This is a genomic window from Bradyrhizobium sp. USDA 3650 (genome assembly GCF_054057395.1).
In genome coordinates this window covers 341,183-451,462 of the sequence record NZ_JBSRZG010000001.1, presented here as the reverse complement: position 1 = coordinate 451,462, position 110,280 = coordinate 341,183, and the positions used below count along the sequence as shown (strand labels likewise).

At 64.1% G+C, this 110,280-nt stretch carries 113 protein-coding genes, 1 tRNA gene and 2 pseudogenes (2 of these 116 only partly in view); 57 read left to right on the top strand and 59 right to left on the bottom strand.

Annotation, left to right across the window (positions count from 1 at the left end; genetic code table 11):
- From ACVIN2_RS02185 to pncA, 10 genes and pseudogenes are all read right to left on the bottom strand, one after another.
- On the bottom strand, positions 1–262 hold the 5' end (the start) of the coding sequence (locus ACVIN2_RS02185) for an ABC transporter permease (RefSeq protein ID WP_456764320.1). 668 nt of this gene lie to the left of the window's left edge; 262 of the gene's 930 nt are visible here — the first part of the coding sequence; the start codon lies at positions 260–262; the stop codon falls past the left edge of the window.
- Positions 262–1,254: an ABC transporter ATP-binding protein gene (locus ACVIN2_RS02180; protein ID WP_456764319.1), complete on the bottom strand. Its 993-nt coding sequence runs from the start codon at positions 1,252–1,254 to the stop codon at positions 262–264. Before ACVIN2_RS02180 ends, ACVIN2_RS02185 begins: the two co-directional genes overlap by 1 nt.
- Positions 1,251–2,234: an ABC transporter ATP-binding protein gene (locus ACVIN2_RS02175; protein ID WP_456764318.1), complete on the bottom strand. Its 984-nt coding sequence runs from the start codon at positions 2,232–2,234 to the stop codon at positions 1,251–1,253. The genes ACVIN2_RS02180 and ACVIN2_RS02175 overlap by 4 nt, the downstream gene beginning before the upstream one ends.
- A 3-nt stretch (positions 2,235–2,237) precedes the next feature.
- A pseudogene (locus tag ACVIN2_RS02170) lies at positions 2,238–3,876 on the bottom strand (ABC transporter substrate-binding protein).
- 29 nt (positions 3,877–3,905) lie between these two features.
- A complete protein-coding gene (locus ACVIN2_RS02165; RefSeq protein WP_456764317.1) occupies positions 3,906–4,721 on the bottom strand; it encodes a sugar phosphate isomerase/epimerase family protein in 816 nt (271 codons plus the stop codon).
- 460 nt (positions 4,722–5,181) lie between these two features.
- Positions 5,182–6,432: a DUF1236 domain-containing protein gene (locus ACVIN2_RS02160; protein WP_456764316.1), complete on the bottom strand. Its 1,251-nt coding sequence runs from the start codon at positions 6,430–6,432 to the stop codon at positions 5,182–5,184.
- Positions 6,433–6,542: 110 nt separating this feature from the next.
- Complete coding sequence (locus ACVIN2_RS02155) at positions 6,543–6,929, bottom strand: GrlR family regulatory protein (protein ID WP_456764315.1); 387 nt, start codon at positions 6,927–6,929, stop codon at positions 6,543–6,545.
- A 14-nt stretch (positions 6,930–6,943) separates the two neighbouring features.
- Positions 6,944–8,977: an NAD(+) synthase gene (locus ACVIN2_RS02150; RefSeq protein WP_456764314.1), complete on the bottom strand. Its 2,034-nt coding sequence runs from the start codon at positions 8,975–8,977 to the stop codon at positions 6,944–6,946.
- A gap of 154 nt (positions 8,978–9,131) precedes the next feature.
- Positions 9,132–10,247: an alpha/beta fold hydrolase gene (locus ACVIN2_RS02145; RefSeq protein WP_456764313.1), complete on the bottom strand. Its 1,116-nt coding sequence runs from the start codon at positions 10,245–10,247 to the stop codon at positions 9,132–9,134.
- Between the two features lie 16 nt (positions 10,248–10,263).
- Entirely contained in the window at positions 10,264–10,902 is a 639-nt protein-coding gene (gene pncA / locus ACVIN2_RS02140) for a bifunctional nicotinamidase/pyrazinamidase (RefSeq protein ID WP_456764312.1), read from the bottom strand.
- Positions 10,903–11,157: 255 nt separating this feature from the next.
- Here pncA and glk point away from each other — a divergent pair, with 255 nt between their 5' ends.
- The 3 genes from glk (at position 11,158) to ACVIN2_RS02125 (ending at position 12,785) form a co-directional block, all read left to right on the top strand.
- Positions 11,158–12,129: a glucokinase gene (gene glk, locus ACVIN2_RS02135; protein WP_456764311.1), complete on the top strand. Its 972-nt coding sequence runs from the start codon at positions 11,158–11,160 to the stop codon at positions 12,127–12,129.
- A gap of 144 nt (positions 12,130–12,273) precedes the next feature.
- A complete protein-coding gene (locus ACVIN2_RS02130) occupies positions 12,274–12,477 on the top strand; it encodes a hypothetical protein (protein ID WP_007590943.1) in 204 nt (67 codons plus the stop codon).
- A 143-nt stretch (positions 12,478–12,620) separates the two neighbouring features.
- A complete protein-coding gene (locus ACVIN2_RS02125) occupies positions 12,621–12,785 on the top strand; it encodes a hypothetical protein (protein WP_456764310.1) in 165 nt (54 codons plus the stop codon).
- 61 nt (positions 12,786–12,846) lie between these two features.
- Here the strand turns inward: ACVIN2_RS02125 and ACVIN2_RS02120 are convergent, their stop codons facing one another.
- Both ACVIN2_RS02120 and ACVIN2_RS02115 read right to left on the bottom strand, forming a co-directional pair.
- A complete protein-coding gene (locus tag ACVIN2_RS02120; protein ID WP_456764309.1) occupies positions 12,847–13,224 on the bottom strand; it encodes a response regulator in 378 nt (125 codons plus the stop codon).
- Between the two features lie 111 nt (positions 13,225–13,335).
- Positions 13,336–14,127 carry a Spy/CpxP family protein refolding chaperone gene (locus ACVIN2_RS02115; RefSeq protein WP_456764308.1) on the bottom strand — a complete coding sequence of 264 codons (792 nt, stop codon included), beginning with the start codon at positions 14,125–14,127 and terminating at the stop codon, positions 13,336–13,338.
- 484 nt (positions 14,128–14,611) lie between these two features.
- Between ACVIN2_RS02115 and ACVIN2_RS02110 the strand changes: the two genes are divergently transcribed.
- From ACVIN2_RS02110 to ACVIN2_RS02085, 6 genes are all read left to right on the top strand, one after another.
- Entirely contained in the window at positions 14,612–15,952 is a 1,341-nt protein-coding gene (locus ACVIN2_RS02110; protein ID WP_456764307.1) for an ABC transporter substrate-binding protein, read from the top strand.
- Between the two features lie 147 nt (positions 15,953–16,099).
- Complete coding sequence (locus tag ACVIN2_RS02105) at positions 16,100–17,038, top strand: carbohydrate ABC transporter permease (RefSeq protein ID WP_354047776.1); 939 nt, start codon at positions 16,100–16,102, stop codon at positions 17,036–17,038.
- Positions 17,038–17,949 (top strand): carbohydrate ABC transporter permease, encoded by a 912-nt coding sequence (locus ACVIN2_RS02100; protein ID WP_018457902.1) that lies wholly within the window; start codon positions 17,038–17,040, stop codon positions 17,947–17,949. Before ACVIN2_RS02105 ends, ACVIN2_RS02100 begins: the two co-directional genes overlap by 1 nt.
- 6 nt (positions 17,950–17,955) lie before the next feature.
- Positions 17,956–19,056, top strand: a complete 1,101-nt coding sequence (locus tag ACVIN2_RS02095) for an ABC transporter ATP-binding protein (protein ID WP_456764306.1) — start codon at positions 17,956–17,958, stop codon at positions 19,054–19,056.
- A gap of 33 nt (positions 19,057–19,089) precedes the next feature.
- Complete coding sequence (locus ACVIN2_RS02090) at positions 19,090–20,079, top strand: hydroxyacid dehydrogenase (RefSeq protein ID WP_456764305.1); 990 nt, start codon at positions 19,090–19,092, stop codon at positions 20,077–20,079.
- A 185-nt stretch (positions 20,080–20,264) separates the two neighbouring features.
- Entirely contained in the window at positions 20,265–20,762 is a 498-nt protein-coding gene (locus tag ACVIN2_RS02085) for a hypothetical protein (protein WP_027566977.1), read from the top strand.
- A 33-nt stretch (positions 20,763–20,795) separates the two neighbouring features.
- On the opposite strand, the gene ACVIN2_RS02080 is transcribed toward ACVIN2_RS02085, so the two are convergent.
- Positions 20,796–21,293 (bottom strand): DUF1993 domain-containing protein, encoded by a 498-nt coding sequence (locus ACVIN2_RS02080; RefSeq protein ID WP_456769628.1) that lies wholly within the window; start codon positions 21,291–21,293, stop codon positions 20,796–20,798.
- 138 nt (positions 21,294–21,431) lie between these two features.
- On the opposite strand from ACVIN2_RS02080, the gene ACVIN2_RS02075 reads away from it, so the two are divergent.
- The 6 genes from ACVIN2_RS02075 to ACVIN2_RS02050 all read left to right on the top strand — a co-directional run bounded on the left by ACVIN2_RS02075 (position 21,432) and on the right by ACVIN2_RS02050 (position 29,963).
- Positions 21,432–22,214: a transporter substrate-binding domain-containing protein gene (locus tag ACVIN2_RS02075; RefSeq protein ID WP_456764304.1), complete on the top strand. Its 783-nt coding sequence runs from the start codon at positions 21,432–21,434 to the stop codon at positions 22,212–22,214.
- Between the two features lie 172 nt (positions 22,215–22,386).
- Entirely contained in the window at positions 22,387–23,301 is a 915-nt protein-coding gene (locus ACVIN2_RS02070) for a DUF2147 domain-containing protein (protein ID WP_456764303.1), read from the top strand.
- Between the two features lie 360 nt (positions 23,302–23,661).
- Positions 23,662–26,574, top strand: a complete 2,913-nt coding sequence (locus tag ACVIN2_RS02065; RefSeq protein ID WP_456764302.1) for a PAS domain-containing protein — start codon at positions 23,662–23,664, stop codon at positions 26,572–26,574.
- Complete coding sequence (locus tag ACVIN2_RS02060; protein WP_456764301.1) at positions 26,571–28,199, top strand: CHAT domain-containing protein; 1,629 nt, start codon at positions 26,571–26,573, stop codon at positions 28,197–28,199. Before ACVIN2_RS02065 ends, ACVIN2_RS02060 begins: the two co-directional genes overlap by 4 nt.
- Positions 28,200–28,218: 19 nt before the next feature.
- Entirely contained in the window at positions 28,219–29,457 is a 1,239-nt protein-coding gene (locus tag ACVIN2_RS02055; protein ID WP_456764300.1) for a hypothetical protein, read from the top strand.
- Positions 29,458–29,606: 149 nt separating this feature from the next.
- Complete coding sequence (locus ACVIN2_RS02050) at positions 29,607–29,963, top strand: hypothetical protein (protein ID WP_456764299.1); 357 nt, start codon at positions 29,607–29,609, stop codon at positions 29,961–29,963.
- Between the two features lie 62 nt (positions 29,964–30,025).
- On the opposite strand, the gene ACVIN2_RS02045 is transcribed toward ACVIN2_RS02050, so the two are convergent.
- Together ACVIN2_RS02045 and ACVIN2_RS02040 are read right to left on the bottom strand one after the other, a co-directional pair.
- Positions 30,026–30,430: a (R)-mandelonitrile lyase gene (locus ACVIN2_RS02045; RefSeq protein ID WP_456764298.1), complete on the bottom strand. Its 405-nt coding sequence runs from the start codon at positions 30,428–30,430 to the stop codon at positions 30,026–30,028.
- 25 nt (positions 30,431–30,455) lie between these two features.
- Entirely contained in the window at positions 30,456–31,154 is a 699-nt protein-coding gene (locus ACVIN2_RS02040; RefSeq protein WP_007590912.1) for a ribonuclease activity regulator RraA, read from the bottom strand.
- A 247-nt stretch (positions 31,155–31,401) separates the two neighbouring features.
- Between ACVIN2_RS02040 and pxpB the strand changes: the two genes are divergently transcribed.
- Genes pxpB through ACVIN2_RS02025 form a run of 3 tightly spaced genes read left to right on the top strand, consistent with a single transcriptional unit; the run spans position 31,402 to position 33,970 of the window.
- The gene (gene pxpB, locus ACVIN2_RS02035; protein ID WP_456764297.1) at positions 31,402–32,133 is read left to right on the top strand and encodes a 5-oxoprolinase subunit PxpB; all 732 of its coding nucleotides are present in this window, start codon (positions 31,402–31,404) and stop codon (positions 32,131–32,133) included.
- Entirely contained in the window at positions 32,130–33,167 is a 1,038-nt protein-coding gene (locus ACVIN2_RS02030) for a 5-oxoprolinase subunit C family protein (RefSeq protein ID WP_456764296.1), read from the top strand. Before pxpB ends, ACVIN2_RS02030 begins: the two co-directional genes overlap by 4 nt.
- A gap of 32 nt (positions 33,168–33,199) precedes the next feature.
- Complete coding sequence (locus tag ACVIN2_RS02025; protein ID WP_456764295.1) at positions 33,200–33,970, top strand: LamB/YcsF family protein; 771 nt, start codon at positions 33,200–33,202, stop codon at positions 33,968–33,970.
- Here the strand turns inward: ACVIN2_RS02025 and ACVIN2_RS02020 are convergent, their stop codons facing one another.
- The 5 genes from ACVIN2_RS02020 to ACVIN2_RS02000 form a co-directional block, all read right to left on the bottom strand.
- Positions 33,971–34,123 carry a hypothetical protein gene (locus ACVIN2_RS02020; RefSeq protein ID WP_007590908.1) on the bottom strand — a complete coding sequence of 51 codons (153 nt, stop codon included), beginning with the start codon at positions 34,121–34,123 and terminating at the stop codon, positions 33,971–33,973.
- Between the two features lie 200 nt (positions 34,124–34,323).
- The gene (locus ACVIN2_RS02015; protein ID WP_456764294.1) at positions 34,324–35,931 is read right to left on the bottom strand and encodes a sulfite reductase subunit alpha; all 1,608 of its coding nucleotides are present in this window, start codon (positions 35,929–35,931) and stop codon (positions 34,324–34,326) included.
- Complete coding sequence (locus ACVIN2_RS02010; RefSeq protein ID WP_456764293.1) at positions 35,928–37,709, bottom strand: NirA family protein; 1,782 nt, start codon at positions 37,707–37,709, stop codon at positions 35,928–35,930. The genes ACVIN2_RS02015 and ACVIN2_RS02010 overlap by 4 nt, the downstream gene beginning before the upstream one ends.
- A gap of 331 nt (positions 37,710–38,040) precedes the next feature.
- Positions 38,041–39,204: a CmpA/NrtA family ABC transporter substrate-binding protein gene (locus ACVIN2_RS02005; protein WP_456764292.1), complete on the bottom strand. Its 1,164-nt coding sequence runs from the start codon at positions 39,202–39,204 to the stop codon at positions 38,041–38,043.
- Entirely contained in the window at positions 39,201–39,791 is a 591-nt protein-coding gene (locus tag ACVIN2_RS02000; RefSeq protein WP_007610503.1) for an ANTAR domain-containing response regulator, read from the bottom strand. Before ACVIN2_RS02000 ends, ACVIN2_RS02005 begins: the two co-directional genes overlap by 4 nt.
- 111 nt (positions 39,792–39,902) lie before the next feature.
- Between ACVIN2_RS02000 and rimO the strand changes: the two genes are divergently transcribed.
- Positions 39,903–41,228 (top strand): 30S ribosomal protein S12 methylthiotransferase RimO, encoded by a 1,326-nt coding sequence (gene rimO / locus ACVIN2_RS01995; RefSeq protein ID WP_354128242.1) that lies wholly within the window; start codon positions 39,903–39,905, stop codon positions 41,226–41,228.
- A gap of 177 nt (positions 41,229–41,405) precedes the next feature.
- Here the strand turns inward: rimO and ACVIN2_RS01990 are convergent, their stop codons facing one another.
- The 4 genes from ACVIN2_RS01990 to ACVIN2_RS01975 form a co-directional block, all read right to left on the bottom strand.
- A complete protein-coding gene (locus ACVIN2_RS01990) occupies positions 41,406–41,819 on the bottom strand; it encodes a carboxymuconolactone decarboxylase family protein (RefSeq protein ID WP_456764291.1) in 414 nt (137 codons plus the stop codon).
- The gene (locus ACVIN2_RS01985) at positions 41,752–42,183 is read right to left on the bottom strand and encodes a MerR family transcriptional regulator (protein WP_456764290.1); all 432 of its coding nucleotides are present in this window, start codon (positions 42,181–42,183) and stop codon (positions 41,752–41,754) included. The genes ACVIN2_RS01990 and ACVIN2_RS01985 overlap by 68 nt, the downstream gene beginning before the upstream one ends.
- Positions 42,184–42,330: 147 nt before the next feature.
- The gene (locus ACVIN2_RS01980; protein ID WP_456764289.1) at positions 42,331–43,290 is read right to left on the bottom strand and encodes a hypothetical protein; all 960 of its coding nucleotides are present in this window, start codon (positions 43,288–43,290) and stop codon (positions 42,331–42,333) included.
- Positions 43,291–43,318: 28 nt separating this feature from the next.
- Entirely contained in the window at positions 43,319–44,266 is a 948-nt protein-coding gene (locus ACVIN2_RS01975; RefSeq protein ID WP_456764288.1) for a hypothetical protein, read from the bottom strand.
- 401 nt (positions 44,267–44,667) lie between these two features.
- Between ACVIN2_RS01975 and ACVIN2_RS01970 the strand changes: the two genes are divergently transcribed.
- Positions 44,668–45,864, top strand: a complete 1,197-nt coding sequence (locus ACVIN2_RS01970; RefSeq protein WP_456764287.1) for an acetylornithine transaminase — start codon at positions 44,668–44,670, stop codon at positions 45,862–45,864.
- A gap of 94 nt (positions 45,865–45,958) precedes the next feature.
- Here the strand turns inward: ACVIN2_RS01970 and ACVIN2_RS01965 are convergent, their stop codons facing one another.
- The 3 genes from ACVIN2_RS01965 to pcsA form a co-directional block, all read right to left on the bottom strand.
- A complete protein-coding gene (locus ACVIN2_RS01965) occupies positions 45,959–46,933 on the bottom strand; it encodes a quinone oxidoreductase family protein (RefSeq protein WP_007610513.1) in 975 nt (324 codons plus the stop codon).
- A gap of 76 nt (positions 46,934–47,009) precedes the next feature.
- Positions 47,010–47,744, bottom strand: coding sequence for a TerC family protein (locus ACVIN2_RS01960; RefSeq protein ID WP_456764286.1), 735 nt, complete (start codon positions 47,742–47,744; stop codon positions 47,010–47,012).
- The gene (pcsA, locus tag ACVIN2_RS01955) at positions 47,741–48,508 is read right to left on the bottom strand and encodes a phosphatidylcholine synthase (protein WP_027566997.1); all 768 of its coding nucleotides are present in this window, start codon (positions 48,506–48,508) and stop codon (positions 47,741–47,743) included. Before pcsA ends, ACVIN2_RS01960 begins: the two co-directional genes overlap by 4 nt.
- An 87-nt stretch (positions 48,509–48,595) precedes the next feature.
- Here pcsA and ACVIN2_RS01950 point away from each other — a divergent pair, with 87 nt between their 5' ends.
- The gene (locus ACVIN2_RS01950; RefSeq protein ID WP_456764285.1) at positions 48,596–49,780 is read left to right on the top strand and encodes a UbiH/UbiF family hydroxylase; all 1,185 of its coding nucleotides are present in this window, start codon (positions 48,596–48,598) and stop codon (positions 49,778–49,780) included.
- A gap of 7 nt (positions 49,781–49,787) precedes the next feature.
- Here ACVIN2_RS01950 and ACVIN2_RS01945 read toward each other — a convergent pair whose 3' ends face one another.
- Positions 49,788–50,741 (bottom strand): AEC family transporter, encoded by a 954-nt coding sequence (locus ACVIN2_RS01945; protein ID WP_456764284.1) that lies wholly within the window; start codon positions 50,739–50,741, stop codon positions 49,788–49,790.
- Between the two features lie 106 nt (positions 50,742–50,847).
- Here ACVIN2_RS01945 and hspQ point away from each other — a divergent pair, with 106 nt between their 5' ends.
- Entirely contained in the window at positions 50,848–51,180 is a 333-nt protein-coding gene (hspQ, locus tag ACVIN2_RS01940) for a heat shock protein HspQ (RefSeq protein ID WP_027518019.1), read from the top strand.
- 77 nt (positions 51,181–51,257) lie between these two features.
- On the opposite strand, the gene ACVIN2_RS01935 is transcribed toward hspQ, so the two are convergent.
- Positions 51,258–52,067 (bottom strand): invasion associated locus B family protein, encoded by an 810-nt coding sequence (locus ACVIN2_RS01935; protein ID WP_456764283.1) that lies wholly within the window; start codon positions 52,065–52,067, stop codon positions 51,258–51,260.
- A 259-nt stretch (positions 52,068–52,326) separates the two neighbouring features.
- Here ACVIN2_RS01935 and ACVIN2_RS01930 point away from each other — a divergent pair, with 259 nt between their 5' ends.
- From ACVIN2_RS01930 to ACVIN2_RS01920, 3 genes are all read left to right on the top strand, one after another.
- On the top strand, positions 52,327–54,177 hold the full coding sequence (locus tag ACVIN2_RS01930) for an extracellular solute-binding protein (RefSeq protein ID WP_456769627.1): 1,851 nt from the start codon (positions 52,327–52,329) through the stop codon (positions 54,175–54,177).
- Between the two features lie 4 nt (positions 54,178–54,181).
- Entirely contained in the window at positions 54,182–55,684 is a 1,503-nt protein-coding gene (locus tag ACVIN2_RS01925; RefSeq protein ID WP_456764282.1) for an AMP-binding protein, read from the top strand.
- Between the two features lie 85 nt (positions 55,685–55,769).
- Positions 55,770–56,996, top strand: coding sequence for a GGDEF domain-containing protein (locus tag ACVIN2_RS01920; RefSeq protein ID WP_456764281.1), 1,227 nt, complete (start codon positions 55,770–55,772; stop codon positions 56,994–56,996).
- 200 nt (positions 56,997–57,196) lie between these two features.
- On the opposite strand, the gene ACVIN2_RS01915 is transcribed toward ACVIN2_RS01920, so the two are convergent.
- The 3 genes from ACVIN2_RS01915 to ACVIN2_RS01905 all read right to left on the bottom strand — a co-directional run bounded on the left by ACVIN2_RS01915 (position 57,197) and on the right by ACVIN2_RS01905 (position 61,454).
- The gene (locus ACVIN2_RS01915) at positions 57,197–57,406 is read right to left on the bottom strand and encodes a cold-shock protein (protein WP_027518024.1); all 210 of its coding nucleotides are present in this window, start codon (positions 57,404–57,406) and stop codon (positions 57,197–57,199) included.
- Between the two features lie 242 nt (positions 57,407–57,648).
- Positions 57,649–61,167: a transcription-repair coupling factor gene (gene mfd / locus ACVIN2_RS01910; RefSeq protein WP_456764280.1), complete on the bottom strand. Its 3,519-nt coding sequence runs from the start codon at positions 61,165–61,167 to the stop codon at positions 57,649–57,651.
- Entirely contained in the window at positions 61,164–61,454 is a 291-nt protein-coding gene (locus ACVIN2_RS01905) for an FAD assembly factor SdhE (RefSeq protein ID WP_456764279.1), read from the bottom strand. Before ACVIN2_RS01905 ends, mfd begins: the two co-directional genes overlap by 4 nt.
- Before the next feature lie 183 nt (positions 61,455–61,637).
- On the opposite strand from ACVIN2_RS01905, the gene recG reads away from it, so the two are divergent.
- On the top strand, positions 61,638–63,746 hold the full coding sequence (gene recG / locus ACVIN2_RS01900; protein ID WP_456764278.1) for an ATP-dependent DNA helicase RecG: 2,109 nt from the start codon (positions 61,638–61,640) through the stop codon (positions 63,744–63,746).
- Here recG and panE read toward each other — a convergent pair.
- The 3 genes from panE to ACVIN2_RS01885 form a co-directional block, all read right to left on the bottom strand.
- A complete protein-coding gene (gene panE, locus ACVIN2_RS01895; RefSeq protein ID WP_456764277.1) occupies positions 63,743–64,672 on the bottom strand; it encodes a 2-dehydropantoate 2-reductase in 930 nt (309 codons plus the stop codon). The genes recG and panE overlap by 4 nt on opposite strands.
- A 202-nt stretch (positions 64,673–64,874) precedes the next feature.
- Positions 64,875–65,705 (bottom strand): helix-turn-helix domain-containing protein, encoded by an 831-nt coding sequence (locus tag ACVIN2_RS01890; protein WP_456764276.1) that lies wholly within the window; start codon positions 65,703–65,705, stop codon positions 64,875–64,877.
- Between the two features lie 97 nt (positions 65,706–65,802).
- Entirely contained in the window at positions 65,803–66,192 is a 390-nt protein-coding gene (locus ACVIN2_RS01885) for a nuclear transport factor 2 family protein (RefSeq protein ID WP_456764275.1), read from the bottom strand.
- A 178-nt stretch (positions 66,193–66,370) separates the two neighbouring features.
- Here ACVIN2_RS01885 and ACVIN2_RS01880 point away from each other — a divergent pair, with 178 nt between their 5' ends.
- Complete coding sequence (locus tag ACVIN2_RS01880; RefSeq protein WP_456764274.1) at positions 66,371–66,886, top strand: AAA family ATPase; 516 nt, start codon at positions 66,371–66,373, stop codon at positions 66,884–66,886.
- 26 nt (positions 66,887–66,912) lie between these two features.
- Here ACVIN2_RS01880 and ACVIN2_RS01875 read toward each other — a convergent pair whose 3' ends face one another.
- From ACVIN2_RS01875 to glmS, 3 genes are all read right to left on the bottom strand, one after another.
- Positions 66,913–67,770, bottom strand: coding sequence for a DUF1932 domain-containing protein (locus ACVIN2_RS01875; protein WP_456764273.1), 858 nt, complete (start codon positions 67,768–67,770; stop codon positions 66,913–66,915).
- A 103-nt stretch (positions 67,771–67,873) separates the two neighbouring features.
- On the bottom strand, positions 67,874–68,644 hold the full coding sequence (locus ACVIN2_RS01870) for a DUF502 domain-containing protein (protein ID WP_456764272.1): 771 nt from the start codon (positions 68,642–68,644) through the stop codon (positions 67,874–67,876).
- 88 nt (positions 68,645–68,732) lie between these two features.
- Complete coding sequence (gene glmS, locus ACVIN2_RS01865) at positions 68,733–70,559, bottom strand: glutamine--fructose-6-phosphate transaminase (isomerizing) (RefSeq protein WP_456764271.1); 1,827 nt, start codon at positions 70,557–70,559, stop codon at positions 68,733–68,735.
- A gap of 220 nt (positions 70,560–70,779) precedes the next feature.
- Between glmS and ACVIN2_RS01860 the strand changes: the two are divergent.
- Positions 70,780–71,000, top strand: a pseudogene (locus ACVIN2_RS01860) (hypothetical protein).
- 6 nt (positions 71,001–71,006) lie between these two features.
- On the opposite strand, the gene glmU reads toward ACVIN2_RS01860, so the two are convergent.
- Positions 71,007–72,374, bottom strand: coding sequence for a bifunctional UDP-N-acetylglucosamine diphosphorylase/glucosamine-1-phosphate N-acetyltransferase GlmU (glmU, locus tag ACVIN2_RS01855; RefSeq protein ID WP_456764270.1), 1,368 nt, complete (start codon positions 72,372–72,374; stop codon positions 71,007–71,009).
- Between the two features lie 173 nt (positions 72,375–72,547).
- On the opposite strand from glmU, the gene ACVIN2_RS01850 reads away from it, so the two are divergent.
- Both ACVIN2_RS01850 and ACVIN2_RS01845 read left to right on the top strand, forming a co-directional pair.
- Entirely contained in the window at positions 72,548–73,897 is a 1,350-nt protein-coding gene (locus ACVIN2_RS01850) for a hypothetical protein (protein ID WP_456764269.1), read from the top strand.
- Positions 73,898–74,011: 114 nt separating this feature from the next.
- A complete protein-coding gene (locus ACVIN2_RS01845) occupies positions 74,012–74,167 on the top strand; it encodes a hypothetical protein (RefSeq protein WP_456764268.1) in 156 nt (51 codons plus the stop codon).
- A 24-nt stretch (positions 74,168–74,191) separates the two neighbouring features.
- Here ACVIN2_RS01845 and ACVIN2_RS01840 read toward each other — a convergent pair whose 3' ends face one another.
- A complete protein-coding gene (locus tag ACVIN2_RS01840; protein WP_155809610.1) occupies positions 74,192–74,338 on the bottom strand; it encodes a hypothetical protein in 147 nt (48 codons plus the stop codon).
- A gap of 174 nt (positions 74,339–74,512) precedes the next feature.
- On the opposite strand from ACVIN2_RS01840, the gene ACVIN2_RS01835 reads away from it, so the two are divergent.
- A complete protein-coding gene (locus ACVIN2_RS01835) occupies positions 74,513–74,893 on the top strand; it encodes a hypothetical protein (protein WP_456764267.1) in 381 nt (126 codons plus the stop codon).
- On the opposite strand, the gene ACVIN2_RS01830 is transcribed toward ACVIN2_RS01835, so the two are convergent.
- Entirely contained in the window at positions 74,853–76,412 is a 1,560-nt protein-coding gene (locus tag ACVIN2_RS01830; RefSeq protein ID WP_456764266.1) for a glycoside hydrolase family 17 protein, read from the bottom strand. The two genes, ACVIN2_RS01835 and ACVIN2_RS01830, sit on opposite strands and share 41 nt — an antisense overlap.
- A 330-nt stretch (positions 76,413–76,742) precedes the next feature.
- Here ACVIN2_RS01830 and ACVIN2_RS01825 point away from each other — a divergent pair, with 330 nt between their 5' ends.
- The 3 genes from ACVIN2_RS01825 to ACVIN2_RS01815 all read left to right on the top strand — a co-directional run bounded on the left by ACVIN2_RS01825 (position 76,743) and on the right by ACVIN2_RS01815 (position 80,615).
- On the top strand, positions 76,743–77,333 hold the full coding sequence (locus ACVIN2_RS01825) for a beta-1-3, beta-1-6-glucan biosynthesis protein (protein ID WP_247289897.1): 591 nt from the start codon (positions 76,743–76,745) through the stop codon (positions 77,331–77,333).
- Between the two features lie 214 nt (positions 77,334–77,547).
- Complete coding sequence (locus tag ACVIN2_RS01820; RefSeq protein ID WP_456764265.1) at positions 77,548–80,223, top strand: glycosyltransferase; 2,676 nt, start codon at positions 77,548–77,550, stop codon at positions 80,221–80,223.
- A gap of 316 nt (positions 80,224–80,539) precedes the next feature.
- Positions 80,540–80,615, top strand: a tRNA-Lys gene (locus ACVIN2_RS01815).
- A gap of 770 nt (positions 80,616–81,385) precedes the next feature.
- Here the strand turns inward: ACVIN2_RS01815 and ACVIN2_RS01810 are convergent.
- Positions 81,386–81,814, bottom strand: coding sequence for a hypothetical protein (locus ACVIN2_RS01810; RefSeq protein WP_456764264.1), 429 nt, complete (start codon positions 81,812–81,814; stop codon positions 81,386–81,388).
- A 124-nt stretch (positions 81,815–81,938) separates the two neighbouring features.
- On the opposite strand from ACVIN2_RS01810, the gene ACVIN2_RS01805 reads away from it, so the two are divergent.
- The 5 genes from ACVIN2_RS01805 to ACVIN2_RS01785 all read left to right on the top strand — a co-directional run bounded on the left by ACVIN2_RS01805 (position 81,939) and on the right by ACVIN2_RS01785 (position 83,820).
- A complete protein-coding gene (locus tag ACVIN2_RS01805; protein WP_456764263.1) occupies positions 81,939–82,163 on the top strand; it encodes a hypothetical protein in 225 nt (74 codons plus the stop codon).
- 281 nt (positions 82,164–82,444) lie between these two features.
- The gene (locus ACVIN2_RS01800) at positions 82,445–82,621 is read left to right on the top strand and encodes a hypothetical protein (RefSeq protein ID WP_456764262.1); all 177 of its coding nucleotides are present in this window, start codon (positions 82,445–82,447) and stop codon (positions 82,619–82,621) included.
- Between the two features lie 103 nt (positions 82,622–82,724).
- Positions 82,725–83,081 carry a hypothetical protein gene (locus ACVIN2_RS01795; RefSeq protein WP_456764261.1) on the top strand — a complete coding sequence of 119 codons (357 nt, stop codon included), beginning with the start codon at positions 82,725–82,727 and terminating at the stop codon, positions 83,079–83,081.
- Between the two features lie 115 nt (positions 83,082–83,196).
- A complete protein-coding gene (locus ACVIN2_RS01790) occupies positions 83,197–83,580 on the top strand; it encodes a hypothetical protein (protein ID WP_456764260.1) in 384 nt (127 codons plus the stop codon).
- A gap of 48 nt (positions 83,581–83,628) precedes the next feature.
- The gene (locus tag ACVIN2_RS01785; RefSeq protein ID WP_456764259.1) at positions 83,629–83,820 is read left to right on the top strand and encodes a hypothetical protein; all 192 of its coding nucleotides are present in this window, start codon (positions 83,629–83,631) and stop codon (positions 83,818–83,820) included.
- 1,656 nt (positions 83,821–85,476) lie between these two features.
- On the opposite strand, the gene ACVIN2_RS01780 is transcribed toward ACVIN2_RS01785, so the two are convergent.
- Positions 85,477–85,683 (bottom strand): hypothetical protein, encoded by a 207-nt coding sequence (locus ACVIN2_RS01780; protein WP_456764258.1) that lies wholly within the window; start codon positions 85,681–85,683, stop codon positions 85,477–85,479.
- A 162-nt stretch (positions 85,684–85,845) separates the two neighbouring features.
- Between ACVIN2_RS01780 and ACVIN2_RS01775 the strand changes: the two genes are divergently transcribed.
- Positions 85,846–86,205 (top strand): hypothetical protein, encoded by a 360-nt coding sequence (locus tag ACVIN2_RS01775; protein WP_456764257.1) that lies wholly within the window; start codon positions 85,846–85,848, stop codon positions 86,203–86,205.
- A gap of 206 nt (positions 86,206–86,411) precedes the next feature.
- On the opposite strand, the gene ACVIN2_RS01770 is transcribed toward ACVIN2_RS01775, so the two are convergent.
- Entirely contained in the window at positions 86,412–87,074 is a 663-nt protein-coding gene (locus ACVIN2_RS01770; RefSeq protein WP_456764256.1) for a hypothetical protein, read from the bottom strand.
- 465 nt (positions 87,075–87,539) lie between these two features.
- On the opposite strand from ACVIN2_RS01770, the gene ACVIN2_RS01765 reads away from it, so the two are divergent.
- Complete coding sequence (locus ACVIN2_RS01765; RefSeq protein ID WP_007590796.1) at positions 87,540–87,710, top strand: hypothetical protein; 171 nt, start codon at positions 87,540–87,542, stop codon at positions 87,708–87,710.
- A 29-nt stretch (positions 87,711–87,739) separates the two neighbouring features.
- Here ACVIN2_RS01765 and ACVIN2_RS01760 read toward each other — a convergent pair whose 3' ends face one another.
- Positions 87,740–87,910: a hypothetical protein gene (locus tag ACVIN2_RS01760; protein ID WP_456764255.1), complete on the bottom strand. Its 171-nt coding sequence runs from the start codon at positions 87,908–87,910 to the stop codon at positions 87,740–87,742.
- Between the two features lie 121 nt (positions 87,911–88,031).
- On the opposite strand from ACVIN2_RS01760, the gene ACVIN2_RS01755 reads away from it, so the two are divergent.
- From ACVIN2_RS01755 to ACVIN2_RS01745, 3 genes are all read left to right on the top strand, one after another.
- Entirely contained in the window at positions 88,032–88,274 is a 243-nt protein-coding gene (locus tag ACVIN2_RS01755; RefSeq protein ID WP_007590794.1) for a hypothetical protein, read from the top strand.
- A gap of 156 nt (positions 88,275–88,430) precedes the next feature.
- The gene (locus ACVIN2_RS01750) at positions 88,431–88,670 is read left to right on the top strand and encodes a hypothetical protein (protein WP_456764254.1); all 240 of its coding nucleotides are present in this window, start codon (positions 88,431–88,433) and stop codon (positions 88,668–88,670) included.
- A gap of 105 nt (positions 88,671–88,775) precedes the next feature.
- The gene (locus tag ACVIN2_RS01745) at positions 88,776–89,066 is read left to right on the top strand and encodes a hypothetical protein (RefSeq protein WP_456764253.1); all 291 of its coding nucleotides are present in this window, start codon (positions 88,776–88,778) and stop codon (positions 89,064–89,066) included.
- Between the two features lies 1 nt (position 89,067).
- On the opposite strand, the gene ACVIN2_RS01740 is transcribed toward ACVIN2_RS01745, so the two are convergent.
- Both ACVIN2_RS01740 and ACVIN2_RS01735 read right to left on the bottom strand, forming a co-directional pair.
- Positions 89,068–89,454: an NUDIX hydrolase gene (locus tag ACVIN2_RS01740; RefSeq protein ID WP_179950106.1), complete on the bottom strand. Its 387-nt coding sequence runs from the start codon at positions 89,452–89,454 to the stop codon at positions 89,068–89,070.
- Between the two features lie 132 nt (positions 89,455–89,586).
- Positions 89,587–90,696: an AI-2E family transporter gene (locus ACVIN2_RS01735; RefSeq protein WP_456764252.1), complete on the bottom strand. Its 1,110-nt coding sequence runs from the start codon at positions 90,694–90,696 to the stop codon at positions 89,587–89,589.
- 224 nt (positions 90,697–90,920) lie between these two features.
- Here ACVIN2_RS01735 and ACVIN2_RS01730 point away from each other — a divergent pair, with 224 nt between their 5' ends.
- The 3 genes from ACVIN2_RS01730 to ACVIN2_RS01720 all read left to right on the top strand — a co-directional run bounded on the left by ACVIN2_RS01730 (position 90,921) and on the right by ACVIN2_RS01720 (position 93,710).
- Complete coding sequence (locus ACVIN2_RS01730) at positions 90,921–91,148, top strand: hypothetical protein (RefSeq protein WP_456764251.1); 228 nt, start codon at positions 90,921–90,923, stop codon at positions 91,146–91,148.
- A gap of 118 nt (positions 91,149–91,266) precedes the next feature.
- Positions 91,267–93,315, top strand: a complete 2,049-nt coding sequence (locus tag ACVIN2_RS01725; RefSeq protein WP_456764250.1) for an acetoacetate--CoA ligase — start codon at positions 91,267–91,269, stop codon at positions 93,313–93,315.
- Between the two features lie 92 nt (positions 93,316–93,407).
- Entirely contained in the window at positions 93,408–93,710 is a 303-nt protein-coding gene (locus ACVIN2_RS01720) for a hypothetical protein (protein ID WP_456764249.1), read from the top strand.
- A gap of 3 nt (positions 93,711–93,713) precedes the next feature.
- On the opposite strand, the gene ACVIN2_RS01715 is transcribed toward ACVIN2_RS01720, so the two are convergent.
- Both ACVIN2_RS01715 and ACVIN2_RS01710 read right to left on the bottom strand, forming a co-directional pair.
- Positions 93,714–93,950 (bottom strand): hypothetical protein, encoded by a 237-nt coding sequence (locus ACVIN2_RS01715; RefSeq protein ID WP_456764248.1) that lies wholly within the window; start codon positions 93,948–93,950, stop codon positions 93,714–93,716.
- A gap of 294 nt (positions 93,951–94,244) precedes the next feature.
- Positions 94,245–94,532, bottom strand: coding sequence for a hypothetical protein (locus ACVIN2_RS01710; protein ID WP_456764247.1), 288 nt, complete (start codon positions 94,530–94,532; stop codon positions 94,245–94,247).
- Positions 94,533–94,720: 188 nt separating this feature from the next.
- Here ACVIN2_RS01710 and ACVIN2_RS01705 point away from each other — a divergent pair, with 188 nt between their 5' ends.
- The 3 genes from ACVIN2_RS01705 (at position 94,721) to ACVIN2_RS01695 (ending at position 96,355) form a co-directional block, all read left to right on the top strand.
- Positions 94,721–95,308, top strand: coding sequence for a formyltransferase family protein (locus tag ACVIN2_RS01705; protein WP_456764246.1), 588 nt, complete (start codon positions 94,721–94,723; stop codon positions 95,306–95,308).
- Between the two features lie 212 nt (positions 95,309–95,520).
- Positions 95,521–95,865: a hypothetical protein gene (locus tag ACVIN2_RS01700; protein ID WP_456764245.1), complete on the top strand. Its 345-nt coding sequence runs from the start codon at positions 95,521–95,523 to the stop codon at positions 95,863–95,865.
- Positions 95,810–96,355, top strand: a complete 546-nt coding sequence (locus tag ACVIN2_RS01695) for a hypothetical protein (protein ID WP_456764244.1) — start codon at positions 95,810–95,812, stop codon at positions 96,353–96,355. The genes ACVIN2_RS01700 and ACVIN2_RS01695 overlap by 56 nt, the downstream gene beginning before the upstream one ends.
- 52 nt (positions 96,356–96,407) lie before the next feature.
- On the opposite strand, the gene ACVIN2_RS01690 is transcribed toward ACVIN2_RS01695, so the two are convergent.
- Entirely contained in the window at positions 96,408–96,806 is a 399-nt protein-coding gene (locus tag ACVIN2_RS01690; protein ID WP_456764243.1) for a RidA family protein, read from the bottom strand.
- A gap of 151 nt (positions 96,807–96,957) precedes the next feature.
- On the opposite strand from ACVIN2_RS01690, the gene ACVIN2_RS01685 reads away from it, so the two are divergent.
- A complete protein-coding gene (locus ACVIN2_RS01685) occupies positions 96,958–97,833 on the top strand; it encodes a DMT family transporter (RefSeq protein ID WP_456764242.1) in 876 nt (291 codons plus the stop codon).
- A 204-nt stretch (positions 97,834–98,037) separates the two neighbouring features.
- Positions 98,038–99,468, top strand: coding sequence for a caspase family protein (locus ACVIN2_RS01680; RefSeq protein WP_456764241.1), 1,431 nt, complete (start codon positions 98,038–98,040; stop codon positions 99,466–99,468).
- A gap of 75 nt (positions 99,469–99,543) precedes the next feature.
- On the opposite strand, the gene ACVIN2_RS01675 is transcribed toward ACVIN2_RS01680, so the two are convergent.
- Together ACVIN2_RS01675 and cysK are read right to left on the bottom strand one after the other, a co-directional pair.
- A complete protein-coding gene (locus ACVIN2_RS01675) occupies positions 99,544–99,786 on the bottom strand; it encodes a BrnA antitoxin family protein (RefSeq protein ID WP_007610629.1) in 243 nt (80 codons plus the stop codon).
- A gap of 3 nt (positions 99,787–99,789) precedes the next feature.
- Entirely contained in the window at positions 99,790–100,767 is a 978-nt protein-coding gene (gene cysK, locus ACVIN2_RS01670) for a cysteine synthase A (protein ID WP_456764240.1), read from the bottom strand.
- Between the two features lie 223 nt (positions 100,768–100,990).
- Between cysK and ACVIN2_RS01665 the strand changes: the two genes are divergently transcribed.
- Complete coding sequence (locus ACVIN2_RS01665) at positions 100,991–101,209, top strand: hypothetical protein (RefSeq protein ID WP_456764239.1); 219 nt, start codon at positions 100,991–100,993, stop codon at positions 101,207–101,209.
- A 1-nt stretch (position 101,210) separates the two neighbouring features.
- Here ACVIN2_RS01665 and tgt read toward each other — a convergent pair whose 3' ends face one another.
- A complete protein-coding gene (gene tgt / locus ACVIN2_RS01660; RefSeq protein WP_456764238.1) occupies positions 101,211–102,359 on the bottom strand; it encodes a tRNA guanosine(34) transglycosylase Tgt in 1,149 nt (382 codons plus the stop codon).
- 227 nt (positions 102,360–102,586) lie between these two features.
- Here tgt and ACVIN2_RS01655 point away from each other — a divergent pair, with 227 nt between their 5' ends.
- From ACVIN2_RS01655 to ACVIN2_RS01640, 4 genes are all read left to right on the top strand, one after another.
- Positions 102,587–103,771, top strand: a complete 1,185-nt coding sequence (locus ACVIN2_RS01655) for a patatin-like phospholipase family protein (RefSeq protein WP_456764237.1) — start codon at positions 102,587–102,589, stop codon at positions 103,769–103,771.
- A 134-nt stretch (positions 103,772–103,905) separates the two neighbouring features.
- Positions 103,906–104,652 carry a TetR/AcrR family transcriptional regulator gene (locus ACVIN2_RS01650; protein ID WP_456764236.1) on the top strand — a complete coding sequence of 249 codons (747 nt, stop codon included), beginning with the start codon at positions 103,906–103,908 and terminating at the stop codon, positions 104,650–104,652.
- Between the two features lie 249 nt (positions 104,653–104,901).
- The gene (locus ACVIN2_RS01645) at positions 104,902–105,504 is read left to right on the top strand and encodes a PepSY domain-containing protein (protein ID WP_456764235.1); all 603 of its coding nucleotides are present in this window, start codon (positions 104,902–104,904) and stop codon (positions 105,502–105,504) included.
- Between the two features lie 219 nt (positions 105,505–105,723).
- Positions 105,724–106,761 (top strand): aspartate-semialdehyde dehydrogenase, encoded by a 1,038-nt coding sequence (locus tag ACVIN2_RS01640; RefSeq protein WP_456764234.1) that lies wholly within the window; start codon positions 105,724–105,726, stop codon positions 106,759–106,761.
- Positions 106,762–106,859: 98 nt separating this feature from the next.
- On the opposite strand, the gene queA is transcribed toward ACVIN2_RS01640, so the two are convergent.
- The 6 genes from queA to coaD form a co-directional block, all read right to left on the bottom strand.
- Complete coding sequence (gene queA / locus ACVIN2_RS01635; protein WP_456764233.1) at positions 106,860–107,933, bottom strand: tRNA preQ1(34) S-adenosylmethionine ribosyltransferase-isomerase QueA; 1,074 nt, start codon at positions 107,931–107,933, stop codon at positions 106,860–106,862.
- Positions 107,934–107,988: 55 nt separating this feature from the next.
- Complete coding sequence (locus ACVIN2_RS01630) at positions 107,989–108,330, bottom strand: DUF2185 domain-containing protein (protein WP_409188671.1); 342 nt, start codon at positions 108,328–108,330, stop codon at positions 107,989–107,991.
- Between the two features lie 139 nt (positions 108,331–108,469).
- On the bottom strand, positions 108,470–108,934 hold the full coding sequence (locus ACVIN2_RS01625) for a peptidylprolyl isomerase (RefSeq protein WP_007590736.1): 465 nt from the start codon (positions 108,932–108,934) through the stop codon (positions 108,470–108,472).
- Positions 108,931–109,356, bottom strand: coding sequence for a hypothetical protein (locus ACVIN2_RS01620; protein ID WP_456764232.1), 426 nt, complete (start codon positions 109,354–109,356; stop codon positions 108,931–108,933). Before ACVIN2_RS01620 ends, ACVIN2_RS01625 begins: the two co-directional genes overlap by 4 nt.
- An 8-nt stretch (positions 109,357–109,364) precedes the next feature.
- Positions 109,365–109,940: a peptidylprolyl isomerase gene (locus ACVIN2_RS01615; protein WP_247462279.1), complete on the bottom strand. Its 576-nt coding sequence runs from the start codon at positions 109,938–109,940 to the stop codon at positions 109,365–109,367.
- A gap of 41 nt (positions 109,941–109,981) precedes the next feature.
- A protein-coding gene (gene coaD / locus ACVIN2_RS01610; RefSeq protein ID WP_456764231.1) for a pantetheine-phosphate adenylyltransferase crosses the window boundary here: on the bottom strand, positions 109,982–110,280 show its 3' portion. 196 nt of this gene lie beyond the right edge of the window; the window shows 299 of its 495 coding nt (coding positions 197–495); the start codon falls outside the window, past its right edge; its stop codon occupies positions 109,982–109,984.

Genomic DNA, 110,280 nt, shown 5'->3' with positions numbered 1-110,280 from the left:
CGATCGCGGGCCGGCCGTCACGCATGGAACGGCCGAGCTCGCCCTTGGCGATCGCGCCAAAATAATCGAGATACTGAAACCAGATGGGATCATCGAGGCCCCACGCCCTGCGGAAGGCGGCGAGGACTTCCGGCGGCGCTTCCGGTCCCAAAATCATCAGCGCGGGATCGCCCGAGAGACGCAGTACCACGAAGGCGAAGGTGACGACGAGCACGATCGTCAACGCCGCGCGTCCGATCCGAATGGCGAAATAGCGTCCCATCAGGCCGCGTCCCGCGTCTCGACTTGCGGCCCCGCCACAAGGTGGCAGGCGACCTGCCTGTCGCCACCGACGTTCGACAGCGCTGGCACCTCGCTTGCACAACGCGCGATCGCGCGCGGGCAGCGCGGATGGAAGGCGCAGCCCTGGGGACGCGCCGCCGGGTTCGGCGGATCGCCTGCCAGCACGATGCGGCCTGCGCTGCGGCGGCCCGGCGCGGGCGATGCCGAGACCAGTGCCTGGGTATACGGGTGCTCCGGCCGCGCGAACAGATCATCGGCGCACCCGATCTCGACGATGCGGCCGAGATACATCACGGCCACAACATTGCTGATCTGCCGGACAACCCGCAAATCGTGGCTGATGAAGAGCAAGGTCAGCGCAAGCTGCGCCTGGAGATCGGCGAGCAAATTCACCACCTGCGCCTGGATCGAGACGTCGAGCGCGCTGACCGGCTCGTCGCAGACGAGAAAATCCGGCTTGGTCGCCAGCGCCCGCGCCAGCACGATGCGCTGGCGCTGTCCGCCGGAGAGCGCGCCCGGATAGCGCGCACCATGTGCGGGTGTCAGTTCGACCGCGCGCAGCAATTCGCGGACCCGCTCCTCGCGCTCGAGGGGCGTCCCGAGGCCGTGAATGTCCAGGGGCTCACGGATTTGGGCGGCGACCGGCAACCGCCGGTCCAGCGCCCCGAGCGGATCCTGAAAGATCATCTGCATGTGCGCGCGTTGCGCACGCCATGCGGACGTTCCGGGCGTGGCCATCGGCTTGCCGTCGAACCGCACCTCGCCATGGTCCGGCGGCTCGAGGCCGAGCACGACGCGGCCGGTGGTCGACTTTCCCGAGCCGGACTCGCCGACGAGGCCTAGCGTTTCGCCCTTGCGGACCGTCAGCGACACGCCATCGACCGCATGCACGGCGGCACTTCGGCCGAACATCCCGGAGCGCATGCTATAGCTGCGCGAAATCGAGGAGACTTCGACGAGCGGACGGCTCATTCGGCGGCAATCCCGAGCAGCGCGCGACGCGAAGCCTCGGCGCGAACGCAGGCCACGGCGCGATCCGCCGCGATCGGCGCGAGGCTTGGAGCCACAATGCCGCACGCCTCTTCTGCCAGCGCACAACGCGGCGCGAATGCGCAGCCATCAGGCATCCTCGCGGGATCCGGTACCGTTCCGGGAATGGCGGTCAGACGGCGCCTCGGTCCGTCGAGCGGCGGCAGCGCGCCGATCAGGCCCTGCGCATAAGGATGGACGGGATCGGCGAAGAGCTGGTTCGCCGGCGCCTGCTCGACAATGCGGCCGGCATACATCACGGCGACGCGGTCGCAGTTTTCCGCGACCACGCCGAGATCGTGGCTGATCAGGACCATCGCCATGCCCATCTCGCGGCGGATAGTCGAGAGCAGTTCTAAAATCTGCGCCTGAATCGTAGCGTCGAGCGCCGTGGTCGGTTCGTCCGCGATCAGCAGGTCGGGATTTCCGGCGAGCGCCATCGCGATCATGATGCGCTGGACCTGGCCGCCGGAAAACTCGTGCGGATAGGCTTCGAGCCTGCGCGCCGCGTCGGGAATGCCGACGAGATCGAGCAGCCGCCGCGCTTCCGCTTTCACCGCGCCGCCCGACAGATTGCGATGCAGCGCCAAGGACTCGCAGAGCTGCTGGCGGATGGTCAGCACCGGATTGAGTGCGCTCGCGGGATCCTGGAAGATCATGGCGACGCGCCCGCCCCTGATACGGTCGAGCTCGGCGGCGGGCGCACCAAGGATCTCGCGACCATCGAGACGAACGGAGCCCGAGACGCGGGCATTCCGCGGCAACAGGCCGAGTGCCGCAAGCCACGTCACCGACTTGCCCGATCCGGACTCGCCGACGAGGCCAAGCGCCTCGCCCTTGTGCAAGGCGAGATCGACACCGCGCAGGACTGGCACGCCCTGGAAGGCGACGCTGAGGTCCTTGATGCTGATCAGCGGCGCCACCGATCAGGCCTCGAAATTGCCGGCGCGGAAATCCATCGCGAAGGCCGGCGAGGCCTTCCACTTGATCGACTTCGGCTTGGCCGTGAAGGTCGCGTTCTGGTGCAGCACCGTATAGGCCGGGTCTTCGCGCTCGGCGATCTCCAGCATGCGGCGGAACGCCTTCTTGCGGGCGGCACGATCGATCGAGGTTTCCAGGAACTCCGAGAGCGTGTTCAGCTCGGCATTGGTCCACTCGCCGATCTGCTGCTGCTGGCCGTTGGGGCCGTGCTGGGCAACCAGCGACGACACCGGATCGTTGAAGGCGGCCGAGTTCGACCAGTCGCGGACCGCGCGGGTCGGCGCACGCTCCATGATCTGCGACCAGTTCTCCTTGGTTTCGATCTGGACGTTGAGGCCGACCGACTTCCACATCTCGACCAGCACCTGCGCCGTCGCGACCTGGTTGGTGTAGTAATTGTTGAGCAGGCGATAGGGAATGGGATCGCCCTTGTAGTTGGCCTGCTTCAGCAGGTCCTGCGCCAGCTTGGGATCGTAAGCCGGCACGTTCCAGTCGGCATTGAACATGTCGCCGTAGAACTCCCACTGCAGGCCCTTCGGGACGCGGGTGCGCCCGGCCCACAGACTGTCGACGATGGCCTGGCGGTCGACCGCATGGGTGAAGGCGCGCCTTACAAGCGGATTGGCGAGCTGGGCGTGGTTCTTGTCGAATACGGTCAGGCGATGATTGAGGATGGTACCGCCCTGCACTTCAAAGGCTGAATTCTTCTCGATGCCGGCGATCTGGTCTGGCGGGATGTCGCAGGCGAACTGGTACTCGCCCGACAACAGGCCGTTGATGCGGCTCGCGACCTCCGGGACCTCGAGGAAGCGAATGCGCTTGAGCGGTGGACGGCCGCCCCAATATTCGTCGTGCGCTTCGAGCGTCAGCGACACGTCGGGCTTGAGTCCGACGACCTTGTAGGGCCCGGTGGTAACAGGCTTGCGCGCCCAGTCGAGATAGCTCGCGGATTCAGCCCAGGCGCGGCGGTTCGCGATATCTGAGCCGTAGCGCGACAACCGCCCCTCGATCGTGACATCGGGCGTCGCGTTGTAGAAGCGCACCGTGTACTTATCGACGGCATCGACGCGGACGAGATCCGGCCAGATCCGGCGTGCGACCGCTGGAACGTCCGGCGGCAGCTCCTTGCCCGGCCGCGGCGTCGGGATTTTCTCGAAAGCCTGGATGGTGCTGCGGCTCTTGGCCTCGGTCTCGCCGAACATGCGCTCGCGGCTGAACGTGAAGACGACGTCCTCCGCCGTCAGCTCGTCTCCATTGTGGAATTTGACGCCCTGGCGCAGCTTCACCTCGACAGTCTGGTCGTCGATGCGGCGCCACTCGGTGGCAAGCCCCGGCACGGCCTCAAGGCTGCCGCGCCAGTTCTTGGAGATCAGGCCTTCCCAGATCGACGAGAAGAACACGCGCTCGCCGACATTGGACTGCTCGCGCAGCACGTCGAGCACGTTTCGAATTGGTCACCTTCTGAACGGCAATCGTCACCGAAGGACGGTTGTCGGCCTGCGCGATGGCAAAACGCGGCAGAAGCAATGTGCTTGCGGCAGCGCCGCCGGATTTCAGGATGGTGCGACGGGTAAGCTTGCTCATGACGGGAACCCCTGCCCTGGATGATGCGGTTATTCGGCGAGACCGAGTGCTGTGAGATGCGCTGCGCCGGCGCGGACGTCGTCGTGATTGCGAAGTTCGAGGATCAGCCGGGGGTTGGAATTCAGCCGGTCCAGCGCGCGGAACACTGCGACCCACGGGATATTGCCCTCGCCCGGCGCCCAATGCCGGTCGGCAAAGCCGTCGGTATCCTGGAGATGCACATGCGCCAGCATGTCGCCGGCGGTCTCGACATAGTAGTCGACCGGCGGCGCGCCGGTGGACACATGCGCGTAGTTGGCATGCCCGGTGTCGAGGGAGACGCGCACCTTGCTGCTTTCGAGCGCCTTGGCGAGACGCACGCGATCGCGCGGATCCTTGTCCTCGATGTTCTCGATGACGATCTCGCAGCCGATGGTTTCGGCGCGCACGATCACCTCGGCGAGTGTCGCCTTGACGCGCTCGACGAGATTGCCGCGATTATCCGGATAGAGGTCGAGGTTGTTGTGGTCCCAGGTCGTGAACGGCGAATGGATCACCATCTGCGTCGCGCCGAGAAACTCGGTTGCTTCGAGGCCCTGAAGCAGGCGTTTCGTTACGACTTGGCGGATCATCGGGTCGTGGCTACCGATGGCGAAGCCCCAGAACGGTCCGTGGATGCCGAGCCGGCCGGTGTGACCTGAGAGCATCTGCTTGATTTCGCTAGCAGCACTTCGCCAGTCGCCGTCGAGCAAGTCCGCGCGAAAGAAATCCTGAATTTCGAGATCGCGCTGCCGTTCGAGAAGCCAGTCGCGATGCGCAGGGATCGATTTAATGGACAATGCGGCGCCCAGTACCGGCTTCGACATGGCTTGCTCCTCGGCCGTCAACAATGACGGGGGCAGCGCTAGACCAGTTCAATGACAGGCCGGTGAAATGCAGGTTCCGAAGCGCTGAGGAGATGTGGACATCCCCCGATCGCGTGCATCGAATTCAGGCAGCGGCGAGTGCAGTGCGTGCAGACGCATGCATCCGCGCTCGGATCAAGCGCGATTAAATCCGTAGTGATCCGGAATGGAATCCTATTGCGATGTCGCGTACATCGCGGGACATCGATCGGCGGCCTTCCAAGGGCATCACCCTCTGATCGCGCTACATGGGGTTGGGGGACCACATGGGGCGGGGGGATCAAAGGCTGGGGCAAGGTTACGAGGTCCGGACTCCTAGGCACTCCGGACCTCGGGACTTTCTAGATTGAACGTGATTTCGCGCCGCCGGCTTGATCAGCCGTGCGGCGCGAAGTCGTTTCAGCCCGTTTTTCTTTCGGTGCTAGCGCGTCTGCGGCTCGATCGTCACCGTGCAGTCGCCCTGCCCTTGCGTCGCCACCACGATGTTGCCCGCGGGAGCACCGAGGGCGATCGGCGCGGACGAGCCGCCGCCGGGCATCTGGACAGTCACGCTCAGAGAATCGGTTCGCGCGGTCGAGCCTACGGTGGAGGGTTCTGCCTGGGCCACATTGCCCGAGGCGTCACGCCGCATGATCTGGCAGTTTACGTTGCTGCCCCCGGCCGCCGTCATGCTCGATGAGGTGCCGCCGCTCATCTGGGCACGGGCTCGCGATGGATCGCGAGGCACCTGGCTGACGATGCGATGCGTCCGCGGCTCCACAATGACGACGTCGTCACCGGTCGCGAAATATTCGTAGTCTCGATATTCGGGCTCAATCGCGACGATCTCGGGCGGAAGCCTGTGAAGGCGCACGCGCGAGGGAATGGTCTCGCCGACCCGGATCGAAATGTTCAGATTACGCTCCGGCTCCGCCAGGCGTGCGCGGCTCACCGTTTCGGAGATCCGCACCTGCTTCTCGGACGTGACCTGGGTCTGCTGATTGGTCTGCGTATTGGTCTGGGTGGTCTGATTGGCTTGGTTGGTCTGCGTGCCCGAATTGGCAGGCGCGGTCTGCGCGTTGTTGGTCGGGGCCGTGCGGTTTGTGTCGGTCGCGGTGGCCGGTCGGTTGTTCTGTTGCGCCGGCTGCTGCTCGGCCGCGTTGCGCGGCGGCTGGGTCTGGTTGCGCTCGTTCTGGTTGGCCGCGGTGCCAGCGCGCTCGTTCTGCTGGCTAGACGTGCCGGACTTGGACTTCTCGGACTCCGCGGTTGATTTCTGCGGCGCGGACTTGTCTTGCTTCGTCTCGGCGCTGCTCTTGCTGTCGCGTCCCGGTTTCGGGCTCTCCGCCTCACGGTTGCGATCGCGGGAGGGCTCGCGGGATTCTTGCGCCTGATCCTTCGACTTCGGCTGGTTGCGCTCGGCAGAACTGGCCGGCTGGCGCTTGTCGTCACTCGCGTCCTGCCTGGCAGCGCCGCCCTTCTCCTCGCGGCCAGCGCCCTGCAATCGCTCCTGGGCGCCCTGCGCGCGCTCTTGAACGTGCTCCTGGGCGCCGCCGCGCTGCGGCGCAGCGCCCTTCGCCGGCTCCTCGGTCCGTCTCGGTTCGTCCCTTCGCTCACCGGGCGCCTGGGCGTAGGCGAAGCCGGAAGCAAGCATCAGTCCGATAGCTGCGGTCGATAACATCAAGTGCTTGCGCATGGTCCCTCTCCTCGGAAATTCGCAACAACAGACGCGAACGTTCTGTGGGTGCGAAGGTTCCTGATCAGGAACGAGGGCCGATCACGCCGGTCTCACATCTCAGGCGGGTCTCACATGGCGTCCTTCAGCGTGAGCCGCGCCGTGAATGTCACGCTGGTCTTGCCAACCAGCGCCATGCCTTCGACCTCGGCGCCGTCGGCGGAGTAGTCGCCTGAAAAGCCGCAGCTCACCTCCCTGCCGCCGAACGCGAGTGGCTTGCCGACGGCCTCGGTGTGCTGATTGACGGTCATATCGCCGCGCCATTTCCCGTTCCGGAAGGTGTAGCTGCCGGTGTAGTAGAAATAGCTGTCGCCGCCCATGATGCGGCCGTCGCAGAGCACGACGACGCCTTTGGCCTGGCCGCGCTTGCCGTCGCGCATCTCGATCTCAAAGATGTAGAGGCCGTTGAGGACCTTCTGTGGGTTGGCGCCCTGCACGGGCCCATCGCCGGCCGACATCGCTCATCTCCTGTTCAAACCGGCACATTCCGCTCGAGATCTTCAAGCCACGCCGCAGCGCTCGAATCCGACGGCGCGCGCCAGTCACCGCGCGGCGACAACGAGCCGCCGGCCGAAACCTTGGGTCCGTTCGGCATCGCCGAGCGCTTGAACTGGCTGAAGGCGAAGAAGCGGCGCACGAACACCTCCAGCCAGCGGCGGATCTCCTTGAGATCGTAGGCCTTGCGCCTATCGGCCGGGAATGCCGGCGGCCACTCGCCCTGGGCGACGTCCTTCCACGCCTGCAGTGCCATGAACGCGATCTTGGACGGCCGCATGCCGAAACGCAGCGTGTAGAACAGGTTGAAATCCTGGAGCTCGTAGGGACCAACCGAGGCTTCCGTGCTCTGCGGCTTCTCGCCGGGCTCGACCGGAACCAGTTCGGGCGAGATTTCGGCAACCAGGATCGAGCCAAGCGTCCGATTGACGTCGTCGCTGAACTGCTTGGAAGCGATCACCCAGCGGATCAGATGCTGGATCAGCGTCTTCGGCACCCCGGCGTTGACGTTATAGTGCGCCATCTGGTCGCCGACGCCGTAGGTGCACCAGCCCAGCGCGAGCTCGGAGAGATCGCCGGTGCCGATGACGATGCCGCCATTGTGGTTGGCGAGCCGGAACAGATAGTCGGTGCGCAGGCCCGCCTGAACATTCTCGAACGTGACGTCGTAGACCTTCTCGCCCTTGCCGAAGGGATGGCCGATGTCCTTCAGCATCTGCGTCGCCGTGGTGCGAATGTCGAGCTCCTGCCAACTCGTCCGCAACGCCTTCATCAGCGCCAGCGCATTGGTCTTGCTCTCGCTGCCGGTGGCAAAGCCGGGCATGGTGTAGGCGAGAATGTTCTCCCGCGGCAGCCCAAGAAGGTCGACGGCCTTGGCGGCGACGATCAAAGCATGTGTGGAATCGAGCCCGCCCGAGACGCCGATGACGACGCGCTTGGTCCCGGTCGCACGCATGCGCTGGACGAGGCCGGCGACCTGAATGTTGTAGGCCTCATAGCAGTCCTGCTCGAGCAGGCTCTCGTCACTCGGCACGAACGGAAAGCGCTCGACCTTGCGCAGGAAGCCGATATCGGCGGCCGGCGGCTTCAGGGCAAAGCTGACCTTCCGGAAGAAGGCCTCGCGCTGCCGGCGGTTGTCGTCGAAGGTTCCCATCAGCGCGCGTTCCTGCCTGAGCAGGTCGAGATCGACATCAGCCAGCGTGATCTGGCCGCCCTGCCGGAACCGCTCACCTTCGGCCAGCAGCACGCCGTTCTCGTAGATCGAGGTCTGGCCGTCCCAGGCCAAATCCGTGGTCGATTCCCCTGCTCCGGCCGCGGAATAGACATAGGCCGCGAGGCAGCGCGCCGACGTCGATTGGCACAAGAGCGCGCGCGAGCGGGCGCGGCCGATGGTGATCGGGCTGCCCGAGAGATTGATCAGCACGCTCGCACCCGCGAGCGCGAGCTCGGAGGCCGGCGTCACCGGGATCCACATGTCCTCGCAGATCTCGACGCCGACGGTCAGGCCCGGAACGTCCTCGGCCGCGAACAGGAGGTCGACGCCAAACGGGGCATGCAGCCCGCCAAAGGCGACCATCTCTCCGACAATGCCGGCGCCGGAGGCGAAATGCCGTCCCTCGTAGAATTCGCGATAGGTCGGCAGGTAGCTCTTGGGCACGACGCCGAGGACTTTGCCGCGATGGATGACGACCGCGCAATTGTAGATGCGATTGCCAAAGCGCAGCGGCGCGCCGACGATCAGGACGGTCATCAGGGACGAGGATGCCTCGACGATGGCCACGAGCCCGCGCTCGACCGCATCGAGCAGCGGGTCCTGCTTCACGAGATCTTCGATCGCATAGCCGGACAGGCACAACTCGGGAAACACGGCAACCGCCACCGACTGCTCGTGGCAGTCCTTCGCCGCCGCCAGAACTGCAGTCGCGTTGGCGGTGGGATCGGCCACATGAGAGGTGGTGACGCAGGCCGCCACGCGCGCAAATCCGTGGGCATAGATCGAGTGGAAACTCATCGAGCACAGTCCCTTTGTCTCGTCGCGACCGGCCTCCGCCAGCTCTGGACTCCATTTAACCCATCGACATGGCCCCGTGCAGGCCATTCAACGGCATGCATAACGGATTTGCAGCTTCGCTGCCCGGCGCCCGGCCCTTCCCTTGGGGGCAGTGTCAGGCTCTGCGCACCAGCATGCCGGGCAGATCGTCGCGCAGCCATTCGGCGATCCGGGGCCAGGCATGGGCGTGGGTCCGCGCGCCCATGAACAGGCCAAGATGGTTGCAGGGCTCGGAGACCGCCGCAATGAAGGCCGGTGGTGTGCCGAGCAAGCCGGCGGTTGAGAGCGCCTGCGCAGCCGGCACGACGTCGTCATCGAGCCCGGCCAGCAGGAAGACCGGCGCCTTGACGTCCTTCAGATCAACCACGCGGCCGAGTGCCGTGAATTGGCCGCGCGCGATCCGGTTCTCCCGGAAAATCCAATTGACGATCTCGAGATAATAGGCACCGGGCAGATTGAGAGGCTCGGCATTCCAGCGCTCGAAGCGTGCCAGCAGCGCCGCACCTTCCTCGCCGGAGAGGTCGCTCTGCAGCGCCGTCGCGATGTCGTCGCGGCTCGGCGCCTTCGACCAGACCCGCAGCATCTCTTCGCCGCTGACATTGCCGCCGCCGCGCGCGACGAGCTGGTCATAGACCATCTCCGGCGCGTTGCGGGCGAGCTGCGACAGCCTGGAGTCGATCGAGAGGTCGACGGGCGCGCCTGCCAGCACCAGCCGCCGCACCTTGGTGGGAAAGCGCGCCGCATAGAGCAGCGACAGCCAGCCACCCTGGCACAGGCCGACGAGATCGACCGGCGCGCCGATCTCGTCGATGGCGACGTTGAGATCGCCGAGATAGCTGTCGATCGAGAGATAGCGCATGTCGGGTGCGGCCGAGCGCCAGTCGGTGAGGTAGACCCGGTCGATGCCGCCATTTTGCAGGGACTGCACCACGCTATGGCCGGGGGCGAAGTCGGCGATCAGAGCCCGGTGCAGCGCATAGGGCGCGCAGACCAGTGCCGGCTGGCCGGACTCGGTCCGCGTGCAATTGCGCAGGCGCATGGTCGCAAGCTCCAGCGCGACGGAGTTGGGCGTGGTCCACGGCAGGCTGCTGTCGGCTTGCTCCGGCGGACCCCGCTCGAGCCATCCGAAGCAGGCATCCATCGCAAGCCGAGCCGCAGCGAACGGCCACAGCAGCGGGTCATCCGGGACCGGGCCCGGTGCGCGCTGCTGTTTGCCGGTCTTCTCTGCCATGGCTATCTCACGGTCCTCACAGGAAGGCCTCGAAGCTGACGAGCGAAATGCCGCGCTCCCGAAAACTCTGATGGGTCGCGGCCACCGAGCCGTCGAGATCGATGCCGCGGCAGGCGTCCTCGATGACGGCGACCTCGAACCCCGCCTTGCGGGCATCCTCCGCCGAGAAGCGGACGCAGAAGTCGAGCGCGAGGCCAACGACGAAGATCGTCTTCAACTCGCGCTCGCGCAAATATCCGAGCAGGCCGGTCGGCGTTTTCTTGTCGTTCTCGAACAGCGCCGAATAGGAATCGATGCCGCGCCGAAACCCCTTCCGCACCACCAGGCTTGCGCGGGTGACGTCGAGATCGCGATGAAATTCGGCGCCCGCCGTGCCCTGGACGCAATGGCTCGGCCAGAGCACCTGGGCGCCGTAGTCGAGCGCGATGGTCTGGAACGGCTGTTTGCCGGCATGGTTCGGCGCAAAGGAGACATGATCGCGGGGATGCCAGTCCTGGGTCAGCACCACATTGGCGAATTTTTGGGCGATCCGATTGATGGCGGGGACGACCGTCTCGCCCCTGGGCACGGCGAGCGCCCCGCCGGTGCAAAAATCGTTCTGCACGTCGATGATCAGCAGCACGTCGCGGTCGGAAAGCTTCATCGCATGGTCCATTCCAGGCCATCCCGCGCGACCGGCGCCGAAGGCACGTCTCCAGTGTCGATCTTCCCGCGCTGCTTCGCAACCACAGAAGCGGTGCGGGGGTCTGCGCGAATGCACCCCGTCGGCCCCGGGATGCAACGGTTTGGGCTGATGCGTGTTGACTAGATCCACCCGGGGGCGGATTCTGAAAGCCGTTCGCATTTTGCGATCGGATAGAGCGGAGGAAGCGGTTCCCGCAGCCCGAAAGGCCGCGGTAGCCACACGCACATGACCATCGGCAAGACAGGACAGATTCTTCTCGCCGATATCGGCGGCACCAATGCGCGCTTCGCACTCAGTCAGGGCGATGAGACCGGACCGATCGATTACGTCAAAGTGGCAGACTTCCCGACCGTCCGGGAAGCCATTGCCGATGTTCTCGCGCGTCGCTCAGACGGCAAAACGCCCCCAAGGGCCGTGCTGGCCGTCGCGGGGCCGGTGACCAACAACCGCTGCGTCATGACCAACAGCCCGTGGGTCATCGACGGCAACGAGCTTCAGCCCGCCCTCGGCTTCGACAGCGTCCATGTTCTCAACGATTTCGAGGTGGTGGCCTGGTCCCTGCCCGCCTTGCAGCCCGCCGACCTGATTCCGCTCGGCGGACAGGATGGCCTTCCCGGAGAGCCGTTGCTGGTGGTCGGACCCGGAACCGGCTTTGGCGTTTCCTGCCTGGTCGAGCGCCACGGCTCACGGCTGGCCGTCGTCACCGAGGCCGGACACGCGACCCTGCCGGCGGAGGACGAGCGCGAGGAACGCGTGATCGCGTGCCTGCGCCGACGCCTCGGCCATGTCTCCATCGAGCGTGGCGCATTGTCCGGTTCGGGCCTGCAAAGCCTCTACGAGGCGCTGGCCGAGGTGGAAGGCGCGCAAGTGCCGCATCGCGATGCCGCTGCCATCACGAAGGCTGCCTTGGAAGGCAGTTGCGAGCTCAGCCACGCCACGCTGGATATGTTTTGCGCCATCCTCGGCTCGGTCGCGGGCAATCTCGCGGTGACCTTCGGCGCCCGCGGCGGCGTCTATATCGCCGGCGGAATCGTGCCGCGCTTTCCGGAGTTCCTTGCAGCCTCCGCATTCCGGGCGCGCTTCGAAGCCAAGGGACGCTTCCAGGACTATCTCCGCAACATCCCGACCAGACTGGTCACGAAACCTGATGCGAGTTTCCTCGGCCTCAAGATGTTCGCCGAGCACAACCAGCCTTAACGGCGCGCGCCTCCGTCCGCGGGTTCCAGTCATGCACAGCTGATTGCACGGCACGCCCGCTCGACGCGGGATCGTGCTTGCGCGCACGTCCCGGATGAGAAACAATCCTGGCTTGTGTGTGTGGCGTAGTTGCGGGGGCGTGACATGCGTAAGCAGGATCTAGGTTTCGACTATCACCGCTATCACCGCCTGCTGCTCGAGGCGGACGACGATGGCAAGCGGCTGGCCTTGATCGAGCTCTTGATCGAGGAAAAGGCGCGTGACCGCCTCGCCGCCCAGCGCGCTTCGGACCGCGCCGCCATGACGGCCCACACTATCGCTACCGTGCTGAAGAACGGGCGCCAGTAAACCGAGTGATTGCGCTACGGTGCCCGAAAGCGCGGCATCAATTGCCATTTCGTTAACGATCCCTCGAAAGCTCGCGTCAAACTTTTTGCTCTAGAAGTTCCCTCACCTGATGCAATTCAGGAGCAACAAAGGGGGGAATGAACATGAGCATGATTTCGATCGCCGCGATGCCGGCCACCATCGAAACGCGTTTGGCCGAATCTTCGTTTTCTTCGTTCAAGACCATCTTGCTGTTTTGCTGCACGGGCCTGGTCGCCTCGTTCGGCCTGATGGCGCGCGGCATCGATCTCGGCGCCGGCCTGATGTGAGACAGCGACGAATTCCGTCGCGAATGGCCGCCCCTGACGGGCGGCCATTTTTATTTTGGTCTCAGTGCGGCGTCTTCGCTAGCGCTTCCGGAAACATCGAATCGATCATCGCCTTAAGCTGATCGATCGAAATCGGCTTGCGCAGGATCGGCCGTCGCCGGAGCAAGGACGGCAGCAGCTCCGGCCCGTAGCCCGTCGCGAACAGAAACGGCTTGCCGCGACGCTCGATCAGATCGGCAACCGGATCGACGTAGAGGCCCTTGAGATTGATATCGAGGATCGCAAGATCGTACTGCGCGGTCATGGCGAACGCGCTGGCGTCCCGGACATTATCCGCTTCCGCGATGACGTGGTGGCCGAGTTCCTCCACCATGTCCGTCATCATCATCCGGATCAACGTCTCGTCTTCGACCAGGAAAACGGAGAGTCCGTCCGCCATATCAACCCCGCCATCAGCTTCCGAAGCTAATCATAACCGAATCGCGAAGAGGATTCACGAATTCGTGGCGGGGGCCCTTAACGTAGGCGCGCCCGATCCGATTCAACTTGATCAATCCAGTCCTCGTTCGTGGCTGAGCCGCACCATCTCCTGTACGAACACCTGCTTCTGCTTGTCATCGAGGCTCGAATAGAGGGGCTCGGCGGCGTCGGCGACATTGCGCTGGTCGGCGGCGCGGTCGATGAGGAATTGGGCCTCGTTGCGCATCTGCTCGACGATGTCGTCGGGTGGATCCCGCTTGGCGCGCGCGACCCGCAGGTTGAGCCGCTCGGCACCGTTATGCCCGAGGTAGTGCATGGCGCTCGAGAAGCCGTACCAGTGCTTCTCCTGGTCGGGCGTGAGGTTCAGTTCGGTCTTGATCCGCTCGATATAGGAGTCGCTGTTGGTGACGATCTGGTCGGCGGTCAATTGCGGCGCGCCGGTCTGGGTGAGGACCGTGACATCCTTGTCCTGCGGCACGTTCTTCGCCTCCTTGCTCGCCTTGGCGCCCTTGCCAGCCTTGGCGCTCTTGGCATCCTTGTCCTTGCCGGCGCCCTGCTTGGCGTCTTTGGCAGCGTCCTTGCTCGAATCCTTGCTCGGATCCTTGGCGGCGGGCGCCTGATTGCCATTATTGCCAACACCGAGCACGCCGGTGAAAACGCCGACCACACCGCCGATCGCGCCGCCGAGCACGCCGCCGACCGGACCTGCCGCCTTGTTCCCGGCCGCCGCTCCTTCCTGAACCCCTTTGACCAGGCCTTGAGCGTTCGCCACCGCGGCTGCGCCGAGCAGCAACACGAAAACGGATCCCAGCGCGAACCATCGTCGCAGGTTAAGCCGCGCGAGCGGCGCCGGGTTGATCATTCTGGTCTCCATCTCGATCTGATTAGGCCGTTGGGGGTGAGAACCACCCGCCAGTTGCAACTCTATCGTTTTCACCGCTTCGAGGTCTAGCCACCGACAATTGCTATCCACGCCCGAAAAGTGTTTGGCGCGAGGCGCTTATGCAGGCTTATTCGAAACTGCGGCGTAATTGCGCATGCATCGACCGGGCGGGTCCGCGCAAAGTGTGCGTCGCAAAATGACCGATCTTGGTTCATGGCCCGCGCATGACGTCGAGAGCGCTGCCGCCTTCCCGGACACAACGTTAGTTCTAGGCGCAAGCCGTTCGGTTTTCTCGACAGACGCAACCAATCATGATCTGATCGCGCTACCAATTTGCCTTCGAAGCCGACGGCATCAATAAGAAACGTCGAACAAGAAACTTTCAAACAGAAAATCAAAAGTAGAACTCGGAAGAGTTCAGAGGAAACGCCAGAACAATAAAACACCCAAGCGAGGAAACGAGATGTCACGCAAGACACTGACGCGACGTCAATTTGTGGCTGCCACTGCAATGTCCTCCACGGCGCTGATCGCGGCGCCCTATGTCCGAGGCGCTTACGCCGCCGGCAAGCTCTCGATCGGCTTCTGGGACCACTGGGTGCCCGGCGCCAACGATGCCTCCACCGCGCTCGTCAAGGAATGGGGCGAGAGGGAGAAGGTCGAAGTCTCGATCGACTACATCACCAGCAACAACAAGAAGATCGAGCTGACGGCGGCGGCCGAAGCCCAGGCCAAGTCCGGTCACGACATTCTCCAGATGCCGAGCTGGTGGCCGCACGCTTATTCCGAGAATCTCGAACCGCTCAACGACGTCATGGAGCCGCTCATCAAGCAGAACGGCGAGGTGAACGACACCGTCAAATATCTCGGGCGGTCGGGCGGCAAATGGCTCGCAGTGCCCGCGACGCCGGGAAGCCAGATCAAAGGCCCCTGCTCCCGCATAGATCTGATGAAGAAACACGCCGGCATCGACGTGCAGGAGATGTATCCGGCCGGCGGTCCGCCGAAGGCGGACAACTGGACCATGGAGACGTTCCTGAAGGCGGCCGAGGCCTGCCACAAGGCCGGCTTCCCCTTCGGCATAGGTCTCGGCGAGACCACCGACAGCGTCGACACCGCCGGCGCGATCTTCCAGTCGTTCGGCGCCGAGCTCGTCAACGCCAAGGGCGATATCACCGTCAAGACCGACGCAGTGCGGCAGGCGCTCGAATTCTACAAGAAGCTGATCGCCGTCCTGCCCACCGACGCGCCGTCCTGGGACGATGCCTCCAACAACAAATGGCTGATCTCGGGCCGCGGGGCGATGATCCTGAATCCGCCGAGTGCCTGGGCGGTCGCCAAGCGCGACGCGCCGCAAGTCGCCGAACAGTGCTGGACGCACGGCTTTCCGTCCGGTCCGAAGGGACGTTTTGCACCCTTCCTGCCGTACTTCTGGGGCGTCTGGGCCTTTGGCAAGAACAAGGAAGCGGCCAAGAGCTTGCTCGTTCACCTGTCCTCGCCAGCGGCGATCGAGAAGTTCGTCGCGGCGAGCGGCGGTTACGATCTGCCGGCCTACGCGAACATGACGAAGTTCAAGACCTGGGCCGAGGAAGGGCCGCCGAAGGGCACGCTCTTCCACTATCCGGATCCCTACAAGCAGCAGACGATGTCGATCGCCGCGTCTCCGGCGCCGCCGAAGATCGCCCAGCAGATCTACTTCCAGGCGACGCTGACCAAGATGGCGCTGCGCTTTGCGCAAGGAGAGAAGTTGGAAACCGCGCTCGCCTGGGCCGAAGGCGAGTGCGAAGGCTTCATGCGGACCTGAGCCGGGTATGTGCCATGGCGGTTCACGCTTCGCGCGTGAGCCGCCGAGGCACCCCTCGCTCGATCCGCTTGCCGAATGAAGCCGACGGCTGCGCCGGCTTCCCGCTCCAGATGTCCTGCTACGTGTCCTGCAAAAGAGGCTAAATTCATGGCCGATGTCGTCGTTGAGCAAGGCCGTCTCGCTCGAGCTGCAAGCCCACGCAAACGGGCGAGCCTGCGCAATGCAATGGGACGGAAATCGACCGTCGCGTTCTTCCTGACGCTGCCGCTGATCCTCCTGATCGCCCTGCTCGTGCTTTATCCCGCCTTCTATTCGGTCTACCTGGCGACGCTCAACAAGGCGATGACGAAGTTCGTCGGCCTCAGCAACTTCACCTTCCTGTTCAAGCGCGAAACGTTCTGGATGGTGGTGAGACAGTCCTGCATTTTTGCGATTACCGCCGTGGTCTTCAAGGCTTTGATCGGCTTCATCGTCGCGCATTTCGTCCACAACATTCCCGGCAAGAAGCAACGTAAATGGCGCGGCATGCTGCTGGTGCCCTGGGTGATCCCGCCGGCGATGAGCACGCTGGCATGGCTGTGGCTGTTCGACCCCTCCTACAGTGCCTTCAACTATACGCTGTCGTTCTTCGGCATCGGTCCCATCCCGTGGCTCGGTGACACCTTCTGGGCGCGCTTCTCCGTCATTCTCGTCAACGTCTGGTACGGCGCGCCGTTCTTCCTGATCATGTACCTGGCCGCGCTGAAATCCGTACCCGACCAGCTCTACGAAGCCGCGGCGATCGACGGCGCCAATTGGTGGCAGAAGATCTGGCACATCACCTTGCCGATGATGCGCAACATCATCGCCATCACCACGCTGTTCTCGCTGATCGTCACTTTCGCCAATTTCGACATCGTGCGCATCCTCACCTCCGGCGGTCCGCTGGACCGGACGCATCTGTTCGCCACCTGGGCGTTCCAGGTCGGCATCCAGAGCAGCGACATTCCCCTCGGCGCCTGCGTCTCGCTGTTCATGGTGCCAATCCTCGCCGTCGCAGCGGTCTTCATCCTGCGTGATGTCAACAAACGCGGGAACGAAGCCTGATGAGCACGCTCGCAATCGACAAGGCCGGACCGACACGCAAGGTCAAGCTTCGAAGCATGAGCCGCGACCGCACCTGGGCGCTGCGCTGGTCCTACTTTTTCCTGGTGCTGTTTGCGATCTTCTTCCTGATCCCGCCGATCTACATGCTGATCACCTCGCTCAAGAGCAGCGCGGAGATCTCGGCCGCCACCAATCCGTGGTGGGTATTTCATCCGACCCTGTCGAACTATGTCGAGCTGTTGACCTCGAACCAGTTCCTGCGATTCTTCTGGAATTCGTCGATGATCTCGATCGTGGTCGTGATCGTGACGATGCTGATCAGCATTCCGGCGGCGTTTGCATTGGCGCGGATGAAGTTCTGGGGCTCGGCGACGCTCGCGACCGGCGTCTTTCTCACCTATCTGATTCCGGACAGCCTCCTGTTCATTCCCTTGTTCAAGATGCTCGCGGTGGTCCAGGACGTCACCGGCATCACTCTCCTCAACCGCTGGTACGTGCTGGTGTTCATCTATCCGACGCTGACCGTGCCGTTCTGCACCTGGATCATGATCGGTTATTTCGCCTCGATCCCGAAGGAGCTCGACGAGGCGGCTCTCATCGACGGCGCTTCCTGGCTCCAGACTCTGACCCGGATTTTCATCCCGGTCGCCCTGCCCGGCCTGATCGCAGCGACCATCTTCGCCTTCACCGTGTCCTGGGCGCAGTTCCTCTATCCCCTGGTGTTCACGACATCCATCGACCAGCTCGTGCTGCCGGTCGGCATCACCACGACGCTGATCAAGGGTGACGTCTTCAACTGGGGGCAGATCATGACTGGCGCGCTGCTTGGCGCTGCCCCGCCGCTGGTCATCTACGCCTTCCTGATGGACTATTACATTGCCGGCCTGACCGCCGGCGCGACAAAGGGTTGATGTCTTATGGCTGAGGTTGCGTTGCGGAAGGTGGTCAAGCGTTACGACGACGTCGAGGCGGTGCGCGGCATCGACCTCGACATCTCAGACCATGAGTTCATCGTGCTCGTCGGCCCCTCCGGCTGCGGCAAGTCGACGACGTTGCGGATGATCGCGGGACTCGAGGACATCACCGACGGCGACATCATGATCGGCGGGGACGTCGTCAACGACGTGCCACCAAAGGACCGCGACATCGCGATGGTGTTCCAGAACTACGCGCTTTACCCGCACATGACCGTCGCGGAGAACATGTCGTTCGGGTTGCGGCTCAAGCACTACCCCAAGGCCGAGATCAAGGCGCGGGTGACGGAGGCCGCCCGCCTCCTCGACATCACCGACCTGATCGACCGCAAGCCGAAGCAGCTCTCCGGCGGCCAGCGCCAGCGCGTCGCCATGGGGCGGGCCATCGTGCGCAATCCGAAAGTCTTCCTGTTCGACGAGCCGCTGTCCAATCTCGACGCCAAGCTGCGCGTGCAGATGCGGATCGAGATCAAGAAGGTGCACCAGAAGGTGCGTACCACCACGGTCTACGTCACCCACGACCAGGTCGAGGCAATGACTCTGGCCGATCGCGTGGTGGTGATGAACAAGGGTCGGATCGAGCAGATCGGCACCCCGAACGAGCTCTACCACAAGCCGGCAACGCGCTTCGTCGCGGGCTTCATCGGCTCGCCGGCGATGAACTTCATTCCGTGCCGGCTCGAGGACGTCGGCGGCAAGCTCAACGTCCGCCTGACGGACCGCATCTCGTTCCCGTTGCCGCCGGCCCGCGCCGCCCATTACAGCGCACTGCCCCGAGCTGAAAACCTGTTGCTCGGCATCCGGCCCGAACATCTCACGGAATCGCATGCGCATCTGGAGCCGGGGGTCGAGACCTTCGACACCGTGCTTGACGTCACCGAGCCGATGGGAATGGAGACGCTGGTCTATTTCGGACTGGAAGGCACACCCGTCTGCGGCCGTGTCGATCCCAATGCGGGCGCCAAGGATGGGGGCCCCATGCGTTTGGCGATGGACCTCAACAATATGCACCTGCTAAACGAGGCGACCGGCGCCGTCTTGTGACGGCCGGCCAAGAAACTCGCGCAGGTAGGGACGATGTCGACCAACAAGAAGAAAATCTTTGTCACGCAAACTTTGTCGAAAGGGGCACGCGCCCTCCTCACCCAGCGAGATGACATCGAGCTCATCGAGTTTCCGAACCTGATCTCCGCCGGGGATTTCGAGGCTTTGCTGAAGAGCCACGCGCCGGTCCATGGCGTGGCGCTCGGCGCCACCGCGTTCGGCGAGACCGAGCTCGAAGCCTCAAAGGACATGAAGGTGGTGACCCGGATCGGGGTCGGCTACGACGCCGTCGACGTCCCCGCCCTCTCCCGCCGCAAGGTGCCGCTGATGGTCGCGGGCAGCGCGAACTCGCCCTCGGTCGCCGAGCAGGCGCTGTTCATGATGCTGACACTGGCAAAACGCGCGCAGGAGATGCACGCCTGCGTCAAGGACGGCAAATGGGCCGATCGGCTCGGCATGCTGCCGTTCGACCTCTACGGCAAGACCGTCCTCATCATCGGCTTCGGCCGCATCGGCACCCGCATCGCCAAGCGCTGCCTGGCGATGGACATGAATGTGCAGGTCTATGATCCCTACAAGGCAGCCGCAGAGATCAAGGCAGCAGGCTGCGAGCCGGTCGCCGATCTCGATGCCGCGCTGCCGCACGCCGATTTCGTCACCATCCACTGCCCGAAGACGCCGGAGACCGTCGGTCTGTTCGATGCTGACAGGATCGGCCGGATGAAGCCGAAATCCTACCTCATCAACACCGCACGCGGCGGCATCGTGAAGGAAGCGGCGCTGTATGACGCGCTGGTCTCGGGCAAGCTCGCCGGTGCCGGCATCGACGTGTTCGAGGTCGAGCCGCCGCCGGTCAGCAACGCGCTGTTCGCGCTGCCCAACGTCATCATGGCCCCGCATGTCGCCGGCGTCACGGTCGAGGCGGTGAGCCGGATGAGCGAGCAGACCGCGCGCAACATCCTGAGTGTGCTGGACGGCGATCCCATCCGGCAGAACATCATCAATCAGGATGTCCTGGGCTGAGCTATCTCCAGGGCGGGCGGTGCGCGTTGGCGGGCGATCAACCGCCCGCCTTCGGAACGCCAGAATGAGTCCCATTTTGGTGCAGATCGAGCCCTCACTCAGCCTTAATCAAACCCGCGTAATAGGTCCGACCGCGGCGGCAGTGGGACAGACTTGCCGGCCGCGTCGAGCTGGAGGATGGACCCTTGTCAGAGATCGACCCGACCGACCACGCGTTGGCGACCATCGCCAGCATCCTGGAACACCCTGAACCCGTCCTCGTCGTGCGCGAGACCGAGACCGTGCGCGAGACCGAGACCGTCACCGTGACCGAAATGGTGGTTGCCGGTGAGCATGGCGTCGCCGACGAGCACCCCGTGGTCGACGAGCATCCGGTGGTCGAGGAGCAGCCGCTGGTGCCGGAGCACACCGATGCCGACGGCTACAGCAAGGTCGGCCCCGGGCCGATGGTGGCGATCCGCCTGAAATGGACGGTCCATCGCGGCGACGACGGCCAGTTCTACGTCCACGAGACCATCGGCGAGCAGTCCGTGCCCGTGGTCAGCGGCCCGATGACCGGCGAAGCCGCGGTGCATTTCGTCGACGCGCACGAGGACGAGGCTCATCGGCGCTTCGAAGAGCTGCGCAGCGAGATCGCCGGCCGCAGCTCGCTCGCCGATTACGAGCGCAAGGGCGAAGCCTAGCGCGTTTTCGCGCGAAGTGGATGCCGGTTCGGCTTATCGTCGCCCGAGATAATCTTTTTTCACGAGCTCGACGCCTGCGTGCCGCAACAGGTCGTAGGCGGTCGTGACGTGAAAGAAGAACTGCGGCATGCTGAAGGTGAGCAGCAGCGTCCGCCCGGTGAAGGGCAACTCGGTCCCGTTCTTCAGCCTGAAGAAGACATTCCGTTCCGCCGCGGCATCGATCTCCGCGCGCGGCAGGCTTTCGATGAACTCGATGGACGTCGCGATGCGGGCCTGCAGTCCGGCCATGTCGTGCTCCAGCACCGGCAGCGTCACCGGCTCGCGGTCGGCCAGCAAGGCCGCGGCGACCGTGGCATGGCGGCAGGCCTCGCCGATCTGTTGCGCCAGATCGTACATGTCGGGCGCGATGCGCATGCCGAGCAGGACGGCCGGATTGAACTTCCGGGCTTCGGCATAGGCAACGCCCTTGTCGAGCAGTGCGGACAGGTTGCGCAAGTAAGGCACGAAGACGCCGACCGAGGCGTCATGCATCGAGATCGCCACTTCAAAATTCCCTTCAATTCCGCCTCGCCAGCGACGGGCATCTGGTCTAAATCCAGGCCTCAAGACAGGCATCGAGAGCTGCACAATGACAGCTTGGGCATGGGTGGAAAAGAGATGATCGTTCGAATGACCAGTCGAATTTTGGCGACCTTGGCCGTGGTCCTGCTGGCAAACCTTTCGGCCCACGCACAGCAGACGGCGCCGTCCCGCCTCGACGAGATCGTCAAGCGCGGCACTTTGCGCGTCGGCATGACCGGCGACTACAAGCCCTTCACCTATCTCGACAAGACGACGCAGCAGTTCAACGGCTTCGATGTCGACATGGCCGAGGCGCTCGGCAAGGCACTCGGCGTCAAGGTCGAATTCGTGCCGACGGCCTGGCCGAAGCTGATGAAGGATTTCGAGGCCGATCAGTTCGACATCGCCATGGGCGGCGTCTCGGTCACGCTCGACCGGCAGAAGAAGGGCTTCTTCTCCACGCCGATCATGCGCGAGGGCAAGACGCCGATCGCGCGCTGTGCCGACGTCGGCAAATACCAGAGCATCACCGACATCGACAAGAAGGGCACCCGCGTGATCGTCAATCCCGGCGGCACCAACGAGCGCTTCGCGCGTGCCAACATCAAGGATGCCGATATCACCGTCTTCCCCGACAATACCGTGATCTTCGACGAGATCGCCAAGGGCAATGCAGACCTGATGATGACGGATGCCTCCGAGACGCGCTACCAGCAGAAGCAGCATCAAGGCGTGCTCTGCGCGGTGCATCCCGACAAGCCGTTCGACTTCTCCGAGAAGGCCTATTGGCTCCAGCGCGACATGGCGCTGAAGGCGTTCGTCGACCAGTGGCTGCACATTTCCATGCAGGACGGCAGCTACAAGAAGATCTACGCCGCCTGGTTTGACTAGGACCACGTCCTCCTGTCGCTTGCCCCGGCCAAACTTTGGACCCGCTCCGGTGTTATTGAACCCGCAACCGCCGGAGCACGACTCATACGGTGACAGTGATCTAGGTCACTTTTTGCGATCGAGCCGGGGCGTAAGCGTCGGTGCGGGGACCACCTGTTTCAGGAGATGCGAAATGAGGAAGCTGTTGGCCACGGCCGCATTCCTTTTGGCGAGCACCGCTGCGCAGGCGCAGTACACTTTCGACTATGGCGGGCGCACCATCCGCATCGATCCCGACCGCGGCACGGTGCAAATCCCCGGCGTCTACGACAACACCGGCCAGGGCAAGGCCAAGAAAACCAAGAACGATGCCAAGGGGGCTCCAAAATCGGACCCGCAGGCACCGCAACAAGCCAAGGCTGCCCCGCAGGCGCCCGCCAATCCAGCGCCGGCCCCGGCACCGGTCACGGCGCCCCCGGCGGCCGAGCAGACCCCTGTCCAGGCTCCCGTCCAGGCTCCCGTTGCCGTCGCGCCTCCTGCCCCGCCGGCGCCTCCGGCCACCACGGCGAACAACGCTCCGGCCGAAGACGCGCTTGTGCCGCCGCCTCAGCCGGCCCCAAGTGCTGCCCCGACGGTGGCCGCAGTACCGCCCGCACCGCCGCCGCCGCCCGCCCCGACCGTCGCAGCGGCGCCTCCGGCGCCATCTCCGCCTCCCGTCCCGGCGCCTGCGCCTGCCCCCGTTCAGTCGGCTGCCGTCGCGCCGCCGGCTCCCGCTACCGCGCCCACGCGCGACCTCAATTCACCGCTCGGGGTCTGGCTCACCGAGGAGAAGGAAGGCAAGGTCCGGATCGAGCAATGCGGCAGCAATCTCTGCGGCTACTCGGTCGATTCGAAATCGAACCAGAATGGCGAGCAGGTTCTGATCAACATGAAGCCCGGCAAGGATCAGAACAAGGACCAGAAATGGTCCGGTCGCATCCTCGATCCGAACTCCGGCTCGACCTATGATTCAACCATCGCGCTGAAGGGCACCGATCGCCTGCGCGTGCAGGGCTGCGCCTTCGGCGGCATGTTCTGCGGCGGCCAGACCTGGACGCGTGCGAACTGAGGGTCCTGTCACGCGCGCGTGACACGGTGGGATTGAGCGTTACCCTGCGCCAGCGGGCAACGAGGATTGCCGCTGCGCCTGTGCTTGCCCGGCAAAGACACAGCGTCGGACCCGATCGCTGAGCACGTCATCACCGTCTCGATCGACGAATCCGTGGAAATTCAGGCCGTTTCTGTGAACTAGTTAATACTAGGACGGCCGCGATCGCCTCTAGCTTAGGTTGAACGACGAATTTCCGCGGTCAAAAGTCGCCTTGGCACCTCTGATCCCGCCGATGCGCTCAGACCGACAGCACTCGAATTTTTGTGCCGGCTCAAGCACCTTATCGTTTCGCTTCACAGTTGCGTTAGCGAGGTTGTTATGGAGGAACTCCGTGCAGCGCCATCGCTCATCTCAGGTGACTGGGACCAGGATTTCTTGAAAACTGAGCAAGGTATCCGGCGCCATGTGATCGGCGCGCTCAGGAGCAGGCAGAACGGCCTGAAGACCGCGCTCAAGCCCCTCGTCGACGAGCTGGCCCGAATGCTCGTTTCGGAGTTTGGTCTGGCTGCCGAAGCCGTCGACAAGATCCTTCAATCGCAAACCACGCTCCTGAGTGTGCTTTCCGATCGGTACGACGCGCTCGACGAGGCCGCGCATCACAGCGACATCCCGTTCGTCGAACTGGCAGGCGATGGCCGCATCGTCTATGCGAATGCGGCGTTCGACAAGCTCGTTCCCGACGGCCGCAACGCTCCGTTTCCCGGGCTATTCGGGTCCCGTGCGGCCGACGTGGGCGCAGCCCTCAAGGCAAACCACAACACAAGCCTGCGCGTAGACATCCGGACCAATAAGTTGATCCGCCAGGTCAGGGTCGAGATCGGCCCGCTGCGCGACGAAGACGGGCAGCAAGGCAACTACGCCCTCCTCCTGGATCAGAGCGCCGAACGGAGCCGCCTTGACGCCTTGCAGGACGGCGTGCTCAGGACCGATCGGGCGGGCAAGATCCGGTTCGCAAACGAGCGAGCCGTGCAGATTCTCGGGTTCGCCGAGGCGACCCTCAAGGAGATGTCGCTGTCCGATGTCTTCGCGCCCGACGACGAGGGCACGACGAGCCGGTTTGACGAATGGATCGGCACACAAACGGGATTTACGGATTTCGTGCGGCTTCGTCCGATGGATGGCCGTTCCGTCCTGGCGAGAGTCAGTGCAGCGCCGTACATGGAGGAACAGAATAGCTCGACCGGGCTGTTGTTGTTGTTCGCTCCCCTCAACGAGGATTTGGCGCGCCAGCAGCTGAAGACCGTTCTTGCCGAGCACGCAGACCCGCAAGAGATCATCGAGGCCATGCTGCGGGTCGTCGAAAAGGTCATTCCGTTCGAGATGTCTGCTTTCGGGGTCTACAACGACCTCAGCGACCATTGGCGAGCGCTCACCGTCTTTCCTAAACCTCGCTGGGAGTGGAGTACACGCTGGTTCAAGGTAACGGCCGATGTGATTCAATGGCTCGAACAGGGCAAGACGTGGAATAACGACCTGAGCAAATTCGTCGAGCAGCTCAACCCGGAGGAAAAGGACAACCCGGTCAGCAAGGCGATCCTCTCCGACGATTTCAAATCGATGGTTGTGTTGCCGATTCGGAAGGCGGGCGGCCGGTTCGGAAGCTCGCTGGCTCTCATGTCCCGTAACCACAAATATACGGCCGCCGACCTCCGGACCCTGCAGAATCTCGGAGTCGAGGAAATCCTGCAGGCTGCGGACGCGGCCATCGAGCACGCTCAGGCGCGCGCCTTGCGCGAGCTCAAGGACAATTTGAACAAGGCGCCCAGCGCCCGCACCATTGCCACACTGCTGGCGACCGGCACGACACAATGCTTCGGCTGGGAGTACGTCGGTGTGTTCCGGGTGGACCGCGCCCGCGGCAAGTTCGTGCTGGTCGCCGAGCACGTCAAGAACGACCGAAACCTGCTCGTGAAGTCCGCCGCCCAAAAGTCCGAATACACCCAGGACCTATCCAGCGGAATGCTCGGCAGCTGTCTCGTCCAGCGGTCCATTCTTGTCGTTCCAGACATCAGCGATTCCAAGCGGAACTACGGCTTCATTCAGACCGCGCCGGATCAGCGATCCGCGATGACCGTCCCCCTCTTCGTGAATGGCAAGATCGAGATGATCCTAGATATGGAATCTTCGGAATCCAACGCCTTTCTCGGACCCGATCGCGAAGCGGCCCGCGGACTCGCCGCCGACTGCGAGCAGATTTTTGCGGCGCGCTGGCACGAAGCGATCGAGCTGGCGCTTATGAACAGGATTGAGCAGGCGGCGGTCATCGTCGACGCGGTCGGCAAGATCTGTCACATGAATGGCGCGGCCGAGAGCATTTTTGGTCAGGCACGAGACCGCGAACTCGTGTCGTTCGGGGCACGAGACGAAGATATCGAGGAACTGTCGCAATCTGGTATCCAGCACCGACTTCACATCCACCTGACGATCGGCGACGCACCGCGCACCGAGGTGACCACCCTTGCAAACCGCGAGCCGTTGAATGACGACTATGGCCACCACCTGTGGCTGTTCACGAGCCTCGCCGATCAAAGCCGAGAGAGCGACTGGGGATATCTGGAGGAGACGGTCACGGCTGTTGCGCGCGAGACCCGGGCTCCCCTGCTCATGGCCGATGGTTTGTTGCGCAGCGCCCAGTCCCTTCTAAGCAAACCCGAACTGATGAGAAACTGCGCCAACATGCTGGAGCAGGCGGCCAATCATCTCCTGAAGGCTGATCTCACCTTCGAACGTCTGTCCGAACGTTTGACCGTGCAGCAGACGCCGCAGGAGGCACCGACCTCGTTCAACGTATTGGAAGCGCTCTATCACGAGATCGAGGGCCTTCCCGTCGACGATCGTGACGCGATCGATATAGAGGGCGACATCACGGACGAAGCTCGTCTGATCGTCAGCGGCTGGCTGGAGCGATTGAGCTTCGCATTTCGTTCGGCGCTCAGCTCGCTTCTTTCGCTCCGCGTCGCCCCGACCGATCGGCTCACCGTGACCATCGCGGAACGACCACCGCATCGTCTGTTCGTATCCATGCGCATCCCTGCGGTCACCGCGCAGCCGCTGGATCCGTCGGCCGCCGATCTGATCGAGCGGAGTCAGTCCCGGGCCCGGCAAATGGCCAGCGTCGCCGTAGAGGCGATACAGAAAGCCGTCGAGCAGCATGACGGGAGCTTGACCGAACTGGACGGCATGGGATTCGAATTCGACTTGCCATTATGTGCGCAGGAGGCATCAGCATGACCGCAAGGATAGCGATAGCCACGGCCGAACCGGGCATGTTCGAAACACTGCGCACGCATCTGCTCGCGGCAGGCGTCGATCCCGAGAACCTGCACGACAAGCAGTTGATGACTACGGACCAGACCAACGAGTGGCTCATTGCGAACGACACCGAGTTGCTCGTCCTCGATGCCGGATTGCCGATGGACCCGCGCGTCCATCGCGACACGCGAACGACAGTCGCCGCGCAGGATTTGCTCAGCACCGTCGTGCAGGCCCGAGACCCTCACACGTCCGTCCTCGTCATCGCTCCGTCGTTCGGGGCCTGCCCTGATCTCGAGCAGGAGTGCAGCAGAGCCGACAACGCTCTGATCCTGCCAATGGACGCCCTGCAGCTCCACCGGCATCGAATCCTCAGGCCGTTCATTGCGATGCTGACCGGGCATCCCGATGAGAAGGGCGCCATCCCTGGCGCGTTCCGGGTGATCGAAACGGAAATCCATAGCGCCAAGGTAGAATGCCGTCTCGGAACCGGCGACGACGGCTCTCCAATGCTGCGCTGGAACACAGTCAGCGATCTGGATGATCTGAAGTCTGCCGCCCGGGATTATGGGCGGGACGAGATACCCCAAGACCGCGCGGATGCGGATCACTGGATCGGCACCAGCCTGCCCAAGAACTGGCTCGCCCAGACGCGGGGTGTCGGAACACGGCTGTTCAAGAGCTTCGTCGTCAAGGCGATCGGCGAGCACCTGTTTTCGCAGATCGAGAGGGCGGCCGGTGGGCTGGCAGGACTGTCGTTCCGCTTCGTGATCAACGATGCCGGATATTATCCTGTCCCCTTCGAGGCGAGCGTGCGGTACCTCGCTGAAGAGAACGGGCCATTCGTGCTTCTTCATGCCCCGATCGTCCGACGCGTGCCGTCGGTTATTCGGCTGCAGAGAGGGGCGAGAGCCGAGCGCGGGCGCATCGAGCCAGGCTCGAGGCTCATGTTTGTTCGCTCGCAGGTCGGCGAGCACCCAGACCGCAAGCTCGAACGGGTGATCTGCGACGGCAAGACGTTCGACAAGCTCGGCAATATCGACGTTGAACTCCAGTACCTGAAGGAATTGGCCGCCACAGGGTGCTTCGAGCTGGAGGTTGTCGACCTCTCCGGCACTCCCGGCAATGAGGCCGTGCCCCATTTGCTGCAGCGGCTTGCTCACTTTCGGCCGTCGATCCTCCACTACGCCGGCCATGCCTGGAGTGACGGCCAGAAAACCGTGTCTCTCGTCCTTCCCGGCACAAGGCCGGAAGAAGCGATCGGGCTGAAGCTCGACAGAATGGTCGCATCCGAAGGTCTTTCGTCGACCACGCTGGTCTATCTCTCCGCTTGCCGCGGCATCTCCAGGGGCAGCGTGCAACAGCTGGTGATGAACGGAATCCCCTATGCCTTGGGATTCCGCTGGAACGTGGAGGATGACCGCGCGCCTCATTTCGCCAAGGCGTTCTACAGCGAACTGCATGAAACGCGGTCCGTTTGCCTTGCGTTCCGGAAGGCATGCCGAGCTTCTTGGGAGCGTCTCGCCGACGACGAGGACAGCCCGATCTGGCTTTCGCCCATCTTGCTCGCGCAGTCGACGGATTGGGCAACACGCTGCAATTGAGCCGAGATCGGATCCTGTCATGACTGTCTGGACCACATTCAAGAACACTGTCGAACATTGGGCGAGCCGCGAATTGAAGCGTCCCTATGTCGGCTATGTGCCCGCTTCTGGCGACAACGCGATTTCGACGGGAGCAGCCTTCGTTCCCGAAGCAAGCTACTTCGGACTCCGCATGGTCGAGATGGGGCTGAGCGAAGGCGGCAAATTCTTCAGTTCGTTCCTGCCGCTTGGCGTCGTCCTGACGGAGTTCAGCTTCGGCGACGGCCGGCAGCGCAGGCCGACGATCTTGAGCAATGACGAGATCGCCGCGCAACTCAAGTCCGCGGGGGCGGCTGCTCCGGGCTATATCGAGTTCAGGAATATCTACGCCGTCAGGCGCGCGCCCATGAAGGAAGACAATCTGTCCCTGTTCGTGGGCCTGTTCCGCCTGCCCTACCATGACGTCGCCCAGCAAATCCTGCAACTTGCGGCCGACCTGACGACGCAGACCGGGCTGGTGCCCGGCGTGTCGGAGGGCGTGCGTGTCGCAGAAAAAGTCTACGACCGCGTCGCTGGCTTGTTCGGACTCAACATCGTCACGCCACTGTTGTCCTATGCGGACGGAAACGCGCTCGGCCGCAGCGGCTATCTCCTGGTCGCAGGCCCCGAACTCGACGAGGCCGCGGCAAAGCGATTGGTCGTCACCGACGACCAGCTGTTGTCGGACGGCAAGCGTGTCGCCGGATTGAACTACTGTCTGCTCGCCGTCGAGTTTACGGGCACTCTTTTCGCCGACGGACCGGACACGATCAATCCGCTGACGCAGCTGGGCTTCCATCGGCGCTGGCAAGACGTCGCACGCGTCGTCATGACGCGAGATTTCGACCGTGCGGAGGAGCAGATGCTGGCGCTGCGCTCCGAGGTCATCACGTCGCCGGAACTCGCTGAAAACGATCGCCTCATCGCCATCGGCGCCTACCAGACGAGCTTCGACAAGCTCGTCGAACGAATGACGCCGAAAAACGCCCACCGCGGCTCACGGGGACCTCTCTTGAACGGAGCCCTCGGCAAAAGCGCAACGCCGGCCGTGGCGCAGGTTCTGGGAGGGATGCAGCTCAGCCTCCTCTCCGGCGTCACCGGAGCCCCGGACGATCCGGACAGACTTTTCGCATCCGAGGCGTCCGAATTGAGGAAAACGATCGCCAAGGTGGCGCGGGTCGATGCCAACTCCGCCGTTGCGCTGGCGCGCGTGCTCGATCGCACTTCGACGTCAAAATGACCGTTTCTGGCAGGCCCGTCCGGGCTTGAAGCCGAGCAAACCCATTCCGACACCCCGGAACACTGCTCCGGTGAGGTGCGTGACGCCCCTCACATCGTCCGCCCGCCGCGTCTGTCATGGTGCCCCCGGATCAACCCAAGGGGCGTGTCATGAACGGATTTCGCAAGGGTCTCTTCGTCACCATTGTCGCCATCGCCTTCCCGCTGACGCAGGCAGGCGCGGCCACCTCCACCTTTGACGGCGCATGGAATGTCCGCATCTCGTCATCGAGCGAGACCTGCGGCAACGGCGCAACGGTCGCGATCGGGATCAGCAACGGCCAGATCGCATCGAGCAGCGCCGTGGTGTCGGCGTCGGGCCGCGTCGCGGACGCCGGCAGCATCAACGTCACCTTGAGCACCGGCATCAAGCGCGCCGTCGGCTTCGGCCGGCTCAGCGGCACCTCGGGCTCCGGCACCTGGCGCGGCAGCATGTGCACGGGCACGTGGACGGCGGAGCGGATGTAAGCGCTCTTGTCCCGGACGAGCAGCGACGCAAAGCGTCGCTGCGCAAAGCCGGGTCACGCAAACTAGCCGACCGCTGCGCCGTATTCCGCGTCGGTCACCGGCTCCAGCCAGGTCGAGAACACGCCGTCGAGCGCTTCCTGCATGGCGATGTGAGTCATGCCGTTGGTCGGCGACCCGCCGTGCCAGTGCAGCTCGCCCGGCGGAATCCAGACGGTGTCGCCGGGGCGGATTTCGATGACAGGCCCGCCCTTGGTCTGGACCCGGCCAACCCCCGAAATCACATAGAGCGTCTGCCCGAGCGGATGGTGATGCCAGTTGGTGCGCGCGCCCGGCTCGAACGAGACGCGCGAACAGTTCAGCCGCGCCGGCGCGGGCGCCATGATGACGGGGTCCTGCCAGACCGTGCCGGTGAAGTGTTCCCCGGGCGCACGGCGTGTCGGCCTCGTCCCTGCAACAGTGATGTCCATTGGATTTTCCTCGCTTCTTTCCCGATTACTTCTTGCTTGCGGCGTAGCGCGCCTTGGTCTCGGCGTTCATGGGATAGAGGCCCGGAAGCACCGCGCCGTTGTTCACCTCGTTGACAATCCAGGCTTCCATCCGCTCCTGCTCGACACCCTCATTGAGCACGTGTTCGAGCATCGCCTGCGGAATCAGCACGCAGCCGTCCTGGTCGGCGACAACGATGTCGTTCGGGAACACCGCAACGCCGCCGCAGCCGATCGGCTCGCCCCAGCCGACGAAGGTCAGGCCGGCAACCGACGGCGGCGCGGCATAGCCGTCGCACCAGACCGGCAGGTTGGTGCCGAGCACGCCTTCGACGTCACGCACGACACCGTCGGTGACGAGTGCGGTGACGCCGCGCTTCATCATGCGCGCGCACAGGATGTCGCCGAAGATGCCGGCGTCGGTGATCCCCATCGCGTCGACCACGGCGATGCAGCCCTCCGGCATCGCCTCGATCGCGGTGCGGGTCGAGATTGGCGACGACCAGGATTCCGGCGTCGCCAGATCCTCCCGCGCCGGCACGAAGCGCAGCGTGAAGGCCGGTCCCACCAGGCGCGGCAGGCCCGGGCGCAGCGGACGCGCGCCGCGCATCCAGATGTTGCGCAGGCCCTTCTTCAGCAGGACCGTGGTGATGGTGGCAGTGGTGATGCCGGCGAGGGTCTTGCGGGCTTCGGGGGACAGCGACATGGAAACAGACGAGCTCCGGATGGGCGGGAAAGAACGCGCGCATCTTGCGGGGTGCGGGCCTTGCGTCAAGGGCCAACAAGCTACCAATCATGCAGGGCCGCAGCGCAGTTATGCGTCGCGATAACAAGGCTTTATCGCCTCCCCCTGCATTAATTTATTGGACTTGCGGGCGCATTTACGCGAAGCAGGGACGAGCGGAGCTCAAGGCTGAGCCCGCGTATCTCCAGAAGCCCGATTTCGACAGCCCATGTCCGCGACGCTTCCCCCGCCCCGCCTTCTGCCCAGTGGCGACAGCGCCGTCACGGTCGAGTTCAGCCGTACCATCGACGACGACGCCAACCAGCGCGTGCTGGCGCTCGACAAGGCGCTCGCGGCAAGCGCGATCGATGGCATCACCGAGTCCGTGCCGACCTATCGCTCGCTGCTGGTGCATTACGATCCCGGCAAGATCGGCTTCGACGCACTTGGCGAAAAGCTGCTCGCGCTCGCCAGCCAGCCGCTGCCACCGGCGATCAAGGCGCGCCGCTGGCGCATTCCCGTTGCCTATGGCGGCGAGCACGGCATCGACCTCGAGGACGTCGCGAAGGCTCTGAACACCACACCCGACGACATCGTCGCGCGCCACGTCGCCGGCGATTACAAGGTTGCCATGATCGGCTTCACGCCGGGCTGGTCCTATCTCAGCGGCCTCGACAAATCCCTGCAGATGTCGCGGCGGCAGAATCCGCGGCTGCTGACGCCTGCCGGCACGATCTCGATCGGCGGCATCCAGGCCGGAATCCAGTGCCTGGCAGCGCCGAGCGGCTGGCACCTGCTCGGCCGCACGCCGGTGCGGACTTATCAGCTTCACCGCAATCCGACCTTCCTCACCGAACCCGGCGATCGCGTGACGTTTTTCGCCATCGACCACAAGACGTTCGAGGAACAGGATCGCGCCGCCGAGGCCGGCGAGATCATTGCCGAGCAGGTGGTCGCATGAGCCGGCTCGTGATCGCCAGCATCGGGCCCGCGAGTTCGGTCCAGGACGGCGGACGCCATGGCGCGCAACGCTATGGCCTGACGGTCAGCGGAGCGATGGACCGCCTGTCACTCGCGGCGGCGAACACGCTTGTCGGCAACGAACCGTTCGCAGCCGTTGTCGAGGTCGGCCCGTTCGGCGCCGCGTTCACCGCGCGCGACGGTGCCGTGCGGGTCGCGATTTCAGGCGCGCAGCGCAATGCGGACATCGCCGGCAGTCCAGTCGCCATGGACACATCGGTGACGCTGAAAGACGGCGAGACGCTGACGCTGGGCTTTGCCCGCGGCGGCGCGTTCACTTATCTGGCGATCGAAGGCGGGATCAAGGGCGAGCCGGTGTTCGGCAGTCTCGCGGTCAACGCCCGGGCCGGTCTCGGCAGCCCCTACCCGCGCCCGCTGCAGGCCGGTGACGAATTCACCGTCGATGCCGCAAGCGGTGCACCGGAATTGCGCATCGAACTGCCGAAGCCGTCGAGCGGCCCGATCCGGGTTCTGCTGGGCCCGCAGGACGACGAGTTCGACGACGCCAACAAGGCCCTATTCCTCGACAGCGAGTGGAAAATTTCGGCGACCTCCGATCGCATGGGCTACCGGCTCGAGGGGCCCGCGATCAAGCATCTGCACGGCCACAACATCGTCTCCGACGGCACGGTCAACGGCAGCATCCAGGTGCCCGGCAACGGCGCGCCGATCGCGCTGATGATGGATCGCGGCACCTCCGGCGGCTACCCGAAGATCGCGACCGTGATCACGGCCGATGTCGGCCGTCTCGCGCAGACCTCGGCAGGAACGGCGTTCCGTTTCAAGGCGGTCAGCATGGCCGAGGCGCAGGACGAGGCAAGGAAATTTGCGCAACTGATCCGCAACCTGCCCGATCGCCTGCGCTCCGCCGACACCGTCGCGCTCAACATCGAAGCGCTCAGCGATGCCAACGTCGCGGGCTATGCGGTCAGTGCCGTCGACGCCGGGACCTGGCAGGTCGCGGCCGAGCCGTAAACGACAAGACGACCAGAGATGGAGAGCAACCCATGAAGACGATCGATCTCAATTGCGATCTCGGCGAAGGTTTTGGCGCGTGGGAGATGGGCAACGATGCCGCCATGATCGAACTGGCGAGCTCGGTCAACGTCGCCTGCGGCTTCCACGCCGGCGATCCCGATATCATGCGCCGGACGGTCGAGCTGGCGAAAGCGCGCGGCGTCTCGGTCGGCGCACATCCTGGCTATCGCGACCTGCACGGCTTCGGCCGCCATCCGATCGTGGGCCTGAAAGCCTCCGAGATCGAGAACCTCGTCGCCTACCAGATCGGCGCGTTGCAGGCGATCGCGACCGCGGCCGGCCACAAGGTGACGCATGTGAAGGCGCATGGCGCGCTCTCCAACGTCGCCTGCGAGGACGATATGACGGCGAAGGCGATCGCGGCCGGCATCAAGGCGGTCGATCCCAGCCTGATTTTCGTCGTGCTCGCCAATTCGAAGCTGGTGAAGGCCGGCGAAGCCGCCAATCTGCCGATGGTGCATGAGGTGTTCGCCGACCGCGCCTACGAGGACGACGGCAATCTCGTCTCGCGCAAGAAGCCCGGTGCGGTGCTGCATGACGCCAAGGCCATCGCCGACCGCGTGGTGCGCATGGTGCAGGACGGCGCGGTGGTCTCGGTTACGGGCAAGGTCATCAAGATGCGCACCGACACGGTCTGCATCCACGGCGATACGCCCGGCGCCGTCAACATCGCGCGTGGCCTGCGGCAGGCTTTGAAGGACGCAGGGATCGAGGTCGCGCCGTTCAAGCGCGGGGCGTGATCAGAACGGGTGCACCGAGAGCGTGCCGAACACGATGGCGGCGATGACCGCGAAGGCGCTGTACATCGCGGCATGATGCACGCTCGCCCCGGTCCGCCGCGAGAGCGAGCGCGCGTAGAAGTGCAGCCTGGCTTCCGCCGATAGTTCGCGCATGGTCGATCTCCAACGCCCCATTTGCGGGATTATGAGGGATCAACGGGGGTGGCGGGCAAGAGACCCGCGGAAATAGCGATACGGGTTCTCTGAAAACCCAGCATCGCAGGAGCAAATTCTCTTCGCCTGCCAGTTCCGAGAATCTTATTCGTTCAAATCCGAGCCAGTTGGAACCGGCTCGGATGACGATAGGATGACAGCTAGTAGACGTCAGCCTGGAAGCGGCCGGTCTTCTTGAGCTCGGCAACAAAACTGACGGCTTCGTCGGTCGAGCGCGCCCCGAATTGGGCGACGATATCGACCAGTGCGCGCTCGACGTCCTTGGCCATGCGCTTGGCATCGCCGCAGATGTAGAGATGCGCCCCCTCGGCGAGCCACGTCCACAGCTCGCGGCCGACCTCGCGCATGCGGTCCTGCACATAGAACTTCTTCTCGCCGTCGCGCGACCAGGCCAGCGACATGCGCGTGAGCAGGCCCGACGTCTTCATCGCGTTGAGCTCCTCCTGGTAGAAGAAGTCGCAATCGCTGCGCTGGTGGCCGAAGAACAGCCAGTTCTTGCCGGGCGCACCGGTCGCCTTGCGGTCGAACAGGAAGGCGCGGAACGGCGCAATGCCGGTGCCGGGGCCGATCATGATGATCGGCGTCTTCGGATCCTGCGGCAGACCGAAATTGTGCGCCTTCTGCACATAGACCTTGAGCTTCTCGCCCTCGGCGATGCGCTCGCCGAGGAAGGTCGAGGCAACGCCGATGCGCTTGCGCTTGCCGATCACGTAGCGCACGGAATCGACCGTCAGCGACAGCTTTCCAGGCGTCGCATTATGCGAGGACGAGATCGAATAGAGCCGCGGCTGCAGCGGCTCCAGCGCCTCCACGAACGCTTCGGGATGCGGCCGCGTGCCCGAGAACTTCTGCAGCGCCGCCATGACGTCGAGCGTGGCGGCGTCGCCATCGGGATCCTCGCCCTGCGCCAGCGCCCGCGCCCTCTCGCGCTGCGCGCCGCCGGTGATGAAGGAGAGCAGTTCGAACAGCGTGTCGGGCGCCGGCGACAGCGAGGCGTCGTCGATCAGCACCTCGCGCAGCGTCTTGCCGTTGACCTTGGTGGTGTGGGAGGCGCCGAGCAACGCGATGACCTGGTCGACGAGGCCGAGCTCGTTGCGCGCGAACACGCCAAAACTGTCACCGACGACATAGTCGAGCTTGCTCTCGGAGAGATCGAACTCGACGTGATAGGTTTCCTTCTCGGACTTTCCCTTGTTGAGAAGACGGCGCGATAGGAAGGTCGCCGCAACGGGGTTGTCGCGCGAGCGGCCGGGCTCGGCGATCGTCACCGTAACGGCGGGGGCCGCGACCGCGTCTTGCTTGTCAGCCGGCTTGGCCGCCGGCGCCTTGTCCAGTTCTTCGTGCAGCGACTTCAGCATCCGCGCGGTTTCCTTGCCGCCGGGGACGCAGAGGTTGAGCCGCGCTTCGCTGCGGCTCGCGATCGCCTCCGAATAGTCGTGGCAATTGTAGCCGCACTGCCCGCAATCCTGCTGCGCCATCGCCGCCATCATCTTGCGCCGCACGGGACGGCCTTCGGCAAGCTTCATCCGATCGGCGATCGGCATGGTCTGGTCATGCCAGGGCGCTTCACCGTCGTCACCATCACCGGCCTGCATGACAGCGGCGCCCTGCTCGGCCGACAGCGGCGTGGCCGCCTCAGGCGACAGCAGCCCGGCAAAGAAGCCGTTCAGCCAGGAGCGTTGCGCGTCGGAGAACGGGGCGCTCGTGGGAATGATGTCGAGTTTCTGCGGAGGGCTGATCTGGTTCATGAAGACACCTCGGCATCGGCAAGCTTGCGCAGCGTTTCGCCGCCGTGGCGGCGCGCAAAAGACAGGAAGGTTTCGTCGGGAGACGAGCGATGGGCGATATAGGCCTTGAGCAGCCCTTCGACCGTTTTCGGCGCGTCCTCGGCCTTGAGGTCGTGATAGACCTCCTGCCCGACGTCGGCGTCAGGACCGAACCCGCCGCCGGTGAAGAGATGATAGCCCTCCACCGTGTCCTCCTCGTTGACAGGCACGCGCGCCCCGATCAGGCCGATGTCGCTGATGTAGTGCTGGGCACAGGAATGGTGGCAACCGGTGACGTGGATGTTGACCGGCTTGTCCATCTCGACGCGCGGCTCGCACCAGTCGCCGATCTCGGCAGCGTGGCGCTTGGTGTTGGAGGCGGCAAAGCGGCAGCCGGCATTGCCGGTGCAGGCGATCAATCCGGCGCGGATGTGCGAGGCCTCGACCGCAAGCCCGATCTGCTTGATCGCCGCGACGGCAAGCTCGACATTCTCGTCGCGCACCCCTGATATCAGCAGGTTCTGCCAGACGGTCAGACGGATCTCGCCGTCGCCGAGGTCCCGCGCCACCTTGGCGAGGCCCCGCATCTGGTCGCTGCTGATCTTGCCTAGCGTCAGCGACACGCCGATCCAGTTCAAGCCATCCTGCTTCTGCCTGTGCACGCCGATATGCGCCATGCGGTCCGCGGCCGGCCGCGGCGCAAATGCCTCTTCCGGCACGCGCGTGAATGGCGTCTTCAGCCGCTCTTCGACCAGCTTGAGGAAACCGTCATGGCCCATGGCATCGAGCACGTATTTCAACCGCGCCTTGTTGCGGTTGGTGCGGTCGCCGTGCTCGATGAAGACGCGCACGATGGCGTCGGCAACGGCGGTAGCGTCTTCAGCCTTGACGACGATGCCGGAATACTTCGCAAAATCCTTGTGACCGGTGATGCCGCCGAGGCCGAGGCGGAACCAGATCCCGGGCTCGACGCCGAAACCGTCCTTCACCTCGACCGCCGTGAAAGCGATGTCGTTGGTCTCTTCGAGCACGGCGATCCTGCCGGCACCGTCGAAGGCGACGTTGAACTTGCGCGGCAAGCCATACAACGAGCGATCGTTCAGGATGTGGTAGTGCCACTCGCGCGCATAAGGCCGCGTGTCGATCAGCTCCTGGGGATCGATGCCTGCCGTCGGCGTTCCCGTCACGTTGCGGATGTTGTCCGCGCCCGAGCCGCGCGAGCACAGGCCGAGATCCTGAATGCCCTCGATCAGCTTCACGGCGTTCTTCGGCGGGATCTCGCGAAGCTGAAGATTGGCGCGCGTCGTGACGTGGCTGTAAGGGCCGCACGTTTCATCGGCGAGATCGGCGAGGCCGGCCAGCTGCCAGTGCTTCATGATGCCGTTCGGAATGCGCAGACGGCACATGTAGGAGTCCTGCGTCGGCGCGACGTAGAAGATGCCGTAATAGCGCCAGCGGAAATTGTCCGCCGGGCTCGGCGGCGTATTGTCGAGCGCCTGCTGGCGGAGACGCGGATAGGCATCGAACGGATGCTCGTCGCGCTTGACCTTCTCCTGGTCGGCGAGCTTCTTGCCCGCGGCGATGACCTTGTCCTGCGCCTTGATGTGCACGGCGTCGGGACCGGTCGGCTCGGCGTTCGCCTTGCCGGCGCCGCCGCCAAGACCGCGACCGACGCGACTGATCTGCAGACCGGTCGTGAAGCCTTCGAGATAGCGTTTCTGGTCGTCGGTAAAGTCGACTGAGACGGTGTCGAGTTTCATGGTCAGTAACGAAGCTCCTGCGGCCACCTGGGTGGTATCGACGGAAAGTGCACGACCCGCGAGGAGCTCGGCTGGCTCGAGAGCCGGCTGTGCACCCAACGGTCCGATCAGCTTCGTTGCTGGGGACTGGCGCAGCAGGCGTCTGTGACAGGCTGGCCGCACTGCAACATTCAAGTTGCGTGCCAGCTTCGACGAAATGAAAACGTGTGGAGTATTAGGCAGTTAAGGGCGCCCGCGGGAACTCCGGTCTCCGGGACTCTTATGAAATTCGAGCAGTCGGCCTAAAATTTAGACTCGGATCTCCAGCGCTCAAAAACGATGCAGGCCCGAATCACGCCCTCCAGCGGCCCACCTCGAAGGCTTCGAGATGCCCCCGAATATTGGCGGGATCGAAGGCGGGGCCGGCGAATGCGCCGAATGCCGCGGGGGCTCGGGCGGGCGGCCGGCGGCCGAGGGCGCCGTCGTAGAGGTCGGGCCTGAACACGGCCATCGCCGTCTTGACGCCGTCGGGCGTCAGCGTCGTCTGCCCCCAGCGCACCATCTGCGCATAGAGCCAGGCGGCCTGGACCGGATCGGGGCGCCCTGCTTCCTCGCGTCCCACCAGAAGGTAGCTGCCGCTCTCGCGAAAGGTGCCGTCCGGCGAAATCTTGAGGCGTCCCGTGAGGGTGCGCTGGATGACTTCGGCATCGACGCCGATCCGCTCGGGCTGCGCCAGGATCTGCGCCGCTTCGGTCCGGTTTTCCGGATGCTCGATGAATTCGGCGGCTTTCACCGCCGCGCGCACCAGGCTGGCGACCACGTCCGGATTCTTGTCGGCCCAGACCTGGCGGAGCGCCAGCACCTTCTCCGCCGCATGGGCCAGGATGTCGGAGACGAAATGCAGGATGTGGCCGATCCCGAGATCGACTGCGATCGAATTCCAGGGCGCGCCGACGCAAAACGCATCGACATGACCATTGGCGAGACTGTCGACCATATAGGGCGGCGGCAGCACCACCAGCCGCACGTCCTCGTCGGGATCGACACCGGCCGCCGCCATCCAGAACCGCAATTGGTAATTGTGGGTCGAGAACGGGAAGGTCATGCCGAAGGTCAACGGGTCGGCCCCCGCCTTGCGCCGCTTGGCAACTACGCGCGCCAATGCTTTTGCCGTGGCGAGCGGATCGAAGCGGTCGCCGTCGATCTCCTCCATCAGCGCGGCATGAAGCGCAGGCGAGACCGTGATCGCATTGCCATTGATACCGAGATTGAAGGGCGCCGCGATCGGCACCTTGACGTGGCCGAGACCAAGCGAGGACGCAATCGCGACGGGCGCAAGCAGATGCGCGGCGTCGAACAAGCCGATATTGAGCTTGTCGCGGACGTTGGACCAGGAGACCTCGCGGACCAGTTCGACCTCGAGCCCTTCGGCCGCGGCAAATCCCTTGTCGACGGCAACGATCAGCGCTGCGGCATCGACCAGCGGAATGAACCCGATGCGGAGGGGAGCGGTCATTTCAACATCTCCGACGCGGTGATGATCGACTGGGCGATCTCGCCGATTTTCTTCTTCTCGCGCATCGCGGTGGAACGCAGCAGCACATAAGCCTCGTCCTCGGTCAGGCCCTTCACCTTCATCAGGATGCCCTTGGCCTTCTCGATGACCTTGCGATCCTCGAGCTGCGACTTGGTGCGCTCCAGTTCCTCCTGGAGTTTTGCGAAGGCATTGAAGCGCGACACGCAGAGGTCGAGGATCGGCTTGATGCGCTCCTTCCTCAGCCCGTCGACGATATAGGCGGAGACCCCCGCCTCGACCGAGGCCTGGATCGAGGATGAATCGCTCTGGTCGACGAACATCGCGATCGGCCGCTTCACGGCGCGGCTGACCTGGAACATCGCTTCCAGCACGTCGCGGCTGGGGTTTTCCAGATCGATCAGGATGATATCAGGATCGACCGCATAAATACGGGCGAGCAGGCTTTGCATCTCGCTGATATGGACGATCTGCGTGAATCCGGCCTCCCGCAACCCTTCCTCGAGGATCGCAGCCCGGATCGGGCTTTCGTCGACGATCACGATTTTGGGCGACTGTTCGGCGCTCATTGCTCACTCACCACCAGTGATTCATCCATAGCATGCCCGCGAGCCATGCAAAGGGTTGTAATTATGGGCAATTGGGACTAGCTCAACCCTGTTAATCAGGCAGATTTGGATATGGATCAGACGGCCGCGCCGAAGGTCAGCTTCGTGTCGCTCGGGTGCCCCAAGGCTTTGGTGGATTCCGAGCGCATCATCACGCGCCTGCGCGCCGAGGGCTACGAGCTTGCCCGCAAGCATGACGGGGCCGACATCGTCATCGTCAACACCTGCGGCTTCCTCGACAGCGCCAAGCAGGAATCGCTCTCGGCGATCGGCGAGGCCATGGCCGAGAACGGCAAGGTGATCGTGACCGGCTGCATGGGCGCGGAACCCGAGCAGATCGAGCAGGCCTATCCCGGCGTGCTCTCGATCACCGGCCCGCAGCAATATGAGAGCGTGCTCGACGCCGTGCATCGCGCGCTGCCGCCCGCCCACAATCCGCATCTCGATCTGGTGCCGCCGCAGGGCATCAAGCTGACGCCGCGGCACTACGCCTATTTGAAGATTTCCGAGGGCTGCAACAACCGCTGCACTTTCTGCATCATTCCGAAGCTGCGCGGCGACCTGGTCTCGCGTCCGGCCAACGACGTGCTGCGCGAGGCCGAGCGCCTGGTCGATGCCGGCGTCAAGGAGCTGCTGGTGATCTCGCAGGACACCTCGGCCTACGGCGTCGACCTGAAATACGCCGAGAGCCCGTGGAAGGATCGCCAGGTCCGCGCCAAATTCATCGACCTCGCGCGCGAGCTCGGCGAACTCGGCGCCTGGGTGCGGCTGCAATACGTCTACCCCTACCCGCATGTCGACGAGGTCATCGCGCTGATGAACGAGGGCAAGGTGCTGCCCTATCTCGACATCCCCTTCCAGCACGCGAGCCCCGAGGTGCTGAAGGCGATGAAACGCCCGGCGGCGCAGGACAAGACACTGGCGCGCATCAAGCGCTGGCGCGAGCAATGTCCCGATCTCGCTTTGCGCTCGACCTTCATCGTCGGCTTCCCCGGCGAGACCGATGCCGACTTCGCCTATCTGCTCGACTGGCTGGACGAAGCCGAGATCGATCGGCTCGGCTGCTTCAAATACGAGCCGGTCGCCGGCGCGACCGCGAACGCGATCGAGAACCCCGTGCCGGAAGAGATCAAGCAGGAGCGCTACAACGCGCTGATGGCGCGCCAGCAGAAGATTTCCGCGCGGAGGCTGAAGCGCAAGGTCGGCACCCGCCAGCAGATCATCATCGACGAGGTCGGCCCGACCGTCTCGAAGGGCCGCTCCAAGGCCGATGCGCCCGAGATCGACGGCGCCGTCTACCTGTCGAGCCGCCGCCCCTTGCGCGTCGGCGAGATCGTCACCGCGAAAATCGAACGCGCCGACCAGTACGACCTGCACGGCAGCGTCGCGGGATTCTGAGAGCCTTCCTGCACGCTGACGCGGCCACAGCGTCATGGCCGGGCTTGTCCCGGCCATCCACGTCTTGATGCGCGGCATAAGGAACGTGGATGCCCGGGACAAGCCCGGGCATGACGACCTCTTGCAAATGTTCAATGCGATAGTGCAGCCGCTAACGTCGCTGGAACAACCGCTCAGTCACGCCAGCGACACCTGCTGTTCGTCACGCGCGGCGAACACTTCCTTGGCTGCGAACAGCCCGTTCAGCGCCGCCGGGAAGCCCGCATAGACCGCCATCTGCATGATGATCTCCACGATCTCGTCGCGAGACAGCCCGACGTTCAGACCCGCCTCGAGATGTACTTTGAGCTGAGGCGCGGCATTTCCGAGTGCCGTCAGCGCGGCGATCGTCGCGATCTCTCGATCGCGCAGGCCGAGGTCCGGGCGGCAGTAAATGTCGCCGAACGGAAACTCGATCACGTATCGTGCGAAATCCGGAGCGATGTCGGCGAGTGAAGCGACGACCTTTTCGCCGGCACTGCCGTCAATGCGTGACAGGGCCCGTTGGCCGCGATCGAAGCGGCTTTCGTCTTGTGTTTGGGCGTGCGTCATTTTCCTTCGTCCTCTGTTCGTCGCTGGCATAGCCGGCGATCTTGGTATCAAGGACGAGCAGGCATTCCTGGAGTTCGGCGATCTGCGTGCGCACCTGTTCCCGGTGGACTTCCAGGATCTGCCGCCGGCTTGTCCCGGTTGCGTCGCCTTCGTCACGAAGCGCCGCATAACGCAACATGTCCCGGATCGGCATTCCCGTGGTCTTGAGCCGCCCGAGGAATGCGATCCATGTGAGGATCGATGCGTCGAAGTCACGCTGGCCGGAGCGATCCCGGTCGGCGTATGGCAGCAGCCCGATGCGCTCATAATAGCGCAGCGTGTGCGTCGACAGGCCGGTTCGTTTTGCGAGGTCGCCGATCTTCATGTGTGCCCGTTCTCGTACTGACGCACATACAGATACCCCTTCGAGCGCGCTCTAAGTCAAGGGGGATCGAAGGTGCCGTTCCCGCGAGGTCATGATGGCACGACAGCGGAATATCTCGCCGGGGCCGACATCGCTCCGCCGACAGCTTCAACTCACGGTCGCCCGGTAAATGCCGTCCTCGCCGAAGTGATAGAGATGCTTGCCGCGGCCCTGCAATCGGCCGGATGGACGACCTGAGCCGTCGGGCATCAACAGGCGCACCTGCCGGACGTGGACGATCTCGTCCGCGGCCAATCGTCCGAGATGTGCTGTCTCGGGCGACTCGCGATATTGCGACGAGAAGAGGATTTCCGTCTCGGACATCGCGAACGCATGACACCCTTGTAGCTCCGTTTGCCACCAGCTCAATTGGAAATCGGCGCCAATCTTGCAGACCGGAAAATCCGAGTAGAAGAAAATGGCAGCGTCTGCGCCTGTCACATTGAGTGCGTAGCAGTCGTCAATCGTGTGGTCCGCATCTGCTGGAAATTCCCAGACTTTGTCTCCCAAATCCGAGAAGCAAACCAGACCGGCCTGCCCGACCGAACTGCCAAAAACACCCTCGTCGAAATACCCAACCCAGATCCGGCCACGCTGATCGATCTGGAGATCGCCAATGCCGTCGCCCAGGCCGACGCGGCTTGCCTGCCCGGTCTGGGGATCGAAGATGATTCCATTCAGGTTGTAGTCCGTCGCGATCTGGAAGTTCCATCTGGAGCTCGCCAGCAGGACGCGGCCGTCGGGAAAGAGATCGATCTTGGAAGGGTAGAGTTCAAGGGGAGGCAGATCGATCCATAGCTCCGATCCGGCATTCGACTTGAGCAAACGGTAGCGTTTCAACCTGTCCATCTTCGGATGTGGCAGTACGCCAGAGGCGCGCAACGCAGTCGCTCGCGATGCGCCGCCTTCCGAGAGCTCGAACAAGAACAGCAGCGACTGGTCGCCCGAAACCCCGCTTGCAGTGAACGAAAGTCCCGGAAGCGTCGGCGCAGTGCCAATCTTCTCGAACTCTATTGATCTGATCAAAATCAGCCCCCCGATGCTGCCCTGGGCAGCATCACCAAGCACGCGTCGGGCGCAAGGGCGAAAGTAGCAATCAGGATCCCGCGAGCCATTTCGGCACCCAGCGCTCCGGCCGTGGCGCGCGGGCAAGATCGGCCTGCGCCTCCGCCAGCTTCGCAGGCTCGCCGTCGATGCTCGGGCGCACATCGTATTCGAAGTTGGGCATGACGCGGCCGTCGGCATAAAGGCCGAATTTCATCGCGTACCACAGCCCGAGCTCGGGCTGCGCCTTCCGCATCTCCTCGCGCAGATCGCGCAGCAGGGATTCGATCGCGGCGGCTTCCGCGAACGGTTGCGGTCCGCGCGTCAGGACACGCGCCTGGTATTGCCTGCCGACGATCGCGATCTCGAAGCTCGTCTTGTCCCAGGGCTTCTTGCCCTTCGGCAGATGCGCGGCGAGGCGCCAGCCGAGTTCGGCCATCAAGCGATGATTGGCCCAATAGTCTTCGCGGTCCCGGCTCCATTTTTCCATGAAGCCGCGAAAGTCGGGCAGCTCCGACGGATCGTCATCGCCCGCCACCATCTCCCCGCTCAGCCGTCCGGTGAGCCATTGCGCAAGCTCGACCGTCTGGCATTCGACTTCGTCGTGCGGCTTCAGATCGCTCCAAGCCTTGTCGAATTGCTGCGACGTGAGTTTTGCGAGCAGGCCATCGAGGCTCGGTGCCAGCAGCTCGTAATCGCCCTCGGACCCAAGCCCCACGATCGGCGGATTGTCGCGGTCGAGACCCGCGCCATACCAGCCGCCAACAGCCGAGCCATCCGGCAACCGCATGAACAGCGAGAACCTGTCGCGCAAGGGACTGCCGTCGACAATCGGAGCGTGATCGGAGAATTGGCCTTGCAAGGAGAAGCAGCCGACGCTGCCCCAGGGGCGCCCGTTCAGCCACCCGGCGAAGTCCAGCAACAGCGACGGCGCCTCGATGCCCGGCGGAAATGCGCCGCGAATGCTGTCGAGGTCGATCGGATAAGGCGTGTCGGACAAGGCTTAAACTATCTGGTTGGTCCCGCCCCTCTTGGTCCGAACCGTCATGCGTTCGGTTCGAACCAATTCGCGTCCTGTGATCACAAACGCGCTAGAGACGTAATGGTTTCCAGGCGCGCATCTTTCACCTGCCCATGCACGCTCGGCGTGTGGCCTGGAAAGCGCCCGCTTGACAAGCCCCGCCATTCGCATGTATTGCCGCGCCCCATGATCAACGCTCGGACCCATCAGCGCACCGAAATGCTCCGCCGTCGCTCCCGCGACGATGAGAGGGTGCGCCATGTCCGACGACGCCGCTGAACCACTGAATTCAGCGTAAGTTTTCGAAAAGGCCGCACCCGCAAGGTGCGGCCTTTTTGCTGTTCGCGCGCCCTTTTCCCCCGCCTCCAGAGGAGTTCGACATGACCAACGCCACCCATCCGTATGACGCGTTGATGGACATCACCGCCCGGCCCAAGGCCGTGTTCGTCCGCGGCGCCGGCTCCTACCTCTGGGACGACAGCCGCAAGCGCTATCTCGATTTCGTGCAGGGCTGGGCCGTCAACTGCCTCGGCCACTCCCCGCCCGCGATCGCGGACGCGCTTGCCGCGCAGGCCAAGCGGCTGCTGACGCCGAGCCCGGCCTTCTACAACGAGCCGAGCCTGAAGCTCGCTGAGCAGCTTGTCGCAAACAGCGCGTTCGACCAGGTGTTCTTTGCCAACTCGGGCGCAGAAGCCAACGAGGGCGCGATCAAGCTCGCGCGCAAATATGGCGGCCTCCATAGAGGTGGCGCGTTCGAGATCATCAGCTTCGAAGGCGGCTTTCACGGCCGCACGCTGGCGACGATGTCGGCCTCGGGCAAGAAGGCCTTTGAGCCGCTGTTCGAGCCGAAGGTCGCCGGCTTCAAAAAGGCGAAGCTCAACGACATCGCGTCGGTCGAAAAGCTGATCAACGACAACACCGTCGCTGTGATGCTCGAGCCGATCCAGGGTGAATCAGGCGTGTGGCCGGCGACCGATCAGTTCTTGCAGGAGTTGCGCGCCCTCACCGACGCGCACGGCCTCCTCTTGATCTTCGACGAGATCCAGACCGGGATGGGCCGGACCGGCAAGCTCTTCCACTATGAGCACACCGGCATCGCGCCCGACATCATGACGCTCGGCAAGGGTATCGGCGGCGGCGTGCCGCTCGCAGCCCTGCTCGCGACCGAACGCGCGGCCTGCTTCGAGCACGGCGACCAGGGCGGCACGTTCAACGGCAACCCGATCATGTGCGCGGCGGGCCTTGCCGTGCTCGACGAGGTCAGCAAGCCGGACTTCCTGAAGACGGCGACCGAAACCGGGCTGCTGCTCGAAAGCGAATTGCAGAAGGTCTCGGCGCGGCATGGGCTCGGCGAAGTGCGTGGCCGCGGCCTCCTGCTCGCGCTCGACCTCAAGCTGCCGATCGCACCCGGCATCGTCGCGCAGGCGTTCGAGGCCGGCGTGCTCCTCAACGCGCCGCAGGTCGACACGCTGCGCTTCATGCCGGCGCTGAACGTCACGCGGGCCGAGATCGCCGAGATGATCGATTGTCTCGACGGGATCTTGACCAGGGCCGGCGCGGCACGGCGGGTGGCGTAAGCTCGTCATTGCGAGAAGCGAAGCGACGAAGCAATCCAGACTGCCTCAACGGAAATATTCTGGATTGCTTCGCTTCGCTCGCAATGACGGTGAGTTACGGCTTCAGGATCGACGCGCCCGTGGTCTTGCGGCTTTCGAGATCGATATGCGCCTTGGCGGCGTCCTTCAGCGCGTAGGCATGGTTGATCGGCACGTGCAGCTTGCCGTTGATGACGGCGGCGAACAGCGTGTCGGCGCCTTCCAGCAACTCCTTGCGCGTGCCGATATAGTCGTTGAGCTTGGGCCGGGTCGCAAACAGCGATCCGTGAGTGTTGAGCTCGGCGATCGAGAACGGCGGCACCGGGCCCGAGGCATTGCCGAAGGAGACGAACATCCCGCGCGGCTTCAAGCAGGACAGCGAGCCCGGGAACGTCGCCTTGCCGACGCCGTCATACACCACGTCGCAACCCTCGTTACGGCTGATCTGCTTGACGCGCGCGACGAAGTCTTCCTCATTGTAGAGGATGACATGGTCGCAGCCATTGGCCTCGGCAAGCGCAGCCTTCTCGCGCGAGCCGACGGTGCCGATGACGTGGGCGCCCATGGCCCTCGCCCATTGGCAGGCGAGCAGGCCGATGCCGCCGGCCGCGGCATGGATCAGCACGCGATGATGCGGCTCGACCTTGAAGGTCTTGTGCAGGAGATACCAGACCGTCAGCCCCTTCAGCATCAGCACGGCGCCCTGCTCGTAGGTGATGTGGTCGGGCAGCTTGACCAGCCGCTCCCAGGGGATGTTGCGCTCCCCGGTATAGGCGCCGAGATTGTGGTAGTAGGCGACGCGGTCGCCCGGATGGAAATTCGTCACGCCGGGCCCGACTGCGAGAACCTCGCCCGAGGCCTCGTTGCCGGCGATGAAGGGCAGCCCCGGCGCCTTGTAGAGGCCGGTGCGGTAATAGACGTCGATGAAGTTCAGGCCGACGGCATGCTGTCGGATGCGCACCTCGCCGGGCCCGGGCGCCGGAACGTCGACGCTCTCATAGACCAGGGCTTCGGGGCCTCCGACCTTGTGCACACGGACGGCTTTGGTCATCACCTGACCTCCTCTTCTCGCGGGGCCAGCGAAAGACATCGCGCCCGCCTTGTCAACTCGACGCCGGCTGGAACGCCTAGACCGACGGCTTGCGGGTGTTCCTGCGGTTGCGCTTGGCCAGCACATTGAAGAACTCGACCGCCGCCGAGAACGCAATCGCGAAATAGATGTAGCCGCGTGGGATGTGGAATTGGAATCCGTCCGCGACCAGCGCGACGCCGATCAGCACCAGGAAGGCCAGCGCCAGCATTTTCGTGGTCGGATGCTCCGCGACGAATCGCGACACCGGCCCGGACGAAATGTACATGATCAGGCAGGCGATCACGACGGCCGCGATCATGATCTCGAGGTCCTGCGCCATGCCGATCGCCGTGATGATCGAGTCCAGCGAGAACACCATGTCGATGATCACGATCTGCACGATGACCCAGAAGAAAGCGTTCCGAGGGGACTTCGCGTCGCCCTCGCCGTCATCGGCTTCGACCTCACCATGGATCTCGTGCGTCGCCTTCGCGATCAGGAACAGGCCGCCGCCGATCAGGATGAGGTCGCGCCAGGAGAAGCCATAGCCCGAAAACGAAAACACCGGCGCGGTCAGACCGATCAGCCAGACCAGCAGGCTGAGCAGGATGATGCGGAAGATCAGCGCCAGCGCGAGCCCGATCTGGCGGGCGCGGTGCGCCTGCTTCTCGGGAATGCGCGAGACGATCACCGACAGGAAGATGACGTTGTCGATGCCGAGCACGATCTCAAGCGCGGTCAAGGTGAGGAGCGCGGCCCAGGCTTCTGGGCTGGTCAACAGGTGCATCATGCGAAGGATCTCGTCAGCCGTATCAATGCGTCGCTGAAGCTGATCCAGAGCGCGATCGCGCAGAGCACGACAGTCACGCCGGTGCCGACGCGGAAGTCCATCTGCAGCGTGTAGAAGGAGAGCAGAGCCCAGATCGCGATCAGCGACATCGTCAGCCAGCGCAGCCGCACCACGCGCACCGGATGCAGCACGTGGAACGGCACGAAGGTCAGCACCACCAGGCTTGCGACCAACAGCGTCGACAGCAGTGGCGGCCAGTGCAGCAGGAACAGATAAAACGCCGCCGCATTCCACAGCGCCGGAAAACCGCGGAAATGATTGTCGTCCGCCTTCATGCGCAGATCGGCGAAATATAATGCGCTGGTGACGATGATGGCGACGCCGAGCAAGGGTGCTGCGACCGGCAGCAGCAAGCCGCTGGCCACGATCGCATAGGCCGGAACGAAGACGTAGGTGACGAAATCGACCACGAGATCGAGCACGTCGCCCGACCAGTTCGGCTGCACGTCCTTGACGTTGAGCCGGCGCGCGATCGGCCCGTCGATCGCGTCGATGATGAGGGCGACGCCCAGCCATTGAAACATCGCCGCCCAGTGCTCGCGCACGGCCTCAAGCATCGCCAGCAGCGCGATTGCCGCACCGAACGCGGTGAAGATGTGCACCGAGAAGGCAGCGGCGCGGATCGCGGGCCTGGGCTTCAGGGAATCCTCTTGGCTGTCCATGGCTTCTGCTATCAGAATGACACCGGTTTGCACATAAGCCATTGCGGCGCCTGGTCGCACAATTCGTCATAAAATCAGGGCAATATGACTGGGCTTGAATTTGCCGCGGGGCGTGTCCAATGTCGTTCCATGACAGATGCATCGACACTCTTTGACGCGGCCGTGATCGGCGGCGGACCGGCGGGACTTAGCGCGGCCATCGCACTGGCGCAGGCGGGCGCACGGACCGCGCTGGTGGCGCGTCGCGTGCCCTATGCCGACAATCGCACCACGGCGCTGCTCGGTGCCTCCGTCGATCTGCTGGAGAGCCTCGATGTCTGGCCCCGCTGCAAGGACAAGGCGGCCGCGCTCGAAATCATGCGGCTCGTCGACGACACCGGCCGGCTCTTCCGCGCGCCTGAGGTCCGGTTCTCCTGCCATGAAATCGGCCGCGATGCCTTCGGTTACAACATCGACAACCGCTCGCTGATGCTGGCGCTGGAAGCGCGCGCGGCCGAGCTGCCCGGTCTCGTCCGTTTCGACGACGAGGCCGAAACTGTCGTCATCGAAGCCGATGACGTCGCGATCCGCACCGCCGCTGCGCAATTTCTTTCGGCCCGCCTCGTGGTCGGGGCCGACGGCCGGCATTCGCTTTGCCGCGAAGCCTCCGGCATCGCGGTGACGCGGCGCGAGCTGACCCAGACGGCGCTGACTTTCAACGTCGGCCACGCGCGGCCCCATCGCAACGTCTCGACCGAGTTCCACACGCCGCATGGTCCTTGCGTGTTCGTGCCCCTGCCCGGCCATCGCTCCAGCGTCGTCTGGGTCTCCGCGCCTGCGGAGGCCGAACGGCTTCGCGGATTGAGCGACGAGGAATTGTCCGCCGCGATCGAGAAGCAGTCGCATTCGATCCTCGGACGCATGACGGTCGAGCCGGGCCGCCATCTGTTTCCGCTGGCGATCGAACGTCCCAAATCCTTTGGCCGCGATCGCATCGCGCTGGTCGGCGAAGCAGCCCATGTGGTTCCGCCGATCGGCGCCCAAGGGCTCAATCTCGGCCTCCGCGATGCCGCCGACATTGCGCGGCTTGCGGGCGAGGCCATCGCGTCCGGTCAGGATCCTGGCGCAGCAGACGTGCTCAAGCGTTACGACCGGGCCCGGCGTCCCGACATCCTGAGCCGGACCTTTGCGATCGACATCGCCAACCGCTCGCTGCTCAACGATTTCCTGCCGCTCCAGCCGGTCCGCGCGGTCGGCATGCACCTGCTCGGCGCCATCGGCCCGCTCCGGCGTTTTGCGATGCGCGAGGGGCTGACGCCGACCTGGCGGAAGTAGCCGCCGCTCAAGGAAACGCCAGCCGGCCGGTCTGGATCGCCCACATCACGCTGGTAAGCGTGACCACCGACGCAAACGTCCCGAGCAGCACCGCGACGGAGGCGGATTCGATCCAGGCGTCGTTCTGCCGGGCGATGACGAACACGTTCAACGCCGGCGGCAGCGAGGCCATCAGCACGGCGGTCGCCGCCCAGGGCTGCGCGAACGGGCCGAACGCCAGCATCAGGCCGAACGCTGCGAGCGGGTGGATCAGGAGCTTGACCGCAATCACGCCCGGCACTTCCCACGGGACCCGATCGAACGGGCGGAGCGCCACTGTGACGCCCAGCACGAACAGCGCGGTCGGGGCGGCTGCGTTCTGGAGGAAGGTGATGGTGCGATCGAGCGCGACGGGCATCTCGATATGCAGCGATGCGAAGGCCGCGCCGAAACAGGCCGACATGATCAGCGGGTTGAGCACGATCTGCTTCAGCACGACGCCGAAGGCATGCACGATCGAGGGATGATCGCGGTCGGAGAGCTCGATCAGCAGCGGCACAATGGTGAACAGGAAGATGCTGTCGCAGCAGAAGATCAGCGCAGTCGGCGCCGAGGCCTTGGTCCCGAGCACGGCGAGCGCCAGCCCCGGTCCCATATAGCCGATATTGCCGTAGCCGCCGGAGAGCCCGGCGAGCGTCGCCTCGCGCAATGTCAGCCCGCCCAAAACCTTGCCGACGACCAGCGCGAGTGTGAACGCCGCAACCGTCGACGCCGTGGTCGCGACCAGGAACGGCGGGTTGTTCAATTCGGAGAACGGCGTCTTCGACATGATCGCAAACAGCAGCGCCGGGAGCGACACGTAGAGCAGGAAGAAGTTCATCCAGGCGAGGCCCGATTCCGGCAGGGATTTGACCTTGCCGCAGGCGAATCCAACGAAGATCAAGCCGAAATAAGGTAGAGCCAGATTGAGGATATCGACCATTGATGAAGTGTTTTCTGAAGATTTGGGGGCTATCTGCCCCGCAACCGCGGGTTAATTCCAGATCAGGGCACTAGCATCGGCCACAATCCTGGTCTATCGACGGGGAATGATTAAAGCGCGGACCGCCAAATTCCAGATCGGACAGGTCGTGCGCCACCGGATCTTCTCGTTCCGGGGCGTGATCTTCGACATCGATCCGGAATTCAACAACACCGAGGAGTGGTGGCTGTCGATCCCCGAGGAGGTGCGGCCCCACAAGGACCAGCCGTTCTATCACCTGCTCGCGGAGAACGCGGAGTCGGAATACGTCGCCTACGTCTCCGAACAGAATTTGGTGCCGGACGATTCCGGCGAACCGGTCCGGCATTCCCAGGTCGCCGAGATCTTCGTCAAGGACAAGACCGGCGGTTACCGCCCGCGCAATCCGTCGCTGAACTGAGTTTCGCAGCCATCAACTGGCCAGCAAAAAAGGCGCTCGAACTGAGCGCCTTTTTCATGTCCGGGATTGGATCCCGCTTACTTCTGACCAGCCGGAGGGGCGCCAGGCGCTTGCTGCTGCTTCTTCTGCAGCTCTTCAGCCTTCTTCTGGAGCTCTTCCTGCAGCTTCCTCTGGGTTTCCTCGAACACCTTCGGGTCGGTCGGCGGACCGTCATAGGCCTTCTGGAATTCGCCGGCGAGCGGCAGCGGCAGCGTCAGCGGCGCACCGTTGGCATTGATCGCCTGAACAACGAGGTTCTGGCCCTTCTTCATGCTGTTGATGAACTCGGGCGTGGCCTCGTAGTCGGACATGCAGCCGTTCTGGAAGCAGATCACGTACGGGCTCTGCAACGGCGCATTGTTGTCCACGATGATGCGGGTGCCGTGCACCAGCTGCATGCCGAGCGGCAGCGTCACGCGCAGGATCTTCTTCGGCTCGCCTTCCGGCTCGATAATGACGGCCGCGATGACCGGCTGGCCCGACTCGATACGGCCGTCCTTGCCGGTGAAGCAGACCTGCTTGGCATTGGCGTCCTGGCCCTTGAGGCAGAACTTGGTCCAGGGGGCATAGATCAGCTGAATCTGCTGATCCGCGGGCTGAGCCGCGCCCTGCTGAGCCGGAGCGCCTTGGGCGGGTGCCGGCTGGGCGGGTGCCTGAGCGGCCGGCGCCGGCGCCTTGGGGGCAGCCTTTGGAGCCGCCTTCGGAGCCGCCTTGGGCGCGGGCGCGCCCGGAGCTGGCGCGGGAGCCTGAGCCTCGGCGGCAAACGGGACGGCCAACGCCGTCGCCGTCAACAAGGCGAGAAGTCGCCCGCGCGGCCGGACGGACGCGGCCAAGTTACGGAAATTCATTGCGGAAAACCCTTTCTAAACGGGAAGTGCCCGAACCGCTTCGACGCACCGAACCTGGCCGCGTTGGGCGCGGCTCTCTCCCCGTCAAATGAGGCGGATAAGTGACGGCTCGGCGCTCGTGCGCGATTGCGTGCCTTCTTAACGTGGCCGACGAAAAGATCAATGCCGACAAGCGTCTTTGGCCGCGCGCCGGCGTGCGCCCCCGGGAAAATCCCTGTGATAGGATTCAGGACCGCAGTCCTCGAATCAACGTGTGCAGATGTTCATGTTCCAGCGCCTTCTCGAGGGCCGCCCTGAGGGTCTTTGCGTCCGCCTCTGCATCCTGGCTTTCGCCTTGGGGCTCCCGGCAAGCGGCACAAGGGCCGCGGAAGCCTACGCGATCGCCATGCACGGCAAGCCGGCGATGCCTGCCGATTTCACCCACATGCCTTACGTCAACCCTGAAGCCCCGAAAGGCGGCCGGCTGACCTGGGGTGTTCTCGGCACCTTCGACAGCCTCAATCCTTTCATCGTCAAGGGACTGGCCGTGCAGCCGGTCCGGAACTACGTGGTCGAGAGCCTGCTCGCACGCGGCAATGACGAGCCGTTTACGCTCTATGGCCTGCTCGCCAGATCGGTCGAGACCGATGACGAGCGCAGCTTTGTCACGTTCCACATCGATCCCCGCGCCCGCTTCTCCGACGGCAAGCCGGTCCGCGCCGAGGACGTATTGTTCTCCTGGCAGTTGCTGCGCGACCATGGCCGCCCCAACCACCGGCAATATTACGGCAAGGTGGCAAGGGCCGAGGCGCCGGATCCCCTCACCGTCCGCTTCGACCTTGCGGGAGCCAATGACCGCGAACTGCCGCTGATTCTCGGCCTGATGCCGATCCTGCCGAAACACGCGGTCGACGTCGGGGCTTTCGAGGAGACGACGCTGACGGGCCCGGTCGGCTCCGGCCCCTATCGCGTCACCGCGGTGAGGCCCGGTGCCAGCGTGACGCTGACCCGCAATCCCGACTATTGGGGCCGCGACCTCCCCATCAATCGCGGGCTCTACAATTTCGACGAGATCAGGCTCGATTATTTTCGCGAGGCCAACGGCCAGTTCGAAGCTTTCAAGCGCGGCCTTTATGATTTCCGCATCGAGCACGAGCCGCTGCGCTGGCACGACGGCTACGACTTTCCCGCGGCGAAGAATGGCGACGTGATCCGCGACACCTTCAAGCCGGGCGTGCCGCAACCTTCCGAATTTCTGGTGTTCAACACGAGGCGTCCCATCTTCGCCGACATCCGTGTGCGCCAGGCCTTGACGCTGCTGTTCGATTTCGAGCTGGTCAACCGCAACTACTTCTTCAACCTCTATTCGCGCGTCGCCGGCTATTTTGCCGGCTCGGATCTGTCAGCGTATGGCCATCCCGCCGATGCGCGCGAGCGCGAGCTGCTCAAGCCGTTCGCCGCGCAGATCCCGCCTGACATCATGGACGGCAGCTACCACCTGCCGGTGACCGACGGTTCGGGCCGCGACCGGACCACGCTCCGCGCAGCCCTGAAGCTGTTGTCGGAAGCCGGCTACGATCTCGACGGCACCGTGCTGCGCAACCGCGCGACCAAGCAGCCCTTCACCTTCGAGATCTTGGTCACGACCCGCGACCAGGAACGCGTCGCCCTTGCGTTCCAGCGCGACCTCAGGCGCGCCGGCATCGAGCCGAGCGTACGATCGGTCGATCCCGTGCAATTCGACCAGCGCCGGCTCGCCTACGAATTCGACATGATCCAGAACCGCTGGGACCAGTCGCTGTCGCCCGGCAACGAGCAATATTTCTACTGGGGGAGCGCTGCCGCCGACAATCCGGGCACCCGCAATTACATGGGGGCCCGGGATCCCGCGGTCGATGCGATGATCGCCGCACTGCTGGAAGCCCGTGAACATACGGATTTCGTATCCGCAGTGCGGGCGCTCGATCGCGCTTTGATCTCCGGTTTCTACACAATCCCCCTGTTTAACGTATCCGAGCAATGGATCGCGCGCTGGAATCGGATAGAACGGCCAGAGGCCACCTCGCTGTCCGGCTATTTGCCGGAGACCTGGTGGTCGAGGGGGCCGCCGCAAGCTCATCAAGCAAAGTGACGCCGTGAACCAGCCAGCCGTATCGCCGACGCTCGACACGCTGTTTCAGCGCACGCTGATGCGGCAGCCGCACGCGACCGCTCTGCTCGACCCGCTGAACAAGTTCCGCGTGACCGGGCACCAGCCGCGGCGGATGAGCTATGCCGAGGCTGACACGGCCATCGAGGCGCTGTCCGCCTATTTCGTCGAATCGGGCCTGCCGGCCAATTCCGTCATCGCCATCCAGCTGCCGAACACGGTCGAGTTCGTGCTCACCGTGCTCGCCGCCCATCGCGCCGGCCTCGTCGTTGCCGTGCTGCCGCTGCTCTGGCGCCATGCCGAACTGACCGCCGCTCTCAACCGCACCGCGGCGCGCGCCATCGTCACCATGAGCACGGTCGACGGTGTCAGCTATTCCGATCTCGCGATGCACGCGGCCGCGGAAGCCTTCTCGATTCGCCATGTCTGCGGCTTCGGCACCAACCTGCCCGAAGGCATGGCCTCGCTCGACGACGTGCTGGCCCGTCCGCCCGGCACCGCGCGCGCCGTGATTCAGGATGGCCGCAAGGCGGCGATGATCTCCTTCGACGTCACCGCGGAAGGCTTTCGTCCGGTGCCGCGGCCGCATTTCAGCCTGATCGCCGGTGGGCTCGCGATGTCGCTGGAAGCCGACATCAGGCAAGGCGCGACCGTGATGGCGGCGTTCACGCCGATGTCGTTCGCAGGGCTGGCCTCCTCGCTCGCGGTGTGGCTGCTGTGCGGCGGCACGCTGGCGCTGCATCATCCGTTCGAGAACGACGTGCTGGAGCAGCAGATCAACGCGCATGAATGCGACGTGCTGATCGCACCGGCGCAATTTGTCCAGCGGCTCGGCGATTCCGATCTTGCGGCGCGGATGCCGACCTTGCGCAACGTCATCGGCCTGTGGCGCGCCCCCGAGCAGGTGGCGGCGAGCGAGGCATGGATCGCGCCGCAAGCGCCGTTCACGGACGTCTATCTGTTCGGCGAGGCCGGATTGTTCGGCGCCCGGCGTGGCGAGGGCGGCATGCCGGTGCCGGTGATGCCGGGACCACACGGCGCGCCGCGCGAGCAGTCGGGTTCGTCGATCGCCGGCGAGATTCTGCTGACGCCGAAGGGCACGCTCGGGCTGCGCGGCCCCATGGTGCCGATCGCAGCCTACGCCCCGCCGCCGCCGGTCGGCGACACCCTGATCGCGCAGCCGCCACGCGACTATGTCGATACCGGCTATGCCGCGCGGCTCGATCGTCCCAGCGGCGCGATCTGCATCACCGCGCCGCCCTCCGGGATCATGGCCGTCGGCGGCTACCGCTTCCTCTCCAACGACCTCCAGGAATGGGCGCGACGGCTCGGCCAGGGCGCCCTGCTGACCGCGCTGCCCGACCGGCTCTCCGGTCACCGGCTCGCGGGCCGCGCCCAGGACAATGCCCGCGCCCGCGAGGCACTCAGCGAACTCGGGCTTAACCCTCTGATGGTCGAAGCTTTTCGCGACCGTTCCGGGCCGGTCTAAGCGTAGTTTTGACCGTTCCATTGACGCTGCATTAAGGCGGCGGGACTAGATTGCGCGGCACCTGTCGTGTGATCAGAGTCTCTCGATGTCCCAGGCCGGCCCGATCCTGTTTGTGTCCAATGGCGAGCGGCCGGCCTTCATCGCGGCGCTGGACGAGGCGCGATTCTTCCCCGTGATCGACACCGGCTGGGCCGGCGCGGTGCGCGCGCTCGAAGAGGTGCAGCCGGCCGTGGTTCTCGCCGCGATGGATGCCGGGCACGAGCCGCATCTGGCGCTGCTCGCCAGGAAGATCGCGGAGCAATCGCCCTACCTTCCCTTCGTGGCGCTGGATGCGGCAGGCGCACTCCCGCACAACGCCCTGCCTTTCTCCTCCTCGCGCGCCGGCCATTCCGAGCGCCTGATCGCGCGGCTTCGCGCCGCACTACGGATTCGCACGCTCCATGCCACGGTGCTGCGCCGGCTTCCCGAGGTGAAAGTCGCGCTGCCGGAGGCTGATCCCGTTCGCGATGCCACGGTGCTTCTGATCGGTCGCGGCGCGGCTTACCCCGCGCTTTCGGTCGCGCTCGGCGAGCGCGTCGGCGTCATCGGGGCGCTCTCGATCGAGGCGGCGGCCAAGCATCTCAACACCCGCGACCTCGACGGCGTCGTGCTCGCCGAAGGTTTTACTCCCCGCGTGACCGATGCCTTCCTCACGGTGCTCGCCGAGGACACCCGCTTCCGCAGCCTGCCCGTGATCGTCACTGCGCATCAGCTGACGCAGACTTACGACCTGCCCAATCTCGAGCTGATCCCGGGCGATCCGGCCAAGGTCGCAGCCAACGCGCTGCCCTTGATCCGCCAGCACGCGATGGAAGCCCAGCTGAGCCGCACGCTGCGCTCGATCGATGCCGGCGGCTGGCTCGACCCGCGCAGCGGCCTGCTCACGGTGGAAGCTTTTGCGCGCGATTTTGCCAAGGCGGTCGAGCAGACGCTGGCCCGCGGCGGCGGCCTCTCGGTCGCGCGCTTCGCCTTCGATCCGGGCAATTCCCGCGCCCAGCTCGATGCCGCGCGCATTCTCAGCCGCCTGATGCGGCAGATGGATTTTGGCGTGGCGCAAAAGGACGGGTCGGTCATCGTCGTGTTCGCGGAGACCGACTTCCGCACCGCGCACATGATCGCCCGCCGTCTCTCTGCAGTGATGCGGCACACGTCGAACGGCAAGCACGAGATGCGCAGCGATCCCGTCGTCTCGGTGGATTCGCTGTCGCCGTCGGATACGGCACGGTCGCTGCTCGGACGGCTGTCGGCCGATGCGTCGCGGGCGGCGTCATAGTCATCCGCCAGCGCTCGCTGCCGTCGGAGCTCGACTGCTCTTATGTGGAATCTTTACGCGAAACACCGTTCGCATTCTCATTCGCGACGGCCGACAGCCGGCGCAAAAAACCCGCGGCCGGTGCACGGTCGCGGGTTCAAAGATCCGAAGCTCTGCCAGTACATCCGTGGTCAAAGCAACGTCATTGAGATTGCGGCAGCCTATGCGGCGCGCAAATTTTCAGCAGCAGACTTGCCGGTCCGGCGATCTGCAACGATTTCAAAGGAAACCTTCTGCCCTTCGTTGAGGGTATTCATGCCGGCGCGTTCAACGGCGCTGATATGAACGAAGACATCCTGGCTGCCCTCGTCCGGCTGAATGAATCCGAAGCCCTTTTGGCTGTTAAACCACTTCACAGTTCCCGTCGTCATGGGGATCGTCCTTTAAGATAGATAAACGTTTAGCCGCGCTCAGGAGCGCGGTGGGTGTCGTCGAGATCTGGAGGGAGGGTCGTCAGTCAGGCGCGCTTTTCAGCGGCGAGGCCAAGTCGTTCGGCCGAAACTCGATGGATTGAAGGTAGCAACTGTTCGATCATTCCGCAAGTGATCATATGTCGCTGTTCCGGGATCCGGGTGCGGCGCGTCGTTTCGCGCCGCGCCGCACCCGGAAACTTCTACGCCGCCTTCTTGCTCTGCGCGAGCTGCGCCAGCTGGCGCATGATCTCGGTGGTGCCGGCGAGACGCTCTTCCGGCGTCTCCCAGTCCTGCAGGAACACCACTTTCATGTCGGGACGCACCTTTGCGGCCTGGCCGTGGCTGCGGATGAAGCTCACCAGCCGATCGGGATGGGCGAATGAATTATCACGGAAGGCGATGACGGCGCCCTTCGGGCCGGCGTCGATCTTGCCGACATTGGCCTGACGGCAGAACGCCTTGATCGCGGCGACCTTGAACAAATAGCGCACCTCGTCCGGCAGCACGCCGAAACGATCGCGCATCTCGGCGCCGAAGTTCTCGATCTCCTCCTCGCTGTCGAGGTCGGCGAGCCGGCGGTAGAGCGACAGCCGCACCGAGAGATCGCCGACATAGTCCTCCGGAATGAGCACGGGCATGCCGATGGTGATGGTCGGCGACCAGCGATCGGCGGCGGGCTCCGACACGCCGGCCTTGAGGTTGACGATCGCCTCCTCCAGCATCGACTGGTAGAGCTCGAAACCGACCTCCTTGATGTGGCCGGACTGCTGCTCGCCCAGGATGTTGCCGGCGCCGCGGATGTCGAGGTCGTGCGAGGCGAGCTGGAAGCCCGCGCCCAACGTCTCCAGCGATTGCAGCACGGTGAGCCGGCGCTCGGCCTGCGCCGTGATCTTCTGCTGCGCCGGCAGCGTGAACAGCGCATAGGCGCGCAGCTTGGACCGGCCGACGCGGCCGCGGAGCTGATAGAGCTGGGCGAGGCCGAACATGTCGGCGCGATGCACGATCAGCGTGTTGGCGTTGGGAATGTCGAGGCCGGATTCCACGATCGTGGTCGACAGCAGGATGTCGAACTTGCCGTCGTAGAACGCAGTCATGATGTCCTCGATCACGGCGGGCGGCATCTGTCCGTGCGCGACCGCAACCTTCATCTCCGGAACGTTCTTGTCGAGGAAGTCCTTGACCTCGGCGAGGTCGTCGATGCGCGGCACCACGTAGAACGCCTGGCCGCCGCGATAGCGCTCGCGCAGCAGCGCCTCGCGGATCATCAGGGGATCGTGCGGAGCGACGAAGGTGCGGACCGCGAGACGGTCGACCGGCGGCGAGGCAATGATCGAGAGCTCGCGCACGCCGGTGAGCGCGAGCTGGAGCGTGCGCGGAATCGGCGTTGCCGACAGGGTCAGCACGTGCACCTCGGCGCGGAGCTGCTTCAGCCGCTCCTTGTGGGTGACGCCGAAATGCTGCTCCTCGTCGACGATCAGCAGGCCGAGGTCGCGGAACTTGATCGACTTGCTGAGCAGCGCGTGGGTGCCGACGACGATATCGACCGAGCCGTCGGTGAGACCTTTCTTGACCAGATTGAGCTGCTTGGCCGGGACCAGCCGCGAGGCCTGCGCGACCTGCACCGGGAAACCTTTGAAACGGTCGGTGAACGTCTTGTGGTGCTGACGGGCGAGCAGCGTGGTCGGGACCACGACCGCGACCTGCTTGCCTTCCAGCGCCACGGCGAAGGCGGCGCGCAGCGCCACCTCGGTCTTGCCGAACCCGACGTCGCCGCAGATCAGCCGGTCCATGGGACGGCCAAGCTCGAGATCCTTCAGCGTGGATTCGATCGCGCCAAGCTGATCCTCGGTCTCGTCATAGGGGAAGCGCGCGCAGAACTCGTCGTAGAGGCCCGGCTGCACCGGCAGCTTCGGCGCTTCGTGCAGATGCCGCTCGGCGGCGATCTTGATCAGCTCGCCCGCGATCTCGCGGATGCGGTTCTTGAGCTTGGCCTTGCGCGTCTGCCAGCCCGAGCCGCCGAGACGATCGAGTTCGACCGAGGTCTGGTCGGAGCCGTAGCGCGACAGCAGCTCGATGTTCTCGACCGGCAGGAACAGCTTGGTCTCGGCGGCATAATGCAGCTCGAGGCAGTCATGGGGCGCGCCGGCGACGTCGAGCGTCTGCAGGCCGATGAAGCGGCCGATGCCGTGATCGACGTGGACCACGATGTCGCCGGCGGCGAGGCTCGTCACCTCCGAGATGAAATTGTCGAGCTTGCGGCTCGCCTTGCGCGGCCGGACCAGCCGATCGCCGAGGATGTCCTGCTCGCTGATGAGCGCGATCTCGTCGGTCTCGAAACCGCTTTCGAGGCCGAGCACGGCGAGCATGGTCTCGTTGCGCGGGGTCGCCTGCACCGTGCGCCAGCTGTTGACGCTGGTCACGGGCGTGAGCTTGTGATCGCGCAGCATCGAGGTCATGCGGTCGCGTGAGCCTTCCGTCCAGAGCGCGATGACCACCTTCTTGCGGCTTGTCAGCAGCGCATGCACATGTGCGACGACGGCCTCGAAGACGTTGACCTTGTTGTCGTTGCGCTCCGGCGCGAAGTCGCGGCCTTTGCGTGCGCCGGCATCCACCACGCTGGTACCATCGGCAGGCACCGAAAATTGCGTCAGCCGCACCAGCGGCATCCCGCTCTCGCGCTTGGCCCACTCCTCCTCGGTCAAATAGAGCCTGTCAGGCGGCAACGGCTTGTAGATGGCGCCGCCGCCTGGATGCTCCATCGCGTCGCGTCGGGCCTGGTAATAATCGAGGATCTGCTTGAAGCGCTCGCGGATGGCGTCCTCGGCCTGCGGCTCGATCGCGACGGCTGCCCCTTGCAGATAGTCGAACAACGTGTCCATCCGGTCCTGGAACAGCGGCAGCCAATGCTCCATGCCGGGATGACGGCGACCTTCGCTGACGGCCTCGTAGAGCGCATCGTCGCGCTCGGGCGCGCCAAACTCGGCGACATAGCCCATGCGAAAGCGGCGGATGGTGTCGGTGACGAGCTGGAATTCGGAGATCGGCACGAGGTCGAGCGCGCGCATGTCGAGCAGCGTGCGCTGGGTTTCGGCATCGAAGGTGCGGATCGATTCCAGGCTGTCGCCGAAGAAGTCGAAGCGGACGGGCTGTTCCAGGCCGGCCGGAAACAGGTCCAGAATGCCGCCGCGCACCGCGTATTCGCCGGGCTCGCGCACGGTCGAGGAGCGGTTGTAGCCGTTGTGCTCGAGCCAGGCGACGATGGTGTCCATCGGCACGACGTTGCCCGGCGCCACCGACAGCGCCTGCGCCGCGACGAGGTCGCGCGAGGGCACGCGCTGCACCGCGGCGTTCACCGTGGTCAGAACGATCAGCGGTTTGTCGCTGCCGGTCAGGGATGCCAGCCGGGCCAGCGTCGTCAGGCGCTGCGCGAGGACGCCGCCATGCGGCGAGACGCGGTCATAGGGCTGGCAGTCCCAGGCCGGGAAGGTCAGCACGGGCAAATCGGGCGCGAAGAATTGCAGGGCACGTTCGAGCTGCTGCATCCGCGGGCCGTCGCGGCAGATCACCGCGAGGCTGACAGCCGGCTTCTTCGGCCGCGCCGCGATGGCGCGCGCGAGATCGGAGACGACGAGGCCCTCGGCACCCTCGGCGACATTGGCAAGCGTCAGCGCGCGGCCGGGCGTGAGCAGCTCGGCCGGCGATTTCATCCCCGGCTTCATACGTCGCGGTCCGCGATCGGAAACGCCTTGATGCGCGCAAACAGCGGGCCGATGACTTCGGCGGCAAGCATCTTGTCGCCGGTGATGGCGGCATAGAGGTCGGGATCGGCTTCTTCGAGCAGGATCTCGAGCTGCGTCAGCTCGTCATCGGACAGATTGCCGATCTCGGCATCCGCGAAGCGGCCGAGGATCAGGTCCATCTCGCGCGTGCCGCGGTGCCAGCAGCGGAACAGAAGCCGCTTGCGGCGGTCGTCCAGCCCGTTGCTCGATCGTGTCGTTCCCGTCATGTCTCAATTCCAGTCAAACGCCAAAAGCCCGGACGTGCCGGGCCGGGGTGATATAGCCACTCGGGCGGGCCCTGTCAGCCCTCGATTTGTCATGGCCGCTGCCGCCGCAGGGACACGAAAAAACACGTGGATGCCGGGCATAAAGCCGGGCATGACGAGCGAAAACGGTCCTAGATTCGCCTGATGCGCCCCAGCCTGCTCAACCCGCTGTTTGCCCCCGTGACCAGCCTGCCCGGCGTCGGTCCGAAGCAGGACAAGCTGCTGCAATATCTGCTCAGCCGCAGCGAGACGCCGCGGCTGGTCGATCTGTTGCTGCATTTGCCGAGCCAGGTCATCGACCGCCGCGCGCGGCCGAAGATCCGCGACGCCGTGCAGGGAACCATGGTGACGCTGGAGGTCACGGTCGACCGCCACCGCCCGCCCCCGCCGCGCAATGCCCGCGCGCCCTACCTCGTCTACGCCAGCGACGACACCGGCGACGTCGTGCTGACGTTCTTCCGCGCCAAGCCCGGCTATGTCGAGAAGCTGCTGCCGATTGGCGAGAAGCGCTTCGTCTCCGGCACGCTGCAGATGTACGACGGCATCCCGCAGATCGTGCATCCCGACCGGGTGCTGGACGAGGAGGCGATTTCAAAACTCTCCGGCATCGATCCGGTCTATCCCTTGACCGAAGGTCTTGCGCTCGGCTCGCTGCGCCGCGCGGTCGCACAGGCGCTGCAAAAGCTGCCGGCGCTGCCGGAATGGATCAGCCCGGAGGTGCTGCGCCGTTGTAACTTCCCGCCGATCGCCGAGGCGCTCACCCGCGTGCACCAGCCGGTCGAGCTCACCGACATTCTGCCCGACCAGCCGTTCTGGTCGCGGCTCGCCTTCGACGAGCTCCTGGCCGGGCAACTTGCGCTTGCCCTGATTCGCGCGCAATTGCGCCGCCCGGCCGGTGTGCGCAACGCCGGCGACGGGCACCTCCGCAACAAGATCATCGATGCCCTGCCCTATGCGCTGACAATCTCCCAACGCGATGCCGCTGCGGCCATTGCCGACGATCTGCAACAACCGGTGCGCATGCTGCGCCTGCTCCAGGGCGACGTCGGCTCCGGCAAGACCGTGGTCGCGCTGCTGGCCGCCGCTGCCGTCACTGAGGTTGGCAAGCAGGCCGCCCTGATGGCTCCGACCGAAATTTTGGCCCGTCAGCACATCAAGACCATCGCGCCGCTCGCCGAGCGCGCGGGCATGCGGGTCGCGATCCTCACCGGCCGCGAAAAGGGCAAGGAGCGGCGGGACCTGCTGGCACAGCTCGAAGCCGGCGAGATCGACCTGCTCGTCGGCACCCATGCGCTGATCCAGGACGACGTGATCTTCAGCGATCTCGCCCTCGCCGTCGTCGACGAGCAGCATCGATTTGGCGTGCGCGAGCGGCTGGCGCTGACGTCAAAGGGCGAGGCCGTCGACGTGCTGGTGCTGAGCGCCACGCCGATTCCGCGCACGCTGGTGCTGACCTATTTCGGCGACATGGACATCAGCGAGCTCAGGGAGAAGCCGGCCGGCCGCCAGCCGATCGAAACCCGCACCATCTCGATGAGCCGCCTCGAAGAGGTCACGGCCAGCATCGGCCGCGCGCTCGAATCCGGCAAGCTGGTCTACTGGATCTGCCCGCTGGTCGAGGAATCCGAGGCCGAAGGTACCGAGCACCTGACCAATGCGACCAAGCGCTTCGAAAGCCTGCAGAAGCGTTTCGGCGACCGCGTCGGCCTCGTCCACGGCCAGATGAAGGGCACCGAGAAGGACCGCGTGATGGGCCAGTTCGCCGCCCACGAGATCGGCCTGCTGGTCGCGACCACCGTGGTCGAGGTCGGTGTCGACGTGCCGGCGGCGACCATCATGGTGATCGAGAACGCCGAACGCTTTGGCCTCGCCCAGCTTCATCAATTGCGCGGCCGCATCGGGCGCGGCTCGGAGGCCTCGACCTGTCTGCTGCTCTACTCCGATCCGCTCGGCGAAATGTCGAAGGCACGGCTGAAGGTGATCCGCGAGACCACCGACGGTTTTCGCATCGCCGAGGAAGATCTGAAGCTGCGCGGCGAAGGCGATGTGCTCGGCGTGCGCCAGAGCGGCCTGCCCGGCTACCGCATCGCCCGCTCGGAGGTGCACGGCCAGCTCATCACGCAGGCCCGCGACGAGGCGCTGCGCATCCTCAAGGACGATCCGAAACTCAAGGGCGAGCGCGGCGAGGCGCTGCGATGCCTGCTGTATCTGTATGAGCGGGATGAAGCGATCCCGCTGATCGGAGCGGGTTAGCTGGCCGCTCTCTGCCGCCCAATCTCATAAGCCGCCACATGCGCCCGGGCCAAATCCAGCAGCGGCGTGTCGATGCCGAGTGCACGGGCCCGGTTGGCCATATCGCCGAGGATATGCTCCGCCTCGGTGATCGAGCCGCGCTCGATATCACGCAGCATCGAGGCCTTGAGCGGGGAATCCGGGGTCGTGAACAGCTTGCGGTCAAACTCGATGAAAGGCGCGCGCGGCTCAAAACCCGAGGCCGTCGCGACGGCGCAGCATTCGGCGAACAGCCGGAAGATGGATTGCTCGCCGTTCGGCACGGCCAGAATGTCTCCGATGCTCGCGCGCATCAGGCAGGTGATGCCGGCGAGCGTCGAGAGCTGGACGAATTTCTCCCACATGTCCTGCATGATCGCTTCGCTGGCGCGCACGTCGATACCGGGCACGTGCAGCAGCGTCTCCAGGGCGAGCACACGCTCGCTCAGCGACCCCTCGATCTCGCCGAAGACGATGGTCTGATTGGCCATGAACTGAACGACACGGCCATCCGCATCGAGCCCGGCACTGACGTTCGCGAGGCCGCCGAGGACGCAGCTCGCGCCGAACCGCGCGGTCAGGGCGTCGACATGTTTCAAGCCGTTGAGGATTGGCAAAATCATCGTGTTGGCGCCAACCGCCGGGGCAAACTGGGCCATCGCATCGTCGAGCGAATAGGATTTCACCCCGACGAGCACGACGTCGAAGGTTTCCTTGAGATCGTCGGCCAGGATGATCTTCGGCTGCACGGCGAAATCGCCGTGCGGGCTCACGACCTGCAATCCATTCCGCCGCAATTGCTCCGCACGCCCGGCCCGCACCAGAAAGGTCACGTCGCCGCCGGCTCGGACCAGGCGAGCTCCGTAATAGCCTCCAAGCGCTCCCGCGCCGATCACAAGTACTTTCATTCGAACTCCCAATGCGGAGTGACCGCTTCCGCAGAAACAATAACAGATGAGCCTCGCGACGTCTCCTCCCCGTCATTGCGAGCGCAGCGAAGCAATCCAGAATCCCTCCGCGGTAAGACTCTGGATTGCTTCGCTGCGCTCGCAATGACGGTGTGGGTCGAGCTCGGCACATAGCGATCGGGTTGACTCGCGGCGACGCCCCTCACCCGGCGTGCGCACGCAAAAACCTGCCGTGCTCCGCTTCGGTCGCCTCGTTGGCAGGGAACATGCATTCGAGCCGCAGTTCCTCCGCCGTCACCGTCTGCGGCGTTCCGACTGTCGTGATCAGAGAGAAGTAGTCCAGCGTCACGCCGTCCTTGACGAAGGACAGCGGGATCATCGGTATCGCATCGGAGGCCGACGGCGCACGCCATTCCGGCTTCACCCCGGGGTATTGCGACAATTCCTCCAGCAGCGCCTTCGTCCTGATGTCAACGACGTGTCCGACTGCCTCGCGATACACCCGCGCCAGCAGCCCGCGTGCGGTCTGCGGCCAGTTCGCGATGAAGGGGCGCATGCCGTCCGGATCGAACATGAGATGCAAAAGATTTCGTGGCGCCGGTCGCGCCGACATGTCGATGAAGCAATTGAACAGACGCGGCGCAGCCTCGTTGGTCATCAGCACGTTCCAGTACCGGTCCATGACGATGGCGGGAAACGGCTCGTGCTGACGCAGCATGCGTTGCAGGGCACGGTTGATGCTCGTCATGGCGGGCGCCTCGAGCGCGGGATCGGAATAAGACGGCGCATAGCCTGCGGCCAGCAGCAGCTCGTTGCGTTCGCGTAAGGGCACGTCGAGGGCTTGTGCAAGATCGAGCAGCATCTGGCGGCTCGGAACGCTGCGGCCGCTCTCGACGAAGCTGATATGCTTCTGCGAGACGCCGGCGTCGAAGGACAGGTCGAGCTGCGTCTTGCCGCGAATGTCCCGCCATTGACGCAGCAGCGCGCCCGCGGAACTGGCGCGCGTCTTGAGGGCACTGGCCGTCGCTTTCATTGTCAGTCGGTCCTTCCGGTCGATCTGCGGCACCGTCAACGCGCATCGGCGGCGGCGCGCTCTGGCACCCCCGCCGATGGTAGCAGGTTCGTGGCGATCAACCGAAGGCGACCGGTCCCACGGCGCCGACCCAGTGCCGTACCTTGGTGTCGTCCCTCTCGTCCATGTAGAAGAAGTGCGTCATCGTGGGATGAACCGTCTTCATCGAGGGGTCGCCGGGTGTCATGTCCACGACACCCCGAAACACCTTCAGCGAGCCCGCGTCCCAATATTCGGTGATGTGATGCAGCGCCGTGAATCCGGTGTCGATGAAGGCCTTCAGATTGGCGCGGATCGCCTCGCGCCCCTTCCAATCGGCGACGCCGAGATTGCAGACGGCGTCCTCCGCAAAACAGTCGAAGCCTCGTCCAAAGGTCTTGTCGTCGATCTCCCGCCACATGTCGAGCAGCCATTGCGGCGGCTCCTTCTTCGTAAACACGACTTGCATAGCTCTCTCCTCATGCACTGACGCACGCGCAACAGGAGGCTTGATTGAATGCGTCCTGTCGGGTGGATGACCGGGACAGTAGCCAGGCTTTGGATTGGCTCAATTACATGCCAGGTAATAGCGCGCGTCCAGGAGGCCTCCTCTTTCCCTGGGCCCGACTTTATGGAACCCTACGACGATGCGCCGGATCATCGTCGTGGGCTGTCAGGGCAGCGGAAAGACGAGCCTCTCCCGGAATCTCGGGCGAAAGCTCGGGCTCCCCGTGGTGCATCTCGACGTGCTCTACTGGCGGCCGGGATGGAAGCCATCGGACAAACCGAGCTTCCGGGCGCGCGTCACTGACGCGATCGCGGGCGACGCATGGGTTGTCGACGGCAGCTTCTCGGGACTTGCTTTCGATCTCACGCTGGCGCGCGCCGACACGCTGGTCGTTATCGACCGCCCGCGCTGGCTCTGCCAATGGCGCATTCTCCTGCGCTCCGCCTTCGATCGCGACATGACCCGGCCTGATCTCCCGGAGGGGTGTCCCGAACAGTTCGACTGGAAATTGATGCGCGAGGCGTGGCGCTACGACACCGAGCGCGCGCCCGTCATCGAGGCCGAGCGCGTGCAGTATGGCGATGACGTCCCGGTCGTGCGCTTGAGACGCGATCGGGACATCCAGGGTTTTCTGGATTCGGTGCACGGCACATGATCGATGGCCGACGCGAGACCGGACGATCAGGATTTCTTCTGCGCGATACGCGCGGCGAATGCCTTCATCAGATCGGTATCCGCCGCCTCGCCTTTCGCGTCCTTGGCGAGATGCTCGAACCAACGCGCAAAGCCTTCGTAAACCTGGCTCGCCGGATGATCGGGGCCGAGGAAGCCGGAAATCTCCCGCATCTCCGCAACCCAGCGATAGGCCTTCGGGATCATGTCCGGCAGCGCGACTTCGAGCCGGGCCAGAACCGCGGGTTGGCTGAGTGCGAGTTCGTCGCGCAGCGCATCAGCAGCCCCCGCTTTCGTTGCCGCGACCACCATCGCCGAGCCAATCCCGGCGAGGCCCTTGACGATCCCGGCATACGACATTTTCAGCGCGGACGCGGCACCGACCGGCCCTTCGACGATCCGCACGTCGAGCCCGAGGTCTTTCAGCACGGCGACATCCTTGGCGTGCTCGCCCGACATGTAGAAGGCCGGGCTCTTGCCACCGGGCTGGGGCGGGAACCCGATGATGCCGGCATCGACGAACGGCGCCTGTGCCGAGCCGATGATCTCCTCGATCCTCATCACGGTGTCGACGTTGACGGCATTGCAATCGACGACAACCGGCTTCTTCTCGCGCCGGACGATCAGCCCGGCCAGCCGCTCGGCAAGCGCCACGGCTTCGCCCGGCGGCACGATCGAGAGGATGATGTCGGCGTCCGCGATCGCGTCGTCCTCGGCGCCGATCATGCCGGCATCCATCGCGCGTTTACGCGTCGCCTCGCTCCGTCCTTTCAACGACGTCAGCACGCGCGCGCCGTGCTCGCCGAGACGGCGGGCCACGGCACTGCCCATGGCACCGGGCGCGAGAATCGCAATGGTTTTGGACATCGTGCACTCCAGATCGAAATCCGAGCAACGCGCTCGATTCACCGGAGACTAGCAGAGGACGGGACGCCCGCGTGACCGACGGCCATCCCGCAGAGGAATGGCCCTACTCCACCTTCGCAGGCTGGGGCTGGAGCGCCGAGGCGTTGGCAATACGCGCGGCATTCGCCATGCCCGCCAGCGCCGCCGCCTTCTTCGAATCGGGCGCTGAGCCCGGCTGCACGACGCCGGCCGACATGATCAGCGTCGCGGCGTCCTCGGTGCTCATGTCGACTTCGACGATCTTGCTCTTGGGCACGTAGAAGAAAAAGCCGGTGGTCGGGTTCGGCGAGCACGGCAAGAACACCGAGACGTGCTCCTCCTGACCCGGCAGGCTGCGGGAGACATCCTCGTTCGGCGCTTGCGAGATCAGCACGATCGACCACATGCCCGGCGAGGGAAACTCGACCAGGCCGACCTTGCGGAAGCTCGAGCCCTTGCCCGAGAACAGCGTCTCGAACACCTGCTTCAGGCCGCGGTAGATCGCGCGCACCGCCGGGATGCGGCCGAGGAAGGTCTCGCCGACATCGACCAGCGTCCGGCCGATCAAATTGGCCGCGAGGAAGCCGACCAGTGTCAGCGTGAAGAATGCGACGATCAGCCCCCAGCCCGGGATGACGTACGGCATGTAGGTTTCAGGCCGATAGGCCAGCGGCACGAACGGCCGCACCACGCCATCAACCCAGGTGACGAACCACCAAACCAGATAAAAGGTGATCGCAACCGGTCCCGTCACCACGAGACCGGTGAGGAAGTAATTGCGAAAGCGGCCCATCAGGCCGGTATGCGTCTCCGGCACGGGATCAAGAGGCGCAGGCGCGTCGTCACGGGGGTTCATTCGGGTTCCAGGTCGGTCGCTTCGTTCAAGCTAGGGTCTTCTAGCAGGTTTTGGAAGACCACGAAGCGTTCCGGCCCGACCCTTCTGCCTATTCCACGGTCACGGATTTCGCGAGATTGCGCGGCTGGTCGACGTCGGTCCCCATGATCACCGCCGTATGATAGGCGAGCAGCTGAACCGGGACGGCATAGACCATCGGCGTGAACGCCGCCGCCATGTCGGGCATGACGATGGTGACGAGGGACTCGACGGTCGCCTCCGCCGCGCCTTTTGCGTCGGTCATCAGGATGATCTTGCCGCCGCGGGCAGCGACCTCCTGCATGTTGGAGACGGTCTTTTCGAACACCCGGTCGTACGGCGCGATGACGACGACGGGCATGGTCTCGTCGATCAGCGCGATCGGGCCGTGCTTGAGCTCGCCGGCGGCATAACCCTCGGCGTGGATGTAGGAGATCTCCTTCAGCTTCAACGCGCCTTCGAGGGCGAGCGGGAAGCTGGTGCCGCGGCCGAGATAAAGCACGTCACGCGACTTGGCGATCTCGCGGGCGAGCTTCTCGATCTGGAGCTCGGTGGTGAGCGCATCCGACATCAAACGCGGAATCTCGACGAGCCCGTGGACGAGCTTGGTCTCGTCCTCGTCGGACAGTTCGCCTCGCGCCTTGCCGGCCGCGATCGCAAGATTTGCCAGGACCATGAGCTGGCAGGTGAAGGCCTTGGTCGAGGCGACGCCGATCTCGGGGCCGGCCAGTGTTGGCAGCACGGTCTCGCTTTCGCGCGCGATCGTCGAGGTCGGCACGTTGACGACGGCGACCGTGTGCACGCCCTGGTCCTTGGCGTAACGCAGCGCGGCCAGGGTGTCGGCGGTCTCGCCAGACTGCGAGATGAAGATGGCGAGATCACCCTTGCGCAAAGGCGCCTCGCGGTAACGGAATTCGGAGGCGACGTCGACCTCGACCGGCACGCGCGCGAAACGCTCGAACCAGTATTTTGCAACGAACCCGGCGTAGCTCGCAGTGCCGCAGGCCGTGATGTTGATGCGCTGGATATTCTTGAAGTCGAACGGCAGCTTGACCGGGAGCGAGACCCGCTCGGTCGCCATGTCGACATAGCGTGCCAGCGTGTGGCCGACCACTTCAGGCTGCTCGTGGATTTCCTTGGCCATGAAGTGGCGATAGTTGGCCTTGTCGACCAGCGAGGTCGAGGCGGCGTGCTTGGTCTTCTCGCGCTGGACGGCGTGGCCGTCCTTGTCGAAGATAGAAGCGCTCGTATGGGTCAGCACGACCCAGTCGCCGTCCTCGAGATAGCTGATCGTGTCGGTGAACGGCCCGAGCGCGATGGCGTCGGAGCCGAGATACATCTCGCCATCACCATAGCCGATCGCGAGTGGCGGACCGTTGCGGGCGCCGATCATCAAATCGTCCTCGCCGGCGAAGATGAAGCCGAGCGCGAACGCGCCGCGCAGCCGCGCCAATGTCAATTTCACCGCTTCCACCGGCTTGTTGCCGCGCGTGAGCAGATCGTCGACGAGATGCAGCACGATCTCGGTGTCGGTCTGGGTGTGGAACACCGTGCCTTTCTTCTCGAGCTCCTCGCGCAGCTCGCGGAAATTCTCGATGATGCCGTTGTGAACCACGGCGACACGCTCGGTCGCGTGCGGGTGCGCATTGTTCACGGTCGGCTTGCCGTGGGTGGCCCAGCGGGTGTGACCGATCCCGGTCGTGCCCTTGAGCGGCTCGGCCTCCAGCCGCTTCTCCAGATTCTTCAGCTTGCCCTCGGCGCGGCGGCGCTCGAGATGCTTGCCCTCGAGCGTGGCGACGCCCGCCGAGTCATAGCCCCGATATTCAAGACGTTTGAGCGAATCCACCAATTGCTCTGCAACCGGCTCGCGCCCGAGAATGCCGACAATCCCGCACATGCGGATCAATATCCCCCAAATCGTGGAAAAATCGCCTAAACGACGCGCTCGGTTTTTAGCGAAGTTCCTAAGGAACCAGATACTCAATAATTATTGCCGATTGAGACAGCACCGACGGCAACGCGCCTCGCCTGCGTCGAACTGGCTGGGCCTTAAACCGCGCGCATTAACTAGTTGTCAACGAATTTGGCCAACCCTTGCAGACTGAGGAGAGAAGGCCATGAAAGGCTCATCCAACCGCAAAAGTCTGTCATCGATGTCGGTGAGCGCCAGCGAGACCACCGGCACGCACCTTGCGCATTGGCCGCCGCCCCAGCGCGGCAAGGAAAGCAAGCCGGTCTTCATCAAGCACGTCGCCGGCGAGCCGGCCAAGCGCGCCAAGGCGCGCGGCTGGCGCCTGACGCGCGCGCGATCTTCTCGGAATTCGCCGACGACGAATAGCGACGCTTATTTCGTCGGCTTCTTTTCAAGCTTCTTGCCACCCGTCTTCATCTCGCGATAGCGCGCCGCACCACCTTCGCGGATGGTCTGCGGGCTGCGCTCCAGCGCCATGGCGTCATCAGGCACGTCGCGCGTGATCACGGAGCCCGAGCCGATATAGGCCCCGTTGCCGATGGTCACCGGTGCGACCAGCGAGGAGTTGGTGCCGACGAAGGCGCCCTGCCCGATGATCGTCTTGTGCTTCTTGAAGCCGTCGTAGTTGCAGGTGATGGTGCCGGCGCCGATGTTGGAATTGGCGCCGATTGTGGCGTCGCCGATGTAGGAGAGATGGTTGACCTTGACGCCGGCCTCCAGCGTCGCGGCCTTGGTCTCCACGAAATTGCCGATGCGCGCGCCGTCGCCGAGCGAAGTGCCGGGCCGCAGCCGCGCATAGGGGCCGATGGAGACCTTCTTGCCGAGCTTGGTCTCGACGATATGCGAGAAGGAATGGACCACCGTGCCGTCGCCGATCGAAACGCCGGGGCCGATCACCACGAACGGCTCGATCGTCACGTCCTTGCCGAACACGGTATCGGCGGCGAGATAGACGGTTTCGGGCGCGATCAGCGTGACGCCGGCCTCCATCGCCGCTTTCCGCAACCGCGCCTGCATCACGCTTTCGGCCTCGGCGAGCTGCGCCTTGGTGTTGATGCCGCGCACTTCGTCCTCGCTGGTTTCGATCACCACGGCATCCCATCCCTGTTCGCTGACAATGCCGACCGCGTCGGTCAGATAATATTCGCCCTTGGAATTCGCATTGCCGACCTGGTCGAGGATCGCGAGCGCGCGGCGCCCGTCGATCGCCATGACCCCGGCATTGCACAGGTCGATCCTGCGCTCCTCGGCGCTCGCATCGGCCTGCTCGCGGATCGCGACCAGGCGGTCGCCCTCGACGATGAAGCGGCCATAGCCGGTGGGATCGGCGGCGCGGAAGCCGAGCGCCGCAATCGCGGCGCCCTTGGCCAGCGGCGCGCGGAGCCGCGCAAAGGTCTCGGCCGAGATCAGCGGTGTGTCGCCGAACGCAATCAGCAAATCATCCACGCCCCGCGCAATGGCATCACGCGCCGCCAGCACCGCGTGCGCGGTGCCGAGCCGGTCCTGTTGCACGAAGGTGAGCGCGTCGGGGCGGATGCGCTTTGCTTCGTCCGCCACCGCCTGATGGTCGGGTCCGATCACGACTGCGAGCGAGGTGCCGGTTCCCCTGGGCGCCGCGGCGAGCACGTGGGCGAGCAGGCTCTGATGCGCGACCGGATGCAGCACTTTCGGCAAATGTGAGCGCATACGCGTGCCTTCGCCGGCGGCGAGCACGATCGTGAGGCTGGAACGGGCGGTCATCGAAATCCTGTCAATCGGCCGAATCAAGTGGCGCCAGCGGGCGACGGCCGCCCTGATGAGCTATCGCCTTGCTACCCCCGCAAACGCCCGGAGTTCAAGTGCGACACGCTTTTCCTGTTAATGTTCCCTGATTGATTCGGGGAAGCCGGACAGGGGTTGGGCACTTAACGTTCATGGCAAAGGATTCCGACCCACTGGCGGATGCCTTCGGCGCCAAGGAGACCGGCGGGCTGTTCTCCGGACTTGTGGCCGAGGAGAGTTCGTTCGATCGCGGCATGATGTGGCGGCTGGGCTCATGGGGCGTGGCGGCCGTCGGCGCCGTGGTGCTTGCCGTGTTCGCCAACCAGGCCCAGCTCGGCTGGCGGCGCGACCAGGTTGCGTCCGCCGATCTCGCGCGCCAGGCCGACCGGCTCCAGATCCTGACCAAGGAGAGCCAGAACGAGGCCCGCCGCCTCGCCTCCGCGATCGAGACGCTGAACACCGATCGCGACCGGCTCTATTCGCGCGTCACCGTGCTGGAGCAAGGGCTCGATTCCGTCACCGGCGCCATCGCCAAGCAGACGACAACGCCGCCGCAGGCGTCCGTTGCGAAGCCGCAGGACGCGCCGGCTTTGATCGGGCCGCCGGCGCCCGGCATCGGGCCGGTTGCCTCGACACCGGCTGCGGCCAACGACAAGCCGCGCACCGAGGCCGCAAAGGAGCCATCGAGCCCGCCGCCACAGAGCGCGGCCGCGGCCTCGCTCGTCGCGCAATCCCCGGCGACGACGGCGCCACTGCCGATGCTTCCATTGGTCCCGTCCAAATCGATCATGGCGCCGCCCGATCCGGCCGCCCCGAAACTGGTTCAGCCCGAGTCCACTGAGAAGACCACTGAGAAAGCGGCCGAGAAGAAGCCCGATCCGGCGCCCGCCCCGGTCGAAGTCGCCGCTGCACCAGCCAAGCCGCCGGAGGCCGCCGAAAGCGAGGCTCCCGCGATCGCGGTCCAGCAGACGCGCTTTGCGATCGATCTCGGTGGCGCCAACTCGCTCGACGGCCTGCGCGCATTGTGGCGCGGGCTCACCAAATCCAATCCCGAGATCGCAGCGCTGCGGCCGATCATCATGATCAAGGAAGGCAACACCGGCCTCGGCATGCAGCTCCGCCTCGGTGCCGGCCCGCTGATCAATGCAGCGGCTGCGGCAAAACTCTGCGCCGGCCTCGCCGAGAACGACCGCCACTGCGAGACCACCGTGTTCGACGGCCAGCGGCTGTCAATGCGCGGCGGCCAGGAAAAGCAAGAGAAGACTCAGGATCGAGTTCAGGAGAAGAACTCAGACAAGAACCAGGACTCGGTGCCGCAAGCCGAGACCGCCCCGGCGCCCGCGCCCGCCGCCAAGCCCGACAAGCATCGCCGCAGCTATTCCTCAAAACGCTCGTCGAAGCGCGAGGAGCCCGCGCCTGCTCCTGCGGCGCAGCCGGCCGCACAGCCGAAGCCGGAGACGGCGTCGGCGGGATCGACGCTGTCGTCGTTCTTCAGGCGATAGACGCGGCACCCGCTCTCCGGCGGGGAAGACCATCTCGCGGCCGACGTATCAAACGATACGAAGGTTTCCAACACAAAACGGCAGTATCCGCGACGAACATGATTCGGAGCGGAGATGGCGGACGAGACGTTTCTGCGCGAGCACCTCGCTCTTATCCGCGAATTGGCCGAACAGGCCGACCCCTATATCAGGAAGCGATTGCTGGCCTTGGCCGAAAAATACGAACGTCGGCTGAGGGACCAGAACCGGACGATACAAACTCGCCCTTGAGAGCTCATCGGCGCACGCAATCACCTACTCGATGCGCGCTTTTTCCTTCAGGTCGCGAATGCGGTTGTCAGCTTCATCCTTCGACTGAACCAGTTCCGACCAATCCTCGACCCGAGCTTGCTTGCTCAGCCTCTTGAGTTCGTCCAGTTGCTCCTGAGTTGGCTTTTCCATGCTCGCTCCTTGTATGCAGCATGCGTTGCGCGGTCACACCGTTTCAAAACCTGCGCAGCCCCAGCCTGTTCCTGGATATCTTCGGGCCAGGCGCGGCCGCCTTTAACTGGCCGCGATCGACATAAATTCACCTTCCCTGTTGCCCGCCCGCGCCTTCCCGACCATATTGCCGCCATGACAAAAAAGCCCTTCCGTCTCACGCCCTACCAGGTGCAGTTCCTGATCGTCGTCAGCTTCGCCAGCGTCGGCTATGCACTCTATCTGCGCTACCTCGGAATCGAAAACTCGCAGGTCGGTCTCGCCTGCGATGCCGGGCTTCAGACCCTGGTCTGCAAGGCGCGCTCGGTCTCGACCGTGCTGTTCAAGAATTCGGTGTTCGGCATCGTCGCGCTGGTGGTGGCGACGCTGAACCTGATGCGGCCGTCGATCGTGCTGCTCACCGTCGGCATCATCGCCGCCGGCCTCGGCATCGTGCTCTACAATGTCGTGCTGTCGGGCCTGGCGATCGGCCTGTTCATTCTTGGATTTGCTCGGCCCGCGCCCGCCACAGCGTGAGCGCGAACAACAGATAGATCGCGCAGGTCCACAGCGACTGCCAATTGTCGCGGCCCTCGTTGAACAGCACATAGGCCGCCGACAGCGTCAGCACGCCGGCGAAGACCGATTCCGCGATCGGACGCTGGCCGATCTGCGGCCGGTTCAGCATCAACAGCGCGAACGGCACCACCGCCATCGTCAGCGAGGCGTAGGGGAAGTCGTGGTAGCGCGGGTCGAACACGAAGGCGAGCGCGGTCTGCGCCGCGATCACCGCCGTCACCGCCAGCGTCAGACCCAGCACGGCGGTGAGCTTCGACCATTTCCGGCCCTCGCGCGGACCGAGCAGATCGAGGAAGGTCGGAAGGCTGCGGCCGATCACCATCGCCTGCGCGCAGAAGATCGGCGACAGGATGCCGGCCGCGATCAGCGTGCCCCAGAGCAGCCAGCCGCCGATGCCGTAGCTCTCGTAGTACATCTTGTCGGCGCCGATCCCGAGCAGGATGCCGGCCGAGGTCGCCGAGATCGCCACACCGAGCCAGGCCGAGAAGCGCGGCGTCCAGGGCCTGCGCCGCAACGTCAGGCCGGCCACCGCGAACACCAGCACGCAGAGGCCCATGCCGGCGCCCATGTACCATTTCCAGTACGGGAAATTGCTGATCGGCTGGCCCGGCGGATATTTCAGGGTCCGGCGCACCGAATCATAGAGGCCCCAATAGCCGCCGACGGTGCCTTCCAGCTTGCGCTTCCACGGCTGGTCGTAGGACTCGATCAGATTGACGCGGAATTTCTGCGCTTTCGCGAGGCTCAGGATCTCCGAGACCACGCGCGCCTGGTTGGTGCGCGACGGCAGCGCGCCCTCGCGCATGCGCCCTTCGCTCGGCCAGCCGGTTTCGCCGATCAGGATCTCCTTGCCGGGAAATGCGACCGCCATGCGCTCGCGGATCTGTTCGACATGGGAAGCGGCAAACTTCGCCTTGACCGGGAAGTCCTCCCAATAGGGCAGGATGTGGATCGTGACGAAGTCGACGGCGTCATAGATCTCGCGATTCCTGAGCCAGAACTCCCAGACATCGGCATAGGTGACGGGCACGCTGACCTGGGCCTTCACCGAGCGGATGATGGAGACGAGGTCCGCGGTCGTCATCTCGCCGCGCAGCAGCACCTCGTTGCCGACGATGATGCTGGTGATGATTCCGGGGAAATCCTTGGAAAGACGAATGGCGAGCGCGGCCTGCTCGAAATTCTTGGTGCGGTTGCTGGAGAGCCAGATGCCCTGCAGCACCTTCAGCCCGCCGATCCGGGCCGCGATCGCCGGCACCTGGTCCAGCCCGTTCTCCATCGAATAGGTGCGGACGCAGTCGGTGATCTCCTTGAGCTGGCGCAGGTCCTGCTCGATCTGGTCGGCCTCGATATGAGTCCACGCGTTCAGCGGCGACTGCTCGCCGCGGAACGGCGCGTAGGAGACGCACTGGACCTTGTCGGCGGGATCGATCGGGGCGCGCGCGAGCGAGATCGGCGTGGCAAGCCACCACCACACGGCAGCGATCGCACCCAGTGAAACGAGCAGAAGCGCCAGTGGCGTACGAAGAGAAATCGGTTCCGTCCTCCGCGAAGGGCCGTCGATTACCTGCTAGCACGCCGTCTGCCAAGGGGGTGACTCCGTTATGGATCTATCCCTCCCCTGAGGAATTTACCTGCGGCCGTTCGACCGAGGCCTAGGATCGTGACTTTGCTGGACAAAATTCCAGATTCAGGCCATGGACTCGGGAGGACTTTTCCGCCGCATTGGAGACCCATTTGGACGCCATCACGCAGGCGCGTCCGCGAAGGTCCTGACGCGGACGGTCAGTGATATATTGGGGAATTCATGCGGCAACGGGTGTTCGAGTTACGAAATGCGGTCCTGCGGCAGTTCGCCGCCACCTTGGCCGTTTCTTCCCTTGTCATCCTGATGGGCATCGGCGCCGCCTCCGCCCAGAGCGGCACGCCCGCCCCGGACCAGAGCAAGGCAGCCGCCCAACCCGCCGACGCGGCCAAGGATGCCGCCCAGAACCAGCGCCGCACCGACGAATTCGCCGAAGCAGCCCAGGTCATCAGCGGCCCGGCCGGCAACCCCGAATGCGTCTGGCTCGGCCGGCGCGTGGTGCGGCTGATGTGGCGGGATGACCTCGATACCGCATTCCGCCATCTCGACCTCTACGACCGCTTCGGCTGCCCCGGCGGCCACATCCAGGCTGCGTTCCGCTGCCTGACCCGCTTCGGCGGCCAGATCGATCCCAAGGTCGCCGAGACCCTGGACAGCCGTGTGCACGCTTGCTGGATCAACCCGGCGTCGCAGCCGCAGCAGGCGGCGGCCGCGGCCTCGCAGCCGGCCGCGCCGGCAGCCGGCAATGCGCAGCCGCAGCCGGCCGCGAGCCCCTCGCCGGCGGCAAGCCCGTCGCCGGCGCCCCCGAAATAGCCGCGATTGTTTCAGGCTGCGTTCAGGAACGATCGGCGATAGAGGCAATTGGCACTGCTGCGAATTCCAAAATGTGCATGCCCTCATATGGTCATGAGGCGATGACAGTTGTGAAACCGCGCGGCAGAGGTATGCTCCATTTGCCGCGGACTTGGTCGGATCTCGGGGTCGGATCCGCTTCCCTGCCCCCTCAGCCCCTTTTGGTTTAGCCGCGATGCGGGTTGTCGCCGCCGTTCTGTTGCTTGTGTCCGCGCTCCACGCCGGCCTCTGGGGAGTCTTGCGCGACAAGGAACCCGCGCCCGACTTCAAGGGCTTGCTGCCCAGCGTCTCCTACGCCCCGTTCGAGGGCTCGGCTCACCCCGACATCGACAACATCCCGTCGGTGGAGAAAATCCGCGCCGACCTGAAGACGCTGTCGACGATGACGCGCGCGATCCGGCTCTATTCGTCCACGGGCGGCGTGGAACTGGTGCCGCCGATCGCGGCCGAGTTCGGCCTCAAGGTTACCGTCGGCGCCTGGATCGACAAGGACAAGGATCGCAACGAGCGCGAGATCAAGGCCGCCATCGAGCTCGCCCGCAAGAACAGCAACGTCAACGGCGTCGTGGTCGGCAACGAGGTGATCTATCGCGGCGAGCAGAAGGTCGAAGACCTCATCGAGATGATCAAGAAGGTCAAGGGCTCGGTCCGCGTGCCCGTCACGACCGGCGAGATCTGGAACATCTGGCGCGACAATCCCGACCTCGGCTCCAACGTCGACTTCATCGCCGCTCACGTGCTGCCCTACTGGGAAAACTTCCGCTCGGACCAGGCGGTCGATCAGGCCGTCGACCGCTACAATCTGTTGCGCAACCTGTTCCCCGGCAAGCGCATCGTGATCGCCGAGTTCGGCTGGCCGAGCGCGGGTTACAATTTGCGCAACGCCGACCCCGGTCCGTTTCAGCAGGCACTGACCTTGCGCAACTTCGTCAGCCGCGCCGACGCCATCGGCATGGAATACAACATCGTCGAGGCCATCGATCAGCCCTGGAAATACTTCGAAGGCGGCGTCGGTCCGTACTGGGGCATTCTCAACGCCAGCCGCGAGCCGAAATTCGCCTGGACCGGCCCGGTGGAGAATCCCGACTATTGGAAGCTGATGGGTGTCGCGCTTCTGGTCGGAATCCTGCTGTCGCTGCCGATCCTGCGGCTGCAGCAGCCCACGGCGAAACAGGCGTTCCTGCTGTCGGCAACCGCCAATGGCGTCGGCGCCTGGGCCGCCACCGTGTTCGCGTTCTGGAACGGGCACTACTTCATCTTCGGCTCCGCCTTCGCGCTCACGCTCGGCATGATCCTGCTTGTTCCCCTTGTGCTGATCGCGATGGCGCGCATCGACGAGATCGCCGCCGTCGCGTTCGGCCGGCCGCCGCAGCGGCTGCTCACAAAGGGCAAGCCGGTCGAGAGCGTGCCGGAGAATTACTTCCCAAAAGTCTCGATCCACATCCCCGCTTATTTCGAGCCGGTCGAGATGCTCAAGCAGACGCTCGATGCGCTGTCGCGGCTGAACTATCCGAATTACGAATGCGTCGTCATCATCAACAACACGCCGGACCCTGCCTTCTGGCAGCCGATCCAGGATCATTGCCGCGCGCTCGGTGAACGCTTCAAGTTCATCAACGCCGAGAAGGTGCAGGGCTTCAAGGCCGGTGCGCTGCGCATCGCGATGGACCGCACCGCCGTCGACGCCGAGATCATCGGCATCCTCGATGCCGATTACGTCGTCGATCCCGACTGGCTGAAGGACCTCGTGCCGGCTTTCGCCGATCCCAGTGTCGGCCTGGTGCAGGCGCCGCAGGAACATCGCGACGGCGACCTGTCGATCATGCACTACATCATGAACGGCGAATATGCCGGCTTCTTCGACATCGGCATGGTCCAGCGCAACGAGACCAACGCCATCATCGTGCACGGCACGATGTGCCTGATCCGCCGCGCCGCGATGGACATGGCCGGCGGCTGGTCGTCCGACACGATCTGCGAGGACTCGGATCTCGGTCTTTCGATCCAGCAGCTCGGCTGGACCACGCACTACACCAACCACCGCTACGGCCAGGGCCTGCTCCCCGACACCTACGAGGCCTTCAAGAAGCAGCGTCACCGCTGGGCCTATGGCGGTCTCCAGATCGTCAAGAAGCACTGGCGGAACTTCCTGCCCGGACGGAGCCGGCTGACGCCCGACCAGAAGCGCGAATATGGCCTGGGCTGGCTGAACTGGCTGGGTGCCGAAAGCCTCGGCGTGGTCGTGGCGCTGCTCAACCTTGTCTGGGTGCCGATCGTCGCCTTCGCCGACATCGCCATTCCCGACAAGATCCTGACGCTGCCGATCATCGGCGCCTTCATCGTCTCGCTCGCGCATTTCTTGTCGATGTACCGCGCGCGGGTCGCGATCAAGCCCGGCCAGATGCTGGGCGCGATGATCGCCGCGATGAGCGTGCAGTGGACGGTGTCCCGCGCCGTCGCGCAGGGACTGATCACCGAGCACATCGCGTTCGCGCGCACCTCCAAGGGCGGCCTGTCCAGGATGTCGATCGAGTTCCAGGCGTTCTGGGAGGCGGTGATCGGCGCCCTGCTCCTGATCGGCGCCGGCGTGCTGGTGGCCTCCAACAGCTATCGCCAGATCACCGAGATCTACATCTTCGCCGGCGTGCTGGTGCTCCAAAGCCTGCCGTTCCTGGCTGCGGTCGCCATCGCCATCCTCGAGCTCAGCCGCATCAACTCGTTCCAGTTCTGGCGCGACAGCGCGATCCGCACCGCCGAGCTGATCGGCCTGCGCCCGGTCGCGCTGCCGACCCCCGCCGGCACGCCCCAGCAAGTGCCGGTGCCGAGCGAGGTGCGGCGGGAAGCGAACTGACGGGGCTCCGGGCCGGTCTTTGGACCTCGTGATTAAAAGTCGCGTGGTCTTCCGCGTGGATGGCGGCCCGCTAATCGGGTTGAAAATCCGGACCTAAGCCGCGGACACCGCGAGGAAATCCCCGCTCCTGCCGCGAGTTTCAGCAGCCACTCCTGCTATTGACCTCCGCGCCCCATCCCCCTACACAGCGCGGGCCGAAAGCATGATCCGGAAACAGCCGGTTTTTCCGCAACGCTTGCGTCGATGTGGCGGCAAGACATGCTTTTCCAAATGTCCGAAGACGATGGCGATATCTTCAAGCCATCAGCGGCCATGGGAGCGCGTAGCTCAGCCGGTAGAGCACGTGACTTTTAATCACGGGGTCCTGGGTTCGAGCCCCAGCGCGCTCACCAAATCACTTAGATACTTACGCCGAGACGACGCGCTCCGATAAACTGTGTGTCGGCGCTGTGTCTGCAGATCGGTTGCCGGTGTAGCATGCGCGGCGCTTGATGCCCCTGCACCGCTCGCGGCACGCGCGCCGCGGACATGAGGCCCGACTGGGCGGCAAAGGTCCTGCATCAGTGATCGCTCCCTGTCTCTTCGTAATTGTCGCCGGAATGAATGCTCAATTTCGCGCAGGAGCCTCAGCGCCGCATCGGTATAGCGCCCCTAGGACAACCGCTGGTCTGCGAGACTCGCCGCCGCCAGTACGAGAGCAGCTATGGCCACGCCCTTGATCATGGGCCCTTCCGCTTTTGCGCCACCAGCCGCAACGGGATGTTGTGCAAATTCGCGCGGCCTCGCACGGCCGGTTCTGTCCTGCCCAACGCCTGCGCGATCTCGTCGGGTCGGCACCCAGCCGCCGCCATCGCCAGCAGTTGTTGATGCTCCTCCGGTGTCCACCTTCGGATCAACGGATAGCGTGACTGTGCCATCGCCCGGCGTCCCCAGCCTGTTGCCAGTTTATCCTCGGCTGCATCTGCTGAGTCGCGCTTTAACCTGTGATAACCAACCCACGCAGGACGGGGCGAGCGGCTGGCGCCGGACTGGCGAGTCCACAGGGCCAGGCTTGGATGCAGGCTCGGCGGCGGCGTAAGCCGGTAGTTTTCCGGGCTGTGGATTTTCGCAGGTCTTAATAATTCTGGCGAATGATTGCTCCGATGATTGGAGACCTAGACCATCAAGCAGAAGCCATCGCCGCGATGCAGAAGGCGATCGCCGCGACCTGTCCCGCCGAGCGGTTGAAGTGGTTGCGGACCGCCTTGGCCTGGAAGGACCTTGCAAGCTTGGCGAAGGGCAAGGCCGCAGCGTGAAGGTCGCAGCCTAGCCGCTCAAGACCTCGCGCAGCTATCGTCATCTTCGGGAGCGCGGAGCAGAGAACCGGCTTCTCCAATCGGGGAGCATTGCGGAAGCCACTTGGCAATCCATCGGATGTATGGCCGGTCAGGAAGAAAAATGGCAAGCCGCGACCACGAGTGATCTCCGCCACGAGTTCAGTCGTTTCATCGCCAAGCCTCAGGTCGAGAATGGCCAGATCCAACTCAGCCACCCACGCGACTCCGATGGCCTCCTTCAGGGTGCCTGCATCGGCGACGACTTTGCGACCCAACTCCTCGAGTCGAGCCTTAAGAAATGAGGTTAGGCCAAGGCATACGTCCCTCGACTTAGCCGGCGATTGGCGCGTCCAAGGTGGTCTGGAACGATCGGTAACCCGAAATGTTCGGGACTGGGCAATGACCGACCACTCCGTCGTTCTCTTTCCTGGTATGATCAAGCCGCTGCGACAGGCCCGCGTCTACGGCTACCTGATCCAGCGCGCAGATGGCCTGTATCACCCAGGCGGCAGCCAGCCGATATGCACGATGGCTATGGCGCGGAAGATGGTCGAAGGCGGCTGGCTCAAACAGTACGGTCAGCGCTACGAGCCAACAGAGCAAGGGCTGCGAGCCGCGGAATGATCCTGGCGGATCGCAACGCGCCGCCTAGACCAAGGAAACGGCCCCAGGCCAAGGTGGCAGACCCAGGGCTGAGGCCGCTCCCGGCTACCGAACCGATAGCCTTATGCGTCTAAAACGCATGTAGAACCAAGGTTGGCCGATGGGCGTCGTTCCTATAGGTGGCGCACTTCTGCTTCGCCCGCCCCATCTCTGATGACCAGCCGAGCCACGCTTGGCAAATCCGCTGTGGGAACAAATGTCCACTTTGGGACTTAACGACTGACCTTTGGCAGGGTGAGTTGATGAACTATTTCAGCAGCGATAAATTTTCAGGCGCCAAGACCCGAGAGGAACGTCGCTGTAGCTGCGGCGCTCAACCCAAGCTCAAGCACACGATGATGGACGCCATGCGCGGGCTGACGGTCCGGGTCTATGAGTGCCAGTGCGGCGACCGCACCTGGACTGAGGACAAGGAATAAGGCCGCCTCAGCGGACGGCTTTTTTCCGCATAAGCCTTGCCAGGCGGGAACGGAACGATCCCCATGGCAGCGCAATTGCTCTTCTTTGGGTAGGAGTTGCGTTATGCGTCATGCGCCGTCGATTGTGCCGCTGGATCGGCTCGACCGGGAGATTTACCTGGTGCTGGAAGACTTCGGCGCGCGCGCCGGCTGCTCCTGGCGTGAGACCGACGAGCAGGACACCGACGTCGAGACCATCATCCGCGACCTGCTCTCCGGGCAGTACGCCTATCCCGTCCGTATCGTCGCCTTCAACGCGATCGAGGGCCGGTCTCGCGATGCCACCAGCGAGATCGCAGATGAGCTTGCCGAGCGTGTCACGAGTAGCGAGATCACGCCGGCCTTGCAGGCCTTCGTCCAGGCAAATGCTTCCCGACCTTTTGCTGTGCAACTGGCGCTTCCTCTCCGGGGCGCCGCCTGACTTCAAAACCTGTGATCGTGATGTTGCGCGGGGATCGCGGTGCCAGCGCACCAAACCAGCACACTTATCGGAAGTTCGCGCTTCCCCTTGGCATGATTTTTTGGTACCAAATAAAATGAAACCAGCAAAAAAGATTCGTGCCAAAAAGCATCGCGGCCGCCCCGCTACTGGTCAGGGCGTCCAGATCGGCACGCGCTGGCCGGAATCGACTGTCGTTCAGATCGACGCATGGGCGTCGCGGCAGGAAGACACTCCGGCTCGCTCTGAATCCATCCGTCGGCTGGTCGATATTGGATTGGGCAAACCCGCCCCCGCGCTCGCGGTTACGTCTGCCGCCAAGGCCTCGTCCGAGCGGGCTCGGGAAATGGCGGGTAACGCGATCGACAAGCTCAAAGACAACAAAGCGAGCCCGGATGACCAGGCCAGCCGCAAGCGGCGGCTCGTCAAGGGACCGGAGGAATTCCAGAACGTTCGACGCGATCGGCCAAATCGAAAATGATTTGACCGGCGCCAGCTTGGTCAATCCCGGCCTCAAGGCAAAAAGCAAATGATCAAACCCAAACGGTCGGCCGAGCAACAAATCGCGGACGAAGCCGAGCGAAGGACCCTCAATCCGATAGGATCGAGACAGACGATAGCCGACAGTCAAGCCACGCCGGAGTTTCAGGAAAACCTGAAACGCCTGAAGTCCGAGCGGCTGGAGCGTGAGGCTCGACTGAATCCGAAGCGCAAGGTCTGATTTGGGCTAATCCAGCTTTCGCCTCGCCTCGCCTGGTTGAGCCGGCAGGCGAACGGGCGGCGTTGGATGGAGGGTGCAGAAGGTCATGGGAATGTTGAATCGTCGGTGGATGATCGTCCTGTTGGGTTCCGTGGTGATTGTTTGCTCGATCTTCGCAGGCGCCCGGTACTATCTAAGCAAATGCCATGGCATGGATGCGTGCGCGGCGGCCGAAGCCGAGAGCCATGAGCGAGATAAGCCAACCGAGCCACAATAGTTTTCGGGTGAAAAGCCGGCCTGCAATAGCGGCTCCGGAGCCGCGGCGGGTGCAAGGTCGAAGGTGCTAATCCACCGTTTTACAACCTGGGGAAAACTGCCTGCAGGTCAGCGCGCCTGCATTTTCCGAATCGCCTGTGCGTGCTCGCTGCCTCAGTACGTTCTGCTGGGGGGGGGGGCGCGTGAGCCAGTTCTTGTCCGTGCTGCTGCTGGCGACCGCCATGACTCTGACCCTGTGCTTCGGGGTGGCAGCGTGGCGCCAATCCGCTGTGAGGGACGATATCACTGCCACCATTCCCCATCAGGAAAACGGCTGGCGGTCGAGGCCGACGAACTAAAGCACCTTCCGTGAAGACCGGCGGCGTTGTTGCAGCCGTCAACTATCAAGGGCCAACGGGCGGTCTCATCACGGCCGGTGAGCAATGCGCCTATGCCGTCGACCCGTGCGTCAAACCTCGATAGAAGCCCTCCCTCTTTGCGCTCACCCTCGCATTGCCCCTCGTTCGCCTAAGTTGATTGAAAAAAACGAAGCGGCCAGATTCGATCATCGCGACTCTGAGCCTCGTGGCGATATCCGTGTGAATCTTCGTGGCGCTACCAATCACGTAGCTGCCAGTAGCTAGCTAGAATTACTATGACAGTGCATTCAACGCGCCCCAACCCGCGCGCCAGTAAAGTGCACTGTCATCGAAATTTCTTCGTTAAAACAAATCGAATTTGCAGAGGCCTGAGATAGTTGAACAATAAACGATCACGTACGCACTAGGTGCCCCGCGCGCCGTCCACTTCCCCTATCTGAAAATAAAGATGGCAAGGCTTCTTTTGATCATACCAATGGTGGAATTGGATTAGAAACGCCTCTATGCAGTCGAACATTTCGTCGCGTCTTTCCGCGATAAGCAGATCCGCACGATCAATCACTATCGCCAATCCCTCATGTCGATATGCTAGCGTTATCAGATCGTCCAGGAATTGCGTCCAAGGCAAGTTGCCGTAGGGCGCATGCTCAAGTTCTAACGCATGGCAAGGGGATCTGCCAATGTGGCGGCTTCTCTGCCACCATCTAGATAATTCCAATACGCGAACTTCGCGCCGGACTCTGAAACCAGTTCTTGGGCCTCAAACAGTCCTCTGGATCCTGTACGAATGAAGTGAACACAACCGGTACTAAGTCGATTTATACCCTCGTATCCACGCATCCGACGCCCCTTTCCCACAACCTATTTAGGGGCTGTACTTATAATTGGGTACGCGTGAATGCCAGCGGGCCGCTGATCGTAGCATCAACGAGCATGTCGAGCAGATCGCCGGTAACGGACAAAGCTGCACGCCCCGCACCATCGCTGCGGATGCAGTCACCAGCGAGTTCGCAAATGCAAGTCAGGAGATCGCGACGCCGGACTACACCACGCCGCCGAAGTCGATGCCTTCCTTGGCAAGCGCCTCAGCTTCCTCGGGGGACGCTGTCGGCTTCGTGTCGAGGTAGGGTCGCTCAGTCGCCGGCAGAATGGTGCGAATGTTCTGACCGTCTGTCCGCGTGATGCGAGCAACCCAGCGCTTGGGGCCGTGCTCAACTTGCTGGATATGGTACTGCTTGTACGTAATCATGACTCACGGACGCAACTGACGCTGGCGGAAGGTTCCTTTATATCCAACGGGACGCCGCCGGACAACGATTTCTTAAAGTGAGGTTAAGATCGCCGGCGTGAACCCGTTCAGCGATCATTCAGCCGCTCAGTCGTAGGCATATTGCGATTGGGAGAAGATCCGATGATCGGTGCAGTCGTCGCAACCTTGCTGGCTCTCCAGCTCGGTGAGGTTCATCAGGTTCAACACCGTGTCCCTGTACACCCACCGCCGTGCGGCAACGGCTGGGACGTCGGCGCCCGCGACGGCATGTGCTACCCCAACGGCTACTTGCCGCCGCAAGAACAGGCCGCAAGGCAGTACTATGGTGGCAGCAGAGGTTATGGCCACTATCCCGTTCCTTGCGGACACGGTGCCGATATCGATACCCGCGACGGCCAGTGCTACCCGAACGGAACGGTTCCGCCGCAGTTTCAACAGGGCCGGCAAGGCTATTACGGCGATGATTATTACGAGCGCCGTCCACGGCGCCGTTACTATTGAAAGGCCCTCAGGTAACTGGCGGGCCCCTGGTCATCGCTTCTTAGGATCCGCCGGTGACGGTGCTGGACTGCACTGTCACCAGCGTTCCGCAATTCCAAGTCGGGCAAAAGCCCTGCTCGCGTGAGCCCGCCAAGTGAGCGCGGACATGGTCCCAGATCACTTGGTCCCAGATCACTTGGTCCCAGATGACTTGCCTGACCCTAGCTTCAGCTCTCCGGGGCCGAAACTGTAGCAGGCACGCTCAGCGGCGCTCCTCCAACTGAAACGGGACCTACAGATTTCGACTGCCGGGCGAGCCGCTTGCGTATCGCTGCGGACAGTCCGTAGCGCGCATGCGCTCTTCGAACGGAAGACGTGACGTCCGACATCATGGCATTTTGCAGCGAGTCGATCTTCGCAATCAGAGTGGACAGCTGCGAGGATACCTTCTTCACATCGACGCGTTCGTCCGTGATGCTCTGTCGCAGCGAAAGCAGCACCATCGAATCCGCCTGCAGCACAGCCGCGTTTTGCTGCAAAGCCTGGTTGCTCTCCTGCAGCGAAGCCGTGTGTTGCTGCTGGGTCGACTGAATATCCTTCAAGGCAGCGACAACCGGATCCGGCTTTGGCACTGAAGCCTCTTGCCGCGGTAGCAGATCAGCCAGGCTGCTCAGGTTCAGCGATGGCAGGCCGGACGGCCATGTGTAGATCGCCGCCGCGCCGTTGATGGCCAGCGCACACACCGACAGCGCCATGACCGACGTGCGGCTGGAGCGCTTGATCGGTTCTGGAGCGTCCAAGCTTGCGGGTTCGTCGGCCGCGATGGCCGCAGCAAGTGCTGCAGGGTCGAGCTGTTCGACAAGGCCTTGCGTTTCGAAAGTCGTGGTCATGGCATTGACCCCAAATGAGCGAGCAACAGGAAGCCGTCGCCGGAACGTCCTCGCGACGGCTCCCTTACGCAGCACCCATCTACAACTGTCTAAAATTGTGGGCTTTTCAGCTTAATTCCACGTTAGCGGCCGCGGCCTGCCGCACGCCCCGCCACCCCGGCCGACTACGGGGGCGTGCGACAGACATGACACGCAGGCCGGTGCGAGAGCTCCTCCCGATCCCGGGAGGTCGCCGCGGTCCGAAGCGGATTTTCCGAATTTGGCAAACTACCCCTGTTTTGCCCGACGAGTCAACCGGCGTCTCCCCGGATGCAAGACCGCCGTGTGCCAAAAAGAAAGCGTTGCGCCAGCAGGACTTAGCTACTGTGCATGGGGTTGTTTTCGCGGTTTTGGTATCCCTGTCCCAAAAGCCGCGAGACAACCCGCTCAAAAAGTGTAGGATTCGACAAAACAGGGAGGAGCGGCATGTTTGAAATCAGCGGTTTCGACACGGCAGGAATCGTCAGCCTCAAGCGGCTGTCACTCACCGCCGCCCTCAAGAAGGCCAAGGAGCTTATCGCTGACGGGTGCTGGGGCGTTCAGGTGATTGGTCCAGGTGGCCAGGTCTACACCTCGTTCGAGGAGCAAGCCGCGTAGTCGCCGGCCTTCGGCATCAATCTTCGGCATCATTCGGAAAGCACCCGACCGATCGCGCGCCGCGCGCTCTGGCCGTTGCGGTGATCGACGTGAAAACCCCAGCGCCTGGTGGAGCGCTGGGGCGTTTTCAAAATATCAATTGGTGAAGCAATGAGGCTTTCGTAGCAGCGATCCCGACCATCGCTTGTGAACTGCTTCACACATCCTTCGATCTTTCCACACCTTGACGAGGCTCAACAGCCGCGCGCCGTGCCGTTGCCAATCAACTCGTTTGGGAGCACGCTCTCTCCAGGCGCGCAGACGCCACTCAGGGAGAAAGCCATGAAGGACACGGGCCTGGATCATCGCCACCGCGACAAGGATGGCGCGATCAGCAAGAAGCACGGCAATACGCTGGTCGGTACGTTGCGCAAGATCTACGGCAAGGGTTTTGCCGCCGGTTATCCGGATACGACTGAACTCAGCGAGGTCTTGCACCAGCTGAACGAGACATCGCTGAGCCAGTTGCGTCGCGATCACGACACCGGGCATCTCGGCCACAAGATCGACCACGTCCCGAAGTGACGGCCTCCCCTCGTCCCAACTTCAGGTAGTTGAAGTCAACTCCATCAGGTGCCGGCGTCCCTGCGCAGACAGGCTGCGCTGCCGGGTGTCTCGGCGAATTTGCCGTTTGAGCCCTCGCCGCCCGAGCGCTAGAATGAGCCTTTTACGGAGGCTCATTTGAAACAGTTCATTATCATCACCGCCCTTGCGCTCGCCGTGACGGCTCCCGCCCGCTCGCAGGCCCTCGTCGATCCCAACAAGGTCGCTCCCGAATATCGCGAGGCGGCCGAGAAGCGGCGGGCCGAGCAGATGCGGCAGCGCGAATGCGCGCTGAAGGCTGATCTCGAGAAGGTGCTGCCGAGGGATCGCACCGTCTATCTCAACCATTGCCTGGACACGATAGCGGTCAAGCAATAGGCGGCTGATGGAGCGGCTTGAACTCGCCGACGCGTTCAGGCTTTCTTCAGACATTTGGGATCACCTGATGATCCATTTCCATCAGTCATTGTCGATCGACCGCGCATGAGTTTCGTCCAGATTCAGTGCACGCGCTGCAAGACCGTGTTCCGCGACCGCGCGGGACGGTTGCAGGACGGCTATTCCAGGCAATGTCCGAGCTGCGAGGTGGTGCTGTTCTTCGCGGAGGATTCGCCGAACCCTCAGGTCAAGCAGGCCATGAAGCGCGCGCGCAAGGTTCGCAAGGAGCAGCGCGAAACCGAAATGGCCAGGATGTCCGCGCCGCAAACGCGCGCCAATTTTTCGCGGGCCCACACCGGACGGATACAGCTCTCGTCGGAGGACGGCGAGGACTAGCTCACCCGCGCTTCCGCGGAAACAGGCGGTCGCGGATATAGCGCGAGGTCGGCGTCAGGCGGATGCCGCGCGGCTTCTGCCAGACGGCGCGGTCGATCTCGTTCTTGTCGCCGATCGCGAGCCTGCCCTTGGCGCCCTTGGCGATGAAGATCGCGTCGCTCATCTTGCGGCCGGAGCGCTTGTTCCTGGTCGTCACTTCCTTCCAGAGGCTGATCCGGCCGAGCTTCAGCTTGGGCAGCTCTTCCTTGATCTCCCGCCGCAGGCAGTCCTTGTCGGACTCGCGCGCGCGCTTGCGGCCGCCCGGGAACATCCACAGGCCGTCCGACCGGCGTCTGACCAACAAGACCTTGCCGCGCTTGGCGGCAACCAGTTTGGAAGACTTCGCCATGTCCGCCGTAATCGAAAACCAGAATCGAGCCCATGGTAACTTGTCTAGTCGGATAGACAAGTTCCGTGGACCTTAAGGCCGTCAGGTCTGATCGAACCCGGCAGGCCGATCCCGCCGATCGAGCGGGCCGGATCAGCCCTCGCCCGTCGCTGTCCCCGCCCTCGACCCCGCCTCTGCCCGGTCCTCCGTCCTGATCCAGGCCATCATCATCTCCCAGGCCACCGACAGGATGATCGGGCCGATGAACAGGCCGACGATGCCGTGGGCGAGCGTGCCGCCGATCACGCCGACGAAGATGACGATGGTCGGCGTGGTCAGGCCACGCCCCATCACCAGCGGCTTCAACATGGTGTCGAGGAAGCCGACGACGACGAGAAACACGGTGAGCAGCAGCGCGGTGGTGACGTCCTTGGCGGTCCAGATCCAGATGATCACCGGCAGCAGCACCAGGAAGGCACCGATCTGCACGATCGAGAGCAGCAGCACGATGAAGGCGAGCAGGCCTGCGCTCGGCACCGCCGCAAGCTTGAAGCCGATGCCGGCGAGCAATGCCTGCACGATCGCGACGCCGATCACGCCTTGCGCCACGGCGCGGATGGTCGCGCCTGCGAGCCCGAGGAAATGCTCACTCTGTTCGGGCACGATGCGAAACAGGAAACCGCGGCCGGCCGCAACCAGCCTCGGTCCGTGCGGAAACAGGAAGCCGGCCACGAACACCGAGACCAGGAACTGGAGCGTGCCGACGCCGGCGTCACCCGCGAGCCCAAGCAACGGTCCCGCCAGCGGCTGGAGATACGGCGCCACCTCGCGCAGCACCGCGCGGATGTTGTTGTAGGCCTGCTCCCATAGATCGAATAGCCAGGGGCCAACGACCGGCCACGACTTCAGCTGCTCCGGCGCCGACTGAAGCGCGAGGTCGCCGGTGCCGAGCTGGTGCGCCAGTTCGCGCACGCCGTCCACTGCGCTGATGCCGAGCCAGGTCGCAGGACCGATGACGATGCCGAGCGTGATCAGGGTCAGGATCGCCGCTGCGGTCTTGGGCCGGCCGCCCAGGATCTTGGCGACCCAGCTGAAGGCCGGGTAGAACGCGACCGCGAGCACGCCGCTCCAGGCAAGGATCGGCACGAAGGGGCGGATGATCAGGAAGGTCCAGATGATCAGCAGGCCGAGCAGGCCGACGCGGATCACGAGCTGGATGATGTCCTCGCCCGTCAGGAGCTGACGCAGACTTTTCACGGGCACGGCTTTCCTTGCGGCATTGACGCGGGTGCCGGCACTTGCGCGGCCCAGCGTTATTGCCAGCCGCGCACCCGGCGTCAAGACGAGGCGGATCCGAGCCCGGAGCGGGCTCTGTCGCCGACGACTTGGCTAACGGTGATTAACCGGATTTCGGCCGACCGGTTTACGCCGTTGCAAAGGCGCGCACCTAGGCTTCCATCGAGGTCCCCCAAACCAGTTTCGGTGCAATGGCCAATACCATCTGGACGATCGAAGAATTCACCTGCCCGGGTTGCAGCATGAACTACACCGCGACAAGGGAGGAGCACGCCGAAGCGCATTCTGGCAGCTTCAAATGCAGCATCTGCAGCGGCGTGGTGCACACCTGGTCCGGCAAGCATCATTTCTTCGGCTGGGAAGCGGTGAAGACCAAGCCGCCCGTGTTCGGAAGGCGCTGGGCCGGAGCCGGATGGTAGACTGCTTCCAGCGGACCCAGACCAGCTACTCCCGTCAACGCTGCCTGCCCGAACTGCGGCTTCTGCTCCTCTGCGGCACCGGTTAACATCCGCGCCCCGCAACTGAAGCCGACACGCAATGACCTCACCCTTCGTTCCCCAGATCGCCCTTTACCGCACCTGGCTCGCCGAACAGCGCGGCCTTACCTTCGCCAGCTACGAGGAGATGCGGCAATGGTCGGTGCGCGATCTCGACGGGTTCTGGCGCAGCATCTGGGACTATTACGATCTGCAATCGCCAACGCCGTTTGCGGCCGTGATCACCGAGCGCAAGATGCCCGGCGCGGTCTGGTTTCCCGGCGCCCAGGTCAACTATGCACGCCAAGTGTTCCGCCATGTGGATGCGGCTGACGCCGCCGGCCTGCCCGCGATCGTCAGCTGCGGCGAGGACGGCAGGCTTTGCGAGACGAGCTGGCCGGAGCTGCGGCGCAAGGCGGCTGCCCTCGCGCTGCATCTGAAAGAAAAAGGCATCAAGCCCGGCGACCGCGTCGCGGCCTATCTGCCCAACATCCCCGAGACCATCATCGCATTCCTGGCGAGCGCCAGCATCGGCGCGATCTGGAGCGTGTGCGCGCCCGATATGGCCGCGCCCGCCGTGATCGACCGCTTCAAGCAGATCGAACCGAAAGTGCTGATCGCCTGCGACGCCGTCACCTATGCCGGACGCCGGCACGATCGCAAAGACGTCCTCGCCGAGCTGCGGCGATCGCTGCCGACCGTCGAGCACGTCATCCTGCACAGCGAAGCCCCCGCGCCCGCAGCGGCGGACGCCCTGCTCTCCGACATTACCGCAACAACGGGCGCCGCGATCGACGCGTTCGAGCCAGCGTGGCTGCCGTTCGATCATCCGCTCTGGATCGTCTATTCCAGCGGCACCACCGGCCTGCCGAAGCCGATCGTGCACGGCCATGGCGGCATCGTCATCGTGGTGCTGGCGCTGCTGGGATTGCATAACGATCTCGGCTGCTCCTACCACGAGAACTCGTTCGGCGAGCGCTATCACTGGTACTCTTCGACCGGCTGGATCATGTGGAACAGCCAGGTGGGCGGCCTGCTCAGCGGCACCACCTGCTGCATCTTCGACGGCAGCCCCGGCGGCGCCAGGGACAAGCCGGACTGGACCACGCTGTGGCGCTTCGTCGCGCAGTCGAAAGCGACCTTCTTCGGTGCGGGCGCCGCGTTCTTCGCCAACTGCGCCAAGGCCGAGATCGACCTCACCGCCGCCGGTGATCTCTCACAGCTTCGATGTCTCGGCTCGACCGGCTCTCCGCTGAGCGCCGACACGCAAGCCTGGTTCAACGACCGCTTCGCGGCGCTTTCGAAGACCAACGGCAGCAAGGCGCAGGCCGATATCTGGTGGGCTAATATCTCCGGCGGCACCGATTTCGCCGGCGCCTTCATTGGGGGAAATCGCGAACTGCCGCAGACGCCGGGCGCGATGCAGTGCCGTCTGCTGGGCGCCGCCGTGGAAGCCTTCGACGAACAGGGCCGCGCCGTCATCGGCGAGGTCGGCGAGCTCGTCTGCACCGAGCCGATGCCGTCGATGCCGCTCTATTTCTGGAACGACAAGGGCGATGCGCGCTATCGCGCGAGCTATTTCGAGACCTATCCGGACAATTTCGACGGCAGCGGCCGCGGGCCGGTGTGGCGGCATGGCGATTGGCTCAAGGTCGATCCCGACGGCTCCTGCATCATCTATGGCCGCAGCGATGCCACCATCAACCGGCATGGCCTGCGCATGGGCACCAGCGAACTCTACTCCGCGATCGAGGCCTTGCCGGAGGTGCTGGATTCCCTCGTCGTCGATCTCGAATATCTCGGCCGTGACAGCTACATGCCGTTGTTCGTGGTGCTGCGCGAAGGCGTCGCCTTCGACGGCGCAATGCAGGCGAGGATCAACAAGGCGATCGAGGCCGGCCTCTCCCGCCGTTTCCTGCCCAACGAGATTTTTGCGGTCGCCGAGATTCCGCGCACGCTCTCGGGCAAGAAGCAGGAGCTGCCGATCAAGAAGCTGCTGCTCGGCCAGCCCGTCGAGAAGGTCATCAACCGGGAGGCGATGGCCAATCCCGCCTGCCTCGACTGGTACCTTGCCTTTGCACGCGACTATCTGGCGCGGAGCGAGACTTGAGGGAGATCGCCCCAATTGCGCCGATGCCGTTTGGACTCCGTTCACCGATCGCCGCTAGAGCAGGATGGATCTTCCGAAAACGAACGCGCGCCATGGCCGACCTGAACGCCGTCCTCACCAAGCTCAACGACCGTCTGCTCCGCCTCGAGGGCGAGCTGTTCGTGCTGCGCTCGCTGGCCCGCGCGACGCTGACGGCGGGCGATGACCACGCGGCGCGAATGCGCAAGCTGGTCGAGGCCGCAAAGGTCGCGCTCGACGACGAGGCCACCCGCCCCCTCGACAAGCCGACGCGCAAATATGTCGATGCGGCGACCGCGCTGGTGGAGGAATTGCTGGTCGAGCCGACCCAGGCACGGCCGTTGTTCACCGTCATCGACGGCGGCCGGCGCGACTGAGGGTCAAACTGGCCGGCTATTGTCCGTCGCAGCGATATCGTCTGACTTGAGCCGGCTGAGGCCGGCTTCGATGATCGCGATCTCCTCGTCGATCTGGCCGATCGGCAGGCTGAAGTCGTAGCCGGACCTGCTCTTCAGATCGACCGCAAGCCGCTGTCTGTGCATCATCAGTTCGTCGAGGCCGCGCCGGTTCTTCAGCCGGACATAGACGTCGACGATCTGCTCAATCGCGCTCGGCATGAAATAGGTCCCGGCGAAAAAGCCCGCACGGCGCACCCACGCCGGCGGGACAATCTCGGTGTCGCGGTACGCAATACAAATCCGCGACGGATTCGTCGATACGCCAAGCTGGTTGAGATCATGTTACCGTCAGATGATTTCGTGATGGCCGTGCATGAAAAAGCCGCTGGCGATTCCGCCAGCGGCCAAATCCGGGTTCGAAAACGGATGCGGGTTGAAATGTCGCCAGCCCCGGTGGGTCCACCTTCTAACGCCAAATCCTGGATCTCTCTGTTAAGAACGAAACACAGGAACCTAATCCAAAACGCAGAAATATTTCCGCGGCAGCCTGCGGTAGGCGCTGTAGCGGTAATGCGGCCGGTATGCGTAGCCCCGATAGAGTGCCGGCGGCTCCTGGCCGTAATAGGCGCCGTGATAGAAATTGATGACCGGCCCTTCCGCGCAGCGATAAGTGTCCCAGGTCGGGCCGATGAAGGGCGCCACACCAACCTCAGGCGGAACCACCGGATAGGGCTGTCCTCCGGCGCGCGCCGGAGGGGTTGCGACCAGGGCCGCGAGAAGGACAAACCACGCGCTTCGCATGCGTTCGCTCCGAGCCGATGCCATGCGCGCATGGAAGCACCGGACCGGCCGACGCCGCAATCGCGGAATTCATTGCGCAGCTTGCTCGGTGCATTGTTGATAACCGGCGCAAACGCGGTGCGGGTGGTGACAGGACGTCCGGACGTGTTATCGGGAGATGACGCAGTTGCGAGACGGATCGGACACCCATGCGCATTACCCTCGTCGGCTCCCGCCATTTCGGCGTGACCACCCTGAACATGCTCCGGGAGCACGGTGTCTCGATCGTGCGGGTCGTGGTGGCTGACCCCGAGGATCGTCTCGCCGCGACAGCCAAGGGGGCGGGCATCGACGTCGTGGTCCAAGCCAATCCCAAGCTGGTGGTGGCCTCCGAGATCGCCCCCGACACCGATCTGATCGTCACCGCGCACAGCCACGCCCGGATCGGCAAGGACGCGCTCGAGGCCGCGAAGCTGGGCGGGATCGGCTATCATCCCTCGCTGCTGCCGCGTCACCGCGGCAAGGCGGCCGTGGAATGGACCATCAAGGAAGGCGATCCGATCGCCGGCGGCACGATCTACCACCTCGCCGACCGCATGGACGCCGGCGCCATCGCGGCCCAGGAGTGGTGCTTCGTCAAGAAGGGCGAGACGGCGCGGGAGCTGTGGGAGCGCGCGCTGGCCCCGCTCGGGCTCAAATTGCTGGCCGACGTGATTGATTACGCCAAGGTCCACAAGGCGCTGCCGTCCAAGACTCAGGACGAGCAGTTCGCGACCTCGGCGCCAAGCCTTTCCTGAGGCCCCTTTCCTAAGCCCCTTTCCTGAGTCGCTGTCCCGACGTTTACCCTTAACGTGAAGGGGCGTTGATTCTGCTTCGAAAATTGCAGCCGGAAACCCAAATAAACCATTGTTCCCACAGGAACAATTTTCGATTTGGCACCGCACCAAATTTCCGTCACATTTGGCCCGAATAAGGGTCAGCATATCAGACAAATTCAAGGACGGATTTTATGCGTTTTGCTCGCATTGCGGCGTTCTGTGCCGCTTCAGTTATCACCCTCGCCGCGCCCGCTTTCGCCCAGACTCCCTATGACGGCAACTGGCAGGTCACCATCGTCACCAAGAGCGGTTCCTGCGAGCCGACCGCAAGCTCCTTGCTGACGGTTGCCGACGGCAAGATCACCGCGCCCGGCGCTAACGTTTCCGGCACCATCGGCAGCGGGGGACTTGTGAAAGTTTCGATCAATGGTGCATATGCCAACGGTCAACTCAGCGGCAACGCCGGATCGGGGAAGTGGAATGGAGCATCTGCAGGCATACCGTGCAGCGGGCGGTGGGAAGCATCGCGCCAATAGAAAAATCGTGACGAGCGGTCTGGGCCGGCGGCTGCTGATCGCGGCCACCGTTATGTTTGCGGCCGGAATAGCCAACTCCGAGAGCAAGGCCCAGTCCGGCCCGTTCGCCGCGCTCGCAGGCAGCTGGAGCGGCTCAGGCACGGTCACCCTGGATGACGGCTCGACCGAGCGGATCCGCTGCCGGGCCAAATACGCTCCGATCGGACCGACCATGGAGTTGTCTCTGACCTGCGCCAGCGACGCCTACAAGTTCAACCTCGGCGCCAACGTCAAGGCCGAAGGCAGCGCCATCGCGGGCAGCTGGTCCGAGGCCAGCCGCAATATCAGCGGCGCCCTTTCGGGTCGTGGCGCCGGCGGAAACTATGAGCTGCTCGCCTCCACCGCCGGCTTCAACGCCAACATCTCGCTGAAGACGTCCGGCAACAAGCAGAACGTCACGATGCGCGCCGACAGCCAGTTCCGCGGCGCCAACATCTCGCTGTCGCGCTAAACCGGTACGAGTAGATTGACAATCGACCCGGCGATCTCGCCGGGTCGATTTTTTATGTGCCCGGCACGAACGCCGTGACCTCGATCTCGACCTTGGCCCGGTCGTCCACCAGACCGCCGATGTAGAGCAAGGTCGAGGGCGGGAAATTGCGCCCCAGCGTTTCCTTCCAGGCCGCGCCGATGCCGGCCCCGGCGGCCTCATATTCGCTGCGGCTGGTCAGGTACCAGGTCAGGCGGACGATGTGCTCGGGGCCGGCGCCGGCCTCGCCCAGGAGCTTGATGATCCGCTTCAGCGCGGTCCCGACCTGCGCTGCCATGTCAGGCGCGTAATCGCCGGTCTCGTCGCCGCCGGTCTGGCCGGCCAGCACCACCCAGCGGCCCGGCCCCTCGACCGCGACGCCATGGGAAAAGCCGCGCGGTTTTTTCCACTCGGCCGGCTGCAAGATGTCCATGCGCGAAGATCTCCCGATTGTTCTCGTTGTTCACTGATGCCTTAGCACGCCGCCCCGCATCGCTGTACCGGCAGATTTGGCCGTTGCAAACGGCGACGATGTCGCCGATACCGGCCCTCCCTCAGAACCCTCGCCTCCCACACTTGTGCCGATGAACACCACACCGTCCAAGACGATGGCTGCCCTGTGGATGGCGGGCTGGCTGTCGCTGATGTTGGTCATGGCGGTCGCCGGGCGCGAGACCACGCGCGAGCTTAACGTCTTCGAGATCATGGAAGTGCGCTCGGTGATCGGGTTCGCGCTTCTGCTGCCGATCATCTACCAGTCCGGTGGCTTCAAGGCGGTCGCGACCAAGCGCCTGCCCCAGCACCTCGCGCGCAATGGAGTGCATTATTTCGCACAGCTCGGCTGGTTCTACGCACTGACGCTGATCGGGATCGGCCAGGTCGTCGCGATCGAATTCACCATGCCGATCTGGACGGCACTGCTGGCCGCAACATTCCTTTCCGAACGCATGACTGTCTGGAAGATCGCCGCGATCGTGCTCGGTATCGTCGGCGTGGTCATGATCGTGCGGCCCGCCACCGGCGAGATCAATCCGGGCCAGCTGATCGCGCTGGGAGCCGCGATCGGCTTCAGCATCTCCATGATATTGGCGAAATCACTGACCCGGACCGAGAGCGCATTGTCGATCCTGTTCTGGATGATCGTCGTGCAGATGGTCGTGGGTCTGCTCCCGACGCTCTATGTCTGGACCTGGCCGTCAGCCTCTCTGTGGGGTTGGCTGTTCGTTATCGGGGTCTGCGGCACATTCTCGCACTATTGCCTCGCCAGCGCGCTCCGGTACGCGGATGCGACCATCGTGGTGCCGATGGACTTTCTGCGGGTTCCGCTCACGGCCACCGTCGGCTGGCTGCTCTATTCCGAGCGGCTCGACTCCTGGACCGTGCTCGGCGCGGCGCTGATCCTCTGCGGCAATCTCCTGAACTTGAAGCCGGCTTCGCCGGTTCCCGCCCGCGCACGCTGAACCTCGCGCCGCTTCGTGCGACAAAACCAAGTGGCCGTGTGATTTAGATCACGTTGGAAGGGTATTCCATCGTGCACATTCTGCCACACAGCAGCGGGTTGAACGCGACGAACTGCCGTTTTGGTGGCGTTAAGGCGGGCACTTCATGTAAGTTCGTTGCCAATCTGTTGCTGCCTGCAATTTCGATTCTGTTGGGGATTCCAGATGCGCACTCTCACCCTCCTCGCGTCGCTGATGTGCATGGTACTGTCGGTCAGTGCCGCGAAGGCCGACCGCCGTGTTGCTTTCGTCGTCGGCAACGGCACCTACAAGAACGTCGCACAATTGCCGAACCCGCCGATCGACGCCAAGGCGATGGCGGCAACGCTGCGCAATGTCGGCTTCGAGGTGATCGAAGGTTCGAACCTCTCGCGCGACCAGATGACGGAGAAGCTGCTGGACTTCGGCCGCAAGGCGCAAGGCTCCGATGTCGCAGTGTTCTATTATGCCGGTCACGGCATCGCGGTCGGCGGCTCCAACTATCTTCTGCCTGTCGACGCCGACATCAAGTCGGAGATGGACGTCAAGCTCGGTGCCGCCATCAACATCGATCTGACGCTCGAGCAGACCATGGGCGACGCCAAGGTCAAGCTGGTCTTCCTTGACGCCTGCCGCGACAATCCGTTCGCCGCCAAGATCAAGTCGAACTCCGCGACGCGCAGCGTCAACGTGCAGAGCGGTCTTGCCGAGATGAAATCCGGCGAAGGCACGCTGATCGCGTTCGCCACCGGCCCGGGCCAGACCGCGCTCGATGGCCAGGAGGGCAACAACAGCCCGTTCACCCGTGCGCTGATCGACAACATCACCAAACCTGGCATCGAGATCCAGCAGGCGATGACGTCGGTCCGCGCTCAGGTCAACGAGGAGACCCACAAGGGTCAGCTGCCCTGGGGCCACACCAATCTGATCGGCGCGGTCTATCTCAACCAGGCTCCGACGACCCAGGTCGCCAATGCGGCACCGACGGCTGCTGGCGTCGTGCCCGCGGCAACAGGCGGCAATTCGGACGGTGTCGAGCTCGAATATTGGCGCTCGGTCAAGGAGAGCAACAAATCGGAAGAGCTCAACGCCTACCTCTCCGCCTACCCCAACGGCCAGTTCAAGGCGCTCGCGCTGGCACGCCTCGCGGCCATCAAGAGCGGCCCCTCGACTGCGACGCGTACCCTCACCGCTGGCGTCGATCCCGCGACCTTCACCGAAGAGGCCACCCAGCTTACCGAGGATCAGATCGGCCTCGACAAGAACCAACGCCGCGACGTTCAGCGTCGCCTGGGCGGGCTCGGCTTCGACAACAAACAAACAGGCGTGTTCGGCGACGAGACCCGGTCGGTGCTCAAGCGTTGGCAGGCGGCGCGCGGCTATCCCGCGTCAGGTTATCTGAACAAGCTCCAGCACAAGGCTTTGCTTTCGGAGATCGTGGCCGCCCCGCCGACCGCGAGCGACAACAGCCAGAAGGCAGCCCGCCGGGCCGCGGCCCCCGCCGCCGGCAGCGCGCCCGCACCCGCTCCTCATCGCAGCGGCGGCGGCGATCCTGCCGGAGCAGCCTTCGTCGGCGGTGTCGTCGGCGGCATGATGGGCGGCATGTTCCGCCGCTGAGGCGAGGCCAATCGCAAATACAAAAGCCCGGCTCGCGCCGGGCTTTTTCGTTGCGAGTCCCTCAGCCTTTGGTGCCTACTTTCCCGCGGCCTTCCGCAGCGCCTCGTTGATGCGGTCCTGCCAGCCCGGCCCGCCGGATTGGAAATGCTCCAGCACGTCCTGGTCAATCCGCAGCGTGACCTGCTCCTTGACCCCCGGCGCCACGTTCTGCTTTGGCGGCGCTGCGGCGACCTTCGCCGTCACCTTCTTGAACGCCGCCTCGGCCTCCGTCCTGGCGTCGCCCAACGTCCGCGGCCGCCTCGGTGGTTGATCCGCCATGTCCTAGATTCCCTCAAACAGAGCCGTCGAAAGATACCGCTCGGAGAAGGACGGCACTATAGCCAGGATGGTCTTTCCCGCAGCTTCCGGCCGCTTGCCGATCTCGAAGGCCGCGGCGATCGCGGCACCCGAGGAGATGCCGCCCGGAATGCCCTCATGCCGCGCCAGCGCCCGCGAGGTCTCAATCGCCGTCGTCGAGTTGATCTTCACGATCTCGTCGATCACCGAGCGATCGAGGATGTCAGGCACGAAGCCCGCACCGATGCCCTGGATCTTGTGCGGCGTATGCTGGCCGCCCGACAGCACCGGACTCTCCTCCGGCTCGACCGCGACGACGCGCAGCGAGGGCTTGCGCGGCTTCAGCACCTGGCCGACGCCGGTGATGGTGCCGCCGGTGCCGACGCCGGCGACGAAGAAGTCGACGTTGCCGCCGGTGTCGTTCCAGATCTCCTCCGCGGTGGTGCGGCGGTGCACCTCGGGATTGGCGAGATTCTTGAACTGCTGCGGCATCACCGAATTCGGCGTCGTCTTCAACAGCTCTTCGGCCGTCGCGATCGCGCCCTTCATGCCTTGCGCGGCCGGTGTCAGCACCAGCTCCGCGCCGAGAAAGGCCAGCATCTTGCGGCGTTCGATCGACATCGACTCCGGCATGACCAGCTTGAGCCGATAGCCGCGCGACGCGGCGACGAAGGCCAGCGCGATGCCGGTATTGCCGGAGGTTGGTTCGATCAGCACGGTGTCGGGCTTGACGATGCCGGCCTTCTCCATGGCGATGATCATGGCCGCGCCGATGCGATCCTTCACGCTTGCGGCGGGATTGAAATATTCAAGCTTTGCCAAAATGGTCGCGTTCACGCCGTGCATGCCAGGAAGCCGGCGCAAGCGCACGATCGGCGTGTCGCCAAAAGCATCGACGATCGAGTCATAGATCCGGCCGCGGCCGGGTTGGTGCGCTGCACCCGTGGTGGACGACGCGTCCATGATCAACTCCCTGTGGCGACGATTTGCGCTTCTGTTGCAGCTCTTGCGCAGTTAGAGACAGCCTGCGGCGACACGCAAGCGAGATTGCGGCACATGTTAAATACGCTGCATCGCAAAATCGCGTGAGCTGCAATTATCAGAAAACCAACGCATTTGTGTTGCGACCTCGTCAACTGATTCTGCTTATGTTAGACTTAGGTCTCAAAGCTGGGAGGTCACCACGATGTCAGCAGTCGCTGAAGTGTTGTCGACCGTCGCACCGAACCGCGCTCCGCGTTGCAGTGAGTTGCCGACCTGTCCCGTCTGCGCCGACTCCATGGTCGCCGCCGAAGGTTCTGCGTATCTGTCGGAACACGTGATCAGCTATCTCTGGACCTGCGACAATTGCGGCTACGGCTTCGTGACCAAGCACTCCGTCAAGCAGCGTTTCCTCTGCAATTGACCTAGCGCGGGGCGATGTCGCCCCTCGCCCAGTCCTCGCGCGTGCGCCGATAGAACTCCTCGAACGTGCCCTGTGCGACCGCGTCCCTGATGCCCTGCATCAGGAACTGGTAGTACGCGATATTGATCTCGGACAGCAGCATCGCGCCCAGCGTCTCGCCCGCCTTGACGAGGTGGTGCAAATAGGCGCGCGCGTAGGTGCGCGCCGACGGCCAGGTGCTCTCTTCGTCGAGCGGACGCGGATCGTCGGCGTGGCGGGCGTTGCGCAAATTGACCTGGCCGAAGCGTGTGAAGGCAACGCCATGCCGGCCATTGCGGGTGGGCATCACGCAATCGAACATGTCGATGCCGCGCTTGACGGCCTCGAGGATGTCGTCGGGCGTGCCGACGCCCATCAGATAACGCGGCCGCTCTCTTGGCAGCAGCGGCGCTGTCTCGTCGATCATCGCCAGCATCACCGCCTGCGGCTCACCGACGGCAAGGCCGCCGATCGCATAACCATGGAAACCGATCTCGACGAGGCCTTGCGCGCTGGCATGGCGAAGCTGGGGTATGTCGCCGCCCTGCACGATGCCGAACAGCATGTAGCCATCGGGCGCGCTCTCGAAGGCGCGCTTGCTTCGCTCGGCCCAGCGCAGCGACAATTGCATTGCGCGGTCGATGTCGGCGCGCTCGGCGGGCAGCCGCACGCATTCGTCCATCTGCATGGCGATGTCGGATCCGAGCAAACGCTGCACTTCGATCGAGCGCTCCGGCGACAGCTCGACCTTGGCGCCGTCGATATGCGAACGGAACGTCACGGCCTGCTCGCTGACCTTGCGCAAATCCGCCAGCGACATCACCTGGAAGCCGCCGGAATCCGTCAGCATCGGCCCGTTCCAGCCGGTGAATGTCTGCAGGCCGCCAAGTGCCGCGATCCGCTCGGCGCCGGGACGCAGCATCAGATGATAGGTGTTGCCGAGCACGATGTCGGCGCCGGCCTCACGCACCTCGCGCCAGTGCATCCCCTTCATGGCGCCGGCGGTGCCGACCGGCATGAAGGCGGGCGTGCGCACCACGCCGTGCGGGGTGGTCAGGCGCCCGGTGCGCGCGGCGCCATCGGTGGCGAGCAGTTCGAAATGATTGGGCAGACCGGTGTCAGGACGATTCATGACGGTGCTTATTGCGTGTCGGAGCAGGCCGATCAACCCGCTCAGGCGATGCTTCGGTCGGCTTATGCATCAGACTGGGACAACGACACCGATATCGGGGACACGGCATTGTGCGCCGGCGGCGCTTGTTAAACAAAACGACACAGTGTAGTTTTACCTTGGGGCTGGACGAGATGCCGCGGCGATGTTGCCGGCGGCGGTAGATGCGTGATCGCCAGCCACCGACAATGCCCTTCCCTTTAAATTCGACTGACACGTCCGGCCGTTCGCATGGCTGGGCAAGGCAGACCGGCGCCCGCCTGTTCGGATTGCTGGTCCTGACGTGTAGCCTTGCGCTTAGCGCCTGCACGTCCCTGCCCCGCACACCCTATACGGCCGCCGAAGCCAGCACATCGCGCGTGCTCGATATCGACGGGCTCCGGCGCTACGCCGACGAACCCATCACGAAATTCAGCTTCGAGAAGGACACCAGCACCGCGACCAAGTCCTACCTGGCGCTGTCAGGCGGCGGCGCCGATGGCGCCTACGGCGTCGGCGTGCTGAACGGCTGGACCGCGGCCAGAACCCGCCCCACCTTCTCGGTCGTCTCGGGCGTGAGCACCGGCGGCCTGATTGCGCCCTTTGCGTTTCTCGGCTCGCGATATGACGACACGCTGAAGGAGGTCTACACCAGCGGTGTCGCGGAGAGCCTGTTGAGCGATCCCAGCATCATGCGCGTGCTGTTCGGATCCGGCCTGTTCGGCAACACGCGGCTGCGCGAGCTCGTCGCTCGCTATGTCGGGCCGGAGATCATGGCGCAGGTCGCGCGTGAAAACGCCAAGGGCCGAAGGCTGCTGGTGGTGACGACCGATCTCGACACCCAGCGCACCGCGATCTGGGACATGGGCAGGATCGCCGCGGTCGGCACGCCCGAGGCGCTCAAGCTGTTTCGCGACGTGATGGCGGCCTCCGCCAGCATCCCGCTGGTGTTTCCGCCGATCATGATCGACGCCGAAGGCGAGGGCCGCAGGTTTCAGGAGATGCATGTCGACGGCGGCGTGACGGCCCCGGTGCTGACACTGCCGGAAGCCCTGCTTTTCCAGGGCAGTCGCCTTCCCGGCCCTGCGAAGCTGGACATCTACATCCTCGTCAACAAGAAGATCGAACGCAATTTCGAGCTCGTCTCCAACAGCACCATCGACGTTGCCTCACGCAGCCTGTCGTCGATCACCCAGTCGCAGACCCGCTCGATCATCTTCTCGACCTATGATTTTGCCAGGCGCAACCGTCTGGGCTTCCATCTCTCCTACATCGCGCGCGACTATCCGGCCGCCCCCTCGGAAGGGTTCGACACCGCCTATATGCGGGCGCTGTATCAGTACGGATATGAGAAGGCGGCTTCTGGCCAGGCCTGGACTTCCACGCTTCCGTAAGCGCTCGCTGAGGAACAGGGCCGTGCCGAGACGGTTGACGATGCGGCCCATTCGGCCAGATTAGCCATGACGCACCTGTTGCTGCGCGTTATAGAGCAATGACTGATGTCACGACCGCGCAGGAATCATTGGGCATGGGATTGACTGCGACCAAGACAAGACCGGCAGCTCAGCGGCGCGAGGTGCCGAAATCGCGCGGCGGCCGGCCGACGAAAAGCGCCGCGATCGAGCGCGATCAGCGGCTGATCGAGGTCGCCACCCGCCTGTTCCTGGATCGCGGCTTTGACGCGACTTCGCTCGATGCGGTCGCGGAAGCCGCGCGCGTGAGCAAGCCCACCGTCTATGCCCGTTACGGCGACAAGCGCGGATTGTTCGCCGCCGTGCTGCGGCGCGAGATCGCGCGATGGCTTGCACCGCTATCCGCGGCCGCCGAGACGCAGCTCGGCAGCGCCTCGGATATCTCGGTCGAACAGCGGCTGGTCGAGATCGGGCGCGAGATGCTGACATTCACCTGCGGTCCCGATGCCGTCGCCTTCAGCCGCATGATGACGTCGCAAGCCATCAACTTCCCCGAGATCGCCAAGCTCGGCAAGGAGGAAGGCTGGCTCAAGGCCGTCGCCACCACGGCACGCTTCTTCGACCATCTGGTGGCGCAAGGCGAGCTCGATATGGAAGACACCACGATCGCAGCCGAGGTGTTTCTCGACGTCGTCGTGGGGCACACCCACCGCATGGCGACGTTCGGAACGACGCTCGAGCTGAAAGACGCCGAAAAGCGCATGCGGGTTACGATCAAGCTGTTCCTGGCCGGAGCGCTAGGCCCCCCGGACCGCCTCCATGACGCTGCCAAGACCACGCGGCGGCGGCGCCCATCCCGCTGACAATTCCGTGAGATTGCGATCTTTCCAGAGGGATCGCACGCCCACGCCGTTGACCGAAACAAAACGATACGGTATGGTTTAATTATAGGGCGATGCGGGTCGCTTTTTCACCAGCCCCAAAGAGGTCCGCACCGCCTCGATCGCCGCGGCGGTACCACCGTCACGACGCTCAGCGGCCGACCGATGCCCAAGGTCGGCCGCAAATTCTTTACGATCATCCGGCACACTCGCTGGCCGAGGGTTTCGAGCATGACGACAGCCAAACGACGGATCTCGGGATTGCTCGCGATCGCCCTATCCGCACTCCTCCTCGCAGCGCCGGCGCGGGCGATCGTGAGCACGGGCACGTCGACCGCCCTTCACAGCGACACAGATGGTGACGCCGAGGCCGACCGCCAGACGGTCAGTCGCGAGATCGAGCGCTTCCGCAGCTCGTCAATCTCGATCAACCAGGCCATGGCGATTGCGGAAGCCCGTCACGCCGGTGCCACCACGGCGGATGTGAGTTTCGACGGAGCCTCCGGCGTGCCGGTCTACCGGGTGAAGACCCTGCACAACGACCGGATCTGGCGCCACACCATCAATGCCGCGACCGGCGAGCTCGTCGGCGGGGAAGCCGCCCTCCCTCTCGCCGAGCTCGACCTCGACGACCGCAGCAACCTCGCAGCGCTCGGCGCCATCAAGCACCGACTTGCGGATGCCGTGCACATCGCCGAACGCGCGGCCTCCGGCAAGGCGATCAGCGGCGGGCTGGTGCGCGAACGCGGCCGGCTGAATTTCGCGATCGTCGTCATCAGTGGCGACAACCTCAAGGAGGTCATCCTCGAACCGCCGGGCGCCCGGACCAAATAGCGGCGGCCCCCTCCCGCCGAAAAGCCATTGACGGGCGCAAAACTCTCCCGCATAAGCTCCCGCCATGTTCACGACCACCAAACGCGCGACTAAAACCACCACGGCCTTCGGGGCCCGGGGAGGCGTGCGCGTGTAGTCGTCGACTAGAACGCAATCCACTCTACCGAAGCCCCGCCCTCGTTGGTCCGGGGCTTTTTTGTTGTCTGAATTCTCAAATCAATGGAGGACACAGTGAGTAACGATCCCGTCGTCGCGATTGTCGGCGTCACCGGTGCGGTGGGCGCCGAATTCATCGTCACCATGGACAAGCGCGGCTTTCGCGTCGGCAAGCTCAAGGCGCTCGCCAGCGCCCGCTCAGCCGGCAAGACGGTGTCGTTCCGTGGGCAAGACGTCGTCATCGAGGAGCTGACCGAACGCGCCTTCGAAGGCGTCGACATCGCCCTGTTCTCCGCCGGCGGCAGCATCTCCAAGAAGTACGCGCCGATCGCCGTCAAGGCCGGTGCCGTCGTCGTCGACAACTCCTCCGCCTTCCGCATGGACCCGAACGTGCCGCTGGTCATCCCCGAGATCAACGCGAACCGCATCCGCGACCACAAGGGTATCATCGCCAACCCGAACTGCGCCGCCATCACGGCGTTGGTGCCGCTGTGGCCGATCCATCAGACCAACCGCATCAGGCGCGTGATCATCTCGACCTACCAGGCGGCCTCCGGCGCCGGCGCAGCCGCAATGGACGAGTTGGTCGAGTCCACCCGCGCCAACCTCAACGGACAGGTTTATACGCCGAAGGTGATGCCGCATCCCTACGCCTTCAACCTCTTCAACCACAACACGGCGATCGACCCAGACACCGGCTACAACGACGAAGAGACCAAGGTCATCAACGAAACCCGCAAGATCTTCGAGGACGACAAGATCGCGATCGGCGTCACCTGCGTGCGCGTGCCGGTGCTGCGGGCTCATTGCGAGGCCATCACCTTCGAATGCGAGAAGCCGATCAGCGAGGCTCAGGTCCGCGCCATCATGGCGCGAGCGCCGGGCGTCAAGATCGTCGACGACCGCGCCAGGAACTACTTCCCGATGCCGATCGACGCCTCGGGCCAGGACGACGTCCTGGTCGGTCGCATCCGCAAGGACCTCAGCGACCCCTCCGGGCATTCGATCTCGATGTTCGTGGCGGCGGACCAGCTGTTGAAGGGCGCCGCGCTCAACGCGGTACAGATCGCGGAGCTTCTGCCGCAGCGGGTGATGGCGTAACGGAAAAGGTGCGTAGGGTGGGTTAGCGAAGCGTAACCCACCACGGTCTCCATCCGCAGAAACAGAAGTGGTGGGTTACGCCTTACGGCTAACCCACCCTACCGCTCCGCCCGAAACAACAAACACGCATCGCCATACGAATAGAACCGATAGCCGGTCGCGATCGCATGCGCATAGGCCTGCTGCATCGTCTCCAGCCCGGAGAATGCCGACACCAGCATGAACAGTGTCGATTTCGGCAAATGGAAATTGGTCAGCAGAACATCGACGGCGCGGAAGCGGTAGCCGGGGGTGATGAAGATCGACGTCTCGGCGGCGAACGGCTCAATGGTGCCGCCTTCGCTGGCTGCGCTTTCAAGCAGACGCAACGACGTGGTGCCAACCGCGATGATACGGCCGCCGGTCTTGCGCGCGGTGTTGAGCCGTTCCGCCGTCTCGGCCGAGAGCGTGCCCCACTCGGCATGCATCTTGTGGCCTTTGGTGTCGTCCACCTTCACCGGCAGGAAGGTCCCTGCCCCGACATGCAGCGTGACGCGATTGACGCCGACGCCGCGCGCGTGCAGCGCCTGCTCCAGCGCGGGCGTGAAATGCAGGCCGGCTGTCGGCGCGGCAACGGCGCCTTCGTTCGCCGCGAACATGGTCTGGTAGTCGGCGAGATCCTGATCGTCAGGCGTGCGTTTCGAGGCGATGTAGGGCGGCAGCGGCGGGCTGCCGAGATCGGCGATGGCCTGATCCAGTGTCGGACCGTGGAACGAAAATGACAGCGTCACCTCGCCTTCGACGCCCTTGGCCTCGACCTCGGCGTCGAGATGGCCGAGCAGGCAGACCTTGCCCTCGTTGCCGAAGCGGATGCGGTCGCCGGCCGTGAGTTTTTTGGCGGGCTTCACCAGCGCCTGCCAGCGCGAGCCATCGAGGCGCTTGATCAGCGTTGCCTCGATCTTCGGCTCGGTCTCGCGGCCGATGCGGCGGCCTTTCAATTGCGCCGCGATCACCTTGGTGTCGTTGACGACGAGCTGGTCGCCCGGCTTCAGCCATTGCGGCAGATCGGCGATGATTTGGTCGCGCAACGTGCCGCGATCGACAACCAGCATCTTCGCGGAGTCGCGCGGGCTCGCCGGGCGCAATGCGATGCGCTCGGCGGGCAGGTCGAAATCGAAGAGGTCGGTGCGCATAGAACCTAGGTTGGATAGTCTTCAGCCATTAGGCGATTCTGGCGGCTTTCCCGCATCAGCCGGGAAAGTCCGTGCGAACGAATGCAGACGATTTAGGCTCGCGTTCGAAGGCAGAGAAAGCAGGCGACTCCAGAAGCGGGATGATATCTGGATCGTAATTGGCGATTGTGTTCACATCGTAGATCTCGAAATTATTCGGATCATCGGCGAAGTCCTGGCTCTCCTCGCCTGAAAAGAAGCGCCAGCCGCTGTCAGAGGTATTGTCGGGCGCCTCCCGATACATGAAACCGACGCGCTGACCACCGACCGTAATCCGATCGGAGGCCAAGCACGCACCCTTTTCCGGGGCGAGCGGTCTTATGTCCTGAGGCGCGATCACAAATTGCTTTGTTGTCAAGCAAGACCTCCGTCAGCCAGTCACTCCTCATCCTGAGGGGCGCGGGACGCGCGTCTCGAAGGATGAAGGCCCCGCTGTTGCAGCTTGGCCTCCATGGTTCGAGACGGCGCTACGCGCCTCCTCACCATGAGGAGAACGCCTACTCCGCGTCAGCCGCCATCCGCGCCTTGACGATCTTGTCGGGGTTCTGCACGGGCTCGCCGCGCTTGATCTTGTCGACGTTCTCCATGCCCTCGGTGACCTTGCCCCACACCGTGTACTGGTTGTCGAGGAAACGGGCATCGTCGAACACGATAAAGAACTGGCTGTCGCCGGAATCCGGGCTGGCAGCGCGCGCCATCGAGGTGGTGCCGCGCACATGCGGCTCCTTGTTGAACTCGGCCTTCAGCTTCTTGCCGGAGCCCCCGGTGCCGGTGCCCTGCGGGCAGCCGGTCTGCGCCATGAAGCCGTCGATCACGCGATGGAACACGATGCCGTCGTAGAAGCCTTCACGCACGAGTTCCTTGATGCGCGCGACGTGGCCCGGCGCCAGATCAGGCCGCATCTCGATGGTGACCGGGCCCTGCGTGGTCTCGAGGATCAGTGTGTTTTCGGTGGCGCTCATGCTCGTCTCTCTTGGGTTGGGGGTGAAGTCCTGTCAGGTGAAGATTTGCGGTTGCGAAACTGGATCGCGAATGGACGCCCCGCAGCGGCGCCGGCCATCGCATCGGTAAATGGCATCGGCGTGCAGCGTTGCAATGCCTCCATCACCGCGACCCGGTATTGCAGCCGGTCATCGTCGGAGGCCTCCGCGGATTCATAGGTAATCCTCGGATGGCCCAGAATGTTTCCAGCCCGGTTAAAGCTCACGACGACGGTGATGTCGATCGGGCGGGCCTTGGCGGCGGGCGGCGGCTTCCAGCAGGTGCGCAGATGCCGGAAGATGTCCTGGATGGTGTTGACCTGTGCGTCCTCGGCGACCGCGCCGGGGACGCCGAGCAGCAGCACTGCGGCAATCAGCAGGAGCTTGCCACCGCAGCGAGCCATCGCCTCTCCTATTTGATGTCGGAAGCGACCTGCACCTTCACCATCTTGTCGGGGTCGGTGACGGTGCCGCCGCTTGATCCGGGAGGCGCCTTCTTCAGCTTGTCGACGACGTCCATGCCCTGCACGACCTCGCCGATCACGGTGTACTGGTTGTCGAGGCTGCCGCCGTCGGCGAACATGATGAAGAACTGCGAATTGGCGGTGTCGACGCTGTCGCCGCGCCGGGCCATGCCGACGATGCCGCGCGCAAAATGCACCTTGGAGAATTCCTGCTTCAGGTTCGGATATTTCGACCCGCCGGTGCCGTTGAAGTTCTGACCATCGCCGGTCTGCGCCATGAAGCCGTCCATGACCCGGTGGAACGGCACGTTGTTGTAATAGCCCTCGCGCGCGAGCTGCTTGATGCGCTCGGCGTGCTGGGGCGCAAGGTCAGGCCTCAGCTTGATGACGATGCGGCCCTTGGTGGAGTCGATGACGATGGCGTTGGCCTTGTCGAGGCCGGCCGGCAAGGTTTGCGCGAACGCCGGCACCGCGAACAGAACCGCGGCAAGAAACCCGACAAGAACTGCGAGAATTCGGATCATGATAACTCCGGATCAGAGATGAGAAAGGAAACGCGCCGTTATCAGGCGAATTTTGCCTTGAGCTGGGCCGCAACCAGCGGCGGGACAAAAGCCGAGACGTCCCCACCCATGGCGGCGATCTGGCGCACCAAAGTGGCGGTGATCGGGCGGACCATGGGAGAAGCCGGCAGGAAGACCGTATGCACCTCGGGCGCCATGGCCTCGTTCATGCCGGCGAGTTGCATCTCGTAGTCGAGATCGGTGCCGTCGCGCAGGCCCCGAATCATGATCGTCGCCCCGTGCTTGCGCGCCGAGGTCACCGACAGGTCGTCAAACGTCGCGGCTTCGAGCACGCAGCCGG

Coding starts and splice junctions, on each gene's coding strand:
- ACVIN2_RS01820 (WP_456764265.1), top strand. CDS start 77,548: ATGCGGGTTGTCGCCGCCGTTCTGTTGCTTGTGTCCGCGCTCCACGCC.
- ACVIN2_RS01945 (WP_456764284.1), bottom strand. CDS start 50,741: ATGGTCGATATCCTCAATCTGGCTCTACCTTATTTCGGCTTGATCTTC.
- ACVIN2_RS01645 (WP_456764235.1), top strand. CDS start 104,902: ATGACGACAGCCAAACGACGGATCTCGGGATTGCTCGCGATCGCCCTA.
- ACVIN2_RS01640 (WP_456764234.1), top strand. CDS start 105,724: ATGGAGGACACAGTGAGTAACGATCCCGTCGTCGCGATTGTCGGCGTC.
- pncA (WP_456764312.1), bottom strand. CDS start 10,902: ATGGACCATGCGATGAAGCTTTCCGACCGCGACGTGCTGCTGATCATC.
- ACVIN2_RS01780 (WP_456764258.1), bottom strand. CDS start 85,683: ATGATTACGTACAAGCAGTACCATATCCAGCAAGTTGAGCACGGCCCC.
- ACVIN2_RS01970 (WP_456764287.1), top strand. CDS start 44,668: ATGACCAACGCCACCCATCCGTATGACGCGTTGATGGACATCACCGCC.
- ACVIN2_RS02020 (WP_007590908.1), bottom strand. CDS start 34,123: ATGCGCGAACTATCGGCGGAAGCCAGGCTGCACTTCTACGCGCGCTCG.
- rimO (WP_354128242.1), top strand. CDS start 39,903: ATGGATCAGACGGCCGCGCCGAAGGTCAGCTTCGTGTCGCTCGGGTGC.
- recG (WP_456764278.1), top strand. CDS start 61,638: ATGCGCCCCAGCCTGCTCAACCCGCTGTTTGCCCCCGTGACCAGCCTG.
- ACVIN2_RS01805 (WP_456764263.1), top strand. CDS start 81,939: ATGACCGACCACTCCGTCGTTCTCTTTCCTGGTATGATCAAGCCGCTG.
- ACVIN2_RS01730 (WP_456764251.1), top strand. CDS start 90,921: ATGGCCAATACCATCTGGACGATCGAAGAATTCACCTGCCCGGGTTGC.
- ACVIN2_RS01615 (WP_247462279.1), bottom strand. CDS start 109,940: ATGATCCGAATTCTCGCAGTTCTTGTCGGGTTTCTTGCCGCGGTTCTG.
- ACVIN2_RS02025 (WP_456764295.1), top strand. CDS start 33,200: ATGAAGACGATCGATCTCAATTGCGATCTCGGCGAAGGTTTTGGCGCG.
- ACVIN2_RS01870 (WP_456764272.1), bottom strand. CDS start 68,644: ATGAACCCCCGTGACGACGCGCCTGCGCCTCTTGATCCCGTGCCGGAG.
- ACVIN2_RS01685 (WP_456764242.1), top strand. CDS start 96,958: ATGAACACCACACCGTCCAAGACGATGGCTGCCCTGTGGATGGCGGGC.
- ACVIN2_RS01690 (WP_456764243.1), bottom strand. CDS start 96,806: ATGGACATCTTGCAGCCGGCCGAGTGGAAAAAACCGCGCGGCTTTTCC.
- ACVIN2_RS02060 (WP_456764301.1), top strand. CDS start 26,571: ATGACCGCAAGGATAGCGATAGCCACGGCCGAACCGGGCATGTTCGAA.
- hspQ (WP_027518019.1), top strand. CDS start 50,848: ATGATTAAAGCGCGGACCGCCAAATTCCAGATCGGACAGGTCGTGCGC.
- ACVIN2_RS01700 (WP_456764245.1), top strand. CDS start 95,521: ATGCGTTTTGCTCGCATTGCGGCGTTCTGTGCCGCTTCAGTTATCACC.
- ACVIN2_RS01985 (WP_456764290.1), bottom strand. CDS start 42,183: ATGAAGATCGGCGACCTCGCAAAACGAACCGGCCTGTCGACGCACACG.
- ACVIN2_RS01765 (WP_007590796.1), top strand. CDS start 87,540: ATGTTTGAAATCAGCGGTTTCGACACGGCAGGAATCGTCAGCCTCAAG.
- glk (WP_456764311.1), top strand. CDS start 11,158: ATGACCATCGGCAAGACAGGACAGATTCTTCTCGCCGATATCGGCGGC.
- ACVIN2_RS02180 (WP_456764319.1), bottom strand. CDS start 1,254: ATGAGCCGTCCGCTCGTCGAAGTCTCCTCGATTTCGCGCAGCTATAGC.
- ACVIN2_RS02155 (WP_456764315.1), bottom strand. CDS start 6,929: ATGTCGGCCGGCGATGGGCCCGTGCAGGGCGCCAACCCACAGAAGGTC.
- ACVIN2_RS01695 (WP_456764244.1), top strand. CDS start 95,810: ATGGAGCATCTGCAGGCATACCGTGCAGCGGGCGGTGGGAAGCATCGC.
- ACVIN2_RS01800 (WP_456764262.1), top strand. CDS start 82,445: ATGAACTATTTCAGCAGCGATAAATTTTCAGGCGCCAAGACCCGAGAG.
- ACVIN2_RS02125 (WP_456764310.1), top strand. CDS start 12,621: ATGAGCATGATTTCGATCGCCGCGATGCCGGCCACCATCGAAACGCGT.
- ACVIN2_RS01920 (WP_456764281.1), top strand. CDS start 55,770: ATGTCCCAGGCCGGCCCGATCCTGTTTGTGTCCAATGGCGAGCGGCCG.
- ACVIN2_RS01665 (WP_456764239.1), top strand. CDS start 100,991: ATGTCAGCAGTCGCTGAAGTGTTGTCGACCGTCGCACCGAACCGCGCT.
- ACVIN2_RS01770 (WP_456764256.1), bottom strand. CDS start 87,074: ATGACCACGACTTTCGAAACGCAAGGCCTTGTCGAACAGCTCGACCCT.
- ACVIN2_RS02150 (WP_456764314.1), bottom strand. CDS start 8,977: ATGAGTTTCCACTCGATCTATGCCCACGGATTTGCGCGCGTGGCGGCC.
- ACVIN2_RS01720 (WP_456764249.1), top strand. CDS start 93,408: ATGGCCGACCTGAACGCCGTCCTCACCAAGCTCAACGACCGTCTGCTC.
- ACVIN2_RS02000 (WP_007610503.1), bottom strand. CDS start 39,791: ATGAGCGCCGAACAGTCGCCCAAAATCGTGATCGTCGACGAAAGCCCG.
- ACVIN2_RS01875 (WP_456764273.1), bottom strand. CDS start 67,770: ATGTCCAAAACCATTGCGATTCTCGCGCCCGGTGCCATGGGCAGTGCC.
- ACVIN2_RS02145 (WP_456764313.1), bottom strand. CDS start 10,247: ATGGCAGAGAAGACCGGCAAACAGCAGCGCGCACCGGGCCCGGTCCCG.
- ACVIN2_RS02005 (WP_456764292.1), bottom strand. CDS start 39,204: ATGACCGCTCCCCTCCGCATCGGGTTCATTCCGCTGGTCGATGCCGCA.
- ACVIN2_RS01755 (WP_007590794.1), top strand. CDS start 88,032: ATGAAGGACACGGGCCTGGATCATCGCCACCGCGACAAGGATGGCGCG.
- pcsA (WP_027566997.1), bottom strand. CDS start 48,508: ATGGCTTATGTGCAAACCGGTGTCATTCTGATAGCAGAAGCCATGGAC.
- ACVIN2_RS01885 (WP_456764275.1), bottom strand. CDS start 66,192: ATGCAAGTCGTGTTTACGAAGAAGGAGCCGCCGCAATGGCTGCTCGAC.
- ACVIN2_RS01880 (WP_456764274.1), top strand. CDS start 66,371: ATGCGCCGGATCATCGTCGTGGGCTGTCAGGGCAGCGGAAAGACGAGC.
- ACVIN2_RS02120 (WP_456764309.1), bottom strand. CDS start 13,224: ATGGCGGACGGACTCTCCGTTTTCCTGGTCGAAGACGAGACGTTGATC.
- ACVIN2_RS01710 (WP_456764247.1), bottom strand. CDS start 94,532: ATGCGAAGCGCGTGGTTTGTCCTTCTCGCGGCCCTGGTCGCAACCCCT.
- ACVIN2_RS02010 (WP_456764293.1), bottom strand. CDS start 37,709: ATGAAACTCGACACCGTCTCAGTCGACTTTACCGACGACCAGAAACGC.
- ACVIN2_RS02160 (WP_456764316.1), bottom strand. CDS start 6,432: ATGCGCAAGCACTTGATGTTATCGACCGCAGCTATCGGACTGATGCTT.
- ACVIN2_RS02080 (WP_456769628.1), bottom strand. CDS start 21,293: ATGCATGACGCCTCGGTCGGCGTCTTCGTGCCTTACTTGCGCAACCTG.
- queA (WP_456764233.1), bottom strand. CDS start 107,933: ATGCGCACCGACCTCTTCGATTTCGACCTGCCCGCCGAGCGCATCGCA.
- ACVIN2_RS02095 (WP_456764306.1), top strand. CDS start 17,956: ATGGCTGAGGTTGCGTTGCGGAAGGTGGTCAAGCGTTACGACGACGTC.
- ACVIN2_RS01905 (WP_456764279.1), bottom strand. CDS start 61,454: ATGACGGGAACGACACGATCGAGCAACGGGCTGGACGACCGCCGCAAG.
- ACVIN2_RS01775 (WP_456764257.1), top strand. CDS start 85,846: ATGATCGGTGCAGTCGTCGCAACCTTGCTGGCTCTCCAGCTCGGTGAG.
- ACVIN2_RS01935 (WP_456764283.1), bottom strand. CDS start 52,067: ATGAATTTCCGTAACTTGGCCGCGTCCGTCCGGCCGCGCGGGCGACTT.
- ACVIN2_RS02090 (WP_456764305.1), top strand. CDS start 19,090: ATGTCGACCAACAAGAAGAAAATCTTTGTCACGCAAACTTTGTCGAAA.
- ACVIN2_RS01795 (WP_456764261.1), top strand. CDS start 82,725: ATGCGTCATGCGCCGTCGATTGTGCCGCTGGATCGGCTCGACCGGGAG.
- ACVIN2_RS02030 (WP_456764296.1), top strand. CDS start 32,130: ATGAGCCGGCTCGTGATCGCCAGCATCGGGCCCGCGAGTTCGGTCCAG.
- ACVIN2_RS01965 (WP_007610513.1), bottom strand. CDS start 46,933: ATGACCAAAGCCGTCCGTGTGCACAAGGTCGGAGGCCCCGAAGCCCTG.
- ACVIN2_RS02105 (WP_354047776.1), top strand. CDS start 16,100: ATGGCCGATGTCGTCGTTGAGCAAGGCCGTCTCGCTCGAGCTGCAAGC.
- ACVIN2_RS02045 (WP_456764298.1), bottom strand. CDS start 30,430: ATGGACATCACTGTTGCAGGGACGAGGCCGACACGCCGTGCGCCCGGG.
- ACVIN2_RS01740 (WP_179950106.1), bottom strand. CDS start 89,454: ATGGCGAAGTCTTCCAAACTGGTTGCCGCCAAGCGCGGCAAGGTCTTG.
- ACVIN2_RS01625 (WP_007590736.1), bottom strand. CDS start 108,934: ATGAGCGCCACCGAAAACACACTGATCCTCGAGACCACGCAGGGCCCG.
- ACVIN2_RS02055 (WP_456764300.1), top strand. CDS start 28,219: ATGACTGTCTGGACCACATTCAAGAACACTGTCGAACATTGGGCGAGC.
- ACVIN2_RS01680 (WP_456764241.1), top strand. CDS start 98,038: ATGCGCACTCTCACCCTCCTCGCGTCGCTGATGTGCATGGTACTGTCG.
- mfd (WP_456764280.1), bottom strand. CDS start 61,167: ATGAAGCCGGGGATGAAATCGCCGGCCGAGCTGCTCACGCCCGGCCGC.
- cysK (WP_456764240.1), bottom strand. CDS start 100,767: ATGGACGCGTCGTCCACCACGGGTGCAGCGCACCAACCCGGCCGCGGC.
- ACVIN2_RS01620 (WP_456764232.1), bottom strand. CDS start 109,356: ATGGCTCGCTGCGGTGGCAAGCTCCTGCTGATTGCCGCAGTGCTGCTG.
- tgt (WP_456764238.1), bottom strand. CDS start 102,359: ATGAATCGTCCTGACACCGGTCTGCCCAATCATTTCGAACTGCTCGCC.
- ACVIN2_RS02065 (WP_456764302.1), top strand. CDS start 23,662: ATGGAGGAACTCCGTGCAGCGCCATCGCTCATCTCAGGTGACTGGGAC.
- ACVIN2_RS02070 (WP_456764303.1), top strand. CDS start 22,387: ATGAGGAAGCTGTTGGCCACGGCCGCATTCCTTTTGGCGAGCACCGCT.
- ACVIN2_RS02130 (WP_007590943.1), top strand. CDS start 12,274: ATGCGTAAGCAGGATCTAGGTTTCGACTATCACCGCTATCACCGCCTG.
- ACVIN2_RS02115 (WP_456764308.1), bottom strand. CDS start 14,127: ATGATCAACCCGGCGCCGCTCGCGCGGCTTAACCTGCGACGATGGTTC.
- ACVIN2_RS01840 (WP_155809610.1), bottom strand. CDS start 74,338: ATGGAAAAGCCAACTCAGGAGCAACTGGACGAACTCAAGAGGCTGAGC.
- ACVIN2_RS02165 (WP_456764317.1), bottom strand. CDS start 4,721: ATGTCGAAGCCGGTACTGGGCGCCGCATTGTCCATTAAATCGATCCCT.
- ACVIN2_RS02075 (WP_456764304.1), top strand. CDS start 21,432: ATGACCAGTCGAATTTTGGCGACCTTGGCCGTGGTCCTGCTGGCAAAC.
- ACVIN2_RS01930 (WP_456769627.1), top strand. CDS start 52,327: ATGTTCATGTTCCAGCGCCTTCTCGAGGGCCGCCCTGAGGGTCTTTGC.
- ACVIN2_RS01950 (WP_456764285.1), top strand. CDS start 48,596: ATGACAGATGCATCGACACTCTTTGACGCGGCCGTGATCGGCGGCGGA.
- ACVIN2_RS01850 (WP_456764269.1), top strand. CDS start 72,548: ATGGCAAAGGATTCCGACCCACTGGCGGATGCCTTCGGCGCCAAGGAG.
- ACVIN2_RS01790 (WP_456764260.1), top strand. CDS start 83,197: ATGAAACCAGCAAAAAAGATTCGTGCCAAAAAGCATCGCGGCCGCCCC.
- ACVIN2_RS02015 (WP_456764294.1), bottom strand. CDS start 35,931: ATGAACCAGATCAGCCCTCCGCAGAAACTCGACATCATTCCCACGAGC.
- pxpB (WP_456764297.1), top strand. CDS start 31,402: ATGTCCGCGACGCTTCCCCCGCCCCGCCTTCTGCCCAGTGGCGACAGC.
- ACVIN2_RS01705 (WP_456764246.1), top strand. CDS start 94,721: ATGCGCATTACCCTCGTCGGCTCCCGCCATTTCGGCGTGACCACCCTG.
- ACVIN2_RS01785 (WP_456764259.1), top strand. CDS start 83,629: ATGATCAAACCCAAACGGTCGGCCGAGCAACAAATCGCGGACGAAGCC.
- ACVIN2_RS01675 (WP_007610629.1), bottom strand. CDS start 99,786: ATGGCGGATCAACCACCGAGGCGGCCGCGGACGTTGGGCGACGCCAGG.
- ACVIN2_RS02040 (WP_007590912.1), bottom strand. CDS start 31,154: ATGTCGCTGTCCCCCGAAGCCCGCAAGACCCTCGCCGGCATCACCACT.
- ACVIN2_RS02110 (WP_456764307.1), top strand. CDS start 14,612: ATGTCACGCAAGACACTGACGCGACGTCAATTTGTGGCTGCCACTGCA.
- panE (WP_456764277.1), bottom strand. CDS start 64,672: ATGAAAGTACTTGTGATCGGCGCGGGAGCGCTTGGAGGCTATTACGGA.
- ACVIN2_RS01715 (WP_456764248.1), bottom strand. CDS start 93,950: ATGCCGAGCGCGATTGAGCAGATCGTCGACGTCTATGTCCGGCTGAAG.
- ACVIN2_RS01825 (WP_247289897.1), top strand. CDS start 76,743: ATGCGGCAACGGGTGTTCGAGTTACGAAATGCGGTCCTGCGGCAGTTC.
- ACVIN2_RS01835 (WP_456764267.1), top strand. CDS start 74,513: ATGACAAAAAAGCCCTTCCGTCTCACGCCCTACCAGGTGCAGTTCCTG.
- glmS (WP_456764271.1), bottom strand. CDS start 70,559: ATGTGCGGGATTGTCGGCATTCTCGGGCGCGAGCCGGTTGCAGAGCAA.
- ACVIN2_RS01960 (WP_456764286.1), bottom strand. CDS start 47,744: ATGATGCACCTGTTGACCAGCCCAGAAGCCTGGGCCGCGCTCCTCACC.
- ACVIN2_RS01845 (WP_456764268.1), top strand. CDS start 74,012: ATGGCGGACGAGACGTTTCTGCGCGAGCACCTCGCTCTTATCCGCGAA.
- ACVIN2_RS02100 (WP_018457902.1), top strand. CDS start 17,038: ATGAGCACGCTCGCAATCGACAAGGCCGGACCGACACGCAAGGTCAAG.
- ACVIN2_RS02050 (WP_456764299.1), top strand. CDS start 29,607: ATGAACGGATTTCGCAAGGGTCTCTTCGTCACCATTGTCGCCATCGCC.
- ACVIN2_RS01890 (WP_456764276.1), bottom strand. CDS start 65,705: ATGAAAGCGACGGCCAGTGCCCTCAAGACGCGCGCCAGTTCCGCGGGC.
- ACVIN2_RS01990 (WP_456764291.1), bottom strand. CDS start 41,819: ATGACGCACGCCCAAACACAAGACGAAAGCCGCTTCGATCGCGGCCAA.
- ACVIN2_RS01725 (WP_456764250.1), top strand. CDS start 91,267: ATGACCTCACCCTTCGTTCCCCAGATCGCCCTTTACCGCACCTGGCTC.
- ACVIN2_RS01650 (WP_456764236.1), top strand. CDS start 103,906: ATGGGATTGACTGCGACCAAGACAAGACCGGCAGCTCAGCGGCGCGAG.
- ACVIN2_RS01745 (WP_456764253.1), top strand. CDS start 88,776: ATGAGTTTCGTCCAGATTCAGTGCACGCGCTGCAAGACCGTGTTCCGC.
- glmU (WP_456764270.1), bottom strand. CDS start 72,374: ATGACCGCCCGTTCCAGCCTCACGATCGTGCTCGCCGCCGGCGAAGGC.
- ACVIN2_RS01655 (WP_456764237.1), top strand. CDS start 102,587: ATGCCCTTCCCTTTAAATTCGACTGACACGTCCGGCCGTTCGCATGGC.
- ACVIN2_RS01915 (WP_027518024.1), bottom strand. CDS start 57,406: ATGACGACGGGAACTGTGAAGTGGTTTAACAGCCAAAAGGGCTTCGGA.